The sequence below is a fragment of the Paenibacillus sp. R-74696 genome (assembly GCF_055814915.1).
This window is the reverse complement of the sequence record NZ_JBPULM010000046.1, coordinates 576,529-666,973: the sequence shown is the minus strand read 5'-3', so window position 1 is coordinate 666,973 and position 90,445 is coordinate 576,529. Positions and strand designations below refer to the sequence as shown.

80 protein-coding genes, 16 tRNA genes and 1 pseudogene (1 of these 97 cut by a window edge) are annotated in these 90,445 nt (G+C 48.7%); 78 read left to right on the top strand and 19 right to left on the bottom strand.

Going from position 1 to position 90,445, the window contains the following annotated elements:
- Positions 1-32: 32 nt before the first annotated feature.
- From ACSR9A_RS27530 to ACSR9A_RS27435, 20 genes are all read left to right on the top strand, one after another.
- Positions 33-108, top strand: a tRNA-Asn gene (locus ACSR9A_RS27530).
- Between the two features lie 4 nt (positions 109-112).
- A tRNA-Ser gene (locus ACSR9A_RS27525) sits at positions 113-203 on the top strand.
- A 35-nt stretch (positions 204-238) separates the two neighbouring features.
- Positions 239-313, top strand: a tRNA-Glu gene (locus tag ACSR9A_RS27520).
- Between the two features lie 71 nt (positions 314-384).
- Positions 385-460 (top strand) — tRNA-Val (locus tag ACSR9A_RS27515).
- A 17-nt stretch (positions 461-477) separates the two neighbouring features.
- A tRNA-Met gene (locus ACSR9A_RS27510) sits at positions 478-554 on the top strand.
- Positions 555-589: 35 nt separating this feature from the next.
- A tRNA-Asp gene (locus tag ACSR9A_RS27505) sits at positions 590-666 on the top strand.
- Between the two features lie 12 nt (positions 667-678).
- Positions 679-754 (top strand) — tRNA-Phe (locus ACSR9A_RS27500).
- Between the two features lie 33 nt (positions 755-787).
- Positions 788-863 (top strand) — tRNA-Thr (locus ACSR9A_RS27495).
- Between the two features lie 5 nt (positions 864-868).
- A tRNA-Tyr gene (locus ACSR9A_RS27490) sits at positions 869-952 on the top strand.
- 6 nt (positions 953-958) lie between these two features.
- Positions 959-1,032 (top strand) — tRNA-Trp (locus tag ACSR9A_RS27485).
- Positions 1,033-1,056: 24 nt separating this feature from the next.
- Positions 1,057-1,132: transfer RNA gene (locus ACSR9A_RS27480), tRNA-His, on the top strand.
- A gap of 32 nt (positions 1,133-1,164) precedes the next feature.
- A tRNA-Gln gene (locus ACSR9A_RS27475) sits at positions 1,165-1,239 on the top strand.
- 7 nt (positions 1,240-1,246) lie between these two features.
- Positions 1,247-1,321: transfer RNA gene (locus tag ACSR9A_RS27470), tRNA-Gly, on the top strand.
- 7 nt (positions 1,322-1,328) lie between these two features.
- A tRNA-Cys gene (locus tag ACSR9A_RS27465) sits at positions 1,329-1,402 on the top strand.
- Between the two features lie 14 nt (positions 1,403-1,416).
- Positions 1,417-1,493 (top strand) — tRNA-Arg (locus tag ACSR9A_RS27460).
- A 14-nt stretch (positions 1,494-1,507) separates the two neighbouring features.
- A tRNA-Leu gene (locus tag ACSR9A_RS27455) sits at positions 1,508-1,586 on the top strand.
- Positions 1,587-1,861: 275 nt separating this feature from the next.
- Positions 1,862-2,164, top strand: coding sequence for a phasin family protein (locus tag ACSR9A_RS27450; protein ID WP_473761248.1), 303 nt, complete (start codon positions 1,862-1,864; stop codon positions 2,162-2,164).
- A 15-nt stretch (positions 2,165-2,179) separates the two neighbouring features.
- Positions 2,180-3,853, top strand: coding sequence for an ABC1 kinase family protein (locus ACSR9A_RS27445; protein ID WP_473761247.1), 1,674 nt, complete (start codon positions 2,180-2,182; stop codon positions 3,851-3,853).
- Between the two features lie 147 nt (positions 3,854-4,000).
- On the top strand, positions 4,001-4,678 hold the full coding sequence (locus tag ACSR9A_RS27440) for a LexA family transcriptional regulator (protein WP_473761246.1): 678 nt from the start codon (positions 4,001-4,003) through the stop codon (positions 4,676-4,678).
- Positions 4,678-4,809, top strand: a complete 132-nt coding sequence (locus ACSR9A_RS27435) for a hypothetical protein (protein ID WP_473761244.1) — start codon at positions 4,678-4,680, stop codon at positions 4,807-4,809. Before ACSR9A_RS27440 ends, ACSR9A_RS27435 begins: the two co-directional genes overlap by 1 nt.
- A gap of 108 nt (positions 4,810-4,917) precedes the next feature.
- Here the strand turns inward: ACSR9A_RS27435 and ACSR9A_RS27430 are convergent, their stop codons facing one another.
- The 4 genes from ACSR9A_RS27430 to ACSR9A_RS27415 all read right to left on the bottom strand — a co-directional run bounded on the left by ACSR9A_RS27430 (position 4,918) and on the right by ACSR9A_RS27415 (position 8,289).
- Positions 4,918-5,901, bottom strand: coding sequence for an aldo/keto reductase (locus ACSR9A_RS27430; RefSeq protein ID WP_473761242.1), 984 nt, complete (start codon positions 5,899-5,901; stop codon positions 4,918-4,920).
- 112 nt (positions 5,902-6,013) lie between these two features.
- Positions 6,014-6,685 (bottom strand): nitroreductase family protein, encoded by a 672-nt coding sequence (locus tag ACSR9A_RS27425; RefSeq protein WP_473761240.1) that lies wholly within the window; start codon positions 6,683-6,685, stop codon positions 6,014-6,016.
- An 83-nt stretch (positions 6,686-6,768) separates the two neighbouring features.
- Positions 6,769-7,401, bottom strand: a complete 633-nt coding sequence (locus ACSR9A_RS27420) for a hypothetical protein (protein WP_341279263.1) — start codon at positions 7,399-7,401, stop codon at positions 6,769-6,771.
- A 54-nt stretch (positions 7,402-7,455) separates the two neighbouring features.
- The gene (locus ACSR9A_RS27415; protein ID WP_473761238.1) at positions 7,456-8,289 is read right to left on the bottom strand and encodes a helix-turn-helix domain-containing protein; all 834 of its coding nucleotides are present in this window, start codon (positions 8,287-8,289) and stop codon (positions 7,456-7,458) included.
- Positions 8,290-8,582: 293 nt separating this feature from the next.
- Here ACSR9A_RS27415 and ACSR9A_RS27410 point away from each other — a divergent pair, with 293 nt between their 5' ends.
- Together ACSR9A_RS27410 and ACSR9A_RS27405 are read left to right on the top strand one after the other, a co-directional pair.
- Entirely contained in the window at positions 8,583-9,392 is an 810-nt protein-coding gene (locus ACSR9A_RS27410) for a phytanoyl-CoA dioxygenase family protein (protein WP_473761236.1), read from the top strand.
- Complete coding sequence (locus ACSR9A_RS27405) at positions 9,370-10,230, top strand: sugar phosphate isomerase/epimerase family protein (protein WP_473761274.1); 861 nt, start codon at positions 9,370-9,372, stop codon at positions 10,228-10,230. The genes ACSR9A_RS27410 and ACSR9A_RS27405 overlap by 23 nt, the downstream gene beginning before the upstream one ends.
- Positions 10,231-10,679: 449 nt before the next feature.
- Here ACSR9A_RS27405 and ACSR9A_RS27400 read toward each other — a convergent pair whose 3' ends face one another.
- A complete protein-coding gene (locus tag ACSR9A_RS27400) occupies positions 10,680-11,345 on the bottom strand; it encodes a transcriptional regulator (protein WP_473761234.1) in 666 nt (221 codons plus the stop codon).
- A gap of 262 nt (positions 11,346-11,607) precedes the next feature.
- On the bottom strand, positions 11,608-12,384 hold the full coding sequence (locus tag ACSR9A_RS27395) for an arylamine N-acetyltransferase family protein (protein WP_473761232.1): 777 nt from the start codon (positions 12,382-12,384) through the stop codon (positions 11,608-11,610).
- Between the two features lie 225 nt (positions 12,385-12,609).
- Between ACSR9A_RS27395 and ACSR9A_RS27390 the strand changes: the two genes are divergently transcribed.
- Positions 12,610-13,509: a LysR substrate-binding domain-containing protein gene (locus ACSR9A_RS27390; protein WP_473761230.1), complete on the top strand. Its 900-nt coding sequence runs from the start codon at positions 12,610-12,612 to the stop codon at positions 13,507-13,509.
- A gap of 104 nt (positions 13,510-13,613) precedes the next feature.
- Here ACSR9A_RS27390 and ACSR9A_RS27385 read toward each other — a convergent pair whose 3' ends face one another.
- On the bottom strand, positions 13,614-14,603 hold the full coding sequence (locus tag ACSR9A_RS27385; RefSeq protein ID WP_473761228.1) for an aldo/keto reductase family protein: 990 nt from the start codon (positions 14,601-14,603) through the stop codon (positions 13,614-13,616).
- A gap of 201 nt (positions 14,604-14,804) precedes the next feature.
- Here ACSR9A_RS27385 and ACSR9A_RS27380 point away from each other — a divergent pair, with 201 nt between their 5' ends.
- The 7 genes from ACSR9A_RS27380 to ACSR9A_RS27350 all read left to right on the top strand — a co-directional run bounded on the left by ACSR9A_RS27380 (position 14,805) and on the right by ACSR9A_RS27350 (position 24,389).
- Positions 14,805-17,456 (top strand): winged helix-turn-helix domain-containing protein, encoded by a 2,652-nt coding sequence (locus tag ACSR9A_RS27380; protein WP_473761226.1) that lies wholly within the window; start codon positions 14,805-14,807, stop codon positions 17,454-17,456.
- 32 nt (positions 17,457-17,488) lie between these two features.
- Positions 17,489-18,307: a helix-turn-helix transcriptional regulator gene (locus ACSR9A_RS27375; protein ID WP_473761224.1), complete on the top strand. Its 819-nt coding sequence runs from the start codon at positions 17,489-17,491 to the stop codon at positions 18,305-18,307.
- A gap of 119 nt (positions 18,308-18,426) precedes the next feature.
- Positions 18,427-19,380 carry an aldo/keto reductase gene (locus ACSR9A_RS27370; protein WP_473761222.1) on the top strand — a complete coding sequence of 318 codons (954 nt, stop codon included), beginning with the start codon at positions 18,427-18,429 and terminating at the stop codon, positions 19,378-19,380.
- Positions 19,381-19,600: 220 nt separating this feature from the next.
- Positions 19,601-20,512, top strand: a complete 912-nt coding sequence (locus tag ACSR9A_RS27365; protein ID WP_473761272.1) for an NAD(P)-dependent alcohol dehydrogenase — start codon at positions 19,601-19,603, stop codon at positions 20,510-20,512.
- Positions 20,513-20,611: 99 nt separating this feature from the next.
- Positions 20,612-22,228, top strand: a complete 1,617-nt coding sequence (locus ACSR9A_RS27360) for a helix-turn-helix domain-containing protein (protein WP_473761221.1) — start codon at positions 20,612-20,614, stop codon at positions 22,226-22,228.
- Positions 22,229-22,350: 122 nt separating this feature from the next.
- On the top strand, positions 22,351-23,340 hold the full coding sequence (locus ACSR9A_RS27355) for an ABC transporter substrate-binding protein (RefSeq protein ID WP_473761219.1): 990 nt from the start codon (positions 22,351-22,353) through the stop codon (positions 23,338-23,340).
- Positions 23,337-24,389, top strand: a complete 1,053-nt coding sequence (locus ACSR9A_RS27350) for an NAD(P)/FAD-dependent oxidoreductase (RefSeq protein WP_473761217.1) — start codon at positions 23,337-23,339, stop codon at positions 24,387-24,389. The genes ACSR9A_RS27355 and ACSR9A_RS27350 overlap by 4 nt, the downstream gene beginning before the upstream one ends.
- Positions 24,390-24,565: 176 nt before the next feature.
- Here ACSR9A_RS27350 and ACSR9A_RS27345 read toward each other — a convergent pair whose 3' ends face one another.
- Positions 24,566-26,026 (bottom strand): MFS transporter, encoded by a 1,461-nt coding sequence (locus ACSR9A_RS27345; protein ID WP_473761216.1) that lies wholly within the window; start codon positions 26,024-26,026, stop codon positions 24,566-24,568.
- 128 nt (positions 26,027-26,154) lie between these two features.
- Positions 26,155-26,499, bottom strand: a complete 345-nt coding sequence (locus ACSR9A_RS27340; RefSeq protein ID WP_473761215.1) for a ribosomal protein L7/L12 — start codon at positions 26,497-26,499, stop codon at positions 26,155-26,157.
- A 393-nt stretch (positions 26,500-26,892) separates the two neighbouring features.
- On the opposite strand from ACSR9A_RS27340, the gene ACSR9A_RS27335 reads away from it, so the two are divergent.
- The 8 genes from ACSR9A_RS27335 (at position 26,893) to ACSR9A_RS27300 (ending at position 38,086) form a co-directional block, all read left to right on the top strand.
- The gene (locus ACSR9A_RS27335; protein WP_473761213.1) at positions 26,893-30,339 is read left to right on the top strand and encodes an S-layer homology domain-containing protein; all 3,447 of its coding nucleotides are present in this window, start codon (positions 26,893-26,895) and stop codon (positions 30,337-30,339) included.
- Positions 30,340-30,658: 319 nt separating this feature from the next.
- Complete coding sequence (locus tag ACSR9A_RS27330; protein ID WP_473761212.1) at positions 30,659-32,323, top strand: AAA family ATPase; 1,665 nt, start codon at positions 30,659-30,661, stop codon at positions 32,321-32,323.
- A gap of 27 nt (positions 32,324-32,350) precedes the next feature.
- The gene (locus tag ACSR9A_RS27325; RefSeq protein ID WP_473761210.1) at positions 32,351-32,575 is read left to right on the top strand and encodes a DUF2997 domain-containing protein; all 225 of its coding nucleotides are present in this window, start codon (positions 32,351-32,353) and stop codon (positions 32,573-32,575) included.
- Positions 32,576-32,587: 12 nt separating this feature from the next.
- Entirely contained in the window at positions 32,588-33,334 is a 747-nt protein-coding gene (locus tag ACSR9A_RS27320; protein ID WP_473761209.1) for a hypothetical protein, read from the top strand.
- Positions 33,335-33,339: 5 nt separating this feature from the next.
- Positions 33,340-34,344 (top strand): helix-hairpin-helix domain-containing protein, encoded by a 1,005-nt coding sequence (locus tag ACSR9A_RS27315; protein ID WP_473761208.1) that lies wholly within the window; start codon positions 33,340-33,342, stop codon positions 34,342-34,344.
- A 79-nt stretch (positions 34,345-34,423) separates the two neighbouring features.
- On the top strand, positions 34,424-35,014 hold the full coding sequence (locus ACSR9A_RS27310; RefSeq protein ID WP_473761207.1) for a 4Fe-4S single cluster domain-containing protein: 591 nt from the start codon (positions 34,424-34,426) through the stop codon (positions 35,012-35,014).
- Between the two features lie 227 nt (positions 35,015-35,241).
- Positions 35,242-36,897, top strand: coding sequence for a helix-turn-helix domain-containing protein (locus tag ACSR9A_RS27305; protein ID WP_473761205.1), 1,656 nt, complete (start codon positions 35,242-35,244; stop codon positions 36,895-36,897).
- Positions 36,898-37,105: 208 nt separating this feature from the next.
- Positions 37,106-38,086: an iron-hydroxamate ABC transporter substrate-binding protein gene (locus ACSR9A_RS27300; RefSeq protein WP_341279241.1), complete on the top strand. Its 981-nt coding sequence runs from the start codon at positions 37,106-37,108 to the stop codon at positions 38,084-38,086.
- Positions 38,087-38,214: 128 nt separating this feature from the next.
- Here the strand turns inward: ACSR9A_RS27300 and ACSR9A_RS27295 are convergent.
- The 3 genes and pseudogenes from ACSR9A_RS27295 to ACSR9A_RS27285 all read right to left on the bottom strand — a co-directional run.
- Positions 38,215-38,811 (bottom strand): annotated as a pseudogene (locus ACSR9A_RS27295) (alpha/beta fold hydrolase); the annotation flags it as partial.
- A gap of 82 nt (positions 38,812-38,893) precedes the next feature.
- Positions 38,894-39,097: a response regulator transcription factor gene (locus tag ACSR9A_RS27290; RefSeq protein WP_341279240.1), complete on the bottom strand. Its 204-nt coding sequence runs from the start codon at positions 39,095-39,097 to the stop codon at positions 38,894-38,896.
- Positions 39,098-39,112: 15 nt separating this feature from the next.
- Positions 39,113-39,832, bottom strand: coding sequence for a response regulator transcription factor (locus ACSR9A_RS27285; RefSeq protein WP_341279239.1), 720 nt, complete (start codon positions 39,830-39,832; stop codon positions 39,113-39,115).
- A gap of 283 nt (positions 39,833-40,115) precedes the next feature.
- On the opposite strand from ACSR9A_RS27285, the gene ACSR9A_RS27280 reads away from it, so the two are divergent.
- The 17 genes from ACSR9A_RS27280 (at position 40,116) to ACSR9A_RS27200 (ending at position 61,791) form a co-directional block, all read left to right on the top strand.
- Positions 40,116-41,306: an ABC transporter substrate-binding protein gene (locus tag ACSR9A_RS27280; protein ID WP_473761203.1), complete on the top strand. Its 1,191-nt coding sequence runs from the start codon at positions 40,116-40,118 to the stop codon at positions 41,304-41,306.
- Between the two features lie 41 nt (positions 41,307-41,347).
- On the top strand, positions 41,348-42,307 hold the full coding sequence (locus ACSR9A_RS27275; RefSeq protein ID WP_473761201.1) for an NHLP bacteriocin system secretion protein: 960 nt from the start codon (positions 41,348-41,350) through the stop codon (positions 42,305-42,307).
- A gap of 193 nt (positions 42,308-42,500) precedes the next feature.
- Positions 42,501-44,657, top strand: a complete 2,157-nt coding sequence (locus ACSR9A_RS27270) for an NHLP family bacteriocin export ABC transporter peptidase/permease/ATPase subunit (RefSeq protein ID WP_473761199.1) — start codon at positions 42,501-42,503, stop codon at positions 44,655-44,657.
- Positions 44,658-44,683: 26 nt separating this feature from the next.
- The gene (locus ACSR9A_RS27265) at positions 44,684-47,602 is read left to right on the top strand and encodes an NHLP bacteriocin export ABC transporter permease/ATPase subunit (protein ID WP_473761197.1); all 2,919 of its coding nucleotides are present in this window, start codon (positions 44,684-44,686) and stop codon (positions 47,600-47,602) included.
- Positions 47,603-47,702: 100 nt separating this feature from the next.
- Positions 47,703-48,080, top strand: a complete 378-nt coding sequence (locus ACSR9A_RS27260; RefSeq protein ID WP_473761196.1) for a hypothetical protein — start codon at positions 47,703-47,705, stop codon at positions 48,078-48,080.
- Positions 48,081-48,191: 111 nt separating this feature from the next.
- Complete coding sequence (locus ACSR9A_RS27255; protein WP_473761195.1) at positions 48,192-48,575, top strand: hypothetical protein; 384 nt, start codon at positions 48,192-48,194, stop codon at positions 48,573-48,575.
- 169 nt (positions 48,576-48,744) lie between these two features.
- Positions 48,745-50,028 (top strand): dicarboxylate/amino acid:cation symporter, encoded by a 1,284-nt coding sequence (locus tag ACSR9A_RS27250; RefSeq protein WP_473761194.1) that lies wholly within the window; start codon positions 48,745-48,747, stop codon positions 50,026-50,028.
- Positions 50,000-50,890 (top strand): GNAT family N-acetyltransferase, encoded by an 891-nt coding sequence (locus ACSR9A_RS27245; protein ID WP_473761192.1) that lies wholly within the window; start codon positions 50,000-50,002, stop codon positions 50,888-50,890. Before ACSR9A_RS27250 ends, ACSR9A_RS27245 begins: the two co-directional genes overlap by 29 nt.
- 18 nt (positions 50,891-50,908) lie before the next feature.
- Positions 50,909-53,290 carry a beta-ketoacyl synthase N-terminal-like domain-containing protein gene (locus ACSR9A_RS27240; protein WP_473761190.1) on the top strand — a complete coding sequence of 794 codons (2,382 nt, stop codon included), beginning with the start codon at positions 50,909-50,911 and terminating at the stop codon, positions 53,288-53,290.
- Between the two features lie 66 nt (positions 53,291-53,356).
- A complete protein-coding gene (locus tag ACSR9A_RS27235) occupies positions 53,357-53,662 on the top strand; it encodes a phosphopantetheine-binding protein (protein WP_473761189.1) in 306 nt (101 codons plus the stop codon).
- On the top strand, positions 53,659-54,402 hold the full coding sequence (locus tag ACSR9A_RS27230) for an SDR family NAD(P)-dependent oxidoreductase (protein ID WP_473761188.1): 744 nt from the start codon (positions 53,659-53,661) through the stop codon (positions 54,400-54,402). Before ACSR9A_RS27235 ends, ACSR9A_RS27230 begins: the two co-directional genes overlap by 4 nt.
- A gap of 29 nt (positions 54,403-54,431) precedes the next feature.
- Positions 54,432-55,163, top strand: a complete 732-nt coding sequence (locus ACSR9A_RS27225; RefSeq protein ID WP_473761186.1) for an SDR family NAD(P)-dependent oxidoreductase — start codon at positions 54,432-54,434, stop codon at positions 55,161-55,163.
- 57 nt (positions 55,164-55,220) lie between these two features.
- Positions 55,221-55,442, top strand: coding sequence for a hypothetical protein (locus ACSR9A_RS27220; RefSeq protein ID WP_341279226.1), 222 nt, complete (start codon positions 55,221-55,223; stop codon positions 55,440-55,442).
- Positions 55,439-56,401 (top strand): ABC transporter substrate-binding protein, encoded by a 963-nt coding sequence (locus tag ACSR9A_RS27215; RefSeq protein ID WP_473761184.1) that lies wholly within the window; start codon positions 55,439-55,441, stop codon positions 56,399-56,401. Before ACSR9A_RS27220 ends, ACSR9A_RS27215 begins: the two co-directional genes overlap by 4 nt.
- 187 nt (positions 56,402-56,588) lie before the next feature.
- The gene (locus ACSR9A_RS27210; RefSeq protein WP_473761182.1) at positions 56,589-59,942 is read left to right on the top strand and encodes an ATP-binding protein; all 3,354 of its coding nucleotides are present in this window, start codon (positions 56,589-56,591) and stop codon (positions 59,940-59,942) included.
- 194 nt (positions 59,943-60,136) lie between these two features.
- A complete protein-coding gene (locus ACSR9A_RS27205; protein WP_473761181.1) occupies positions 60,137-61,117 on the top strand; it encodes a cell wall hydrolase in 981 nt (326 codons plus the stop codon).
- 296 nt (positions 61,118-61,413) lie between these two features.
- Positions 61,414-61,791, top strand: coding sequence for a VOC family protein (locus ACSR9A_RS27200; protein ID WP_473761180.1), 378 nt, complete (start codon positions 61,414-61,416; stop codon positions 61,789-61,791).
- A gap of 109 nt (positions 61,792-61,900) precedes the next feature.
- Here ACSR9A_RS27200 and ACSR9A_RS27195 read toward each other — a convergent pair whose 3' ends face one another.
- Positions 61,901-62,938 carry an NAD(P)/FAD-dependent oxidoreductase gene (locus tag ACSR9A_RS27195; protein ID WP_473761179.1) on the bottom strand — a complete coding sequence of 346 codons (1,038 nt, stop codon included), beginning with the start codon at positions 62,936-62,938 and terminating at the stop codon, positions 61,901-61,903.
- A gap of 199 nt (positions 62,939-63,137) precedes the next feature.
- Between ACSR9A_RS27195 and ACSR9A_RS27190 the strand changes: the two genes are divergently transcribed.
- The 4 genes from ACSR9A_RS27190 to ACSR9A_RS27175 all read left to right on the top strand — a co-directional run bounded on the left by ACSR9A_RS27190 (position 63,138) and on the right by ACSR9A_RS27175 (position 65,115).
- Positions 63,138-63,629 (top strand): SitI3 family protein, encoded by a 492-nt coding sequence (locus ACSR9A_RS27190; RefSeq protein ID WP_473761178.1) that lies wholly within the window; start codon positions 63,138-63,140, stop codon positions 63,627-63,629.
- A 371-nt stretch (positions 63,630-64,000) separates the two neighbouring features.
- Positions 64,001-64,207 carry a hypothetical protein gene (locus tag ACSR9A_RS27185; protein ID WP_473761176.1) on the top strand — a complete coding sequence of 69 codons (207 nt, stop codon included), beginning with the start codon at positions 64,001-64,003 and terminating at the stop codon, positions 64,205-64,207.
- 42 nt (positions 64,208-64,249) lie between these two features.
- Complete coding sequence (locus tag ACSR9A_RS27180; protein ID WP_473761271.1) at positions 64,250-64,708, top strand: IS110 family transposase; 459 nt, start codon at positions 64,250-64,252, stop codon at positions 64,706-64,708.
- Positions 64,621-65,115 (top strand): transposase, encoded by a 495-nt coding sequence (locus ACSR9A_RS27175; RefSeq protein WP_473761175.1) that lies wholly within the window; start codon positions 64,621-64,623, stop codon positions 65,113-65,115. Before ACSR9A_RS27180 ends, ACSR9A_RS27175 begins: the two co-directional genes overlap by 88 nt.
- A 519-nt stretch (positions 65,116-65,634) precedes the next feature.
- Here ACSR9A_RS27175 and ACSR9A_RS27170 read toward each other — a convergent pair.
- From ACSR9A_RS27170 to ACSR9A_RS27155, 4 genes are all read right to left on the bottom strand, one after another.
- On the bottom strand, positions 65,635-66,000 hold the full coding sequence (locus tag ACSR9A_RS27170; RefSeq protein ID WP_473761174.1) for a DUF5615 family PIN-like protein: 366 nt from the start codon (positions 65,998-66,000) through the stop codon (positions 65,635-65,637).
- Positions 66,000-66,437 carry a DUF433 domain-containing protein gene (locus ACSR9A_RS27165; RefSeq protein ID WP_473761172.1) on the bottom strand — a complete coding sequence of 146 codons (438 nt, stop codon included), beginning with the start codon at positions 66,435-66,437 and terminating at the stop codon, positions 66,000-66,002. The genes ACSR9A_RS27170 and ACSR9A_RS27165 overlap by 1 nt, the downstream gene beginning before the upstream one ends.
- Positions 66,424-66,993 (bottom strand): hypothetical protein, encoded by a 570-nt coding sequence (locus ACSR9A_RS27160; RefSeq protein WP_473761171.1) that lies wholly within the window; start codon positions 66,991-66,993, stop codon positions 66,424-66,426. Before ACSR9A_RS27160 ends, ACSR9A_RS27165 begins: the two co-directional genes overlap by 14 nt.
- A gap of 595 nt (positions 66,994-67,588) precedes the next feature.
- Positions 67,589-69,100 carry a methyl-accepting chemotaxis protein gene (locus tag ACSR9A_RS27155; RefSeq protein ID WP_473761170.1) on the bottom strand — a complete coding sequence of 504 codons (1,512 nt, stop codon included), beginning with the start codon at positions 69,098-69,100 and terminating at the stop codon, positions 67,589-67,591.
- A gap of 279 nt (positions 69,101-69,379) precedes the next feature.
- Here ACSR9A_RS27155 and ACSR9A_RS27150 point away from each other — a divergent pair, with 279 nt between their 5' ends.
- From ACSR9A_RS27150 to ACSR9A_RS27100, 11 genes are all read left to right on the top strand, one after another.
- A complete protein-coding gene (locus ACSR9A_RS27150) occupies positions 69,380-71,143 on the top strand; it encodes a sensor histidine kinase (RefSeq protein WP_473761169.1) in 1,764 nt (587 codons plus the stop codon).
- Positions 71,136-72,743, top strand: a complete 1,608-nt coding sequence (locus tag ACSR9A_RS27145; RefSeq protein ID WP_341279217.1) for a helix-turn-helix domain-containing protein — start codon at positions 71,136-71,138, stop codon at positions 72,741-72,743. The genes ACSR9A_RS27150 and ACSR9A_RS27145 overlap by 8 nt, the downstream gene beginning before the upstream one ends.
- A gap of 102 nt (positions 72,744-72,845) precedes the next feature.
- A complete protein-coding gene (locus ACSR9A_RS27140; protein ID WP_046232877.1) occupies positions 72,846-73,760 on the top strand; it encodes an ABC transporter permease in 915 nt (304 codons plus the stop codon).
- Positions 73,761-73,792: 32 nt separating this feature from the next.
- Complete coding sequence (locus ACSR9A_RS27135) at positions 73,793-74,722, top strand: carbohydrate ABC transporter permease (RefSeq protein WP_341279216.1); 930 nt, start codon at positions 73,793-73,795, stop codon at positions 74,720-74,722.
- Positions 74,723-74,810: 88 nt separating this feature from the next.
- On the top strand, positions 74,811-76,379 hold the full coding sequence (locus tag ACSR9A_RS27130) for an ABC transporter substrate-binding protein (protein ID WP_473761168.1): 1,569 nt from the start codon (positions 74,811-74,813) through the stop codon (positions 76,377-76,379).
- A gap of 394 nt (positions 76,380-76,773) precedes the next feature.
- Positions 76,774-77,070 carry a LiaF transmembrane domain-containing protein gene (locus ACSR9A_RS27125; protein ID WP_341279214.1) on the top strand — a complete coding sequence of 99 codons (297 nt, stop codon included), beginning with the start codon at positions 76,774-76,776 and terminating at the stop codon, positions 77,068-77,070.
- A 33-nt stretch (positions 77,071-77,103) separates the two neighbouring features.
- The gene (locus ACSR9A_RS27120) at positions 77,104-77,778 is read left to right on the top strand and encodes a PspA/IM30 family protein (RefSeq protein WP_046232873.1); all 675 of its coding nucleotides are present in this window, start codon (positions 77,104-77,106) and stop codon (positions 77,776-77,778) included.
- A 5-nt stretch (positions 77,779-77,783) separates the two neighbouring features.
- Positions 77,784-78,290, top strand: a complete 507-nt coding sequence (locus ACSR9A_RS27115) for a PspC domain-containing protein (protein ID WP_473761166.1) — start codon at positions 77,784-77,786, stop codon at positions 78,288-78,290.
- A 2-nt stretch (positions 78,291-78,292) separates the two neighbouring features.
- Positions 78,293-78,985 carry a PspA/IM30 family protein gene (locus tag ACSR9A_RS27110; RefSeq protein WP_473761164.1) on the top strand — a complete coding sequence of 231 codons (693 nt, stop codon included), beginning with the start codon at positions 78,293-78,295 and terminating at the stop codon, positions 78,983-78,985.
- A gap of 80 nt (positions 78,986-79,065) precedes the next feature.
- On the top strand, positions 79,066-80,145 hold the full coding sequence (locus ACSR9A_RS27105; RefSeq protein WP_473761163.1) for a sensor histidine kinase: 1,080 nt from the start codon (positions 79,066-79,068) through the stop codon (positions 80,143-80,145).
- A 39-nt stretch (positions 80,146-80,184) separates the two neighbouring features.
- On the top strand, positions 80,185-80,844 hold the full coding sequence (locus tag ACSR9A_RS27100) for a response regulator (RefSeq protein ID WP_473761269.1): 660 nt from the start codon (positions 80,185-80,187) through the stop codon (positions 80,842-80,844).
- Between the two features lie 65 nt (positions 80,845-80,909).
- Here ACSR9A_RS27100 and ACSR9A_RS27095 read toward each other — a convergent pair whose 3' ends face one another.
- A complete protein-coding gene (locus ACSR9A_RS27095) occupies positions 80,910-81,593 on the bottom strand; it encodes a hypothetical protein (protein ID WP_473761162.1) in 684 nt (227 codons plus the stop codon).
- Positions 81,594-81,683: 90 nt separating this feature from the next.
- Complete coding sequence (locus ACSR9A_RS27090; RefSeq protein ID WP_473761160.1) at positions 81,684-82,049, bottom strand: hypothetical protein; 366 nt, start codon at positions 82,047-82,049, stop codon at positions 81,684-81,686.
- A 308-nt stretch (positions 82,050-82,357) separates the two neighbouring features.
- On the opposite strand from ACSR9A_RS27090, the gene ACSR9A_RS27085 reads away from it, so the two are divergent.
- The 8 genes from ACSR9A_RS27085 to ACSR9A_RS27050 form a co-directional block, all read left to right on the top strand.
- Positions 82,358-83,128 carry a YwmB family TATA-box binding protein gene (locus ACSR9A_RS27085; RefSeq protein ID WP_473761159.1) on the top strand — a complete coding sequence of 257 codons (771 nt, stop codon included), beginning with the start codon at positions 82,358-82,360 and terminating at the stop codon, positions 83,126-83,128.
- A 143-nt stretch (positions 83,129-83,271) separates the two neighbouring features.
- Positions 83,272-84,828 (top strand): glucose-6-phosphate dehydrogenase, encoded by a 1,557-nt coding sequence (gene zwf / locus ACSR9A_RS27080; RefSeq protein WP_473761158.1) that lies wholly within the window; start codon positions 83,272-83,274, stop codon positions 84,826-84,828.
- Positions 84,829-84,928: 100 nt separating this feature from the next.
- Positions 84,929-86,515, top strand: a complete 1,587-nt coding sequence (locus ACSR9A_RS27075) for a peptide chain release factor 3 (protein WP_473761157.1) — start codon at positions 84,929-84,931, stop codon at positions 86,513-86,515.
- A gap of 168 nt (positions 86,516-86,683) precedes the next feature.
- Complete coding sequence (locus ACSR9A_RS27070; RefSeq protein WP_473761156.1) at positions 86,684-87,016, top strand: hypothetical protein; 333 nt, start codon at positions 86,684-86,686, stop codon at positions 87,014-87,016.
- A gap of 220 nt (positions 87,017-87,236) precedes the next feature.
- Positions 87,237-88,265: a LacI family DNA-binding transcriptional regulator gene (locus ACSR9A_RS27065; protein WP_341279202.1), complete on the top strand. Its 1,029-nt coding sequence runs from the start codon at positions 87,237-87,239 to the stop codon at positions 88,263-88,265.
- A gap of 21 nt (positions 88,266-88,286) precedes the next feature.
- Entirely contained in the window at positions 88,287-89,456 is a 1,170-nt protein-coding gene (locus ACSR9A_RS27060) for a Gfo/Idh/MocA family protein (protein ID WP_341279201.1), read from the top strand.
- Between the two features lie 18 nt (positions 89,457-89,474).
- The gene (locus ACSR9A_RS27055; RefSeq protein ID WP_473761154.1) at positions 89,475-90,176 is read left to right on the top strand and encodes a ThuA domain-containing protein; all 702 of its coding nucleotides are present in this window, start codon (positions 89,475-89,477) and stop codon (positions 90,174-90,176) included.
- Positions 90,169-90,445: the beginning of a Gfo/Idh/MocA family protein gene (locus ACSR9A_RS27050; RefSeq protein WP_341279199.1), read on the top strand. The gene runs 827 nt beyond the window's last position; the window shows 277 of its 1,104 coding nt (coding positions 1-277); the start codon lies at positions 90,169-90,171; the stop codon falls past the right edge of the window. The genes ACSR9A_RS27055 and ACSR9A_RS27050 overlap by 8 nt, the downstream gene beginning before the upstream one ends.

The following is a 90,445-nucleotide window of genomic DNA, read 5'->3' as shown; positions in this document are numbered from 1 at the left end:
GGTAGCAATACCTTGTATGTTACGCTTTATATTCCCTGATAGCTCAGTTGGTAGAGCACTCGACTGTTAATCGAGTTGTCACAGGTTCGAGTCCTGTTCGGGGAGCCATTATAGAGAGGTGTCCGAGTGGTCGAAGGAGCACGATTGGAAATCGTGTAGGCTCTAACCGGGTCTCGAGGGTTCGAATCCCTTCCTCTCTGCCATACTTACTTAAAGTATGCTGGTTGAATTTTAAGATGGCCCGTTGGTCAAGTGGTTAAGACACCTCCCTTTCACGGAGGTAACAGGGGTTCGAGTCCCCTACGGGTCACCAAAAAAACTTTTAAAAAGCACTTGCAAAACGATTGAAAAAGTGTTATGATATAAAAGTCGCTTAAACAACATGGAGGCTTAGCTCAGCTGGGAGAGCATCTGCCTTACAAGCAGAGGGTCGGGGGTTCGATCCCCTCAGCCTCCACCATATTGCTTTTACGATGACGCGGGGTGGAGCAGCCCGGTAGCTCGTCGGGCTCATAACCCGAAGGCCGCAGGTTCAAATCCTGCCCCCGCAACCAAACTTTACCTTCGGAATGATCCGAGAATATGATGTGGAGCTGTGGTGTAGAGGCCTAACATGCCTGCCTGTCACGCAGGAGACCGCGAGTTCGAATCTCGTCAGCTCCGCCATTTAAAACATCTGGCTCGGTAGCTCAGTCGGTAGAGCAGAGGACTGAAAATCCTCGTGTCGGCGGTTCGATTCCGTCCCGAGCCACCATTAAGATGATAGTTAAATGAAAGAATGTACCATGCCGTTGTAGCTCAACTGGTAGAGCAACTGACTTGTAATCAGTAGGTTGGGGGTTCAAGTCCTCTCGACGGCACCACTTATGGAGGATTAGCGAAGTGGCTAAACGCGGCAGACTGTAAATCTGTTCCTTCGGGTTCGGTGGTTCGAATCCATCATCCTCCACCAGTTTTTAGGGGCATAGTTTAAGGGTAGAACAACGGTCTCCAAAACCGTTGGTGTGGGTTCAATTCCTGCTGCCCCTGCCAATCAAAACAGAACAATATAATATGGCGGTCGTGGCGAAGTGGTTAACGCATCGGTTTGTGGATCCGACATTCGGGGGTTCAATTCCCCTCGATCGCCCCATTATTGTTCAAATTAAAAAAATACTTAATTGTTGGGGATTAGCCAAGCGGTAAGGCAACGGACTTTGACTCCGTCATTCTCAGGTTCGATCCCTGAATCCCCAGCCATTCTTTTGCGGACGTGGCTCAGTGGTAGAGCATCGCCTTGCCAAGGCGAGGGTCGCGAGTTCGAATCTCGTCGTCCGCTCCATCTTTATGGCGCCATAGCCAAGTGGTAAGGCAGAGCTCTGCAAAAGCTCTACCCCCAGTTCGAGTCTGGGTGGCGCCTCCACAATTTCATAGTATGTGCCCTTAGCTCAGCTGGATAGAGCGTTTGACTACGAATCAAAAGGCCAGGAGTTCGAATCTCTTAGGGCACGCCATTATTCTTTAAAGCGCCGGCGTGGCGGAATGGCAGACGCGCGCGACTCAAAATCGTGAGGGAAACCGTGGAGGTTCGAGTCCTCTCGCCGGCATATAAGCAAGTTGTTGAAACGCTGATCACATATAATGTGATCAGCGTTTTTCGTTTTGAAATTAGAAGGAAACAGTTTGATTTGTTAACCATTTGACGGTTTATTATTTTAGTGGTAATCTGTAGACACAAAAAGCCAAAAAACTTGTTTGGCAATGTTTTCACTATAAGTGGTCAAAACATTTAGGCTAGTGAAGCAGGTTGCCTATTAATTTGTATAGTTTTTTGGTTTTTTGTGTATTTTATAACCTATAAAAGCAAAGGAGCTGTTTGAAGATGAAAGATACAATAAGCAAAGCTATGTCACTGGCAATGGGGATCGCTGTTACCGGCAAGGAGCAGGTGGAAAAAACGATTGATGAATTGGTGCAGAAAGGGCAGGTTAGTAAAGAAGAATCCAAAACCTTAACCGATACACTTGTTCAAAAAGGGGAAGAGCTGCGTGAGCAGATTGAAGCCATGGCGCAGGAACGAGTAAGAGCTATTTTAAGTGAAGGGAAAATAGCTACCCGCGAGGATATCGAGCGACTTGAAAAACGGCTGGATGCACTTGAGCAGAAAGAGCAAAGCGCGGATTGACAGGGGGCTACACGATTGCAGCACGGAAAACGGATTAGGCAGTTACAGCGTTATCGAACAATTGTTACTGCGATAGCACGAAACGGGCTGGGATATGTATCAGATGGTATCGGAGCCAGGGATAGATTGAGGTTTATACGCAAACCGGAGCAAGAAGAGATTCAAACTAGAAGCGTCGGCGAACGCATTCGGACATTGCTGGAGGAATTAGGTCCAACCTTTGTTAAACTGGGACAAATTGCAAGCACGCGTCCAGATTTAATTCCGGCAAATATTTTGGTTGAATTAGAACGTTTGCAGGACCATGTGCCTCCATTCCCATATGAGGAAGTAACTCAAATTATTGAAGCAGAGCTTGGTGATACGATTGAAAATTTATTTCTGAACTTTTCCATTACACCGATTGCAGCGGCCTCCATTGGCCAAGTTCATCGGGCTACGCTGCGGGATGGAGCAGAGGTTGTCGTTAAGGTTCAGCGTCCTGGCATTCAAAAGCTGGTTGAAACGGATTTGAATATATTAGCGGATGTGGCTAAATTGGGTGAAGGGGCTTTTGAGTTTGCCCAGCACTATCGTCTAATTGAGATTGTTGAGGAACTGAGCAAAGCGTTCCGTCAGGAAATGGACTATACAATGGAAGCGCATAGTGCAGAGAAATTTATTGCCTATAGTAAGAAGCTGCCGTATATTTTTGTACCTTCGGTACATTGGGAATATAGTACGAAGCGTGTAATGACGACAGACTATGTAAACGGAGTGAAGCTTTCTGACAGGCAGCAGCTTAAACGAATGGGACTAGACAATAAACAGCTTGCGGAGCGGCTGGCAACGGCGATTTTTCATCAGGTTCTAGTTGATGGCTTCTTCCATGGGGATCCGCATCCCGGCAATGTCATGGCGCTTCCTGACGGCCGACTGGCGCTAATTGATTTTGGAATGGTAGGGCGGTTATCTCCCGGTACGAAAAAGCATTTTGCATCGCTTGTAATCGCCCTGCGCAATCAAAGCTCTAAGGGTGTCATTCGAGCCATTTCGTATATGGGAGTTATTCCGGATGAGGTGGATCAGAGCAAATTATATGCTGATGTGGATGAAATGAGGGAGAAGTATTATCAGGTGCCGCTCAATCAGATAAGCCTTGGAACAGCTATTGGAGATTTATTTATGGTTGCCAACCGACATCATATTCAGATTCCATCGGAATTAACGCTGCTCGGCAAATCCTTGCTTACGATGGAAGGGGTGGCGGTTGCGCTCGATCCGGAAATTAAAATTTTTGATATTGCTGAGCCATTCGGTAAAAAGCTATTTGTAGAGCAGTTGGACCCAAGGGAGATATGGAGAGGGCTGCTCGAAGAAGCACCAGATTATTTCAAGCTGATCAGCGACATTCCGGTCACTTTGAAGCAGCTTTCTCTCGTCGTACGGAAGGGTAAACTGCGGATGGAAGTGGAATCACCTCAGCTTGACACGCTCATGAAAAAAATGGATCGGATCAGCAACCAGCTGTCATTCAGTATTGTCTTGCTTGCGCTTAGTTTAGTGATGGTTGGCTTAATTGTGGGTGCTGCCTTAAACCACTCCCAAACGCTGTTTTGGGGACTGCCTGTTATAGAAATTGGCTTTGGTGTTACCTTGGCTATGTTTATTTGGCTGATCTATGCGATTATCCGCTCTGGGCGTTTCTGACAACAGGATGACCCGAATAACGGCAAGCTGTTGCCTTGGAACGCTTGTTGACGGAACTATGAGGGGATGTTAACATTAAGCCGCAAACCAGCCAAAGCTAGACAGACATGATGCAAACAGCTGCTGGCTGAAAATAGGGGTGGATTTATGGGGCTTACGAAACGCCGATTACAATTTCTGGACCAGCTGATGGAATTGTATCAACGCACTTCATTACCGATACATTATGAGACGTTAGCGAAAGCTTTAGGCGTAAGCAAATGGACAGCCTATGACATGCTGAAGGAAATAGAGAAGCTGGGTTTTGTATCGCGCAGCTACGAGGTTAATGATAAAGAAACAGGAAGGTCACAGGTTGTGTTTGCGCCAACAGTCAAGGCGGCGGAGCTTTTTCGCCAGGAGCGTTCTGACTTGGTTAATCCTGGAGACTGGGAGGCAACTGCAAGTTCGATTAAGCAATTGCTCAGTGGCAAGAACCATATGAACATCAATGAGCTGCTTAGAAAAATATTGGATGGCATTCCTAGCAAAGCGACCCATATTGAATTTTGCGGCTACATCATTGGGCTGCTGCTAGCCTATTTGAAGAAGCTTGGAGGCAAGTCGGAGAGTGTCATTTACCTGCTTGTTAATAAAACGCCGAATGACCATTCCGGGCTGCTCGTATTTGTTGGAACGGTTCTAGGTACGGTCATCCAAACCGTTCAAGAGGAGCTAGGCAAAGAGATTACGGAGCTGGTATCGGAGTTCGTAAATATGATCCAGAATCTTTCTAATAAAGAACAAAAGTTATTGTCCGAGTTCGTCAAGGAGGCACTGGCTTAATGCAAGCAGCTTCATCATGGATCGAGAGCTACGGTGACGATATTTCGCTAGAGATTATCGGTTATCGGCTTGCAGCTCTTATCCCTGTAGCTCAGAAATGCCGCCTGATGCGGAGCAAGATGGCATGTTAGAGTGCCATACTGCCCGTATCAGGCGGCATTTGCTGGGCTATTTTTGCATAGAAGGTGACTCGGGCTATAAAAAGTATGGAGCAGCTAAGACCATGCTCTAAACAGACGTTAGCTTAGACCGCCCATAACGGGATGGGGAACGTAAGGCTCCTCCAAAGCGGCGATTTCCTCGGCTGTTAGTTTAACATCCAAGGCGGCTACAGCATCCGTCAAATGATGGGGCTTCGTTGCACCGACGATTGGCGCGGTAATCGAGTCTTTTTGCAGCACCCAGGCAAGCGCGACCTGCGCTCTAGGGATTTCACGTTTTTCAGCGATATCAGCTACTTTAAGGGCAATTTTCCGATCGGCTTCCGCCATTTGGGCATATAAGGTTTTACCGAACTCATCTGTCTTTGAGCGTTCGCTTTCTTGCTCCCAATCCCGGGTCAGGCGGCCGCGGGCAAGCGGACTCCAAGGAATGACACCGATGCCGTCCGCTTTGCAGAGGGGCAGCATCTCCCGTTCTTCTTCGCGGTAAAGCAGGTTTACATAGTTTTGCATCGAGACGAAGCGGGTCCAGCCGTTCCGCTCCGCAGCCTGCTGCATTTTCATAAACTGCCAGGCATACATGGAGGACGCACCGATATAGCGGGCTTTTCCGGCTTTTACAACGTCGTGGAGCGCTTCCATCGTTTCTTCAATCGGCGTACCATTGTCAAAGCGATGAATTTGATACAAATCAATGTAGTCAGTGCCGAGCCGCTGCAAGCTGTGATCAACCTCCGCCATAATCGCTTTACGCGAGAGGCCTGCACCATTAGCGCCGGGGCGCATGCGGCCGTGAACCTTGGTTGCGATGACGACGTCGTCGCGGCTCGCGAAATCTTTTAACGCCCGGCCGACGATTTCTTCGCTTGTCCCATCAGAATAAACGTTTGCCGTATCAAAAAAATTAAAACCGAGCTCAAGCGCCTGCTTAATAAAAGTCCTGCTCGCATCCTCGCCTAGCGACCATGGATGCGTTCCACGTTCAGGAGCCCCATAGGTCATGCAGCCAAGCCCAAGCCGGGATACTTCCAGGCCTGTTCGTCCAAGTTTAGTAAATTCCATGTTCCATTTAGCTCCTCTCGGATTAGGAAATCGTTTCATTTGAAAAAAGACCATTTTCCAAAGGAGGCATAGCTAGGCAGCTCCAGTGGAAAACGGTCTTATGTTGGTTCGTTTAGAAATGATTCCAGAACGTAACGTCATTAACATCCAGACGGGTAGTCGGATGACCAGCCTCTGAAGCTTTGCCAAGGGCAATCAGCATGACATTCGTATAGTTTTCAGGCACATTCATCAGCTCACGGAATTGCGCTACATTGTAACCAGCCATTGGAACGGTATCGAAGCCTTTGGCACGCGCAGCCAGCATCAGCTGCATCGACACAAGTCCGCCGTCAACGAGCACAGAGGAGAGCAGGCGTTCAGCAGGAGCACTCGCGTAGAAGCCCGTCATATTCGTTCTGAGCTTATCTGCTGCTTCGCGGGTCATATAACCAGCTTCAATCGATTTTTCATAAATGCGCTCGGCATGTTTATAAAACTCCAAATCGGCCATAACGGCAATGACAGCAGACGAAGTCACAACCTGCTCTTGGTTAAAAGCAATAGGAAGCAGCTTTTGCTTCGTTTCCTGATCGGTAATGACTAGAAAACGCCAAGGCTGAAGATTGCTTCCGGACGGCGCAAGAACCGCATCAGCGATAATAGCTTGAATTTCTTCCTGCGTCATTTTAAAAGTTGGATCATATTTGCGAACCGAACGGCGTTCGCGGATAACCGTGCTGAATGAACTTTCGGAATTAGACAAAAATGACACTCCTCTTTGCAGATCAAATGCGTTCAGCATTCGGCAAACCATGCCAAAAAAGAACGATGAACTGTACTATTTTTATGTACAGTATAATTGTCGGCAGAGCCGATTGTCAATTGTTATTCCAAACCGTTCTCTGCACGGATTTTGTACAGGCCATGAACGAGCGGATCTGCTGGATCGCGATTCATTAAATGAAGCGTGAGCAAGTAGGCGAAAGGCATCGCACATACATTGTTGCCTTCCGTAATTGCAGGGAATCCGGCTTCTATAACCGGCCCAATTTGCTCATTCATGTCCAAATCTACATAAACCTGCTCAGGACTAAATTCTTCCCGAACCGACTTAGCGCAATGCGGCACGATATATTCATCGATGAGCTTCTTGGCTTCGTCTTCGGACTGTGGAGGTGTCTGAAGCGGCTTGCTGACACCGCTGTCAATCATATCGATATAGAAGGAAGCGAGCCATTGGCTTGCCCTCTCAGCATCCTTATGCTTCTCAAGCAGTTCATTAATAAAGAAGCCGCAAGCATACTCCTTATCGCTATCCGCCTCTTTCAAGCGGTAGGCAAACAGCGGCCCGTAGTTGGGATTGTTAGTAATCTGTCCCTCAACCTGATAGGCTTCAAACTCGGCTTGAAGCATTTGGAGCGTGTGAGTATATACCGCCAAAATAATTTGTTTCGCTTCTTGTTCTTGTGGGTTCTCGCTTTGTTGTTCCTCTTCGCTTACTTCGTTTTCCGTGGTCATAGTTGACCTCCTTCCCTGTTCCTATTTTACCATCTCTGTCCGTTTTGTTTCCACTTATTGTTGTGCCAAACCATCAGCCGTTTGTTTCCAGCTGCGGTAAGAGCGGGGGGAAAGGCCATAAACCTTGCTAAATTGCACTGCAAAGTGGTTATAGTTTTGATAACCTACGTCAAAAGCGATTTCAGAAGCGCTTCGTTTCGTATGCTCCAGCAGCAGGGCAGCTTGGCGAATACGCATCCGGTTGTGCATATCAATGATGGAATACCCCGTTGAAGCCTTGAATAGATGGGATAATCTAGATGGAGAAAGCCCGATCGTATGAGCCAGCTCCCCAATAGAAAGCGGCTGAGTCATGTGAACGGCGAGCAAATGCATCGCTTCTTCAATGCGGGCATCCGCTTTGCTGTTAATCTGCTGGGCAAGCAGCAGCAAAATTTCGCGCAGCGAGTTTTCACACAACGATTCACTATACAGGCTGCTCGCCAGCGAGTCGGTCAATATCCGTCGAAAAGCCCGATAAATTCGTTTGCCTGCTGAGGGCTGACGAATCGATTGCGAGATCAGATCAGAGTTGGGGAGTAGTCCAGTTTCAGCCATTACATCGGGAAAATGAACCCAGACAAACTGCCACGTTTTGCCCGCCATCGTGCCATATTCATGCATGCAGCCTGGCCGAATAAGCGTCAGCTCACCCGGCAAGCAGCGCTTGTGTGAATCGCCGCTCTGAGCGTAGCCTTCACCCTGCAGCGTATAAATCATTAGCCAGTCGCTTCTGCCGTGTGGCCGCAATGTATGGTAATGATCATTTACTGTAAAATGGCCAGCAAAAATAACGGACTGCTCGGCAGAGGCCTTGCCCTGGCGATTGTCCAAATCGTTTCGTTTCATGGCAGCGCCACCCTTCTCATGACGGACTTGCAGAATACAATTAGTTTACCTTATTACTGTCGTCTTGGCTATTGCTCTGAAAAGCAGCTGTTTGAGCGTGTATGAACCGGAAAAAGAAGGAATTCTTACACGCTATTATTTTTTATATAGCAGTATTGATGTAGTTTTCAGTATGATTGTTCATTCCTTCCCAAAGGGGGTTCGCACTATACTTGATTTATCAAGCCACACAAATTAAATCTTAAATATCAGGCACGACAAAGTGCCGCTATATGAAAAAGGAGCGAAAAAATATGACATCTGGTGCCCTAACTTTAACAGCTGAACAAATGGAGCAGTATCGTCGCGACGGATATGTAATCGTTAAAAATTTATTCAGCGAGCAAGATCTCGCCGAAATCGATTCGACCTTTGAAGGGATTAGCCAGCAGGTTATTCCCGGTTATTTTGAGCCTGATTTGAGCGCGGAGATGAACGATCCGCTCAAGCGTTATCCTCGGGTCATGCATCCTCATCGTATCAATGAAACGGCGAAGCGTTACATGCTGCACGAGCCTGTGCTCAATGTGCTGAGAGATTTATATGAAGAGGAGCCGATTGCCGCGCAAAGCATGTTTTACTACAAGCCACCGGGCTCGCGGGGGCAGGCGCTGCATCAGGACAATTTTTATTTGAAGGTGGAGCCGGGCAATTGTATTGCAGCATGGACTGCCATTGATGCGGCCGATGAGGAAAATGGCGGGATGCTGGTTGTGCCAAAGACGCATGATTATGAGCTGTCCTGTCCGGAGGAGGCGGATGTGACGGAGTCGTTTACGAAGCATTTCGTCAAGCCACCGAAAGACAATAAGCCGGTTCCGGCGCGGATGGAGCGGGGAGATACGTTGTTTTTTAACGGCAATCTCATTCATGGCTCTTACCGCAACAAAACGAAGGATCGATTCCGGCGCGCCTTTATCTGCCATTATGCCAATGAATCTGCGACGCATATTAGCCATTTTTACCACCCGCTGTTTCGTGCAGACGGCAGTGTCATAGAACTTGAGAACAATCCAGACGGGGGGCCATGCGGCATTGAATATGAAGCCAATTACCCGCATTGACCGTAAGCTCAGCGTTCATATGTCCTGGTGGGGCATGGAGCAGGTGCCTGATTTTGCTGCCGATTCGACAGCGGAGAAAATAAAGCGAATAGCGGGCGCTGGATTCGATGGTATTAATGGCTTTATTCCAGAGCCGGAGCATGAAGCGGAGTGGAAGGAACAGCTGGCGCAGCATCAGCTTGAGCTGAGTGTCAATGCGTATCCTGCAAGCGCAGCGGATATGGCAGCCTTTTTGGAAAAAGCGGTACGCTTCGGCGGCATTCTTTTCATTAATGCACAGGTTATGACGCCATTCGTAACAGGAACAGAAGCCGAGAGCTTGCTTGGAGCAATTAAGGAGCTGTCCCGCCAAGCGGGCATTCCGGTTTATGTCGAGACTCATCGGGGAACGATTACGCAGGATTTAATACGGACTGCCCGCTATGTGCGAAATTTGGAGCAGCTGGATCTGACGATCGATTTTTCTCATTATGTGCTGGCTGGAGAAATGCGGAGTATTCGGCCTGAGGCTGAGGAGCTGCTCCAGCAGCTGCTCGTGCATACGAGCAGTATTCATGCCCGCGTATCAAACGGGGAGCAAATTCAGATTGGTATGGAGCATGAAGAGGCGAAGACGATGCTGTCGCATTTTGAACGCTGGTGGCGCAAGGGAATGGAGCATTGGCTCCTGCGTTCGCAGCCAGGGGACAGCTTTCCATTCGTCTGCGAGCTGGGGCCACCGCCTTATGCGATGACCCGCGTTACAGGTGAAGGAGCAACGGTTGAGCTGAGCGACCGCTGGCGTGAATCGCTGCTGTTTGCCGAGCGGGCACGTAGGTTGTGGAATTGTTTAGATTGAGTCGATGGTGCAGCGTGTAGAGGCAGCATTGGAGTGAAGAAGCGTCGGTACAAGTAGAGATACTTGCTGTACTGACGCTTTTTGTATGCTTTTTTTGGGGATTCCCTGAATGGATAGATAGGTTTCCAAAAGCAGATTTTCGCTTCGGCGATGCGCAGCTGCGTAATATACTCAAGGGGTAGATCCATTTTTGTTTTGGTTAATGTTCCGCTTTCAATAAAATGTGTCACTCTGAAATATGTTCGAGGAGGACTGTAGAGGCGCTATTTCAGCGATTTTGTTCATTTGGGCGCGTAAGCGGACAGGAAAGCCGTTATTGCCTGAATAATCAAATCAATACAGGTATTTTGCATCTATTAACGTCATCTGAGTCCGCAGGCACCCTAATAAACCGTTGATTGTAACAATTAACGCCTCCTGAGTCCGCCAAGTTAGGATGATATTGCTTCCTAGTTATTTTGTAATTCATATCGAAGTCTATAGGTACGGGCGCGCAGTTGCCCGCTCGCTATTTCTATTATTTGAAGCTCAACTAGTTCATGCAATATACGTCTGGCATGTCGGTCACTTACTCTAAGATGGCTGCTGAGTTCCATGGGGCATATTGGACGCAAAAGGCGGCGAGCAAACCGAACGGTTTCGGCTTCAAGCCAGGATAATGAGGAAGATACGTCAGATGTAATAAATTTTCCGATAAAAGCTAGAACGAGCTGCTGGCACTGCTTTGGCTCGTCGACGATTGAAGGATAGGCAATGGGGAGAAATGTCCATCCATCTAGTAACAATAAGCAATGGCGTCGACATAAATCCTTAAAGCGCCTTACATCAAGATCTCTGGCATGAGGGCCATACCCTTGGATTTCTATCCCGCCCTTTGCTCCGCCAGGAGGCATATAGGCAAGATTCAAATAACGGTAGCCATTACTGAAATCACGCACCTCCCACTCAGGCAGCAGGTGGTTAAAATGACCGACGGCGGGAAACCACACGGACCTAAGGAATTCTTCCGTTCCATGGTCGAGTCCTTTATGAAGGAGCTCCAGTCTGCGAGGATTCTTTTCATTAATAAGATTGTTCTGCATCCATTCATGATATTGCTGCTCAAAGCGTGACATTGTGCTTCTCCTCCTTCTGCAATTGATTAGATTTCTCCACTTGTAACCCATAACGCCGCATTAAAAACAAAAGCCGCTTCCGCACATTGACACCCTAATTACTCGATCAGGATGTTCAATATGTGGAAGCGGCGTGTTCTTCACGACCTTTATGCTGTTATTATAGCTTGTATATTTCAAATGAACAATAAATCATTTCTTCTCAATGGATACACCTGGCGCAGCACGATTCCATCACGCTCAAGCTCGCGTAGCTCATATTCTACATTCCAAAATACTGCTTCAGCAGCCTTTCGTAACTCTCCATATCGATTTGCTCTTTTGTTAAGACGCCATCCTTCCATACCGTAAAGGATGTATTTGTTAAAGTTACGCTCCCATCATCTGTTATTTGTGTAATTAACGGATGCTTATTAAATCGGGATTCCGGATGCTCGAATACGATTTTGCGAATGGCATTGCATTCCGTTAGGTCGGTCAGCTGCTTTTGAGAATCGAAGGCGTAGCCGATTTTCCAATCGGTATCCTTATGCATGAGCTTCATCTCAAAAATGTAGTCTCCGTGCTCGCTGTCTTCTTTTTTAATGCGAAATTGTCCATTGCTCGACGTTACCGTTTCGCCTGATAAAGGAACAGGCTTTAAGGGCAAATTTCCTCCAAAGCCCGAATCCAGCAGATAGGTTTGCCCTTCGTGAGTGAGCAGAATCGTTAAATGCGTTCTTCCTAGCGTGAAATAGGCTTGTGTATCATGATTGTAGACAACCCCGCGCGTTAGAACAGCGTTAAAGCCATTTTCGATTAAAAAAAGGTAAAGAAGCGCGTTTATTTCATAGCAAAGCCCGCCTTCTTGATCCCTCAATATTTTTTGAACGATATATTCTTTAGAAACAACAGCAGCGGTCTTGCTAATGATATTAAAATTTTCAAAAGGCACGGTTTTTGCCGTTCTCTCGAGTACATCGGTTAAGCGATCGAAAGGGATAGCTTCGCTTTCAGCGAGACCTACTCTTTTGCGAAATAAAGCGTTAAGTTCATTCATCGTCCATGCCTCCAAAAGATTTCTCAAGCGCTGGCGCAGCTTGGAAGTGGGGGATTATGTTCACGAGCCTTAATCCGTTATTTGAAGGATAAACCTAAATCGCGGCCAGAACAATATGGAATGCTGCAAACTGTATGAATACAGTATTTCTGGATTCGCATTGTGCCGGGAATGTCCCTATACTTATAGATTAATAGACGGGTTAGAGCAGAGGAGGGAAAGCAGATGGATATTCGTAAACTGCAATACTTTATTGCAGTAGCGGAGGAGCTTCATTTCAGTCGTGCCGCACAAAAGTTGAATATGACGCAGCCGCCGTTAAGCCAGCAAATGAAGGAGCTGGAAGAGGAAATCGGCGTAAAGCTGCTGGAACGCAATAAGAGACAGGTCCGACTTACGCCAGCGGGAGCCGTCTTTTTAGAGGAAGCCAAAATGATTTTAGCCCAATTAGAGCAGTCTATTAAAACGACCCAGCTGACCAGCCAAGGCATTATCGGACAGCTAGTCATTGGTTTTGTGGATTCAGCGGCGGGAGATAGCTTGGTGCATATATTGAAAGTGTTCAGGAGCCAATACCCGAGAATCAAGCTTACTTTGCGCGAAATGACGTCCGCTGAGCAATGGCTGGCACTGCGTGACGGAACGATTCATATCGGGTTTCTGCGTTTTATCGAACCGGCTCAGCATATTAGCTATCGTACGCTAGCAAGCGAGTCGCTTGTTGCCGTATTGCCTGAAGAGCATCCATTAGCGAAGCTTCCGGAAATTACTATCCGTGCCTTGGAATTAGAGCCATTTATTTTGTTTCCGCGACAGCTCGGCGCTGCTTTTTATGATTTGATTCATGAATTTTGTGCAAAACATGGCGTTTATCCGAATGTTGTACAGGAAGCTACTCAGATGTACACGATCGTCAATTTAGTGGCTGCGAATTTGGGCATTTCCATCGTTCCGTCTTCTGTTTCTGTCTTTCAGCGCAGTGGTGTCGTATACCGCTCCTTCAAGGAAAGTGTGCCGCCGATTCCCCTCTATACCGCTTGGAGAACCGACGTGAACAAGGCTGCCTTATCGGCCTTTCATCGAACGATGGAAGAAGTGGCCCCGATACAGCATGAATCGATATAAGTGGAACAAAAGGTTAGAAAACGGTAGCAAGGAACTCGCTTTGAGGATGCTCACTCCACCAAAAGAATTTATCTGAGCTAATGGCAAAATATGATTAAAGGAAGTCAACCCGTTTTTGACGGATCGCGCTCAATTAGCCCCTCTAGTATCGCGTTGATTTGTTTGAGTAAATCAGGGGCTAGACGAATGCCGGCGGCCTTGACGTTTTCTTTGATCTGTCCCGGATTCGATGCTCCAATAATCGCGGCGGATACTTGTGGATTTTGCAGCACCCAAGCGATGGCAAGCTGCGGCAATGTCAGTCCGGCTTCTTGTGCAGTAGTGGCGAGCTTGGAAACCGCCTGTAATACTTCAGTGCTCAGCCATTGACCTGCTAATTTATCGAAAAAGGGAGCACCCGCCGATGTCGCTGCACGCGAACCTTGCGGCAATGGCTCACCCGGTGAATATTTCCCCGTAAGAATGCCTTGGGCAAGAGGAGACCAGACGACCTGTCCAATGCCTTCCCGTTCGCAGGCTTGAACGACTTCCGCTTCGATAACGCGCCATAACATGGAATATTGGGGCTGGCTGGCCACCAATGGTACGCGCAGCTCCCTAGCGAGTGCAGCACCTTTGCTAATTTGCTCGGCTGTCCACTCGCTGACGCCTACATATAACACTTTGCCTTGGCGCACCAAGTCCGAAAAAGCAAGAAACGTCTCTTCAAGCGATACTTCCGGATCAAAGCGATGGGCGTAATAGACATCGATGTAATCCGTCTGCAAACGGTTTAGAGAAGCGTTACAAGCCTCCATCATATGTTTACGGGACAGTCCTCTGTCGTTAGGGCCCGTTCCTGTCGGATGGTACACCTTGGTGCATAGCTCGATGCTTTCTCGGCGAATGCCTTTCAGAGCTTGCCCGAGTACCGTTTCCGCCCTCGTCTCCGAATAAACATCCGCTGTGTCAAACGTTGTAATTCCCGCATCCCATGCGGCATGAACACAGGCGCTAGCCGTCTCATTATCTACTTGCGCTCCATGAGTGATCCAGTTTCCTAAAGCCATTTCACTTACGACTAGGCCGCTTGCGCCTAATTTTCGATAGTTCATTTTTCATGCCTCCTTTACATCATGCTGCAATCGTAGCAGACCTGAATAAATAGGTGAAATATGACTTTCCCTTGCTTTTGATTCGAAAAAAATATAACAGGATCGTTGCGTTCCAGCAGGAGCAGCTTACGGGATAGACACAGCAAACATCCATCATCTAATGGATTGACGACGCAGGAATGTGATTATTATAATTGAGCTATGATAACCCCAATAATAGCTACAAAATTATATATTCCTGCGCTGCGCTCTAATGCCGTGCTGCGCCCCCGCCTCATTAAACGGTTGAATCAAGGCCTGCACCGCAAGCTGACGGTCATCTCAGCCGCTGCCGGCTTTGGCAAAACAACGCTGGCAAGCGAATGGATTAGAAGCTGCGGAAGGCCTGCATGCTGGCTGTCGCTGGATGAAGGCGACGACGATCCGGCCGCTTTTATGATTTATTTGCATGCTGCTTTAATGACGGCTGCGCCAAATGTTGGCGTCGGCATGCTAAAGCTGCTCCAAGCTCCCAAGCCTCCGCCAATTGCAACGCTGATTAAGGCGCTGCTGAGTGAAATTGCCTCGATAACTCACCCCTTCCTTGTTGTACTTGATGATTTTCACGTGATAGAAAATAAATCGATTCATCAGGCTGTTACTCTACTTATTGAACATTTGCCGCCACAGATGCATCTTGTCATCGTTGCTCGTGAGCTTCAGCAGCTGCCCTTGACCCAGCTTCGTGTCCGGGATCAATTAACCGAGGTGCGAGCTGCAGATTTGCGGTTTACGCTATCGGAGGCAGCTGAGTTTTTTGAACAGGTTATGAGTCTGAGCCTGACGACTGAGCATGTTGCGATGCTCGAGGAACGAACAGAAGGCTGGATTGCAGGGATGCAGCTCGCGGGGCTGTCGATGCAGGGCAACGGCGATACAGCCAGCTTTATCCGCTCATTTACAGGCAGCCATATATTTGTGCTGGATTATTTGGTAGAAGAAGTGCTGCAGAAGCAGCCTGCTGACATTCAGGCTTTTTTGCTGAGAACCTCCATGCTCGACCGTTTTTGCGGTCCGCTTTGTGATGCCGTGCTTCACTTAGAAAACGGGCAAGCGACTTTAGAATATTTGGAACGGGCGAATTTGTTTATTGTTCCGCTCGACAATGAGCGTCGGTGGTATCGCTACCATCATCTGTTTGGTGATTTGCTGCGGCAGCGGCTTGCCCAAAAGCAGCGAGTGAGCTCTTCCTTGGATGCGGCAGGCGAGGGCCTAAATGAATGGCATCGACGTGCGAGCCAGTGGTATGAGCAGCATGGCTTTGTGCTGGAAGCCTTTCACCATGCAGCAGCCGCGCAGGATATTGAAGGTGCCGCCAGACTGCTGGAGGGAGAAGGTGTCTCCCTTATTTTTCGAGGGATGGTAGCACCTGCGCTGAAATGGCTGAATTCGCTGCCGGAAAAGGAGCTTAAGGCACGTCCTTCGCTATTCGTGCTCCATGCTTCGGCGCTGCTGATGGCAGGACAAATAAGCGGTGTTGAGCAGAAGCTGCTAGCTGCTGAACAACTTCTACAAGCGGATGCTTGCCAAGATATGAATACTCGGGATTTAATCGGCCATACAGCATCGATCCGCGCTACGCTAGCGTTGAGCAAGCATCAGCCAGACATGATTTTAGCTCAGTCGCGGCGTGCGCTGGAGTATTTGCACCCAGATAACCATCCTGTTCGCACAGCTACCATTTGGACGCTCGGATATGCGCATCAGCTTCAGGGAGACAATGACGCTGCGGGCATAGCTTATGCCGAAGCTTTGGCAAGCAGCGAGCGAATCGGGCATGTCATCATTTCGTTTATGGCGGCTATAGGTCTTGCTAGCATACAAGAAGCGGATAACCTGCTTGTTACAGCGGCCGAAACTTATCATTACGCACTAAAGCTTGCAGGGGAGCCGCCGCTGCCCGCAGCAGGTGTTGCCTATTTGGGCTTGGCCCGCATTTATTACCAACGAAATGAACTGAATGCCGCTGAGCAGTATGCTCAAATAGCACTCCCCCTTTCGCAGCAGTTGGAACAGACAGACCGTGCCATTGAGGTGAAGGTGTTTCTTGCACGCTTAATGCTGGCGAGAGGAGACATAAGCGGCGCGGCCGTGCTGCTGGCGAAGGCGGAGCATGTCGCACGCCAGCAGCAGCATGTTTTGCAAATGCCGGCCATTGCAGAAGCACAGGTGCTATTGCTGCTTCGCCAAGGCAGCACTGAAGCGGCCGCGCGGCTAGCGGCAAAAAATGAGCTTGCGATCAGCGGGGCGAAATGTGAATTAGCGCAAGGAAATCCAGCCGCTGCGCTTGCGATTTTGGAGCAATGGCGGGAGCGCGCGGAAGCAAAAGGGTTGCCTTATGGACGGCTTCAGGCATGTGTGGCACAAGCCGTCGCATGGTATGAATCCGGCGATAAGGACAAAGCCACGGTCATGTTAAGCGAAGCGCTGGTGCTTGCTGAGCCTGGCGGCATCATTCGCATTTTTGTAGATGAAGGACTGCCGATACGCAAGCTGCTGCGGGAAATCGTTGCCCGAGAAGCAGGGGCGAGCTATCGAGCACAGGTGCTGGCTGCATGTGAAGCCGGGGAGCAAGCGAAGCCTCGGCTTCATCAAGCCACTGAGCCGCTGATTGAGCCATTAACCGGAAGAGAGCTTGAGGTGCTGCAGTTGATTGAGCAAGGGCTCTCGAACCGTCAAATTAGCGAGCAGTTACATCTGGCCCTAAGCTCAGTCAAAGGCCATAACCGAAACATATTCGACAAGCTGCAGGTCAAGCGGCGAACTGAAGCAGTAGCCCGCGCCCGCGAGTTAGGACTATTTGAGGTAGAATAGCTGTAACCATTTTACTAGAAAAGAGGTAAACGATGTCTAATGCAACGAGCAAAGCCAAAACACTCGGTCATTATTTGAAGTCGCGGCGCGACCGGATTTTGCCCGAGCAGGCGGGCTTTAGCGAAACACATAATCGGCGCAGAACGCAGGGACTTCGGCGGGAGGAAGTGGCGATGCTCGCTGGTGTCAGCACCACTTATTATACGTGGCTGGAGCAAGGACGGGACGTTACAGCGTCCAAGGAAATCATCGAAAGTATAGGAAGAGCACTTCAGCTTACCTCGGACGAGGAAACCTATTTGATGGAGCTGTGGAATCCCCATGTGCCGGAAGCCGTTTCCTCGCTGACTACGACGCTTAATCCGCAGTGGCAGGATATTATTGGACAGCTGTCGTATCCGTCCTTTATTAGCAATGAGAAAACGCAGGTGCTTGCTTGGAATGAGGCGGCAAGCGTTACGATTGCGGATTTTGCATCATGGCCAGACTCGGAGCGTATTATGCTCCGCTTGATGTTTTTGGATGAAGGCTTTCGACGCCGCTTGGTCAACTGGGAGGAGTTCGCACGCTTCTCAGTGGCTGTGTTTCGAACCTATTATGACAAACATCAAGGCGACCCGTGGTTTAAACAGCTAATAGCGGAGTTGCTGGAGGAGAGTAAGCTGTTTGAGGAGATGTGGGAGGAACACCATATTCAGCTCAAAAAAGCAAAACGTGTTACGATCCAGACGCCGGGCGCAAAATCTCCGATAACCTATGATATCCTTTCGATTGCCAGCATTGCTGATCAGCCTGGACTATTCATGTGTATTTATGCGCCGATTGTGCCAGCTTCCCTTACGTCAACCTAGTATTAATCTTACTAGCATAATCCTACTGTGGTTGCCTCTACTCAGGTTAATTACAATGAGAGCATGTCAAGTCACTCATGCTGTTCATTATGACGAAGAAAAGAGGTTATCGACCGATTATGCAAACAAGAAAACTGGGAAGCGAAGGGCTTGAGGTATCCGCCCTGGGCCTTGGTACGATGATGATGCCGGATAATGAGGAATCGGTAAATACGATTTTGGGAGCACTGGAGCTTGGGGTAACTCTTTTTGACACAGCGGATATTTACGGGCAGTTCGAGCAGCAGCGCTTCGGCGGCAATGAGAAGCTGGTTGGCCGGGCGCTCAAAGGGCGGCGTGATGAGGCTATCATTGCAACCAAGTTTGGGATTACCCATACGCATGGTCCCAAGGGAGATCCGGCTTATATAAAAAAATCCGTGGATGCGAGTCTGTATCAGCTCGGCATTGATTATATCGATCTCTATTATCAGCATCGCGTAGATCCAAATACCCCAATTGAAGAGACGGTGGGTACGATGTCTGAGCTGGTCAAGGAGGGCAAAATCCGTTATATTGGCTTGTCGGAAGCGCCGCCTGAGCTCATTGCCCGTGCCCATGCTGTACATCCCATTACGGCAGTGGAAACGGAATATTCGCTTTGGAGCAGAGAGGTAGAAGGCGAAATACTGCCGCTCGTTAAGGAGCTCGGCATTGGATTTGTTCCTTATAGTCCTCTCGGCCGCGGCTTTCTGACCGGACAAATAAAAAGCCTGGCCGACTTGCCTGAAGGCGATTATCGCCACCACTATCCACGCTTTCAGGGCGACAACTTCGCCAAAAATGTGGAGGTGGTTGCGCTGATTGAGAAGCTGGCTGCGGAAAAAGGCTGCGCTCCGTCCCAACTCGCGCTTGCATGGCTTCTAGCGCAAGGGGAGCATATTGTGCCGATACCGGGCACGAAGCGGCTCGATCGCGTGAAGGAGAACCAAGGTGCCCTTCATGTTTCCTTGTCGGCCGCTGAGCTTGCGGAAATTGAACGCATTTCGCCAAAAGACATCGCCGCTGGCGGCCGTTTTCCCGGTCAAACGTAACGCTGGCTCAGCCGCACCGCAGTACGTGAGCAACCCCTCGAAAGCCCTCGATCTCATTCGAGGGCTTTTTGTCTTTTGGCGATAAGGCGTTCAAGTCACCCAGCGTTATTTTCACAACCATACTTAAGTAGCTACCTGTCAGGCTCCGCTGCACCTATACTTATGGCAAAAGAATGCGCGGGAGGATGTCTATATGGAACCATTAAACGCTACGAAAACGATGAAAGCTGTATTTTGCACAAAGTATGGAGCACCGGAGGTTTTACAAGTCAAAGAAGTGAATAAACCGGCTCCGCAGGACGATGAAATTTTAATCAAGGTGTATGCGACCTCTGTTACATCAGGGGATTGCCGAGTTCGCGGCTTTAAAAGTCCGTTTTTATATCGGCTCCCCATGCGGCTCTTCCTTGGAATAACGCGACCAAGACAGCCGATTTTAGGCGTGGAGCTTGCCGGAGAGGTTGAAGCGGTTGGCAAGAACGTGACAAAATTCAATATCGGCGATACCGTGTATGCATTCACAGGTATGCGTTTTGGCGCCCATGCGGAATATGTCTGTCTCTCGGAAATGGACCTAGTCACGCATAAGCCAGCCAACATTTCTTATGAGGAAGCTGCTGCTGTCCTATTTGGCGGATCGACGGCGCTGCATTTTTTTCGCAAGGGGCATTTGCAAAGCGGTCAAAAGGTGCTGATTTATGGTGCTTCCGGAGCGGTAGGTACGTCCGCAGTCCAGCTTGCCAAGCATTTTGGAGCCGAAGTGACAGCAGTATGCAGCACCGCTAATGTGGAATGGGTGCGGGCACTCGGCGCAGATTACGTCATTGATTATGCGTTGCAGGATTTTACAAAAACAGGCGAGCGTTACGATATCATCCTCGATGCGGTGGGCAAAACCTCTAAGACGCATGCCAGAAAAGCGCTGGCGCCGAATGGCAAATTCGTATCGGTAGAAGGTCAGGGAGTTGCGAGGGTGCGTGTGGAGGATTTGCTGTTTCTGAAGGAATTAATCGAAGACGGTGAGCTCAAAGGCGTAGTCGACCGGAGCTACCCGCTGGAGCAAATCGCCGAGGCGCATCGCTATGTGGATCAAGGACATAAAAAAGGCAATGTGGTCATCGCTATGCAGTAGGCGGAGAAAATGGACTAAGCGAGCTAAGCGCGGCAAGGCAGTTGTTTTACTTCCCTATTCCTTGTACATTGGTTAAAAAGGAAGGGGAGGGCTATGGCTATGGAATCCGAGCAAAATGTGCTATATGCGTTTAAATCCATTCAACAGCTGGCTTGCGGTCCGAGCCAGCCCGAGCACTTATTCCAAACCCATTTTCATTGGATGCTGATTGGCATGGCAGGGGCTGGAGCTGTGAGCATGGAGCATGGCCGAATGGAGCTGGCCCCAGGCACGGCTATTTTAGGCAATCCGGGGGATTGCATTTTGCAAGCCGAAACTAAAAATGGAGACTGCCGTGTCTTTTTTATAGAGTTTATGCCCCTTTCTATTAGGATGTCGGTGCAGGATGGCAGCTTAGTGGAGGCCGGCGCCGTTTATTTGCAAATGCGCAAGCATGCTTCCAATGCAAGCGAGCTTATTGCACTGGCAGAGCAGCTGTTTTCGACTGCAATCACGCATCCTGAAGTGCCACAGCGCAGCTTAACGGCACACACGCTCATTCAGCAGATGATGCTTTGGTGGGAAAGAGATCATCAAGTGGGCCTTGATCGGCGCTGGACAACCGAGCAGTCGGTTTTGGCTGCTTTGCGTTTTATGGAGTCGCATTACACCGAAGCGCTGACGAGAGAGCAATTAGCTGAAAAAGCCGGAATTTCCAGCACCTATTTCTCTGTATTATGCAAAAAAGTGTCGGGACTCAGCCCTTCTGATTATTTGGAGCGGCTTCGCGTGCATCGCGTGTCTGAGCTGCTGCTGCGAGAGCACGGGCAAAAAAGCAAGCTTGATGAATTGGCGCATCGTTCCGGCTTCCGTGATGCCTGGTATATGAGCAAGCGATTTCGCAAGGTGCAAGGGATGAGCCCGACAATGTACAAGCAAGCTTTTGTTCCAGAGCGTATAGCTTCCCTTGAGTATCCCTATACCTACCATTTCATTGCCCTCGGGGTTATGCCCTGCATCGCCCGTTTCAGCAGCAGCAGCCATGAAGTTATCCCGCCCGACGTTCGCGTTAAGGTGACGGAGCTGCCTATACTTGCCTCGATCGAAAGCCAGAAAAAATGGCTGGAAATAAGCAAGCCCCAGCTCATTGTGACCAGCAGCATGGAGAGCGTGCAGGAGAGATTTCGCTCGCTGGCGCCAGTTGTTCATATTCCTTGGCTAACGTTGAGCTGGCGGGAGCATTTGAAATGGATTGCACGCCTGGTTGCAAAGGAAGCCGCAGCAATTCGTTATATCGAGTCATTGGATCAGCAGGCCGAGCTGCTTCGCGAAAAGCTGCTCGGCAGGGTTGCTCCAGGTATGACGGTCAGCCTGTTCAAGATCGAAAATAACCGCTGCTACTTATATGGTATAAGGGATGCCGGATGCATTTTTTATGAATTTCTCCGCCTGCTGCCGCATCCGGTCATTCAGCAGCGTTTGGCCCAAAATCCTAACTTTCACAGCATGGAAATCTCGATGCGGCAAATGGCCGATTTTGCTGGCGATATCAATTTTATTATTTTGGTGCCCGATGTGGGCGAGCAAAATGATTTGCTGCGAATGAATGAGCATTGGCGGCAGTTTGAACTGAAAAATGAGAGACCGGTTATTTATTTGGATTACCGCGAGTGGCTGCACTATGATCCCGTTCATATCGCCGATCAACTCACGAAAGTGATGCCATTGTTTCAATGAGCAGCATACTCGTTAACAATATGACCAACAGCTTTTAATAATCGGATATAGCGATTCTCCTTATTCCTCCTTATAATTAAGAATGATTATCGATATCACAAACATAGAGGGGAATATGAGAGATGCGCACAAAAATGATTTTCATCGCCAGCCTGCTGGTGATTATGATGGCAGTATCGGCATGTGGACAGAGCGGGGTGGCTAATCAGAGCAATCCTGCACAAACGGCGGAGACGGCGGCTCCAGTAGAAGAAGCGCAAACCCGCAAGGTGGCCACCGTAAATGGCGAGGTGGAAATACCCGTTAACCCGCAGCGGGTTGTAGCAACCTATTATCTTGGCGAATTGGCAGCACTCGGCATTAAGCCCGTTGGTGCAGTGGAACGCCAGCTTGGAGAAGCAAGTCCTAATCTGGCTCCGTATTCGGAAGGAATTACGGGCATAGGCGATTTTCCGCCGAATTTGGAAGCCATTGCCGCGTTGGAGCCAGATTTAATTATCGCAACGGATTTTGACAATATTGCATATGCGGATTATTCCAAAATTGCTCCTACTATCGTCATCCCATGGAGTACCGATGATGTGGCAACGAAGCTGCGCGTGATTGCCTCATTTTTGGACAAGGATGCCGAGGCAGAGGCCTATATTCAGGAAATGGACGCCAAGGCGGCTAAGGCAAGAGAGGCGATAAAGGATGATATTTCTAAAGAGGAAACAGTAGCCATTGTCCGCTTTTTTGGCAAATCCATTCGAGTATATGGCGGACGCGATATTGGTTATGCTCTGTATCACAGCTTGGAATTGACGCCAACGCCGCTGATCAAACAAGCGATGGAACAAAATCCAAACTTCACGAGCACGGAGGATGTATCACTGGAGAAAATCCCTGAATATGCAGCAGATCGTATTTTTGTACTAGTGTCCGATGAAGAGGCCGACAGCCAGTATAATGAATTGCAGAAATCAGCCATCTGGGCTAATCTTCCGGCTGTGAAAAATAACAAAGTATACAAAATTCAAGCTGACAAATGGTTTGCTTATGACCCTATCTCAATAAACGTCGCAGTAGAGGATGCTGTTCGCATATTGACTGGGGAAGGCGATAAAAAATGACAAAGGAACTGGAGTTATATGATGTCACGATTATCGGCGGCGGGCCGGCAGGCTTGTATGCCTCATTTTATAGTGGAATGCGGGATATGAAGACGAAGCTGATTGAGGCGAAGGGGGAGCTTGGCGGAAGGCTGCTGATTTACCCGGAAAAAATGATTTGGGATGTCGGCGGGCTGAAGCCTACCCGTTGCGAGCAATTGATTGCTCAGCTTATCGAGCAAGCACAAACCTTTGATCCAACCATTGTGCTCGGCCAGCAAATTACGAATCTCGAGCGGCTGGAAGACGGGACGATGATCGTTACTTCGGACACGGGGGAACAGCATCATACGCGTACGCTTATTTTGGCGCTTGGGTATGGAGTAGCGAAAGTGGCAAAGCTGGAACTGGAAGGCGTGAGTCGCTTCGAGGTGACGAATTTGCACTATACGGTGACGGATTTGCAAAGCTTTCAAGGCAAACGCGTGCTGCTCTCCGGTGGCGGCGATACAGCGGTGGATTGGGCGATGGAGCTTGAGTCTATTGCTGCCAGCGTTACAGTGGTACACCGGCGCGAGCGTCTCGGCGGACATGAGAAAAATGCGAGATACGTAGAGGAGTCCTCCATTCATGTATTCAAGCCATTTGCTATTGCGCAGCTGCATGGCCATGGGGATGCGATTGAAGCGGTCACTATCGCACGTGCAGATGCAAATGGCGAGCTGACGGAGGATACGCAGCGCTTAGAAGTCGATGCTGTCATCGTCAATCATGGCCAGCTCAGCGATTTTGGACCCATTGTAGACTGGGGCCTGGATATGGGGCAATGGAGCATTGCGGTCGACGAGAAAATGGGGACGAATTTGCCCGGCATTTTTGCAGCGGGAGATACTGCGAGCTTTCCAAATAAGCTGTATTTAATTGCTGGAGCTTTTAATGATGCGGCGATTGCAGTCAATGGAGCAAAGCTTTATTTGGAGCCGAAGGCGCCTTCTATGGCCTATGTTTCTTCGCATAACGCAAAGTTTAATGAGCGGAATAAAGCGCTTCTGAATAAAGAGTGCGATTAGAATATAAGGAACGAATATAAAAAATCGTATGCTCACAGTGGGAGGAACACATCCCTTTTGTGAGCATACGATTTTTTTGAATATAAGCCGATGATAAGTTTCACCCTCGAAACGGAAGCTTTGCCGCCAAAGGACGGCTACAGCCGTTTACGCTTGGTGCAGACTCTGTTCCGCCGCTAGTAGCTCAACGCACGATCTTTTTTGCCACTCAACGCAACAAAAGCGGCAAAAAGCAGCAGGACGGCTCCTGTGAACATAAATCCTTGAAGGGTGCCAAAGGGCAGCCAGCCCAGCAAGGAAGATCCGACCACGACTCCTAAGGAGAAGCAGGCGTAGAAGTAGCCGTACGCTTTTCCGCGCAGTTCTGCTGGCGTGGCTCTAATAAGCATTGTGTTTATCGATGGAAACAGGAAGGCGAAGCCTACTCCGTATAGGCCGAGCACGCTATAAAGCGTTAGTGTCGTCGTTGATTGGCTAATGAGCAGCTGGCTTATTCCCATTAAACCAATGCCTAGCGCCATCGTGATGGACGGGGCAACGCGGTCAAAAATACGGTTGGTCGGAAGCACAAAGATAAGTACCGCAATGATGCCGAATGTGCTCATTAATGTGCCGCTTAATCTTGAATCATAGCCTAAGGACTGCACATGCAAAGGCAGCAAGTAAGCGATGACGCCTTGGGAGAACATGAGGAAAAAGGCGCCGCCATACGCTTTGATCACTCCAGCATTCCAAACCGAGCCTGATAACGGAACCGGAGCCTCGCCCTTCTCTTTCTTCGGAATTTTGTATTTGCTAAGAAAAATGGCCGACAAAATTGCAAGAGCAAAGCCAAGTACAGCTACGCATGTAAAAACGAAGGGCACGGACGTTTTGCTAGCCATGATGCCGCTGAAAGCCGGGCCGATAATAGCCGCTAGCCCAACAAAGGTACCGGTAAAGGCGACTTTTTTCCCCTGCTGATCATTGATCGTCGTATTGGCAGAAAAGGTGAAGGCTGCAGGAACAATTAAGCCGGCGACAAAGCCGTGAATAATTCGAACGATGATCAGGAATAAGGGTTCTTCTACAAAATGATAGAGCAGCAGCGCACAGCTGGATAACACGAGCCCGGCCATTAATAGCTTGAAGGGCCCAATCCGATCCGTCATAATGCCCGATAAAATGTTGCCGAGCGTATTGGATAACGAATACAGCCCAATGACGAAGCCTACAATAAACGAGCTGGCTCCGACGGAGGCCGCAAATGTGCTCATGACTGGAAGCTGGGAAAATAAATCGAAGAAGGAAAAAAACACAATGCTGTATACGAGCGCGGCGTAGTTAAACGTCCGTAAGCTGTAATTAGCCTGGACCTTCTTCAGTTTCCAGTCGAGCACAAAGTTGCCGAATGGCACAAAAGCGGCGATGACGGCTGCGGCAGACCATAGCAGGCTCCACTTCACCCGAATGGCGGCATAAAGGATAGCAGCTGCATATAAACAGAAAATCCCCCCGTGAACGCTTCCTACTATCGTGACGGCTTTATCGAACCCCCAAATATATTTCAAGGGCATGGCGATGCCTAGCAATACTAATAAAGAAAAACCATCTAACAAACCTGTCATACGTAAAAAATAGATTGGATGTGACCGCACTTGTCATACTCCTCATTTATATATTGAACGGAATACTCTATTCTACCACTTTAGGAGGGCAGTAAAATAGGATAGTCACTAAAGATTCAAAATTGGAAAAGAGGGGACGAAGCTGGAAATGAAGCGGATCAATATTGCCTCCGCTCCAAATCATCGACATAATCTTTGGCTTCCTTGAGGCCGACATTGTGTACTTCCCGGTATTCCTTGATTGCCTGAATTCTTTTTCCTGCGGAAATCAGCATAAGCAAGCGTTCATCTATATTTGCAGCGGGACTAACAGGGGGAATAGATGGAGATAATGGGGGCCTTGTCAGGTTTGGCCGCGGTAAATCTGCCATCCCCTCCCGGCTGTTCGACCTTTGAAGCTCTAATTTGATTTCATTAAGCTGCCTTTGCAGGCTGACTATTTTTAGTAGAAGCAAGAGTGACAGGATTAAGGCGCTGACAGCGATTATTTCCACAGTCTCCACTTGAAATCCCTCCTTCTCATATGATTATTCATTATAGCACAACATATGAATGCTCTTTTTAGTAGCAGGATATGACGCAAGGACAGCGACATGACTGGGAGGAGCGCTTCAGTCATGTCGCTGTTTCTATTGAGGTGGAAGTCGATATTCAGGAGTTTGGCACGAGAGGAACGAAGCGAAATTAGAACGTGTTGAAGACTAGGAGAATATAGTCGACAGCGCGGTATTTACATTGCAAGGAATAAAATGAAAAAATATAATTACCCCTCTTACTTTATGGTAGAATTGTCGATAATAATATAATATAGCTTGGTATAATGGTACATAAAGAGCATCAGAATCTATCATTATTTTGAGTGATAAGCTATAGCGATATAATCGAGGGGGATTTTTGTGAAAAGATGGCTTGCTGCAATGATGGTTTTCATTTTATTTGTATATCCGATGCTGCTGCCTCCAAAGGCATATGCAGCCGGCACGATGTTCACATCCGTTGCTTCACAACTGAGCACGACGATGGCACTGGATGCAAACGGCCAAATCTGGGCGTGGGGCAGCAACATTTCTGGTCAATTTGGAGACGGGACAAACGTTTCCACGCGTACTCCCAAAAAGATTACGGTCATGGATAATGGGGCACCTGTGACGTTCAAGGAAGTGAAGCCAGGCTTTAACTCTGCCCTTGCCTTGGACACGGGCGGCCAGTTGTGGTCAACAGGAGATAATGGAAATGGTCAATTGGGACTTGGCGCTGGGACTGCGAGTACGATGGTCTGGACAAAGGTTGAAGTGATGGACGGCGGTACGGCTGTCACCTTTAAGAAAATCGCCTCCTTGCGCTTTACTTCGCTTGCTTTGGACAGCGATGGAACGCTTTGGATATGGGGCTTTAGAACGTCGACGCCTGATCCTTATGTCCCTACTAAAAAGGAATTGACGGACGGCAACGGAGACCCTGTCGTATTTGAAACGCTGGAGGGAAATGAGGAGAACGGAATCGCAATCGATTCGACGCAGCATATTTGGGAGATTTTCCATGTCCAGTACATGCCCGCGAGATTATCGGTGATGGATGGCGCGGTGGAAGCCGAATTTCAATCCATCGCAGCTGGAGCAGGCTTTGGTACGGGTACGTTTCTGATGCTTGCTATCGACAGCATCGGCAGCGTATGGACCTGGGGAGGAAACGATCAAGGGCAGCTTGGTGATGGACAAATCTCCGGCGATAGATGGTTCCCAGAGAAAAATCCGGTGCTAGACAACGGGACCCCGGTCAAGTTCGCACAAGTTTCAGGAGGCAACAAGCATGTTTTGGCACTCGATGAAAACGGTGATATGTGGACATGGGGAATGAATGCAGCAGGGCAGCTTGGAGACGGCACGACAATCAATTCTGCTCCGCAAAAGGTAGCTGTGTCGGATAACGGAACGTCTATTCAATTTGTCTCTCTAACTGCTGGCTTTGATGTATCATATGGTCTTGATCAGGACGGCCGCTTATGGTCGTGGGGAAACCAAAATATGCTTGGTGATGGGGGAAATGGCACCGGGTCGCAAGCAACGCCTGAAAAAATATTTTTGCAGCCTACGGTAACGCTGCAAACGTCGGTAGCATCGTCAACCTATCTCCAGCCCATTACTTTGACCGCTTCCCTTACCGGTGATCTCGACATTCCGACAGGGAACGTTGAGTTCAGAGACGGGGGCTTGCCGCTCGGCTCCTCTTCACTTGCTGCGAACGGAACGGCAACCTTAACGGTTTCGTCACTGCAGCCGAGAACTCATAATTTCACTGTACATTATGCAGGTGATGACTATTATCTAGCGAGAACAACGAATAATTTGGCCTTTCAGGTGACGATGCCAGATGCGCCGGTTATTTCTATAATTCCATCAACGACCGCACAGACGAATGATCCGGTAACGCTGAACGTGACCACTTCTACCTACGGCATTGGAAATTCGCTGTACAGCTTGAAATGGCTGCCGGGCGATCATAATGCTTCCGCATTTGCGGGTGCTGGAACCGACATATTGGCTTCCGGAAGCTTTGATGTAGCCATCAATGGCAGCTATACGGTGTATGCCAAGGATTTAGCGGGCAATGAAACGGTGAAAAAAATAGAAGTAGTGAACATTGTTCCACTACCAAATGACAGCCTCATCAGTCCAGTGGTTGCCAGCTTCGATAAATATACGGGAGCGGCGGCGAATGCTGATGTATCAACGGGGCTGACACTGAACGGCAACACGCTTAGCAGCGTTGCTAACGGCGCAGCGGCGCTCGCTCAAGGAACGGATTATACCGTAACAGGCAGCACAGTAACGATTTTGAAATCATACATGATGACGCAGCCTGTTGGTACAACGAGCCTGACGTTTACGTTTAGTGGAGGAGCAGCTCAGACGCTGACGATAACGGTAGGTGATTCTACGCCAAGCCCGACGCCGACACCGACACCGACACCGACACCGAGTGCAACACCAAGTCCTACTCCTACGGCAACACCGATTTCGTCACCAAATCCAGCTTCGACTTCTTCTAATGTACAGCCTAACTATCAAATTATAACGGATTCGTCAGGCAGAGTTGTGGTCATCGTTGATCCTACTTTACTGGTAACCGAGAAGAAACCGGATGGAACGAATGTTCAAAAGCTAATGGTCCCGGAAAGTATTTTGAATCAGGCTGCTGGCCAGTTAAAGGACACAGCAAGACCGATTATTATATTTAGAATCGACAATAAGGAAAGCGCCGTTCAGGTGCAGCTTCCGGCTTCATCGCTTGCGGCTATTGGGAAGTCTTTCCCGAATGCTGTCATCGAGGTCGAATTAAAAGGCTCCAGCATGCAGCTTACGGCTAGCGTACTTGATTTGGAGAAGCTGGCGAAGCGGCTTGGCGTTTCCGTATCCGATTTGAAAATTAATTCGACGATGGAGCAAGTCAGCGATACTGTGCGCAATGAGCTTGTACGGGTAGGAAATGACAAAGGGTTCAGTCTGCTAGGCAGCGTCGTTGATTTCAAAGTAACGGCTGAGGCGAACGGGCAAACTATTGATATTGGCGATTTTGGTGGGACGTATATGGTTCAAGCCATTGTGATTGATCAGGCAGTTGCGGGAGATTTGGTTTTTGCCGTTCATTATGATCCTGCGACTAAACAGGTTTCATATATTCCAACCCAATTGGGCGCAAGAAACGATGGCAGCAAGCAGGCCGTCATGAGAACTCCTCATCATAGCATTTATGCTGTAATCAGGAAGGATAATCCTTCTTTTGCCGATATGCAAGAGCACTGGGCGAAAGCAGAGGTTGAGCAGCTTGCTGCGAGGTTCATTGTAAACGGTATTTCCGATGAGCGTTTTGCACCAAATGACAGCATTACGCGGGCTGAATTTGCTTCCTTACTAGTGCGTTCAATGGGGATATCTTTAGAGCATGACTCCGCGTATCAAGGTTTTACAGATATAGCCTCGACTGTATGGTACGCTTCTGCGGTAGAAGCAGCAGTGAGAGCGGGGCTTGTTCAGGGACTAACCTCAGAACGCTTTGGACCTAATGAGCAGATCAGCCGGGAACAGATGGCGGTTATGCTTGCCAGAGCATTGACAATTGTCTCCAAAGACAGAACTGAGCCAGTAGATAGCGGGACTGAGGCTGCATTTACCGATCAGGATCAGATATCTCCATGGGCCGAGGCCGCAGTTGCCGAGACAGCTAAAGCTGGAATTATTACCGGAATGGCAGGCCAAACATTCGCGCCTAAAGACTTTGCAACTAGAGCGCAGGCGGCAGTGATGCTGAATCGTTTTTTGCAAGCAGTAGGATTTATTGGCTAGGACGATTCTAAAACGTTTCAGAATAACGACTAGGCAAAGGCACCTGTAACTTACAGGTGTTTTTTGTTGTTTTTTGACTTTTCATAGCTGCCTGGAAAGCGAAATAACGAACTGAAACACCAAATAGGGCAGGAAACAAGCCGAATTATGTCGAACTTTTTAAAATATAAGCATGTATAAGTTTTCCACTCATTACTCCGCTTATATTTAACCGCTAAACGTTAGCTTTACCGCCAGAGAACGGCTTTCGGCCGTTTACGCTTGTGTAGAAGGTTTTGTTAAACAAGTATCCTAGTTTCATAGAGGGGCCAATAAACATATGGGAGAAACATCATTATTGGAGTTTAAAAGGCATTTGTCGAATTTGATGCGGGCACGATTTCCGTTTATATACATACCGACATGGGAAGAGGAACGGGCGCTTTCCGTCATAGATTCCGCAGTGAAAAATGAAGCTTTAATTAAAACGGTTCGTAAAGTATTTATATGGAGCATGACCGATGGCCTAGCTGAGGAGGGACAACGTGGCAGGGAGGAATCCAAATCCCCACTCCGGTGTTTGGAAATGATCGAAGCCTCTGAGGAAGCAGCTGTATTTGTACTTAAAGATTTTCATGTCTTTCTTGGAGGCGGGGGTAAGCCGGCAGATCATCAGATCATCCGTAAAATTCGCGATCTCATTCCGGCATTGAAGAGAAGTATAAATCCGAAAAATGTCATTATCCTTAGCCCAACACTCACCCTGCCTTCGGATCTGCAAAAGGAAATAACGATTGTCGATTTTGAATTGCCGACCTTTGTGGAAATGAAAAGCATGCTAATTGAAATGGTCGAGGCTAATCAGGCTAGCGGACGCATCGTCATCGATTTAACGCCGGAGGACGTAGAACGGCTGGCAAAGGCGGCGCTCGGTTTAACACTGCATGAGGCGGAAAATGCTTTTGCTCTGGCCATGGTTGAGGATGGCAAGCTCGATAAGCATGATGTGGAAATTATTTTGGAAGAGAAACGCCAAATTATTAAAAAGTCCGAGATTTTGGAATTTATCAAATCTGATTTGAAAATCGAGGACGTTGGCGGGCTGGAAAATTTAAAGCGCTGGCTGCTGAAGCGCAATAAATCCTGGCTGGATTCGGCCGCAGAATATGGACTGCCTGCACCGAAGGGTGTGCTCATCACAGGCGTGCCTGGCTGTGGAAAAAGCTTGATTGCAAAAGCAATCAGCGCCATGTGGAAGCTGCCGCTGCTGCGACTGGATGTAGGTCAAATATTTAGTGGAATTGTTGGCAGCAGTGAGGAAAACATGCGCAAAGCGATCAAAACGGTCGAGGCGATTTCTCCGTCTATTCTATGGATTGATGAAATTGAAAAGGGTTTTAGCGGCATGACTGGAAGCGGCGACAGCGGGACATCGAATCGAGTATTTGGTACCTTTCTAACCTGGATGCAGGAGAAAACAAAGCCGGTGTTCGTCATTGCCACCGCTAACAACATTCACGCACTGCCCGCAGAAATGCTGCGTAAGGGCCGTTTTGACGAAATTTTTTTCGTGGATATTCCGACTTATAAAGAGCGGAAAGATATTTTCAGGCTGCATATCGTGAAGAGACTTAAATCTCCTAAATCGGTGGGCAAATTTCAGCTAACGGATGAGCATCTTGACCTTTTAGCCAGCATGACCGAGGGGTATGTAGGTGCGGAAGTGGAGCAGATCGTCATTAGCGCGATGTTTGAGGCTTTTTCAGAGGATCGAAGCATTCAGTTTGAAGATTTCAGGAAATCGATTCAAACGATGGTGCCGTTATCGATTACGCAAGCAGAACAAATTCAAGGCATACGCGAATGGGCGAACGTCCGCGCTGTTGCTGCAACACCGCAAGAGGATCGGGAGGAATACAGGCTGGAGCTGGACAAGCCGGAAGCGCCTGCACCGAAGGAAGAGGATGTAAAGCTGAAGCGAGGCGGAAGAGCGATAGATTTCTAAGAACGATAAGATAAGGAGGCTGGCCGAATGTCATCCAAACAAATTCGCGTTCGCATTTACCCCGACGGTAAAATCGAGGCAGACGTATTGGGAATCAAGGGAAAGGGATGCACCGACTACATTAGCATTCTTGAACAGCTGCTCGATGCAGAAACGGTAGATTCCGAATATACAGCCGAATATTATGAGTCGGATCAGGCAGTCATTGAGCAAAAGCAAAACCATTCGACAGAGCAAATTAAAAAGAAATAAGGGGGCATATAGATGTCAGTCTCTCTCTCACTTATCCCTACTACCTTAACGCTGCGGGTTGCAATGGGGAAGGAAAACTTTGAAAACTGGACTGAGTCGATGAAGGTGAAGGAGCCTACCAACTTTCAAAGTGAATTAGAGCTAATGAAAATTGTACGGAAAGCGGGGTATGATACGGAAAAGTCAGGAGGCTTCATTAAAACCTATATCAAGGGGAACAAGAGTCTTTTGTTTTGGGAGAATATGTATGGTAAATGGACTGCTGTGTTTGCAAAATCGGATTCTAGGAAACTGATTGAGTCATTTATGCACAGCATCAATGATGCCGCTGGACGTAACGTGTTTGATTCCACTGTTGTTGGTTATTCCGCGAGGTCCGTCAAGCAATTAGCTCCAGCAACACAGCAGCCCTCATATCCAACAAATTTCCGTGACGGCGAGCTATTGTTCCGTACCCTTAAAGAGTTTGGAGTAAATCCGCTTCGTCAAGACGACGCTATTATTTGCAAGGTGGAGCAATCCGTACTAACCTTTCGTCAGTTCGATGACCATCCCTTTCACGTAGAGATTAAAAACGCCCCAGACTTGCAAAAGATATATGAATATTTATCAGATGTGGATGAGGATTACAAGCGCTGCGTGCAGGATATGGTTTATCAGAAGCTCATGCAGCGTGCGGCTGAAAAAAAGATGACGGTTGAAAGTGAACAGGTGCTGGAGGACAACTCGATTGTGATTACACTGAATGTTGAGAGGTGACCAGCTTGAGAGATATAGACATTAATCATCTGATCGATATTTGTGCAGGGTATTCAGGGGCAAGCTATTATGTAGCGGAAATGATTCCTGAGAAAAAATTAAAGAATGCACGTACTCATATCCCAATTCCGGCTAATGAGTATGTGATCGCACTTATGGATACGACTCTTTTTGGAAGCTGTAAACGAGGTATGGCGATTGGTCTTAATGGCGTGTACTGGAGAAATGATTGGACCGTCAAATCTCATAGATCAAGCTTGAACTGGGAAGAGTTTCTTCATGCCAATATTAAAAAAATAAGCAGGTATGAAATGGAATTTGGCAGGGGAGATATTTTTAGTGTGTTGGGAGGGGCAATCAAACTTGACGATTTATTTCAACTGCTGCAGCGTTTGCAATCCTACATTGGAAGAGAAGTCGATTCTTCTTTATTAACAGGAAGTGAAGTCACTTCCTCCCTACTCTCTGATCCGGGTGAGGTATGGATGGTAGCCGCCGCTGGGCAGCAATACGGACCATATAGTGCTCTCGCACTGAAAAATACAATAGAAGAAAAGCAGCTGCAGCTATCAGAAACGTTCGTATGGAAGCAAGGGATGGCGCAATGGGTACCCCTATTGAAGCATAAGGAGTTAATGGTCTTATTTGTGCCCGTTATGCTTGCTTCGCTGTCCGTAACCATACCTCAAGCTCCAGCTCTGGATATGGACAAAGAAGTAGAACAGGCGCTGGATGCAGGTTCATTATTAAATAGGAATGATGCCTCGGAACGTATCGATATCAACAGAGCGTCGATGGAGCAGCTGCTTGATCTCCCGGCCATTGGCGTTGTAGGTGCGAAACGTATTATGCAGGAACGAGAGCGGAATGGCGGCTTTGAAAACGTAGAGCAATTAGGCCAGCTGCTCGATTTAAAACCGCATCATGTTGAACGTATACGTCCAATGACCATATTTCGCCCTTTGCAGCAACGCACAAGCACAAGTACGGGACGGATTGTGGATTATTAAAGGGAGGAGCAAGTGAAATGGCCGAACATGCTTGGATGCAAAAGAAGCCGGCTGCCGTTAGCCGCTTGGAGCAGCGCTAATGGTGCTGCGCGTTCATCGTTTTCTTCTCTCGACAGCCGTTGAGGGACCCGGTATTCGTGCCTGCCTTCAAGTGCAAGGCTGCCCGATTCATTGTCCTGGCTGTGCTGTACCGTTCACATGGCCGGAAGACGGCGGAATGACGATGGAGGTTGAACAGCTGGCAGCACAAATTTTAAATGGACCCAAGGTAGAGGGGATTACTTTCCTGGGCGGAGAGCCGTTCGAGCAGGCGGGCGAATTAGCGCGACTTGCCCGTATTTTGCGGGCTTCCGGCTTGTCGGTGATGACGTTTACCGGCTATTTATTGGAAAATTTACGGAGTGCAGGCAGGGCGGATTGGCTGGAGCTGCTTGCCGTTACCGACTTGCTCATTGACGGGCCTTTCATGCGGGAACGTCTTGATACGAGCAGGCCGTGGGTTGGCTCGGCCAATCAACGCTACTATTTTCTCACCGATCGCTACATTGACCTCAAAGAAAAATTAACAGACATTCCAAACCGTCTAGAAGTACGCATTACACCGGATGGCAGAGTGATGATTAACGGCTTGGCCGAGCTGAAGGATTTAAGGGCTTTATTGGATTTGTGAGCGACTTTGCAGCTGGCAAATGACAGTCGCTATTAATATGTGCAACCTCTTAACGCTTGGGCTCCCAAGCGTCTATTTGTGTTCAAAGGCATAAAAGCGGCTCCATGCAGCAACTCTTTTTCATCGTATTAATAAATTTTCAATGCTATAGCTATATTTTTATAATATCGGGATAATAGTGGTTAGCATAGGAAATATACAAATCGATCACATGGGGGGCTGCAAGGATGAATCATGTTGAGTCGGAATGGGCGGAGTCCCATTTTCCACTATATACGGCTGCCAGCATTCATTCGCTGTACAGCACTTCAAATATGCCTGTGTATAAAATACACGAGAACGCAGCCTCGCTTCTGGCGATTGCCAGCGGCAAAGGCACGCTCACAATGAATGATCAGACATATGAGCTGACGGAAGGCAGCATAATATTACTCCCTTCACAGAGCCATGCGGCTTTAGTTACTAGCGCGATGCAGCCGCTGCATGCATATAAGCTGGTAATTGGCACAATGGAGCAGCCGCGCTCTTTGCCTACAGGTGCCATCGTACGAAAAAGCGAGGTGGCTGGAGGCGGAAATAGCCTATTTATTCCTCATGCGCCGGCCATTGTCTCGCAAATGGAGGAGCTGTATGTCCATCGGCTGCCTGCACATGAGGCACGCCATATGCAAAATCAAATTCTTTTTCACCAAATATTGCTCTATCTGCTGGAGCAGCAGGACGCCAAATATATAGCGAGCGATAAACCGTCAATGGAGCGGAGCATCACTTATTTGGAAACCCATTTTAATGAAAAAATAACGCGGGAGCAGCTGGCCGCAATGGCTGGCGTCAGTCCGTCCCATTATTCGACCTTGTTTAAGCAGCTTAACGGCTTTTCTCCTAATGAATATTTGTCGCGGCTGCGCGTTCATCGTGCGAAGGAGCTGCTAATTAGCGGATCGGGCACGCTGCGGGAAATTGCGCTTAAGGTAGGCTACCATGATGAGTTTTATTTGAGCCGACGCTTCAAGCAGCAGACGGGCGCTGCTCCTTCAGGATACAGCCGCGGTTCCTTGCAGCATGTGGCGGTGCTGCTCCATCCCTACGCCAGCCATTTAATGCTGCTTGGGCTGGAGCCTGTTGTTACGATTACGGAAAGCAGCGAATATGTGAGCACCGCAAATATCCAGCCTCCGCAAACGATGCGGTTCATCCATGCCGAGAGCTCGCCTGAACAGGTAAAGTCGGTGCTGCTGGATGCCAATGTTGAGCTGATCATTGCAGCGAAGCAGCATTTGCAGCAGTACGGGTTGAGACCTGAACAGCTGCGGGCGATAGCTCCTGTTATAGAAATTTCGTGGATGGATATCGGGTGGAAGGAGCATTTGCGGCTTATTGCCCAAGCGGTGCAGCGGGAAAGTGTGGCCGAGCAGTGGCTGGAGACGTTTGAGCAGGAGGAGCGGGAAGCGCGTGCTCTCGTTCAGCAAAGCCCTGTCGCGAGCGAGATAGTCACGATATTGGTCATTAAGCCAGAGAGGCTGCTTGTTTATGGCGCACGGAATGTAGGATATGTCATCTATCAATCGCTCGGCCTGCGCCCACCAGCAAGAATAATGGAGGAAATGGATAAGCTGGGAGAGCAATTTCATTCCGTACCAATTGAGCTGACAGAGCTTGCGGATTATGCGGGTGATCGAATCGTAGTCATCGTGTTTCCAGATGAGAAGGGCTCGACGCTCCATGCACAGAGAACCTTCGAATCACCGTATTGGCTGGACCTTCCCGCAGTGAAGCAGAGGAAAGTACATATGCTCGGCAAGGACGAATGGGTGCCGTACAATCCGATTTCCATTCAGCTGCAGCTTGGACGTGCCGTAGCCCTATTTACGGGCAGCGAATAATCCAAGCGATTTTTCAAACAAAAAGGCATGGCTTGGTGCATAGGTGACCTCTATAATGATGAAAGCGAATGCGAATGATTTTCATAATCATAAGGTGAAACGGTCGTCGCCTCCTCAGGCGGAGCGGCGCGTTTCAGTCCGAGAAATATAGAGAAAGGATAGAAAATCATATACATTCCTATATTTTAAAAAGGGAGAGAGTCATCTTATGAAAAAGCTTTTTATACCGCTCATGCTTCTTATGGCGGTTGCACTTAGCGCCTGCGGCGGAAATCAAGCGGGCAATGCCGGGGCTGCCGGAAATGCCAGCAGCAACAGCACCAATACGAGTAATAGCAGTGCGTCAGCTGCCCCTTCTGCAGAGGCGGAGTCCGCCACCTTTACGTATCAATCCGAAAACGGTCCAGTTGAGGTGCCGACAAATCCGCAGCGCGTCGTCGTGCTGACGAGATTTTTGACGGGCAATGTGATGGCTCTGGGCGTGCCTTTGGTTGGTGCGGATGAAATGTCTAAGGCCAACCCGCGGTTTCAAGAACAGCTCAAGGACGTCGAAGCGGTATCCGAAGCAAGCGTAGAAAAAATTCTTGAGCTGCAGCCTGATTTGATTATCGGACTTTCGGATATTAAGAACATTGATAAGTTCAAGCAAATTGCACCTACGGTCACTTATACGTACAACAAGGTCGATTTCTTAACACAGCAGCTGGAAGTTGGGAAGCTGTTGAACAAAGAAAAGGAAGCGCATGCATGGGTCGATGATTTCTCGGCAAGAACGAAAAAAGCCGGCGAGCAGATTAGAGCGAAAATCGGCGACGATACGACGGTATCGGTTATCGAAACGTTCAATAAGCAGCTGTATGTGTATGGCTACAACTTTGGACGCGGCACGGAGCTACTCTATGGTGATCTGAAGCTCGGCATGCCGGAGAAGGTGAAGGAAGGTACGAAAACGGACGGTTATTTCGCCGTGTCGACAGAGGTGTTGAATGACTTTATGGGCGACTATGTCATTTTCAGCAAAGATGCGGATGAAGACAATTCGTTCCAGGATACGGCTGTATACAAAAGCGTCCCTGCTGTGGTCAACAACCGTGTTTATGAGGTGGATGCGAAAAGCTTTTATTTCAACGATCCGCTGAGCTTGGAATATCAGCTGGAATTTTTCCTGCAAAGCTTTCTCGGACAATAACGAGATCCTGTTGATGAGAGACCCTTTAGAAAAATAGAATAGCTTTAGCGCGAAAAGCCCTGCTTCATGTGGAAGTTGTCCACTGGAGCGGGGCTTTTGCTGCATTAATTTAAAGCCAAGCCAAATCCTTATAGCTTCATCCTCAGCACTTCCTCCACGATGATTGCGGGATCGGTGAACATGACCAGATGACCAGACTGAGGCGCTTCGACAAATCTGCCGCCCGGCAAGGAAGCTGCGGTTTCGCGATGGGCAGCTATAATAGCTGTCCTTATTTTTTGTTCCGATCGTATCGGCTTCGTTCCCGAAATGACGCAAACCTCCAAATCTCCAAGCGCTAAGGGCTTGGTTCGAAGTCTGGCCAAATCGTCCAAAAATGGCGTCAGCTCAGCAACCAGCGTGCTCGCAGCCGCAATCGTAAAGTCCTCCTTGCGATGATCCGCTGCTACATCGGCAGGCTGGACGCTGCCGGGGCGGCTGCCAAGCAGACGATATAGACCGAGCCGCGCCAATAGCGGAAAAAGCACCCGGCTCATCGCAAACCGTTTAGCCGCAGATTTGTCAAAATACATCGCACAATTTTCATCCGACTGGTCAACCAAAACAACCCCGCGTATGCGTGATGGGTTTGCCGCAGCTGCGGTGCGAACAATAAGGCCGCCCCAGCTGTGGCCCACGAGAATGAAGGGACCAGGGCCCAGCGCATCGAGCAACAGACCGAGATCCTCAGCAAGTCTGGATAACGTTCATGAAGACCTCCATATAGTGAATCGATTAGTTTGCTTATATTAGCTTGGATAAGCAGCATTAACTGAGCAGCTTCATCTCCTTCGCCTGAGCGACTGCTTTTGTACGCCGGTTGACCTTGAGCTTGGCGAAAATATTTTTCACATGTACCTTTACTGTGCTCAGGGCGATGATGAGATGATCGGCAATCTCTTTATTGGATAAGCCTGCGGCAAGCAGGGCGAGCACCTCCAGTTCGCGTTCCGTAAGCGGCTCAGCGATCATGTCCGGCAGCCCCGTTTAGTCTATGAATTCGGCAGGCTTGTCATTAAATTTATAGCCGACGCCGCGAATCGTGCGGATATAATGCGGCTTTGCCGGATTCTTCTCCAGTTTTTTTCGTAAATTATAAATATGTACCATGACCGTATGGGTATCTCCCATATGGACATCATCCCAGAGCAGCGAAAAAAGCTGCTCGTTTTTGTATACCCGGTTTGGATTTTTAGCGAGATGAAACAGCAGCTTGAATTCCTTGGCTGATAGGGAAACGGGTTTGTTGTCCACAAGCACAAGGTGGGTGGCGGGATCAATAAGCAATTGATCAAATTTTAACGTTTTATCGGTTACCTCTTCGTGTTTATGCAGCAAATTGCTTCTTCGGATATGCGCCTTCACTCTGGCGATTAGCTCAATCGGGCTAAACGGCTTCGAAATGAAGTCATCCCCTCCAAGGCCAAGCCCCAGCACTTTATCAATATCCTCGTCCTTGCAGCTGACGAACAAAATCGGCACATTGCTCGTTTTGCGAATTTCGCTGCAAATTTGAAAACCGTCCATGCCCGGCAGCAGCACATCCAGCAGCACCAGATCAGGAGCATGCTCCTGCGCCGCTTTAAGCGCATCGACGCCATTGTAGGCCGACAGCGTATGAAACCCTTCCCTTTTCAGAGACATGGTCAGCAGTTCATTGATTTCTTGGTCATCATCCACTATTAAAATCGTATTTTTAGAAGACATAGGATAGCCATTCTCCTCTTGTATAGCTTGCTGTAAGAGAGCGAGTAGATTTCCCTTGTCTAGCAGCGGAATACCGTGCCGAAAGTCTCAAAAACGCTCTGCCTTAAGTATCGCATGTTCGCCAAAATAAGTCGATTGGATAAATCAGATTTTAAATGAAATTGAGGTTATCTTGACTTTGAATTGATGGTTTAACATTTTGGGCTATTTTATAATGTAGGGGCAGTAGGACTTGATAGGTATAAAGGTTTAGTAAGGTTTAGTTCTGAAGGGAGATAGCCTAGTGAATGTTATTGGGGGAATACGCCAGAAAGGGCTGTTATGGAAAATCGCACTGCTCGGAATCGCGCTGACGATAAGCGGTTGCGCTTCGGCCTCGGGGCCCGAGCAGGCTCGGGAACGGGCGCTTAGCAGCTCATCTGGCGAGGTGGTCATTGGAGCGGTATGGCCATTTGAGCAGCAGAACGATCAATTCCATGAAGGTCTTCAATTGGCGCTTGAGCAAATCAATCAAAAAGGCGTTCTGGGCGGGAAGAAAATCCAGCTGATGGAAATGGATGATGAAGCCTCCACGACCAAAGGCATGGCGATTGCGCAGCAATTTGCTGATAATCCTGCTGTCAGTGCAGTCATCGGCCATCGTGGTTCTTCCGTCACGGTACCGGCATCACGCATTTATGCGCATGCGGGCATTGTGCTGCTGACGCCGGCATCGACATCACCGAAGCTGACTGATGTGAACAGCTCTTATATTTTCCGCAATATTCCTAATGATAATCAGCTTGGACAGGCGCTTGCCATGTATGCAGGAGGAACGAAGCACCGGAATATAGCGATTTATTATACGGATGACGAGTACGGAAGAGGACTGGCGAATGCGTTTGAGGATCAGGCATCCCAGTCGGGACTTCGCGTCATTGATCGTCTATCAGGCTATAAGGATACGGCTGATATTATGCGTATTGTTGATAAATGGAAAACGCTAGATAGCGATCTTATCATGGTAGCCACGAGGGCAAGCGAAGGAATCGCCTTCGTAAAAGCCATTCGCGCCGCTGGCATGACGATTCCCGTTATTGGCGGAGATGCTCTGGATTCAGCGGAATTTGCTCAAGCGGGCGAAGCGGTAGAAGGAACGATAGTCGCTTCGGTTTACCATGAGCTTGGAGCTTCCGAGGTTAATCAAAGCTTCCGGCAGCAGTATATCGACAAATATGGGAAGGAGCCGGGCAAATGGGCTGCGCAGGCTTACGATTCGCTGAGGCTGCTCGCTGACGGCATCGAGAAAGCAGGCTCCCGCAGCCCGCAAGCAATAGCTTCCGCATTGTCCGAGCTGAAGAAATGGGAAGGGGTTACGGGCCAGCATTCTTTCGATGCTCAGGGCGACGTCCAGGGAATGAGCATTGTCATGAAAAAGCTGGAGGCAGGAACCTTCAAGCGTCTGGATGAGGTGCTTATTCCGAATCCGTTGTAAGGGATGTGGCAACTTTAGGCTTCAACACTTGGGAGGTAGCGATGAATAATCATGTTTTTCGTAAAGTGGCGGTTGAGCGGCTGTCTTCTCCGGAGCAGCTCGACAATTTGGTTAGGGTAACCTCGCCTCGCGGCTGGCTTATGCTCACGGGTGTAGGCTTGCTCATTGTCGCCGCCTTGTATTGGGGGATCTTCGGCACGATGACCGTCAAAGCGGATGGACCGGGTGTACTCATTCGCCCAGGCGGACTGAAGACGGTTCATGCCTCCGCAGCAGGAGCGATATCCGATATTCGCGTTGTCGAAAATGATACGGTGACGCAGGGTGAGGTCATTGGCCGGATGGAGCAGCCTGAGCTGCTGGAGCAGATCAAGCAGACTAAGCTCGCCATAGCGAACCTTGAAGGAGCGGCGGCTGAAGACAGGGCGGGCCGCGTAGCGGAGCTTAAAAGCTTGAAGCAGCAGCTCGAGCAGCAGCAGCTCGGCTATGAATACAGCACAAGAGTGATAAGCCCGTACACGGGCAAAGTGAAAGAGGTTTTGGTGAAAACCGGCAATTACATTGGGGATGGCTACGATATTATTCGGCTGGAAACGTATGGCGTGCAGACGGATGAATTGATTGCTGTGCTATATGTGCCGGTCAGTCAAGGCAGGCAGCTGCTTCCGGGCATGGAGGTACGCGTTTCGCCAGGCTCCATTAACCGCGAAGAGTTTGGCTCGCTGGTTGGTCAGGTCGTCTCGGTATCCGAGTTTCCAGTAACGGTGCAGGGCATGATGTCTACGCTCGGCAATGAAGGTCTTGTACAGCAAATGGCATCACAGGGCGTATCGCTGGAAATTCGCGTCAATCTCTCCCCTAACTCCGAGATGGCAAGCGGCTACAGCTGGACGACAGAGCAAGGTCCGCCCGTTCGGCTGAACAGTGGCATGATGGTCGATGGTTCCATCACCGTCAGCTCACAGCGCCCGATCGCAACCGTCATTCCATATTTTAAATAAAAAAAAGCGTGGTGAAAAAGGCGCAGCGGAATGAAGGGGTTGGGCTGGAGAAACGCAAGTGTTCGCTTTTAGCCTTGAATTTCCCCAGACACGGGTATATTCATAGAAATTCAAGGCTAATGGCGATCGGAAGCCCAATCTTTTCATGCAGCGTAGCCTTTTTTCACCAAGCTGATCGGAGGAGAGCGGATTCGTGGCCTCAAAAAGAGTAAAGACGCCAACCGTATTGCAAATGGAGGCCGTAGAATGCGGAGCGGCATCACTTGCTATCGTGCTCGGCTATTATAAAAGCTTCATTCCGCTTGAGGAGCTGCGGATTGCCTGCGGCGTCTCCCGGGATGGAAGCAAGGCCAGCAATGTGCTCAAAGCAGCGCGCAAATACGGCATGGAAGCGAAAGGTTATCGCAAAAATCCGGAAGATCTAAAAACGATGGAATGGCCGCTGATCATCCATTGGAATTTCAATCATTTCCTTGTGCTGGAGGGCATCCATAACGATCGTGTTTTTTTGAATGATCCGGTCACGGGTCCCCGTGAAATCACATTCGAGGAGTTTGACCAATCCTTTACCGGCGTTGCCATTGCAATTAAGCCATCCCCTACGTATGTCCGTCAAGGGAAAGCGCCAAGTGTGCTTAGCTCGCTGTCCAGTCGCATTAAAGGGTCGGAAAAAGCGCTCATCTTCGCCATTCTGGCTGGGTTGTTTCTCGTGCTGCCGGGATTGGTTATTCCGGTGTTCAGTAAAGTATTTATCGATCAGGTGCTGTTGGGCCACTTGGATAATTGGCTGTTTCCGCTGCTTATCGGAATGGGGCTGACCGCTTTGCTTCGGGCGTTTCTGACGTGGCTGCAGCGTTATTACTTGCTCAGGCTGGAAATGAAGCTTGCTCTAAGCTCATCCAGCCGTTTTTTCTGGCATGTGCTGCGGCTGCCGATAGAGTTTTTCTCCCAGCGGTTTAGCGGAGATATTGCCGCAAGGGTCGCCATTAATGACCGTGTCGCCCAGCTGCTTTCCGGGCAGCTTGCTGTAGCGGCGCTCAACTGCGTCATGATCGTGTTTTATTTGCTGCTGATGCTGCAATACAGCTTAGCACTGACGGGCATCGCGGTTGGCGCCTCGCTGCTCAATCTTGTATTCATGCGGTTTATTACGCGCAAACGCAACGATCAAAATTTGCGTCTGCTGCAGGAAGCTGGCAAGATGCAGGGCGTATCCATGAATGGGCTTCAAGTAATTGAGACGTTGAAATCGAACAGCTCCGAGGCGGATTTTTTCGTCAAATGGTCGGGCTATCAGGCGAAGCTGCTTAATTCCACCCAGCAATTCGGCGTATCGAACCAGTTTCTAATGGCCGTTCCCGCTTTGCTGACGAGTTTGAGCGCCGTTGCAATTTTATTTCTCGGCGGCTTTCAGGTTATGGATGGGGCGCTGACCATCGGCTCGCTGGTCGCCTTCCAAAGTCTTGCCGCAAGCTTCAGCCAGCCGGTCAACGAGATGGTTGCACTGGCCGGCTCTATTCAGGAAGCGGGAGGAAGCATGAAGCGGCTGGACGATGTGCTGCAATATCCGATTGATAGACAAATGCAGCAAAACCCAGAGCAGGCATCCGAATCAGAGGGCACGGCGAAGCTTTCGGGACAAATTGAAATTAACAATTTGACGTACGGCTACAGCAAGCTGGAAGGCCCGCTGATTGACCGTTTTAATTTATCGATTCAGCCGGGCATGAAGGTCGCTCTCGTCGGAGGCTCCGGCAGTGGAAAATCGACGATTGCGAAGCTGATTGCTGGCATTTACGAGCCATGGGATGGTGATATCCGCTTCGACGGCTTAAAGCGCGATGAAATTTCCCGCAATCGGATGGGCAATTCGCTTGCCGTTGTCGATCAGGATATTGTGCTGCTGGAAGGAACGATCAAAGAAAATATTACATTTTGGGATTCTACGATACCAGAGACCGATGTTGTCAGGGCCGCAAAGGATGCGGTGATCCATGATCATATTGCGGAGCGCAGCGGCGGCTATGAGCATATGATTTCGGAAAATGGCGGCAATTTCAGTGGGGGCCAGCGCCAGCGTCTGGAAATTGCACGGGCGCTGGCTGGCAATCCATCGATCGTTATTTTGGATGAGGCGACAAGCGCGTTGGACCCGGCAACGGAGAAAAAGGTAGATGATAGTCTAAGACGCCGAGGCTTGACCTGTATTACGGTGGCCCACCGACTCAGCACCATTCGGGATGCGGATGAAATCGTTGTGCTGGAGCGTGGGAAAATCATTGAACGGGGCACGCATACTTCTCTCATGGAACGAAATGGCTATTATACCCGTCTCATTCAAAATCAGTAGACATGGTGCGAAAAGGAGGTGGAAAAGTGGCTGAAGCGGTACAATTCAACCTGCATTCATTTTTTGAAGGTTACGGAACTTGTCATGAGGTGGAAGGCAACAGGCCGATTCTAGTAACCAATCAAAATGATGTATGGTATGTCGATTCCGGTTATGTGGATGTTTTCGCCGTGACCCTTGAGCTTGACAATGGCGGGACAAAAAACAAGCGGCGCTATTTATTCAGTTTGGAGGAAGGGGCTCTCCTATTCGGCTTTGAGGATTATGCAGGAGTGGAGAGAGCAGGCTTGCTGCTGACGGCATCCGTCGGCACGAAGGTATCCCAATTGAACCGGGATGTATTTATTAGCCGCAGGGAGGAATACGGGCTGAGCGACGAGAAGCTTGCCCCTCTGATTGATCAATGGGTAGGCTGCTGGTCTGCGGCGCTGAGTGTGCGAAATGCCCCGCCGGAGTTTGAGCTGCTGGAGCAAAGCGAGCATCTTGAGCTGGCAGAAGGTCAAACCTGGCGGTCTCTGCAAACGGTCTGGGTGAAAATACGTGACGGCGTCGTCTACTGGGTATCCGAGCATCCGATTACAGCGGAGGAGCCCTATTACATACCGGTAACCTCCTCCAGTTGGCTGGAAACGAAGCAGGCTGCCGAGCTCGAATTGCGCAGCACGCTCCATTGGCTGCAAAATGATCAGCAGCTGCAAGGTTTATATGCATTTCATCAATTAATCGCCAGCCGCTTGGCTGCCTTATTGACCAAGGAGCGGCTGCAGGAGCATGAACGCCTGCTCCGGCGGACGGAGCATGACGATTCGCTAATGGATCATGCGCTCAAGCGATTGCTTGCCGTTACAGGGCCAGAAGATCAACGAGCTGCTGCTTTTCATTCAACGGATCCGCTATTTATGGCCTGCCGTGTCGTCGGCGAATATGCCAGCATCGTCATTAAGCCTGTAGGCAGAAAGCTTAAAAAGCATTCGCAGCGTTCGCCTATTCAGGAAATTGCCGAAGCTTCTGGCGTCCGCTCCCGCAAGGTTGTACTCAAAGGGGAATGGTGGAAGGCGGACAATGGGCCGCTGGTCGCATTCATGGAGCTATCCCGCGAGCCTGTTGCCCTGATACCGGCTTCTGCGGGCTCCTACACATGGGAAAATCCGCTTAGCGGCGAAAAAGGCATCGTAAATGCCGAAATGGCGGCGGGCATCGAGCCGATGGCTCATATGTTTTATCGGACCTTTCCCGCTCGAGCGCTTGGCGTAAAGGATATTTTGCAGTTTGGCACGCATCATTCGATTCGGCGGGATCTAATTATGGTTCTGCTCATGGGAGCGGTAGCGGGCTTGCTCGGCATTATGCTGCCGGTTGCTACCGGTATTTTGGTAGATACGATTATTCCTGAATCGTATCGTGGGCCGCTCGTCCAGATGGCGCTGATTCTCGTCTCCGCCGTCGTGTCGATTGCCTTGTTCCGCCTAGCGGGATCGCTCGCCTCCATGCGAATGGAGGGCCGGGTAGAAAGCTCCGTTCAGGCGGCGATATGGGATCGGCTGCTGAACTTGCCGGTGTCCTTTTTCCGCAGCTATACGGCGGGCGATTTGGCCTCGAGAGCGAGCAGCATTAATACGATTAGGCAGCTTTTATCAGGAGCGGTTCTAGGCTCGCTGCTGACAGGCGTATTTTCCATTTTTCAATATGCTTTGCTGTTCCGTTACAGTCCAAGTCTTGCTTTAGTGGCCGGAGGCCTTGTGCTCATTTCCATGTCATTTACAGTCGGCATTGGCCTGCTGCAAATTCGTTACCAGCGCAGGCTGCTGGATATTCAGGGGCGTATTTCCGGTACGGTGCTCCAACTGCTGAACGGCATTAGCAAATTTCGCATGGCGGCGGCGGAAAATCGCGCATTCTTCTTATGGGCAAGAGCGTTTGCCGAGCAGAAGAAATTGTCCTTCAAGGTCAGAATGCTGGATAACTACTCCAGCGTGTTTCAATCCTTTTTTCCCTTGGTCGCTTCCATGGTGCTGTTTTACTTGGTCGTTTCCAGCAATTCCGCGCTGTCAGCGGGACAATTTATCGCTTTCTTCTCCGCCTTCTCCAGCTTTCTAATGGCGATGCTGGCGATGGCTTCCGCGCTGCTGTCGGTCGTGCATATCGTGCCGCTTTATGAGCGGGCGAAACCGATTTTAAAGACGCTGCCTGAAATGCATGACCAGCTTGAAGATCCGGGCGAAGTGAGCGGGGCGATTGAAATTCGGCATATCCAGTTTCGCTACGCTGAGGATCAGCCGCTCGTGCTGAATGATCTGTCGATGAACATTAAAGCAGGGCAGTATGTCGCCTTCGTCGGCGCTTCTGGCTGTGGCAAGTCCACGCTTATGCGGCTATTGCTTGGTTTTGAGCAGCCTCAGAGCGGCTCGGTTTATTTTGATGGGCAGGATTTGCGCTCGCTTGATGTGGGGCTGCTGAGGAGCCAGTTTGGCGTCGTTTTGCAAAACAGCAAGCTGATGTCTGGCGATATTTTCACCAATATTATTGGCACCTCCGATTTGACGCTTCAGGATGCTTGGGAGGCAGCGGAGATGGCAGGCTTTGATGAGGATATCCGCAGCATGCCGATGGCGATGCATACGGTGATATCCGAAGGCGGCGGCACACTTTCCGGCGGACAGCGCCAGCGCCTAATGATTGCGAGAGCGATTGCCAAGCGGCCGAAAATTCTCTTTTTTGACGAGGCTACAAGCGCTCTGGATAACCGGACGCAAAGCATCGTCAGCCAAAGCTTGACCAAATTACAGGTGACGAGAATCGTCATTGCCCACCGTTTAAGTACGATTACGCAGGCTGATCACATTTATGTGTTTGATAAGGGGCGAATTATTCAATCCGGCACTTATGAGGAGCTGCTGCAGCAGCATGGTCTGTTCGCGGAGCTTGCCAGCCGCCAATTGGCGTAACAATTGAACTAAAATTGACTGAAAGTTGAAGGCAGCTTGAAGCTGGGCTTTTATTCTAAAAGGTGTAAGTAAAAACGGAGAATTGGGGAGGAATTGAAACATGAGTTGGACGCAGGAGCAGTTTAATGAAACGGTGCATGCCGTCATGGCAAAAGCGAATTCGGATGCGGAGTTTCGCGCACTTGCAATAAGCGATATTTATGCAGCCATCAAAGCAGCCACCGGGCATGAGGTACCGCAGCAATTTAAAATCAATATCGTTGACGCAACAGGCTACCACAGCACAATCGTATTGCCAGAAGTGCGAAGAGCGGCAGACGAACTGACAGAAACGGAGCTTGAAGCTGTTGCCGGCGGCAGCAAAACAGGGTTCCCAGAGGGTGTTACGCCATTCATTGAACCATCCTTTTATAACGACACGCAACCAGTTGGCCCAATTACATCCCTACCTGTGAATGGCGGCATCATCACAAAATAAGGGCTGCAACATTTGAACTAAAATTGAACGAGAGTTGAGAGCAGATTGAAGCTGGGCTGTTATTCTAATACCTGTAAGAAACAACACTACATTATTTGGAGGAATTAAATCATGAGTTGGAATGAACAGCAAGTTACGGATACGGTAAACGCAGTAATCACGAAAGCGGCTTCGGATGCAGAGTTCCGCGCGCTTGCAGTAAGCGACATCTACGCAGCGATTAAAGCAGCGACAGGTCATGAAGTACCGCAAGAATTTAAAATCAACATCGTTGATGCAACTGGCTACCACGCGACAATCGTATTGCCAGAAGTACGCGGCGCGGCTGATGAGCTGACAGAAACAGAACTGGAATCCGTTGCTGGCGGCAGCAAGCAAGGCGCTAATGATTTCTTCAATGGCGTAGGCTCGATTGCTGAAAACGCAGCTAACACAGCTATCCGCGTTGGCGAAAACATCGGTAATGCAACAGCTGACCAAATCAGAAATACTTAATTTCCTTCATACTTAAATAGAGCTTGCATTGGAGTGATATCCGCCGTTCAGGTGCGATATCGCTCCAAATTTATAAAGAAGCGATGAGAGGGACAGCTATCTATCCGCGATTTTTCACGGTTTTCAGCAGAAGCTGCTTTATCGCAATGCCTAACAAGAGGGTGCTTGTGTGTCGGTTGTATCTGTTTTGTCATTCAAATGGATCAAGTCTTTCTGGATGATTATGCTGTGTATGTTGTCAGGCATAGCTATTGGTCTGTATGCGCCAGGTATCGCTCATTCGGTAGCGGATTTCGGTGATCTTTATTTATCCTTTCTGAAAATGTGTGTCATTCCGATTATGATGACCGCCATTATTTCCAGTATCGGCAGCTTATTCATTAATAGCGGCGCCATGAAAACAATCGGACGCATGTGCCTCGTCTATGCCGCTGCACTCATCATTTCCGGCATGTTCGGGCTGATTTTTGGAGAGGTGGGCCATCCGGGGGCAGGCTTGCCTGAGCAATCGAAGCAGGTGCTGGGTGCGATTGTCAATGACTCCAGTTCCAACGGAGCGCCAGTGGAAGAGGAGAAATCGCAAGGCATTTTGTTGTTTTTGCTCGACATGATCCCGTCCAATATTTTTACAGCCCTAATGGAAAATAATACGCTGCAAATTTTATTTTTCTCCGTCATCGTCGGCGTAGCCGTTGGCATGATGCGAACGAGACAAGGGGAAGATGTGCTGCAGCTTGCAGACGTTTTGTTCCGTGCTTTTCAGAAGGCGATTTCCTGGTCGATGTACGCGCTGCCGTTTGCTTTATTCTGCATGATGGCCGGACAGTTTGCTACTTTGAACTTGGACATTTTGCCTGCCATGCTGAAGCTGATTATGATGTTTTATCTCGTTAGCATCGTACTAATTATCGTTTCCGTCGCCGTACTGTCCCTGCAATTGCGCCAGCCTGTCAGGGTGGTCATCGGCGCTTTAAAGGAGTCGCTCATTTTAGCATTTGGCACGAGAAACAGCATTGCTACCGTTCCATCCTGTATGCACGCTTTAAGCAAAGAGCTCCATTTGCAGTCGCACGCGATTCAACTGGTTGTACCGATAGGCATGATTATGTGCCGTTATAGCATGGTGCTCATCTATACGCTGGGCATTGCATTTACCGCTCAATTGTATGAATACGATTTTACGATCATGCAGTGGATGCTGGTGCTGGTGGGGGCTGTATTGACTTCTATCGCAGGTGCCGGTTCTCCGGGCGTCGTATCGATTGGCATGATTGCCATTATAGCAGGGATGCTGAAGCTTCCGGCCGAAGTAACGATCATTTTATTGCTGGCGATCAACCCGATTATCGATCCCATTATTACGGCGGCTAATGTATCCATTAACTGCGCTACGGCTTCACTTCTGTCAGCCAGAAAGGAAACACATGTACAAGATCAAGAGATTAGCGCCTGATGACAGATTGAAATACAAGCCGCTCATGTTTCAGTGGCTTTATTTGCAATTGGAGCAGAGTATCAGGAGCGGCCAAGGGCAAAGCCGCTTTATGCTGATTGGGGCGGAAGTGGGAGATGCTCCGGTAGGCTTGGCTGTGCTAGAACTGCGAGAAGGGGCAGGAGCACAGTGTGCGATGCTGCAATGCCTGTTCGTTGACAAACGTTGGCGCAGGAAGGGGATCGCCTCCTCCATTATGGAAGAAGTACGGAGCTTATGCCTCGAGAAGCAAGCCCAAAGCCTTGAGGTTTATTATTATTCCGGAAAGTCCTCTACGGAGATGATAGAAGCGTGGCTGCAAAAAGAAGGCTGGTCACAGCCGTTATGCGATGCGGTTGTTTTCCATATCAATAGCGATATTGCTCGCGCAAGCTGGCTGCGGGAACGTCCTTTGCCAAGCGGCTTGGAGCTGTTTCTATGGGCGGAAAAGAAGGAACACGAGCTTAAACAATCCATTGAAGCAGCCGCCGCTGTTTTTCCGGATTTTCTGTCGCCGTTCAAAACCTTTGCGCCTCTGGAGCCGGGCAACAGTCTTGGACTAATGTCGGAGCAGGGGATTAAGGGCTGGTCGATGACGTATCGGCTGACCGAGGATACGATTTTGTACGATGCGGTCTACATTGCACCTGAATATCAGCAGGTAGGCTTAGCTTTCCACATGCTGGCGAGGTCGATTCGGCTTCAATTGGAAGCGGGCATTCCTTACGGCATTTTTACGGTCAACCGGGGGACACCTGTCATGATGAAGCTCGCGCGGCAATGGCTTGGGCCTTATTCATGGAAGACGAGCGAGAAACGGATTTGTTATTTGCCATTGAAGTAAGGATTCGGGGGAAAAAGCATGAAGGACAATGAACAGGCTCATCGTATAGCAGTAACGGGCATAGGTGTATTGTGTGCGCTGGGCAATGAGCCACAGGCCGTTTTTGAGCGGATGTTTGCGTCAGAGACAGGGATTGGGAAAGTCACTCGCTTCAATACGGATGCGTTGTTAAGCTCGCTTGCCGGACAATTGGACGAATCGTGGCGGGAAGCGGCCTTCGCGGATACCGCAGAACAGTCGATGGACTGGTGTGCGCGATATGCGATTGCGGCTGCCAAGCAGGCACTCCATAGCAGCGGGCTTGCTATAGCGCGAGGAGATGCCGCTGCGCATCAGATCCCAGCTTCAAGAATTGGGCTGTCGCTTGGTACGTGCAACGGCGGCATATTATCGCTGGAGAAGCAGTGGGATTTGTCGGCGCTGGATGAGGAGAATACAGCGAACTATCCTTTTTATCAGCAAGGGGATGATACTGCACGGCAGCTGGGCGTGCAGGGACCGGTGGCGACGTTAAATACGGCATGTGCCGCTAGTGGCAATGCAATCGGCTATGCCAGCGACATGATTCGCTGGGGATATGCCGATGTCATGCTCGCAGGCGGCTCAGATCCGCTGTCGCATAGTGTATATGCCGGATTTAATGTACTCCGGGCGCTTAATCCGCTGCCATCCTCGCCGTTTGGCAGCCGCTTTGGCCTGAATCTGGGCGAAGGCGCGGCATTTGTCGTGCTGGAGCGGCTGGACGCCGCAGTTGCGCGCGGGGCGACTATTTATGCGGAGCTGTGCGCATATGGGCTGAGTAATGATGCCCATCATATGACAGCGCCGCACCCGGAGGGCGCTGGGATGCAGCGGGCAGTAGATATGGCTCTGAGCCTGGCGCAGGTTGCCAAACAGGAAATTGAATACGTGAATGCGCATGGCACCGGAACACAGGCGAATGACCGCGCTGAAATTAGCGGTTTGAAACGCAGCTTTGGCGAGCAGCTGACCGTTCCGGTCAGCTCAAGCAAAGCGTATTTCGGGCACAGCCTAGGTACTGCTGCTGCACTAGAGCTTGTAACCTCGCTTTATGCGATCAAGCAAGGCTATGTGCCAGCAACGCTGCATTTTGACACAGCGCGCGAAGGCTGCGAAGAGGCAGATATCATTCAGCACAGCATGCGCCCCATGCGTCCAAAGTATATCGTCAGCAATAATGCTGCCTTTGGTGGACACAACGTTTCATTAGTGCTGCGTACTGACTTGAGCGAAGGCGCGGCGCCGCATACGGAAAGCCTGGCGCAGCTCGCCAAGCGGCGGGTTGTCATTACCGGGCTTGGTGCTGTTGGCGGCGGCCATATCCATCAGGGAAGCATCGTGAGTTGGCTTGCAGAGGACGCCTCCTCAGAAGCATCGGGCGCTTCTTCCTTTTCCTTGAAGGAATATGACAAAAGCAAATATGAGCGCAGAATGAATCAGCTGTCGCAAAATACGATTGGCGCGGCACTTGCTGCACTGGAGGACGCACAAATAACCGAGGAGGAGAAGGAAGAGCTCGGCTTTATTTTTGGCACAGCCCGGGGCAGTACGGATAGCATTTCCCAATATTTGGAGTCGGTGTTTGTAAAAGGGCCGGAATATGCGAGCAGCATCTATTTCCCCCATACCGTCATTAATTCAATTGCCGGGCAGACAGCGGAGAAGCTGAAGCTTCTGGGCTTCAACAGCTCCTTCAGCACGGGAGGCAATGAAGGCCTGACCGCTGCGCTGTATGCAGCAGGCAAAATCCGCGAGCGCACGTTATCCTCCTGCCTCATTGGAGCGGGAGATGAATGCTCAGTACTATCGAGCGACATTGACCGTGCGAAAGGCTTGCAGGCGAGCCGCTTCCGCATGGTGGAGGGCAGTGTATGTATGGTGCTTTGTGATGCGGAGCAAGCCGTGCAAAGGCATTCCGGCATTTATGCCGAACTAAGCGGCTTTGGCACTGCTTTTGGAGCAGTGGCAGCTGGTCCCCAACTTGAAGCGACGCTTTGCAGGGCGGTAGCGGAAGCATTAAATGAAGCGGGAATTGCTATAGCGCAGCTGGACCTGATTTTGCTGAATACGGTCGGCAGGCCTGGCGAAACGGAGGGCGAGCGTCAAGCGCTATCCTCATTAAGCGCAGCTGATCAGTCGCCGCCAATCATTAGCTTCAATGAATACGCCGGCTTCGGCGAATCCTACAGCTCGATGCTGCATTTGGCGGCGGCCGCGGAGCTTGTGAGCCGTGCAGCTCCCGCAAGTGGAATAGCCAGCGGCGCATATGCCCGCCTTAGTGTGCCGCAGCAAACGGCCCAGCTTCAGCATGTTTTAACAGTAAGCTCGACGGTCAACGGCAGTTACTGCGCGGCAGTTGTAAGCGCATGGAACGATTGACAGGCGCTTGCATCTAGCACTATTTTCAAAATTAAAAAAGGTTAATATCCAAGGAGGCGCATACGTATGAGCGTAGAGCAGATTTTAGACATGGACACCATTAAGCAGACGATTAAGCAAAAGCTGCTAATTGACAGGCTTAAGCTTGAGGATATTACGGCGGAGGAAATCACGGACGATATGATTTTATTCGGTGAAGGGCTGGGCCTGGATTCGGTAGAAGCGTTCGAGGTAATGGTGGGCATGGAGGAATTGTACGGGGTAATGGTGGAGCAAATTCCGGCAGATGAATTAAAAATTCATTTGAAAAATGTCCAGTCCATTGCTGAGTTGATTATGACAAGCCAGCAGAAGGGGACCGAAGGGCCATGACCTTTCGTGATCACGTCATACTGATTACGGGCGTAACACGAGGCATTGGCCGGGCCATCGCCCTGCGATTCCTTGCAGAGGGAGCTGTCGTTGCCGGCATTTATGTGCGGGATGATGAAGCAGCGGAGCAGCTGCAAGGAGACGCTGAGAAAGCTGGCGGACGAATTAGCTTGTACAAAGGCTCTGTCAGCGATCAAGATTTTGTAGCCAATGTGATGAAGCAGGTATTCGAAACGTATGGACGTCTCGATGTGCTGGTCAACAATGCAGGCCGCACGAATGATCAGATGGCGCTATTTATGGAAGAGCAGCAGTGGAATGAGGTGCTGGCTACAAATTTTATCGGCACATGTTACTGTTCTCAGGAGGCGGTCAGCTATATGCTGCGCCTTGGGAAGGGCGCCATTATTAATATGGTGTCCGTCAGCGGCATCTACGGCCGGGAAGCCCAGACGAATTATGCGGCTTCCAAAGGCGCAATTATAGGCTTGACGAAACTGTATGCCCGGCTTTATGCCTCGAAAAATATTCAAGTGAGCGCCATTGCGCCCGGCATAATTGAAACCGAAATGGCTCAAGGCGTTCCCCCAGAGAAACTGGCGGATTTTTTAAAGCATACGGCAGCCGGCAGACTCGGATCAGCCGAGGAGGTAGCGGATGCGGTTATGTATTTGGCGGGGCCTCTGGCTAGTTATCACACAGGCCAAACGTTGAAAATAGATGGTGGTTTTTTGCGTTAAGCTTGGTTGTAATAGAAGGGGGAACGAAGATGAAAAGCGCATTTTTGCATCATGCTGAAAGTGCCTCGGGCACAGCGATGGCGCTATATTTGCTGCAGCGGGGCATCCGGGTCACGGCGAGCTTCCAGATAGCTGAACAGGCGGAGCAGTTTAGGGTAGATGTGCCGCCGCAGTGGCAGGAACAAATTCAAACGATCGTTGCGCCAGACGTTCAAATGAAAGCAGTGGAGTCTGTGATAGCGGGCATTGCCGAGCAGATGCAAGGGCTTGACCTGTATATTCATGGCCATGATTGGGTGGACGAGCTGGAGGCGCTGCAGCATGATCCTGCCGAGTTCGCTTTGAAAAGCTACAGCCTTCTAAGCGAGCTATTTGTATACAGCCGGGCGGCAGGGAGTGTGATGGCGCGTAAGCAGCGGGGGCAGATCATCGTGCCGATGTTGGCCGATTCGCTGCATTATGATGGCTTCCCTTCATCTCCAGTGTATAACCAAGGAGCGCTGGCCTTTGTCAAAAGCTTCGCTAAGGAGCTGTCCCCGTTCCGCGTCAGTGTAAATGCGCTGACATTTGGGTATTTTCGATTGGAGAAAAATGTGGCTGTTGGCCGAAATAACCGCAAGCCGTTTGATATTTATGCATTAAAACCGCCAGTGCCGGAATTGGAAGAGCTCGTCCACGGGCTCGGTCTGCTTCTTGATTATGGTCATGGCATGAGCGGTCAAAATACGACATGGGGTTACGGTATTCAGTCTGTTCTCTAGCAGGGGCATGAGGACGCGGCTTAAGGCTTAAGGTAACCTTTGAAAGAGGCGGGGCATATGGGATACCAGCAGGCTGATAACGATCAGAAAAAGGAAAATGGGCAAGCCGGTGAGCTGTTGGAAGAAGAGCTGGAAGAGGTTGTTGGAGGCTTGGCAACCGTCTCTATTCCGCGCTGCAAGCTATGCTATGTTCGTATCGCTGTGTATGACATGACCGTATGCGCAGTATGCTTTCGCAAAACTCAAGTTTCGCATGGAGGGGAGGATGGCCAGCAATGATCGGCAAATACGATCGCTTGGCCTTCTGCTTGCTTTTGGTGTTGGTAATAGGCATTTTTACGACATCATGTGCAAGCATGACACAACAGGCACATCAATTGGCACCAGAAAAGCAAGCTCATGCGGCAAGCCCAGCCGTCACTAGTCCAATTCCCGCAAGCTCTGCCGCTCCGGCTGATAAAGTGGAGCTACCCGTTTATACAGAGGAGCAATTAAAGACTTATCCGGAGGATATTCGGGACATTTTGAGCAGAGGCAAGCTGCGGGTAGCCCTCTATCAGGAGGATCGCTATCCGTTTTTCTATGCAGATGATCAGGGAGTGCTCCGCGGAAGCGATGTTGATCTTGCAAATGACATCGCTCTTAAGCTTGGCGTACAAGCCGAATTTATCCGTACAGCAGCTTCCTTTAATGAAGTGATTAATCAAGTATCTACTGGAGAGGTGGATATCGGGGTTTCCAAGCTGAGCATGACCTTGGAACGGGCGAAGCGGGTTTTATTTTCCGATGCTTATTTGAATTTGAAACAAGCGCTATTGATTAACCGATTGCAGCTTGCAGCCATTGGCGAAAAAGGAGATGACGTTGATCCGCTAGCGCTCATCCAAGGGCGAGGAGAACGGATTGGCATTGTAGCGGGCACCTCCTATGCGGGCTTTGCGCGTGAGCTGTTCCCGAATCAAAATCAGGTGGGCTATCCAAACTCGGCTCAGCTGTTTGATGGCGTGCGGCAGGGGGATGTGCTGGCCGCCGTTTATGATGCTTTTGAAATTTCGCGTTATTTGAAAAAATATCCGTCGTATTCGCTTCAGCTGCAATTCGTGCAATTGGACGATCACGATGATGACATCGCCATAGCCGTTGATCCAAAGCGCTACCATCTCCACCAGTGGATGAATACCTATCTCCATATGGAGAAGAAGGAAATTCAAAAAAGGCTTGAAAACTATGATATTTAAGCGTAAACGGCCGAAAGCCGTCCTCTGACGGCAAAGCTATCGTTTCGCGTAGAAATATAAGCCCATTATAACTATGAAACTTATAGATTCTTATATTTAAAAAAAAGCTATGTTATGATGCAGAGGCGGGTGCTATTGCTCCGGCAATTTTATTGTGAAAAAAGGGGTAATCAGCGGTGAAGCTTCCATGAAGAAACGTGTGCCTTTCCTCTACTATTTCGTTCCGATAGCACTAGCTTCATTTATATTCATTATACTAATGACGTTTAATTCTGCACTAGATAAGGATAAACCTGAAGCGAGCAGGGGGAAGCTGTCCATTACAGCCCAGGATCAAATTGCTGGCACTGGCAGCTCGCTGGACGGCGAATGGGAATTTTACTGGAATCAGCTGCTGGAGCCTGATGATTTTACAGCGGGGAGCGCAGGGCAGGCGGGGTATATAAAAGTGCCAAGCTCATGGAGCCAGCATGAGGCTGATGGACAAAAGCATTCAAGCAAGGGCTACGCCACCTATCATCTTGTTGTACAATTGCCAGAGGCGGAAACCGAGCTGGGCCTTGTGGCAAAAGGGATAACAACGGCCCACCGCATGTGGATCAATGGGAAGCTCGTTTCTGAGAGCGGAGTTGTAGGCCGCAGCGAGACGGAGTCGATACCTTATATGATGCCGTCCCTGATTCGCTTGGAAGCAGGTCAGACACAGGCAGACATTGTCATTCAAGTGTCCAACTACACCCAGCGAAAAGCAGGCTTGTTTGCTCCTTTAACTTTAGGGGAATACGACAGCCTGGATCAATATATGAAAAAGAAGCTCGTATTTGAGAGTATGTTGATTGGCTGCATGCTCATTATGGGGCTTTACCACATCGTTTTATTTATCCTCTTGCGTAAAAATTGGGAATCTTTATTTTTTGGCCTTATTTGTGTAGTGCTGGCTATGAAAAACAGCTCCCAATCCCAATACACGCTATCGGTATTAATTCAAAGCCTAAACGATAATGTCTTAGTGAAAATCGAATATTTGGGCTTTCTCGGGAGCGCCCCGCTATTTGTGCTGTTTTTCTATTACAGCTTTCCGGGCCAAGTGACAAAACGGATGCGAAATATACTGTGGATTCCAGGCGGGCTGCTGACCTTGTTCATTGTTGTGACGCCGGTTCAAGTGTTTACGAAGCTGGCCATGGTGATGCAGGCCTATGCGATCGTGATTGGTTTTGTGCTCATTCAATATGTATTCAAGGCTGCCATTAGACGGCTGTCAGGCGCAAATTTAATGCTGATGGGCACCGTTGTCTTTTTTATAACGGTCGTCAATGATATTTTGATGAGCAATGACACGATTCGAACGGGCATCTATTTTCCATATGGGCTGCTGTTTTTAATTATTTGCTTATCCATTATTGTGTCGATCAAATTTTCCAATGCCATTAAAACGAATGAGCGCTTATCTGCGCGCTTGCTTGATCTGGATAAGGTAAAGGATGAGTTTTTGGCTAACACCTCTCACGAGCTGCGTACGCCGCTGAACGGCATTATTGGGCTGGCGCAGTCGCTGCTTCACAGCATGCATGATCGGATAGAAGACAGCCAGCGTGTGCATTTGAACATGATTGTATCGAGCGGTCAGCGCATGTCCTATTTAATTAATGATATATTGGACTATGCTCTATTAAAAAATAATGATATGCGCCTTCATCTAACGAAAATCGATTTGTACCAGCTGGCACAGGTGGTGCTTACGGTCGTCAAGCCGCTCGTAACCGGCAGAAATTTAGAGCTGCGCAATCATATCCGCTCCGATTTTCCACCTATTTTTGCCGATGAGAATCGGCTGCAGCAAATTTTGTTTAATTTAATAGGTAATGCGATCAAATATACGCCTTCCGGGCATGTGACGATAACCGCGCAGCATTTCCGCGACTATGTGGAAATACATGTGGAGGATACGGGAATCGGCATAGCTGAGGACAAGTTCGAAGTGATTTTCAACCCGTTTGAGAAGCTTGAATCGATTGATGATACGGGCACGGGGCTGGGCCTGAAAATTACGAAGCAGCTTGTTGAATTGCATGGTGGAGAAATTACGGTATGGTCGAAGGTTGGTCAAGGCTCATTGTTTAGCTTTACCATCCGTCATCTGGGGGTTAAGGGCCTGCCGGTATCGCTGCTTGAACAGCAACAGGAGCGGTTGAATGGGCATGAGCTCATCGCTGTTGAAAAAGAACAGACAGCAGTGGCCGCCCACGCAGGTACAGGGAATAGAGGCAGTTCAGAGCTGCCCATATCTTCACAGCGGCCTTATCGCGTGCTCATTGTGGACGATGAACCCGTGAATTTGCAGGTCGTTATTCAACAGCTGGCGCCGTTGAACTGTGTATTCGAGTCTGCTACCAGTGGTGCTGAGGTGCTGGAGCGTATGGATGAGCTGCATGAAATGGATTTGGTTATTGCCGATTTGATGATGGTCGGCATGTCCGGCTATGAGCTATGCGGCCTGATTAGAGAAAAATACAACTTAATCGAGCTGCCCATATTGATTATGACGGCAAGCAGCAGGGATCATACGATTATGGCCTGCTTTAGCGCTGGAGCGAATGATTATATCTCGAAGCCGATTGGCCGCAATGAGCTCGTAAGCCGTGTCCGAACGCTGCTGCTGTTAAAAAGGTCCGTTCAGGAAGTAAGCCTCAATGCGCAGCAGCTTGCGGAGTTGAACGAGCAGCTTTCCGAGCTGAATACGAATCTGGAACATCGCATTCATGAGCGAACGGTGGAATTGGAGCGGAAAAACAAAGATTTAAGCCGGCTTGAGCTGTCCCGCAGGCGTCTGCTCAGCGATATTTCCCATGAGCTGCGTACGCCGATGACGGCGATTCAAGGCTATGTAGAAGCGATTGTATCCGGGCTTGTGGAGCAGGAAGCGGATAAAAAAAGGTACTTGCAAATGGTGCTCGTCAAAGCGCTTGGCCTAAACCGTTTGATCCATGATTTATTTGAGCTGTCGCGGCTAGAATCGGGCAAATCCGAAATGATCTTTCTCATGATGACGCTTCAGGAGCTGGTCGCCAAAATCGAGGATAAATTCATGCTCGATGTTGTGCGCGCCGGACTGCATTATGATTTTCAGCTGGCATTTGATTCAGCTAAGCTCGCCGAATACCATGTCGTTGTGGATATGGACCGAATTACGCAGGTGCTGACCAACCTCGTGTTTAATGCGATTCAGCACACAGGGGCCGAAGGGCAGATTCGTATTCATTGTGCAATCGAAGAATGGGCAGGAGATGACGATTCCGTCGGTCAGCTCACGATACGTGTTCAGGATAATGGGGCAGGCATGCAGAAGGAGTCGCTGCCATTTGTATTTGACCGCTTCTTTAGAGAAAGGCATGATCGGCAGGCGGTTCAGGGGAGTGGAATCGGTCTTGCGATTGCCAAAGAAATCATCCACTATCATGAGGGAGAAATTCATGTGGAGAGCACGCTGGGAGTAGGAAGCACCTTCTATTTCACGCTTCCGCTGTACGTTTTAGAGTAGTGGGTGGAACAAGCTTCTTATTAATTCTGTGAAAATGTTAATCCTACAGACCTATTTAGCTGTGTTATAATTTTGCCCAGAGAAAGAATGCTGGGAGATTGCTCCAGCTAGGGCGTGTTTTATGGTGAGGCGCTGCAGCGGTTTGCTGTTATTGCTTCAAGTGAAATACGACCACAATATTCTGGGAGGTACGTATGATTAGAGAAAGCAGGCCGGTTAAACGGCTAATATTCGCTATGGTTTTGGGAATGCTTCTGCTATGCATCGGGCCCTTGGCAAGCGCTTCGGCTGCGGATGACGCGAAGATTAAACTCGACGGCAAGCAAGTAGTGCTGAATGATTCTACGTTTATACTGGATGGAAGATTGTATGTGCCTGTAGCTCGCATCGCTGAACTGTTCAGTGCCAAGTCGAGCTGGGATAGTGACAATGAGGAAGTAACGATACATACGGCAGTGAATGATAAAATCGTCCTCGGAAACGGAGTGCCCGTTGTCTATTTCAACGATGAGCGGTATGTAATGGATGCGGCTCCCGTGTTCAAGGAAGGCAGACTGTATGCGTCCCTGCGCCAATTAGCAGAAATGCTGCATGCTGATCTGCAAGTAAATGCGGGATCAGGCGATATTGAGCTTGCTACAGTGAAGCCCGCAGTAATAACGGATAAATACGGTATTGACGAGATTAGCAAGGAAACGAGCAGCAGCAAGTCGGAGCTTCTTAAGCGCAACGGGCTGGATAGCAAGGCGAAGCTTAAAGCGGGTACGAAGCTTAAAGTGATCATTCCTTCGATCTTTGATCATGCGGCTGACCCGTTTACAGAAGCGGACTTGACGCTGCTTGCCAAGATTACAATGGTTGAATCCGGTTATGAGTCTTATCAAGGGCAGCTTGCCTTAGCGAACGTCATATTGAACAGAGTGAAGGACTCCCGTTTTCCAAGCACGATTCGTGAAGTGATTTATTCGGGCAGACAGTTCCCGCCAGCTCACAATGGACTCCTTGATAAAAGCAAGCCAAATGAAGGCTCCCTGCGCGCAGCTAAGGAAGCGCTGAATGGCAAAAACAACGTGAAAAATGCAATCTACTTCTTTAATCCCAATGTGTCCAAAGGCGCCTTCTGGGACAGCCTGGAAGTCATTACGACGATTGGCAATCATAGCTTCGCAAAATAGGAACGACACATATAGAGAAGTCCGTTATGGCGTAATCAGCCGTAACGGACTTTTTTTGAAATATAGGAAAGGATATGCTTTTTCCGTCCTTTCCTATATTTCTCGGACTGAAACGCGCCGTCAGAGGACGGCGCGTTTCAGCTTGCTGTATGGATCTAAGCTGATTGGAAGCATGATTATGCTAGTTTAGTTTACCGCATCAAAGTGGAAAAGGCTGGATTTGTATTGGAAATAGCATTAAAATAGATTTATAAAATGAAACTATGTTTCACTATATGAAACAGGAGGCGAAGTACATGGCATATCATTTTTATGGCATTGACCATATTCAGCTTGCAGCCCCGGAAGGCTGTGAAACAGCGGCAAGAAGCTTTTTTAACGGTATATTAGGTTGGACGGAAATTCCAAAGCCGGAAATGCTGAAAAAACGCGGCGGGGTCTGGTTTCAATGCGGCATCCATCAAGTGCACATTGGCGTGCAGCAGGATTTTGTCCCAGCAACGAAAGCCCATCCTGCCTTCCACGTACAGAGCCTAGAGGAATTGCGCGAGCATTTGCTTCAGCACCACATCCAAGTGATCGACGACGAGGCTAGGGCAGATGAAGGCGTTAAACGCTTCTACTTAAACGATCCTTTTGGAAACCGCCTTGAGTTTCTAGAGTGGCTCTCCTAATCATTTAATAAGCCGAAGGCAGACGTGTATGCACAAAAGCCCCTATCCGGTTATAAAGCCGGACAGGGGCTTAGCAACAATAAGAATTAGTTTATGCTATGGACTAGCCTTACGATTTAAGAGATGCGATATGCAGCTGTTTATTACGTTCCTTGAAGCGTACATTATGGGAGGAAACGTAGGCGTAATGATCCGCTTCCGGCTCCATGTATAGCTTGGCGCTGTTCAGGGCAAGCACGGCATCGGTAAACGTTCCGGCAATCAGTCTTACCTTGCTGTCGTAATGCACGCAGTCGCCAGCAGCGAAAATGCCCGGTACATTCGTCGCCAGACGGTTGCTGACGTTGATCGCCCACTCACCCAGCTCAATGCCCCATTCTGCAATCGGGCCGTAGTCGCTCGTATAGCCATGGTTGACGACTACCGCATCCACATCGAGCACCTCCGTTTCGCCCGTCTCGGCGTTAGTAATCGTAACACTGTGAATCGTCTCGCCTTGCCCGTTCAGCTGGCTGACGAAATAAGGCGTACGCACATCGGCGGTTGCCATCATATCCGCGACATGCTTCTCCATCGCTTTGAACTGATCGCGGCGGTGAATAACGATAACCTCTGCCCCGATGCCCGTAAGCTCATTCGCCCAATCGACTGCGGAATTGCCGCCGCCGGAGATTAGCACTCTTTTGCCGCGGAACGATATCAGCTCTTGAATGGTGTAATGCAGATTCGTTACCTCATAGCGGTCAGCGCCCTGAATATCAAGCTTCTGAATTTGCGTAATGCCTCGGCCTACGGTCACGATGACCGTACGCGATAGATGCTTCTCGCCAGTTGTCGAGGTAAGCAGGAAATTCCCGTCCTCTTGTTTTACCACTCCAACGATTTTTTGGTTGAACACGAGAGTGGGGCCAAATGTGCGCGCCTGCTGCTCCAGCCAGGCAATCAGCTTGTCACAGCGCATCGGTGGAATGCCGCCGACGTCCCAAATCATTTTCTCCGGGTACGTGTGCAGAAAGCCGCCAAGCTCATTTTGAGCTTCAATCAGCTTAGTTTTCAAATCGCGCATTCCGCTATAGAAAGCAGTGTACATGCCCGCAGGGCCTCCACCAATAATCGTTACATCAAATAATTCCAAGGATTCTGACATTTGAACAAGCCTCCAATTATAATGAAAATCATTATCAATCCACTATTTTCTATAGTAAAGGAGAATAAGGGAAGCGTCAACAACAGGTACGCTGGCAAAAGAAACTTTTTCCTATTGAAGTGCTTCGGTCAGAATCCGTTCAGAGCTATTTGATATGATGCATATAGGATGCTGATATCAATAAAGCGGAGGGGAATTTATGGCACTGCAATATTCCTTAATGTTTGAGGAGCGGTTGTTGACACAGTCGATGGTAACAAAGGTTTTAAAGCAATTGGGCTTTGTAGCCGAGCAGCTGGTTCCGCTAACCAATGGATTTCGAATCGATGAGTTTAATGAAAGAATCGGATTTTCGGTGACCATAGTCGATACGCTCGATATGTCATTTGGATGGGACTCTGACTATTTGGAGGATGAATTCGTATACCAGCAGCATGTGAGCTTTAAGCTTTACAATTCGTACGATACAGAGCCGGAGGCTTGCGAGCTGATGCTCCAAATGGTGTTCAGCCTTCTCGAAACGGTGGGCTCGGATGCCCTTTTGACGTTTAGCGACTCAGAAATTTTTTATCGAAAAAATAACGCCCTTTATGTCAATAATGATTTCGGCTTCTGGGAGCATGACAGCGTGAAAGCTTTAATCGGCACGATGGTGTACCAGCCTTTTAGATCATTTTCTCATATATTTTAGAGAGGAAGATTGTAATGAAAGAAAGGGAAAGAACATAGAAATCTATAGTAGCATTTGCCTCTAGTTTTGTGTGCGAAAGGTCTATTTGAGGACAGTTTTTAGAGGATAAGTAAGCAATTTTAGAAGGATTGCTTGGAAAGATGCTCTTCGTATTATCAGGTTAGCCAGAATCTTCTGGTTGGCCTTTTTTTGTGGTTGTTTTATGATGGGGGAAGCTGGGAGAACGTGATGCTCTTAGGGGCGAAGACCCCGTCAAAAAAACAGTTCTCCTACGACCTCCAAAAGACCATGTTTGAGCTGGTAGAGGCATCACAAGCAAAGTTGGAACCATCGTGGAAAGGCCGGCGAAATAAGAGATAAGGAGTGAAGACATGGGACCTGTCATCGGAGTTGATGTGGCTAAAGGATCAAGCGTCGTGCAGGCATTTATGAAGCAAAACGAGCCTTATGGAAAAAGGGAATCTATCTTACATGAGCAGTATGGTTTCGAACGATTGGGAGAGAGCGTGAGCGAGCTTCAATGCAGCGCTGGTTTAGCTTCGGTTGTGGTACTGGAAGCAACAGGCGAGTACCACTGATCGTTAGTCTCGTATCTGGAGCGAAGTGGTTAGAAGTGCTATATCGTCAATCCACTACAATCCAAACGGGCCAAAGCAACGCAATTAAGAAAGGTAAAAACGGACGCAGCAGATGCTTGGCATTTGGCAAAGATGTACTACCGCAGAGATGTGAAGCCCCATCGAACATGGAACGAGACGTTTACGGAGCTTCAGCATGTCACAAGGCAACATGAGTTTGTCACTGGACTCTTTGTTCAAGCCAAGTTAAACAGTCGAGCATTGCTGGAGCAGGTCTTCCCGGCTTATGAGCAGATATTTTATAATCTGTTCTCTGTGACCTCGTTAAAAGTACTTGCCTGTTGTTTGGAAGATCATACGCAGGATTGGGATAAGACGATGGAAAAGAGTGCAGGAAAAGCACGTTCCAGACGGTGGGTGGAAGAAAAGGCAAAGAGGCGCTTCTGCCCTGGAAAGAACAGCCCAACAGTCGATCTCAACGGATCACGCTGGCTGGAATGATTTCATTGTTGCTGGCGATAGGCGGGCAGTTAAACGAACTGGAAAAACAAATGGAGGAAATTTCGATAAGTCTGCCTGAAGTGGAGCTGGTGAAAAGCATCCCAGGGATTAGGACTAAGCTGGCTGCAGTCATTGTAGCAGAGATCGGAGACGTGAACCAATTTAGCAATGCCAAACAGCTCGTAGCTTTCGCAGGTCTGGATCCCGGAATTTTCAGTTCAGGAAAATTTACAGCAACCAACACAAGGATCACAAAACGAGGTTCCAAGAGGCTTCGACGTTCCTTATATTTAGCAGTGCAATGTGGAATCTGGACAAGTAGCAACCAGAAAATACGAGAATACTATGACAAAAAAAGAAACGAGGGCAAGCCTTACGAGGTGAATGAAGAAAATTTGGCAGCGTAACTCTTTCGTTGTTATTAAATATTTGCAAAAAAAACAGAAAAAAGTTAGAAATGGGAAATCATATTTTCTATATAATGGATGTTTTTGATTTCAATAAGAAAATGAAACAGTCTGTAAATGAGTTAAGGAATCATTAACCACACTCATGTAAACGAAATTCAAGTAAAAGTGCGGATGAAAATACATGAAATGAATAAGGTCGATGGTAAAATTCAAGAAAATTCATATTTAAATCGACTATTGAATACAAGGAATGAATAGACTAGAACAAAATCTAAAGTCATGCTCTTGGAAATATCACTACTTGAATACGGAATGAGAATATACGAAAGACTTTGCGTACGTAAGATATTATAAAAAAAATAATATAGAAGGATCTTTCGCTTATTCTATCTAAGAAAAAGATCCTTAATGTTTAATATTAGTTGATATTTTTTTGCTAATTATGCAAGGAAAGTAGTTGGTACTTAGAGATTTTCAAGATGAAAGTGTCATCGTAATAATGTAAGTATAATGAATTTAATGTATCTGATTAAAATCATGAGTGTTTGTAAGTTCCCAAATTGTATTTTTAATATTTTTTTTATCTTTTAGAAAAACACCAATACGATTACATATAGGTGAAGAATTGGATTTTCTCAACTGACATTTCAACCATATAAGACCTTCATGTGAAACGTTACTTACTTTTGGTGGAATTTGTATTACAAAATCCTTTCCATTATGTGTAATTAATATACGACTTTGTTGTTGAGCAAGAAAAAAGACCTGTTGATCAGAAATTCCTCTTTGTTCTAATGAAAACACACTTACTACATCAAATCCTAAATTTTCAAAAATTTCTTGAGCCTTTTTTGTTATATTCTCATCTAAAAATAATTTCATTATATATCCTCATGAAAAGGTCTATCTAGAACTTCTACAACAAATTCTAAAGACTTTTTAATCTTTTCATTTTCAAGGTCATAGTCTTCGCATATTTCCTCAATGCTCATTCCATCACTAAAACAAGAAATTATTAAAGATACTGGGATGCGAGTGCCTTTAATTACAGGCATCCCTCCAACTGTATCTTTATTCATGGAAACACTCTCGTGTTTTGAAGATACATTATTATAATAATTTAATATATCCATACTACTCATCACTCGTTCCCGATTTTGTTTATATATATCATATCCGGGAATCGGTGGATTTATGCCTGCTGAAACTGTAGACTGTTTTAATCCTAAAGGTAAAGTGAATGATTGAAATTCTTTTCTTTCTTTAGTCCATCCAGTTCTCAATGTACTACGTATCCCTTTTTCTTCAGTTACTATCATAGTTCTCCTCCTCACTATTAATTTTATTCATATCTTCTAGAGCACTTTGTAGCTTTTCAATAAGTTCTGATAGTTCTTGTTTTGTGATTTCAATTATTAGATTTTCAGTTGAAAGTTCTGTATTTGGCTTATTATAATAAAGATTTAATAGTAGACTATTACCCAAAATATCATTAGGATCATTTTTATTTCTTTGAGTAGCAATTTCAAAATCTAATTCATCAAAAGTATTATTAAAACTTATAAAGTGTATCCTCAAGTAATCTAAAGTGTTTTGATCTCTCAAAAATTTTTTTTTGATAATTTCTAGTTCTTTGTCATCTACATCATCAGGAACTTTTCCTACACTTAAATCAAATGATACTTTAGCTATTTTAAATCCTACATCAATAAATTCTTCTTCTGTTAAGTTTGAATCTATCTTTTTAAGTTCTTCCTCAACATCTACTTTTGGGCGAAAAGATATTCTATCTTTAGAAGATTTAAATATTAACTTTTTATCGTGGTATAATCTGGAGAATAATTCAGTGTATATTAAAAAAGTATCATTCAACATAATTTTCACCCTCTCATATATTTTATAAACTACACATAAAAGAAAGCTTCTAAATCCATTATAAGAACTAGTCTGCGCAAAATCCCAAAATATGCGTTAGGCAAATTTTAACATACTCACTTGGGAAAGTAAATAATGAAGATGGTTCTTTATGCCTATTAAAAATACATATAGTAATTAAGACTTATTTGATATTTCAAGAAAATTTCTTTATTTAATTGAATGCGCACCTCAGAGTTTTGTGGAATTATTGAAATTATTACCTTTCAATTTCTCTATTCTCTGATAACGAATGCAAACAATCGTATCGTTGATGATTATACTTTTAAAGGGGGAATTATCAAGAAATTCTCCAAAATGTGAACTAGATTCCGATCCTCAAAAAAGGATAGTTGATATTCTTAAAAGTTAAGTGGATTGTACTAAAGAGCCCCAGTACTGGCTACCCCAAGAATAACATACAACATTGTTTCAATAAATCGATTACTTCCTAATGATTTTTAGTTTTGAAAAATAGCACAATTTAAAGATTACTTCATTATGGAGAATTGATAAGAAGTTCTCTTAAGATTGTGCCTTAATAAAGACTTTGAACCTACAACGTCTTCGCAATATCGACGAGCGACTGTGACATGTCGTTAATTTCATCCATGGAGGCGTTGACCTGCTCGGTTAGGGCAGCCTGCGTCTGCGTTAAGCTAGCCATATTATGAATGTGCTGGAGTATTTCTTCGATATAATCCTTCATCGTGTTCAAGCTGTTTTCAATGTTGACGGTTGCATCGGCGCTGTGGACGGCCAGCTTGCGCACTTCATTGGCCACGACCGAAAAGCCTTGGCCCAGCTCGCCGGCACGTGCTGCCTCAATCGCGGCATTGAGGCCCAGTAGATTCGTTTGATTGGCGATTTCTTTAATGAAATTAGAAATATTTTTCGTCTCGTCGGCACTATTTTTGGCGTGATTGGCGGCTTCGGTCGATTGCTCTTGGGCAACGGCGAGCTCCTGTGCTTGGGTTGTGACATTGTTAATGCCTTTGACCATATCCAAAATCGATTGCGAAAGCTGCTGGGTTTTCTCATTCATCAGCTTGACGATATCATCTTTATTTTTCTCATAGGTAACATCCCGAATCGTGCCGGCAACCCGAAGTGGAACGCCTCTCGAATCCCGGACTGTTTCTCCACCTGCATGGAACCAGCGATACTCGCCACTTTTTAACTTTAGGCGATAGTCCAGGTCATATGGCGTTTTACCGCTGTAATCATTCATATGGTCCGCAAATCCTTTAATTGTCCGTTCCGCATCATCGGGATGAAGCCGGCTGCTCCAGCTGCTGAAGACGTTAGGGAAGTCGCTCTCGTCTTGAAAGCCAAGCGTTTTGCGGAATTGGGGCGACCACCAAAATTCATTATTTGGATTGACCACATCGCCAGCTACGACCGTCATATCCCAAGGAGCCTCGACTAAAGCACGGCTGATCAGATCGTAGCGCGTAACGAGAGCGGCAGTCTCCTGATCCTTCATTTTCTTGTCATGAATATCGAATAAAGCACCAGCAACGCGGAGCGGAACGCCCTTCGAGTCTCTTACCGTCGTGCCCGTTGCACGGAACCAGCGATATTGGCCGTTTTTCAGCAGCAAGCGGTATTCCAAATCATAAGGGACGGTCCCGGTTCGATCATTCAAATGGTTGGCAAAGGCAGCGAGTACCCAGTCATGATCCTCTTTGTGCAGCTTGGACGACCAACTGTCCAGTACATTCGGGAAATCAGCCTCATTCTGATAGCCTAGCATTTTGCGAAAGGCATCGCTCCAAATGAACGTATTTTTCGGATTGACCGGATCTCCCGCAATGACCTGCATATCCCATAGTCCAACTTGGATAGCCGCTGTTACAAGCTGTAAACGAAGCTCTGCGTCTGCGGCCTGCTGGGTCATCATCTGAAGGGCAGCATTAAAATGCTCTATAATGGCTCTCGTCTCGTCCGAATTTATAGCAGGCACTTGGAATGGTGAAAAATCATGCTGTGAAAATTGTGCAGAGCGTTTTCTAGCTTCTTCTAGCAAGGCTGTCATAGGTTTTGTCTGTGTGTCCTTGAGAAACATAAGGTTGTCCCCCTTAAATTTGTGAAACTTTTAATCAAAGTCCCAGGTTAACTCCACGATAACATTTAAAACGCCTTTTTTCTACAACATTCGACACACTTTCGACGGTTTATCTAGCTTCTTTTTTCCTAATTGATAGAAACGAATGATAACTAGGCTGCAAGTGGCGCCAGCAAGCAGAAGAGAGCTCTTTTCACCTTATAGATTATGATTCAAAGAAAAGCCTTTCAATGGTAATATAGGAGTAATTAGTAGATTAATTTGGGAGGATTGCGGCCTATGAGGTTTGGGCAATCGATTAAAACGAAGCTGATCATCGGCTTTATGGGCGTTATGCTCCCAATTGTCGTATACATGCTCATTAACAATATGTATGCGAAAACAATTGTACGGGAGAAGGTTTCGGAGACGTATCGCAATACGCTGGATATATTCGGCGGCCAGATGGATCAGAATCTGGAGGAAATCAATGAATATTTGTATCAGATGTCGGTGCTTGATTCCGATGTCGGCCTGCTCACCTCGTTTCCGATGGACAGTGATTGGTATATGCTCACGAAGGTGCAGATCGATTCCAAGCTGAATCGGGACGTTGGCGTGTACAGCTTGCTGGACAGCATTTTCGTCTATCATGAGCGGGACATTATATTTGGCACGGATAATGCAGTATATGAGGATGCGCGGCAAATCATTAAGCAAAATATGATCCAGATGACGAAGGGCGGCCAAGCGCCCCGCAATGATCCCGAAACGTGGGAGGTCAAATTTGACGAGCGAATTCCCGGGCATTATTTTCTCATTAACTTTATTGAAGTCAGAGATGGGCTCTACGTCGGCGGCATCATTCGAGTGAAGGATTTGGAGCGGCTGCTGGCGATTCAATGGAGTGATGGCGACATCGGCAACAATGGTATTTATTTGCGTGATGCCAATCAGTCCGCCCAGGCATTGACTGAACAAGCGCCGCGGCTTCTTAGTGAAAAGTCTGCTGCAGCTGCGGAGTCGCCGGGTTCCGTCGTCGATCCGGAGACGAAAGAGTCGTATTTGGTGCTGAACCGCGACAGCAGCTTGGCCAATATTGCGTATCGGGTACTGGTGCCGGAACAGACGCTGCTGAAAAGCCTAATTATTTTCCAAAATGCAGCCTTGCTTGCGCCGTTCGGCTTTCTGCTGCTGCTGGGCATTTATTTGCTGTTTATGCGCAATATGCTGTTCAAGCCGCTTCGCGAGCTGATGCTCGGGATGAAGAAAATCGCCATCGGCCAGCTCGATGTCCGTCTTGAGGCGAAGCAGTCGGGGCAGTCGCTGGAGTTTGCTTTTCTCGGCAACACCTTCAATAAAATGGCCGAGCAAATTACGACGCTCAAAATCGACGTTTACGAGGAGCAGCTGCGCGTCAAGCAGGGAGAGCTGCGGCAGCTGCAAGCGCAGATCAACCCGCATTTTTATATGAACAGTCTAAATATTGTTTATAATTTAGCAGCGCTGGGCGATACGGAATCGGTGAAAAAAATGTCCCTGCATCTCGCCGACTATTTCCGCTTCATTATGCGTTCGAACCGCGACATGATTTTGCTCAGCGAGGAGCTGGATCATATCGACAACTATATTACGATTCAGAAAATGCGGTTTCCGGATAAGCTGCAATTTACATATGACGTGCCGGAATTTGTGAAAAACTATAAGGTCGCGGCGCTGATTGTGCAGCCTTTTGTGGAAAATGCCATCATTCACGGATTCAAAAATCGCCGCAAGCCATTCATCATTCATATTGGAGTGGAGACGCAGAAGGATGGCGGATTTTATTTGACGATTACCGACAACGGAACGGGTTTCGCGGAACCGGTTCTGGAACAGCTGCAGCGCAAAATCCCGCTTGTTGAAGGGGAGACGAGCAGGCTCGGCATTATGAATGTCATCCATCGGCTGCAATTAATTTATGGCGAACGGGCAGCTATTACGTTCAAAAATATTGAAGAAGGCGGCGCTGCCGTTACCATTCGATTCCCGGTGGGGGAAGAGGAGCTAATTGCGAATGTATAATTTGCTAGTTGTAGATGATGAGGATATTGCCGTTCGCGGCATTGTACAGGGCATTAATTGGTCGGATGTGCCGATAGGCCAGCTGTTTACCGCCTGCGATGCGGAGGAAGCGAAGGAAGTGCTGCTGCAGGAGAAGGTGCATATTGTGCTGTCGGATATTGACATGCCTGATTTGAACGGCATTCAGCTATTGGAGTGGGTCAATGAGCATTCCCCTTCCTCCGTCACTGTGTTTTTGACAGGCCATGCGGATTTCAAATACGCGCAGCAGGCGGTGCAGCTCGATTGCTTCGATTATTTGCTGAAGCCAGTCGATCACGAGGTGCTGAAGACCTGCATTCATAACGCGATTGAGAAGGTTGTGGAGCTGGAGGAGCTTGAAGAAATCCGCAGCACCTACAGCCATTATTATGAGCAGTGGAACAAGCAGCGGCCTGCGCTTATTGAGCGTTTTTGGCAGGATATGCTGCATTACCGGGTTTCCGCTGCCCCCGTGCACTTGGACTCTTCAATGGAAACGTACGGCATACCGCTGCGCGCGGATAGCGAAATTCGAGCGGTGCTGATCAGCATTGAGCATTGGCGGGAAGAATGGTCGGCGCGCGATGAGGAAATTATGACCTATGGGGTGAAAAATGCAGCGGCCGAGCTTGTTCTAGGCGGCAAGCCCGGACATATTGTGCATGACGGAAACGGTATTTTGTATGCTCTCTTCTATAGTAATGAGGAGGACGAGCAGGCAATTGCCGATCGCTGCAAAAATTTTATCCAGCAGGCACGTGGTCTGCTGCATTGCCAGCTGTCTTGCTATATCGGCACCGCGACGGTTGCGCAGCAGCTTCGCGGCAGCGTACAGCGGCTGCTTGATCTGGAGCGCAGCAATGTGAATGCAGCCTGTGCCGTCATACACGAAAGCAGCCAGAGCGGCCAGGCGACGAGCACAGCGATAGCTTCGCAGCCGCTGCCCTTTACCGATTGGGCGATGCTGCTTGCGCCGGGCAAGCGGGCGGAGCTGCTGCTGCGAATAGATGAGCATTTTGATCATTTGCAGCACAGCAACGGTGATTATACGCAGCTTGCCTCGTTTTACTTCGGTTTTATGAATATGGTATTCCAGTGGCTCGGCAAGCAGGGGGTCGCTATAACTGACGTGTTCGCCAAGCGTGAATGGGAAGCCGGTGAGCAAGTCATGAAGTCGCTGCCGCGCATGCGCAGCTGGACGCATCAAGTATGCATGCAGCTAACGGATTATGCCGGAACGGCTGGCAAGGACGTATCGCAGGTCGTTTCCAAAGTACAGCGTTATATGGAGGAGCACTTGGACGAGCAGTTCAGCCGCGAGCACGCGGCGGAGGCCGTCTATTTAAATCCGGCGTATTTGTCGCGGCTGTTCCGCCGGGAGACGGGGCATTCGCTGACGGATTATCTCGTCAGAATGCGAATCGCCCGCGCCCGGGAAGAGCTGGAGAAGACGAATACGAAAATTAGCGATATTGCGGTCATGATCGGCTATTCGAACTTTTCCCATTTTTCCAAGCTGTTCAAAAAAGAGACAGGCCTCACTCCGCAGGAATATCGTAAAAAGGTCCAGCATATTTAAATAAGTCATTATAGCGTTAATACAGTCACGGAGCCGATAGATGAGAGGCTCCGTTTTTCATTACAATTTAAACATAGAGAGGGATGGAGAAAGGATGAAAATATGACGCTCGCTACCAACATGAGAAGATATTGGATCTTCTATGTCATGATGGCTCCAGGAGTATTGTTTTTGATTTTCAACAACTATATTCCGATGTTAGGAACCGTCATCGCATTCAAAAACGTCAATTATGCTGATGGGATTATTAATAGTCCTTGGGTCTGGTTCGACAATTTCAAGTATTTGTTTAAAACATCAGACGCCTGGATTATTACGAGAAATACGCTGCTTTACAACATTTCGTTCATTATTCTGAATATGATTGTGCCAGTCGCATTTGCGATTATGCTCAATGAGATGAAAAACAAGCTGATGGCGAAGTTTCATCAAGCGGTCATTTTCCTAGCTTATTTTTTATCGATGGTCGTAGTCAGTTATTTGGTCTACGGATTCCTGCATGATACGCATGGCTTCGTAAATACCTCCATTATGAAATGGCTTGGACTTGAGCCGCTGCAGTGGTATTTCGAGACGAAAATATGGCCGTTCCTGCTACCGATTATTAATACGTGGAAAAACGTCGGTTATTACACCGTGCTTTATTTAGCGGCTATTATCGGCATCGACGACGAATATTACGAAGCGGCAACGATAGACGGCGCCAGCAAATGGCAGCAAATCAAAAGTGTGACGATTCCGCTGCTTATGCCAACGATTATCGTACTGACGCTGCTGCAAATTGGACGGGTATTTTATGCGGATTTCGGTTTGTTCTTCCAAGTGCCGCGCGAGTCGGGTCCTTTGTTCCCGGTAACGAACGTTATTGACACGTACGTTTACCGTACCTTTATTGCAATGGGCGATATAGGCTTATCGTCAGCAGCTGGGCTGTACCAATCGTTGGTCGGCTTCATACTCGTATTCCTGTCGAACTGGTTCGTTCGCCGAGTCGACAAGGATAGCGCATTGTTTTAGAGCAAGGATAAGAATGGGAGGAAACAAACACTATGCAAACTGAAATGAGCAAATCGGGCTCGAACCCGTTCAACTCGATTTCGCCAACAGCAAATACGATTATCAACATTGGGTTCATGCTGTATACGATCGCTTGTCTGCTGCCGATTCTTCTAATCGTCATGGTATCACTATCGAATGAGCAGGATGTGCTGACGAAAGGCTACAGCTTCATTCCGAATCAAATCGATTTTACCGCCTATAAGTTTCTGTTTACCGATTGGCAGCAAATTTTACGCTCTTACGGCGTTACGATCTTCGTAACGATCGCTGGTACCATTCTCAGCCTCATTATTATGGCGCTGTATGCGTATCCGATTTCGCGGACGGACTTCCCGCATCGCAAGTTTTTCACCTTCTTCATTTTCTTCACGATGCTGTTCAACGGCGGGCTGGTACCTTGGTATCTCGTTTACGTGAATATGCTGAATCTGAGGGATAACATTTGGGCACTTGTGCTGCCGCTGCTCGTCTCTGCGTTTTTCGTGCTCGTCATTCGCACGTTTTTCCAGTCGACGATCCCAGTAGCGATTCTCGAAGCGGCCAAAATCGACGGAGCGAGCGAGATGCTGATATTCTTCCGTATCGTCACGCCGCTTTCGCTGCCCGTGCTGGCAACCGTTGCGCTCTTCAGCACCGTCAACTACTGGAATGATTGGTTCCTCAGCCTCGTCTTCATAACCGATGACAAGACGCTGAGTATCCAATATCTCATGTACAAAATGCTGCTCAACATCCAGTTTCTGGCGAGCAACAGCAACGCGGCATCGGCTATTGCCGCAGCAGGGGGCCAAGTTTCGTTCCCGAATGAAACGGTGCGTATGGCTATGGCGATTATGGGTATTGGACCAATCGTATTCGCTTACCCGTTCTTCCAGAAGTATTTTGTAAAGGGTTTGACCGTCGGTGCTGTAAAAGGCTGACGGCAGGCTCTGCCTGCTAAGGGCTGTAACCGGATCAATTCCGGTGCAAGCATAGATTTATCATTTTTTTGGGGAGGTCAAAGGGAATATGATTAGAACAAATAAGGGAGTGCTTGGCGTTACCACCACGATGCTCACTTTTGCTTTATTGCTGAATGCTTGTTCCGGCGGCAGTGGTGCGACGAATGGAAATGCTTCACCAAGCAATGCAGGGGAAGCAGCGGCAAGCCCGGCAGCATCCGAGGCGGCAACACCAGCAGACAATGGAGCTGCGGCTTTGGAGCCGTATACGATTAAACTCGTGTACACAGGTGCTCCTCAGGCGGATGAAGCGAAAGTAGAAGCCAAGCTTAACGAATATTTGAAGGATAAAATCAATGCTTCCATTGATTTAATGCCAATCGATTGGGGTCCGTGGGATGATAAAATCAATCTAATGATCGCTTCGCGTCAAAAGGTTGATATTATTTTCACAGCGCAATGGAATAAGCATGCCGTTAACGTTGCAAAAGGCGCATTCATTGATTTGGGCGATCTGCTTAAAGAAAATGGCCAAGATATTTTGAAAACGCTTGATCCGGTATTTTTGGAAGGCGCGAAAATCAACGGCAAAAACTACGGCGTTCCAACGAATAAAGAGCTTGCGGCGCAAGGCGGCATCATTTACCGCAAAGACATTGCCGATGAACTGGGTATTGATATGACCGCAGTAAAAACGATCGCTGATCTTGACAACGTATACAAAGTTGTAAAAGAAAAGCACCCAGAATTGACACCACTTTATTTGAAAGACGGCGAGACGTTCAACTCGCATTATTTCGGCAATTATGACGCGCTGGGCGATACGTCCATCCCGGGCGTTATTTTGAAAGACGAAGATGGCACGACGGTTAAAGCTAACTATGACGTGGCACGTTATGTGGATACGCTCAAGCTGACTCGCGACTTTTTCAAAAAAGGCTATATTAACAGCGACGCAGCAACGAACCAAACGATGAACTACGATGCCATGAAAGCAGGCAATGTGTTCTCGATGACTTCGTCGCTGAAGCCGGGCAAGGATAAAGAGCTTGAAAACCAAACGGGCATGACTGGCAAGCTAGCACAGCTGGAGCTGAACACGAAGACGATTGCGACTTCGGAAACAGCCGGCTCGATGCTAGGTATCTCTTCCACTTCGGAAGATCCTGCTCGCGCTATGATGTTCATCAATCTGCTTCACTCGGACAAATATGTCAACAATCTGCTTAACTTCGGTATCGAGAATGACCACTATGCGAAGGTTAGCGATGAAGTGATTAAATCCACCGACAATACGAAAAACTACAACCCAGGCGCAGCTTGGATGTTCGGCAGCCAGTTCCTGAACTATGTGTGGGAAACAGAGGACCCGAACAAGTGGGAGAAATTCAAAGAGTTTAACCAAAATGCCAAAGTTTCCCCTGGCCTTGGCTTCGTCTTCGACGGCGAGTCTCTAAAAGCGGAAATCGGCGCAGTTGTCAACGTCGACAAACAGTATTTGACGGCGCTTGAAACAGGCTCGGTCGATGTCGATAAAGTACTGCCGGAATATACAGCGAAGCTGAAATCCGCAGGCATCGAAAAAATCATTGCTGAAAAGCAAAGCCAGTTTGACAAGTTTTTAGCTAGCAAATAAAGGTGAAACGGCCGAAAGCCGTCCTCTGGCGGCGCGGCGCGTTTCAGTCCGAGAAATACAGAGAAAGGATAGCGCTACGATATCCTTTCCTATATTTTTAAAAAATACCGGCACACAACGTAATTCAAGCAAGCTGGCAGCCTCCTCAGGTCGAGGGGGCTGTTGGCTTGCTTTTTTGCATAAAAAACCGTACTAAGACTGCGGTACGGCATGCCTCCCCGACCAAGGTCTAGTGTGAAAACAGCCGCAGGTCCATTTTAGAAACATGCAAAACAACCTACAATAAGTACATAAGCAACACCGCAACAAACGAAGCAAGAAACGCAAGGAACTAACAAACGATTGGGTATTGCAGCATTTCACAAATCACAACCTGGAAGGCGGTGACAAACAAATGGCAAATCAAAAATTACTTGGTGTTATCCTGGCCGTAGTAGGAAGCTTCATCGTTCTCAAATTTCTCGGCGTACATCTTGGCGGATTAATCGGCTTCCTGTTCCCTTTCATTCTGATCGGCCTAGGTGTTCTCGGCTGGAGCAACAATAAGAAATGGATCGGAGGCATTCTCATAACGATCGGTGCACTCGGCGTGTTTGCAAAATTTTCAGGCTTGATCCTGCTGGTCTTGGCAGTTGGACTCGTTGTATATGGCGTTTCGCTTCTGAGAAAAAGCAGCTATCGCGGTTACTAATCAAATATAGATGGAGATTAAGGAGGGAAGCCAATGAGCATTATGCGTAGAGTTCGCGACATTACGGTTGCTACACTAAATGAACGATTGGAAAAAGCAGAGGATCCCGTTAAGCTGATTGACCAGTTTCTCTGGTCGACAAGGGAAGATATTTTGCAGGCGGAGCGCTTGTATGAGCAATATACAGGGCACACCAACCACTTGAAGATTCAATGGCTGCAAGCTGAGCAGCAGAAGGAAAAGCGTGAGCAGCAAGCGATGACTGCCTTGAAGGCAGGCGAGGAGCAGCTGGCAAGACTGGCGCTTCACGAGAAGGCAAGCAGCGAGGAGCGCGCAGCGCAATACCGCGATTTGTACGAGCAAAGCAGATTGAATACGCTCGGCCTTGAAGAACAGCTTCGTGAAATGCGCAGTGAATACCAATCGGTTTATGATAGACGTGAATATTATGCAGCAAGAATGGAATCGCTAAGGTTGCAGCAGCGAATGAATGCACGGTTTAGCGGAATTGGCGAGCAAGGCGCGCAGCCTGGCAGCATGTTCAGAAGGCTCGAAGACAGCATCAGCAACATGGAGCTGGAAGCGAAGAGCTTGCACGATTTGCGCCGAATGGGCAGAGAGTTCGCTACTGAAGCAGGCCATTCGATTCAATCGGCAATCGAGCAAGAGTTGGAGCAGCTCAAAAGGAAGCTGCAGAAGGAGGGCTGATTGATATGAAGAAACTATACCGTTCGACACGAGACAGCAAACTATTCGGCTTATGCGGCGGGATTGCCGAAGCCTACAATATAGATGCAACACTGCTCAGAATTTTACTTATTGTAGTGACCATCTTCTCGAGCGGAATCGTCATTTTTATCTACTTACTGGCTGGTCTGGTCGTTCCTAAAGAACCTCCTTATTACAATGGCGGCTTCGGAAATGGATTCGGCAACGGCTATGGAAATGGTTACGGAAATGGCGGACCAGGATCACAAGGCAATGGCCAAGGTTATGGCAACGGCGGTGCTGGTGGAAACCAAAACTTCGGCTCGCAATTCCAAGGCTCGTTCACGAAAGGCCCACAGCAGCAATGGAACGGCCAAAATGCACCGACAGCACCAAGCCCATCCTCGTCGCAATTTGACAGCATGTTTGAGGATTTGGAGAAAAAGGCACTTCGCAAAGAAATCGATGAGTTACGCGCAAAATTAGCCAAACACGAGAAGGGAGAGTTATAATTATGGGAATCTTCAAAAGAATGAAAGATATGACGAAAGCATCGGTGAATGAGGTATTGGACAAAATGGAGGATCCGGTTGTGATGCTCAATCAGTACCTGCGTGACATGGAAGCGGAAATTCATTCGGCAGAGGTTACAGTAGCGAAGCAAATCGCCAACGAGCGCCGCATGAAGCAGCGTTTGGAGGAAGCTGTTCGCAGCACAGCTGACCGTGAGTCGAAAGCAGAGGCGGCTATCCGCAATGACCAGGAGCAGCTTGCCCGCAAATTGCTGGAAGAGAAATTGTTCTTCGATCAAAAAGTAATTGAGTACACGGATCTGTATGCTCAATCCAAAACGCAAGCAGAGGAGCTGACTCAGCAGCTGCATGCGCTGAAAGACGAGTTTTATCAGCTTCGCAACAAGCGTAATGAGCTGGCATCCCGTGCTCAAGTCGCGAAAGCGCAAAAGCATATTGCTCAATTGACGACGACGAATACCATTGATAAAGGTACAGCTTCCAGAGGCTTCAACCGTATGGAAGAGAAAATTTTGCAAATGGAAGCGGAAGCGGATGTATTGCGCACACCGTATTCCTACAGCGGTACGGCTGCACCATTTAATGCAGTAGAAGCCGAAAAACAGCTTAAAGTAGATGAGCAGCTGGATGCGCTCAAAAACAAGCTGAAGCTGGATAAAGCGCCACAGGAATAATAGAACCCGCAGGATGAGAAGAGAGCGGACCGGGCAACCCGGTCTGCTCCTTCTTGCTTGTCGTTTAAGGAGTGAGCAGGTTGCCCGAAGAGAAGCCCTTGCAAGGAGATCAGCCTATTGCGCACCAGCAACAGGATCATAGGCCCCAGCTGCGAGGCCAACATCAGCAGAAATTGGGCGGCCAGCATAATGGACGGGACGCAGCAAATCGGCGCAAAAACCTAACGGAATCCTTCCTCTGGCTGCTGATTATACTTAGCCTCGCAGTCATTATGCTGCAAGGCATCGGTTATGTGAATTTATATACGCTGCAGGCGAAATGGGCGGTTATTGGGCTCGCTGTTACGGGTGTGGCAATGGCGATTGTAGCTTTAAACAATTATTTGCAAAATTCGAAGCTGCGCGAGGTCATTAAGCGGCTTACCGAGCAGCAGCTTAGGCGAAACTATCCGGTGACCATTGATTCGGCTGAGCATGATGAGCATTCTGAAAGCCTAAAGCGTGAAGATCAGGACGATGCATGGACGGAGAAGGTTAAATTTTCTGCGGTCATTGAAGAACGCCAACGGCTTGCACGCGAGCTGCATGATGCGGTCAGCCAGCAGCTGTTCGCGATTTCGATGACGGCGACAGCGGTCAGCCGGACGATTGAGCGCGATTGGGAGCGGGCGCGCCGGCAGGTCCAGCTGATTGAAGAGATGGCTTCTGTTGCGCAGTCGGAGATGAGGGCGCTGCTGCTTCATTTGCGGCCCGTGCACCTCGATGGGAAAAATCTCGCTCAAGCACTGACGCTGCTCGTTGGAGAGCTTAAGGAAAAAGTGCCGATGACCATTGAATTGTCATTGGATGATTCCATAACGATGAAGCCCGCTGCGGAGGATCATTTGTTCCGGATTGCGCAGGAAGCTTTGTCCAATACACTTAGACATGCCAAAGCGGATACAATGAACATAAGACTTTATCGGGAAGATGGAGCTGTCTGCATGGTGCTTCAGGATAGCGGTGTAGGCTTTGATCTGGAGCAGAAGAAGAAGACCTCCTACGGCTTGCTGACGATGGAGGAGCGGATTAACGAGCTTCGCGGCAAGCTGTATATGTCATCACGCCTTGGAGAAGGCACGCTGATTCATATTACGGTGCCGCTGGACATAAATGGTTAAATATTGAAGAGGACGAAAGTGGGGAGCCAGGTGGAGTCGATGGAACAATTAGCTGTACCCGTAAAAGTGCTGCTGGTAGATGATCACGAGATGGTGAGAATCGGCCTTGCTGCCGTATTGGATACGGAAGATGGTATTGAAGTAGTCGGTGAAGCAAGCAACGGGTATGACGGTATACGTATGGCACAAGCATATAAACCGGATGTTGTGCTGATGGATTTGGTGATGGATGGCATGGATGGCGTGGAGACGACAGCGAAGCTGCTGGAATTGTACCCGGATTGCAAGGTCATCGTTCTTACGAGCTATCTAGATGACAGCAAGCTGTATCCGGTCATTGAAGCGGGTGCGTTCAGTTATTTATTGAAAACATCTCGCGCTAATGAAATTGCGGATGCGATCCGTGCGGCTGCACGCGGACAATCGGTGCTGGAATCGCAAGTAGCTGCCAAGATGATGAGCCGCATGCGCCAGCCTAAGCAGCCGGTCGTAGCTCCGCTGCACGATGATCTAACCGACCGCGAGATGGATGTGCTGAAGCGGGTCGCACAGGGGATGTCAAATCAGGAAATCGCGGATGAGCTGTTCATTGGGGTGAAAACCGTGAAGTTTCATATTACGAACATTTTCAATAAGCTTGACGTAGATGACCGGACACAGGCTGCCATATACGCACATAAGCAAGGAATTGCCGAATAGGGGGCAATTTCCTTGCTTATTTTTTTGGATTTATAGGTTGAAAATGATTGGATGAAATTAATTGGTTAGCCTTCATCGTTCAACAGCAGGCCGCTTGGGGGAAGCGGATAATGCATTTTCATCGAGCTGTAGTAGGTGGCGTATGGCTGTGTGCGCTCAGCATTATTTTTCAAAAGATCGGTTGTCCGGATTTCGTCGCCGCCGAGCGACAAGGCCTGCAGCAGCGTCGTCATTAGCCCATAGGGGCCTAGAAGCTGGCGATACAAATGCTGGCCTGACAGCGGGTACTCGCGGTAGATGGAGGCGGCAATGGCAGGACGCAGCATCCAGCGGCTTGTGACGTCGTCGCGAATAAAGCCAACCAGCTCCGCCGCATGATGGTTCATGGCCTGCTGCGCACGATCCCATAGCGATGGCTTAATGTAGCGGGCTACCTGGACGAATGCTTGCTGCAGGCGATTCATGACGCCAGTCAGCTTAGTCAACTGTTCGACAAGGCAGCGCTCGTTGAAATCATTGCGGATTTTGAGAGCAATGACTTGCACCTCTTTATGGGCTTGTCTATATTGTTCGAGCCAGACGGCCGCATGGCCGGCAGCTTCGCGATAAGGATCATTCCAGTCAAAATCGTGCTCGGGAGGCCGTTGAAACTCCATATCCCTGTAGGGATAACTGGCGTAAGGCGTAATGCGCTGTATAGGCTCGAAGACGGCTCTCCGGTTTGTGCGTTCGATAGGGCGGATGGACATTTCAATAACCTCCTTAAATCGGTTTCCTTAGCTAGCATAAGGGATGACAGCCGCAAATACTGCTGAAAATTGCTGTCGAATGTTGGTTAATTAAAAAAGCAGGAACAAAAAGGCAATCAGGGCAAGGTCGATGGCGAAAGCGCCGCCAAACGGCGAGTAGTACCCCGGGTTATAATTATGATAGTAGGGATCATAAGGATAAGCTTGGGTTTGAGCGGCTTTTTCTTTGGTTTTTTTGCTTGCTTTGCCCTTGGGCTTGCCTTTGGCCTTCCCGGCTTTAGGTGATTCAGCTTCGGCCAGCGTCTGCGCGCCAGGCTCTTCATTCAGCGTAAGCTTGCCGCCCCGGCAGTGGCTTAACACGCCGATATGCCTTGCGCCATCATGGGTCACAATGCAGACGGGCATTCCGCAGAAACGTGATATGACGCTTTCTTCAAGGGGATAAATCTGTTCCATGTACGAGTTCCCTCCTATAGGCTTCATGCTTTTGCAAGCAGTATATTCACCTAAAGGCGGATGTGTATGGATGTTTACCCAGATGAGAAGAAAACAGCCTATCTTCTATAAATTCCCCTTATTCTGCCTAAATCAAACAGCAATCGCGATTTTATATGAATGGCAGTCGGAATCGTAAGGCTAGAGGCTCAAGGAAAGGCAGGCAAAAATAAATATATCGTTCCTGTTCTTTTATGGAATTTCATGTAAAATGGAAGCGTTACCCATCATTTGGCAGGTTATGTAGGCCAAGGAGGCTGATGTGATCGATGGCAAAGCTGAACAGGTACACGGAATCGGAAAAAATAAAACGGCGCAGCAGGATCGGCGTGCTGGCAGCAGCATTGGTACTGATTTTTGGCGCGATATGGGCGCTCGTTAACCAGGACAAGCTGACGACGGAAGGGCAAGAGGAGGGCAGCTTGCTTCAGCATGACATGAAGCAAATGTGGAGCTGGAGCGATGGGCTGCTGGAGTCGGGGGCGCCGGGGGCAGGCTGGACGCTGCGCTGGTACGCCAGCGGAGAGGCGGCTAAACTGCGGGAGCAGCTGTTTCCAAGCTACGAAGGAGATGCGGAAGGCGAACTGAGCATCCTGCTGCCGGAATTAGATGGCAAGCTGTCCATGAGTGTGACGGCGTCTGCGGGGCAAGGGCAGCAGCAGATGCTTGTGCTTTTTTTCCCAGAACCAAGCAAACAAGCGGATCAGCATAAGCTGCTTTCAGCTATTGATCATATTGAGTCCGCTATGAGAAGGACAAATATTTCTTATGATGGAGGAATAACCATCAGAGGCTTGACAGAATATAATAATGTGGCGGAGAGGCTTGCGCAGCTTGCAGCTGCCCAGCAGGTGGACCGGTATGATGATGCCGGGACGGTAAGCGAAAGCTTTTTCACTGGAGGGCTTAAAGCTTCTGTAAAGACCGGCGGCAAGGAGGCGAATATGCAGGTCGCGGTGCATAAAGGAACGGATACGGGAAAGCTGGAGGTCGTGATCGGAATCCCGCTGATTTCAGGCGATTACAGCGCCTCGCAATAGATGAAATATTGTGATGAAATCAGGAGAAATAACGATCGTTATTAGTTTTTTTTATGGTGGATTGCGTAGCAGTTTCAGGATTAATATGTTAAACTACATACCATGCAAAGACGTATAAAAATTCATAGGAAAGAATGAGGAATATGGAGCAAAATACGAATCCCGAAACGCTATCGCCGCAAGGCGCCGTATATTATTTGTTTGGAGCAACAGGCGATCTAGCTAAGCGCAAATTGTTCCCTGCCCTGTTCAGCTTATATAAAGAAGGAAAATTGTCTGAAAAATTTGCGGTCGTGGGCCTTGCCCGCAGACCTCGCACGAACGAGCAGTTCCGTTCGGATGTTTATGATTCTATCGTGGAATTTTGCCGCTACAAGGCAGATGATGCGGAGCTTTGGAATCGTTTTGCCGAGCATTTTGAATATATGTCGCTTGATATTAACACCGTAGATGGCTTCCGCGAGCTGAGCAAGCTTTCGGAGCAGCTGGAAGCGAAATTTGATATTCCAGGCAACCGCTTGTTCTACTTAGCCCTAGCGCCTGCGCTGTTCGGACCGGTATCCTTCAACCTGCGCGACGGCGGGCTGCTGGAATGCAAAGGCTGGAGCCGCGTCGTTATTGAGAAGCCTTTCGGCTACGATCTTCCATCCGCACAAAAGCTGAACGACCAGCTGAGCCAAGTGTTCAAGGAAGAGGAAATTTTCCGGATCGATCACTACTTGGGTAAAGAAATGGTGCAAAATATTCAGGTTATTCGTTTTGCTAATGCATTTTTCGAGCCATTGTGGAATAATAATCATATCGCCAATGTGCAAATCACGCTATCGGAAACGGTTGGCGTAGAGGATCGCGGCGGCTATTATGACAAATCGGGTGCATTAAGAGACATGGGTCAAAACCATATGCTGCAAATGCTCACGATGATTGCAATGGAGCCGCCTAGCCGTCTGCATGGCGAAGATATTCGCGATGAGAAGGTTAAAGTGCTGCGCTCGCTGCGCAACTACAAATCAAGCGGCGAGGTTCGCGAGAACGTCGTTCGCGCTCAATACAGCGAAGGCTCTGCTCGCGGCAAGGAACTGACTGGCTATCGTCAAGAGGATTCCGTTAATCCGGAATCCACAACGGAAACGTATTTCGCTGCTAAAGTAGCGGTAGACAACTTCCGTTGGGCTGGCGTTCCGTTCTACATCCGTACAGGCAAACGCCTGCCGGTGAAGACGACTGAGGTTGTTATTGAATTCAAGTCGATGCCGCAAAACGTCTTGTTCGCGCAGCGTCATGATCTTGCGCCGAATTTGCTCGTCATTCGGGTTAACCCGATGGAAGGCATCTACATTAAAGTCAATGCCAAGACGCCTGGTGCCGATAATTCGGTACAGCCCGTGGCTATGGAGTTTTGCCAAAGCTGCCAAATCGGCCTGAATACGCCTGAAGCGTATGAGCGTCTGATTCACGATGCGGTGCGCGGCGATTCTACGTATTTCACCCGTTGGGATGAAGTAGCTCAGGCATGGGAGTTTGTTGACAAAATCGCTCAAGCATGGGGCGAGGACAAGAAGGATCTTCAGTCTTATCCTGCTGGCTCATGGGGTCCGGAAGCGGCGGATAAGCTGCTTGCAGAGGATGGCTTCCACTGGTGGCCGGTTAATGGACAGGAAGAAGACAAAGTGATCTGGATTACGAACAGCGGCAAGTAAGCAGCAGGCTGGACGTCAATTTCGCATAATTTCAAATGAAGATATTCCACAGCGCACCGCCTTTAGGCCGTGCGCTGTATGAATGAAGGGAAGGCAAGCAATGAGCAAAACGCTAAACAATGAATTGCAGCTGGAAGTCGATAAGCGCCGCACCTTTGCGATTATCTCTCACCCGGATGCGGGAAAAACGACGCTAACCGAGAAGCTCCTCCTGTTCGGAGGAGCTATTCGTCTGGCAGGCTCCGTTAAGGCGCGGAAAGCGAGCCGACACGCGACCTCCGACTGGATGGAAATTGAGAAGCAGCGGGGAATTTCCGTTACTTCCAGCGTCATGCAGTTCGATTATGACGGTCATCGGGTCAACATTTTGGATACGCCTGGTCACCAGGATTTCAGTGAGGACACGTACCGGACGCTGACGGCAGCGGATAGCGCGGTCATGCTGATTGACGTTGCCAAAGGCGTCGAGGCACAGACGATCAAGCTGTTCCAAGTTTGCCGTAAACGCGGCATTCCGATTTTTACATTCATCAACAAGCTGGACCGTGAAGGTCAAAGTCCGTTTGAGCTGATGGAGGAGCTGGAGCGCGTGCTTGGCATCCGTTCGGTTCCAATGAACTGGCCGATTGGCATGGGCCGCGAGCTTTGCGGGGTTTATGACCGGATGAAAAATCAGGTCGAGCTATTCCAAGGCAATGATCACAGCACCATCGAAGTGCGCAAGACGGATGATTACAACGATCCGATTATTCGCGAGATGGCAGGCGATTATTTGCACGATCAGCTCGTAGCGGATCTAGAGCTGCTTGATGTAGCTGGCGATCAGTTCGATATTGAGAAAGTACGTGCTGGAGAGCTGACACCGATTTTCTTCGGCAGTGCGGTTAACAATTTCGGCGTGCAAACGTTTTTGGATAACTTCCTTGAGCTGGCGCCAAAACCGACGGAGCGCATGAGTAAATCGGGCCCAGTTGAACCGACGAATGAGAAGTTCACGGGCTATGTCTTTAAAATTCAAGCGAATATGAACCCGGCTCACCGCGACCGGATTGCCTTTTTGCGCATTTGCTCCGGGCGCTTTGAGCGCGGGATGAGCGTTCGCCATGTTCGTGCGGGCAAAGATATTAAGCTGGCGCAGCCGCAGCAGTTTTTGGCGCAGGATCGCGACATTGTAGAGACGGCTTATCCGGGCGATATTATCGGCTTGTTCGATCCGGGCATTTTCCGTATTGGCGATTCGCTGTCGCAAAACTCGGAAGTCGTATTTGACGAGCTGCCGACGTTCTCGCCAGAGATTTTTGCCAAAGTAACGGTTAAAAACGCGCTCAAGCATAAGCAGTACCAGAAGGGTGTTGACCAACTGACGGAGGAAGGCACGATTCAGGTGTTCCGTTCGGTTGGCGGGTTTGATGAAACGATTTTGGGCGTCGTTGGGCATTTGCAATTCGAGGTGTTCGAATATCGGATGCGCGCGGAGTATGGCGTAGAAATTCAATTGCACCGCATGACGTTCCAGTTCGCACGCTGGATTGTAGACGATAAGATCGACCCAGCGAAATTCCGGATTAACTCTACACTCGTTCAAGACAAGAAAGGCAATTATGTCGTCTTGTTCGAGAATGAATATGCAATGAGAACGGCGATGGACAAAAATCCTACGTCGAAATTTCTTGAAACAGCGCCTTAAGCGCGCTGGAAACGTCAGGGCAGGCAAGCTGCTCTGGCGTTTTTTTGAAAGATAAGCATTGTCAGACCTAGTCGAATTGGAATACAATAGGAGAGTATATGAAGAGGAAGCTTGTATTTGTTTTCCTTGCGTGATGACAATTACATCGAAGTGGGGGGTTAAAGGAAAATGAGCAATGTAAAAACATTGTTATTGATTACAGGAATTTTTGAAATTATTATTGGGGTTCCCGTTTTAGGTGGCCTGATTGTAATTAATATGCTCTATGTGCCGTTGGTTGTAATGCTGGCTCTGCATATTGTGACGTTAGTGCTGGCTTCCCAGCATAATGCCGATAAGCACGGCAGTATTTTGGGTATAGTTACGTCTGTCATTGCGATTATTCCGGTTGTAGGCATGATTATGCATTTAATTACAGGAGTTTTGCTGCTTGTGAGTGCGTCTAAGTCAGACCGCAACCAGTCGTCGTATTCGCCACCGCCGCCGCCATCAAGCTTCTAAAGGAACCTTTAAGCAGCGGTAGAGAACAGCAAAGAAGCAAACAGCAAACAGCAAAGAGCATTGCAGACCTTTAGAGGCCAGCACTGCTCTTTGTTGTTTATGCTTTTATTTTGCGGCATGCGGAGAAAATGGACAGTCTTATTTTTCTATTGACGGGCTTCCACATTCATGAAATAATGTACGCGTGTACATTAATTGAATATGCTTGTGAATCAGGAGGATGCTTGCTTTGGTCAGTAGAAAAGAAGTTGCGTCACTTGCGGGCGTATCCGAAGCCACAGTATCCAGAGTGCTTAATAAGGTAGGGCCCATCCGGGAAGAAACTCGCCTTCGGGTAGAGGAAGCGGCACAGCAGCTTGGTTACGTGCCAAGTGCGCTGGCACAGCAGTTCGCTAGAAGTCGGAGCGGGAATTTGGGCGTAATCTTGCCATTTGTTCCTAAAGTTCATTTGTTTTCCACGTATTATTTTGCAGAAATTTTGAGCGGCATTGGCGAGGCGGCTAAGCAATATGGGTATGATGTGCTGTTGATATTTCGGGAGCCAAGTGGCTCGCGAGATTATGCCAGACTGTTTCTGGCACAGAAGATTGATGCCTGCATTGTGTTAGGCGCACAAAATGTGCCGGAAGAGAAGAAAGCGCTTGCGGAGCTTCAGGAGAAGGGTTATCCATTCTGCCTCGTTAACCAGCGGTTTGCGGAGGAAGGATATTTATCCGTCGATGCGGATCATCATGCGGGGAGCTATGAGGCGGTCAAGCATCTCATTGACGGCGGGAGCCGTAGAATTGCTTTTCTCAATGGACCGGATGTGTTTTCAAGCAGTATGGACCGGATGTCGGGCTACAAGCAGGCGCTTGGGAATGCGGGACTCGCTTACGATCCTTCATTGACACTACTGGGCAACTATAGCCGCAAGAGTGGGGTTGAAGCAGCGGATGCTGTCGCAGCGCTCATCCGCAGCGGGCAGGCGGATGCGGTATTTGCCGCTAATGACCGGATGGCTATTGGCCTAATGGATGGCTTGCGCGCACATGGAATCGAGGCTGGAATTGATGTAAAGCTCGTCGGCTACGATGATTCAGAAGGCTCGGTTATCGTGAGCCCGAAGCTGACGACGGTAGCAGTGCCTTTTTACGAAATGGGAAGAAGGGCGGCACAGCGGCTGCTCGGTCCTGAGAAGGACGGGCCCAAGGAGGTAGAGGAAGGGCTGCTGCCGGTGCATTTGGTTAAGCGGGAAACATCTTCATAAATCGGGAGGCGGAGATTGAATATGGGGAAGAAAGTACGAGTGGGAATGGTCGGCTATAAGTTTATGGGAAAAGCGCACAGCAACGCTTATCGGGCTTTGCCGATGTTTTTTCCAAAGACGCCAGCACTGCCAGAGATGAAAGCAATCTGTGGCCGCAACGCCGAGGCGCTGGAGCAAGCTAGAAGCCAGTTCGGCTGGGAAAGCGCTGAGACGGATTGGCGCAAGCTGATTGAGCGCAGCGATATCGATGTGATCGACATTAATGCGCCAAGCGATGCGCATAAGGAGATTGCGCTGGCGGCTGCCGCTGCTGGCAAGCATTTGTTCTGCGAAAAGCCGCTGGCGCTCAATGTAGCGGATGCGAAGGAAATGCTGGATGCGGCAGAAGAAGCCGGAATCAAGCATATGGTTGGCTTTAACTATCGATTCGCACCAGCGGTGCAGCTGGCGAAGAAGCTTGTCAGCGATGGCCGCTTGGGAGAAATCTATCATTTCCGCGCGGTGTTTCTCCAGGATTGGATCATCGATCCAACGTTTCCGCTCGTCTGGCGCCTGCAGAAGGAAGTTGCCGGTTCAGGCTCGCATGGCGACCTTGGCGCCCATCTGATTGACTTGGCGCGCTTCCTTGTTGGCGAGTTTGACGAGGTCATCGGCATGAGCGAAACGTTCATCAAAGAGCGCCCGCTGCCATCTGAAATGACGGGGCTTAGCGCCAAAGGGGACGCTTCCGGTGCTCGCGGCAAAGTAACGGTGGATGATGCGACGCTGTTTATGACTCGTTTTGAAAATGGTGCGCTCGGCAGCTTCGAAGCGACGCGCTTCGCGGCAGGACATCGTTCTACGAATGCTTTCGAAATTAACGGGAGCAAGGGCAGTGTGAAATTCGATTTTGAGCGTCTGAATGAGCTGGAGGTTTATTTTACCGACGATGCTGACGATGTTCAAGGCTTCCGCCGCGTGCTGGCGACCGATCCGGCTCATGCTTACATGGATGCCTGGTGGCCGGCGGGACATACGATTGGCTATGAGCATACGTTTACGCATGAAATGCAGGAGCTGATGCTGGCGATTCACGAGGATCGTCAACCTGTGCCGAATTTCCATGATGGACTTCGGTGCCAAGAGGTGCTAGAGGCAGTTGAGCAGTCCATTACAGAGCGCCGCTGGGTCAAGCTGGCAGAGTACAAATAGAGGAGATGCAATAAGACGATGAGCAAACCGAAGGCATTAATCGTATGGGGCGGCTGGGACGGACATCAGCCCAAAGAGGTAGCGGCTATTTTTGAAACCGTGCTTGCGGGAGAAGGGTTCGAGGTTGAGGTTTCGGATACGCTGGAGGCTTTTGAGGATGGGGAGAAGCTGAAGGCGCTGGACCTGATCGTTCCGGTATGGACGATGGGGAAAATTTCCGACGATCAGTTGAAAAATGTATCCGAAGCGGTTCAGAGCGGCGTTGGATTGGCAGGCTGTCACGGCGGCATGTGCGACTCCTTCCGCGAAAGCGTGGAATGGCAGTTCATGACGGGCGGTCAGTGGGTGTCGCATCCCGGCAATGACGGTGTGGTATATGTGGTCAATGTGACGAACACCTCCAGCCTGCTGACCGAAGGCATTGAGGACTTTACGGTTAGCAGCGAGCAGTATTACATGCATGTAGATCCGGCGGTTGAAGTGCTGGCGACGACACGTTTCCCGGTTGCCGACGGCCCGCATGTGCTGAATAAAGCGGTTGATATGCCGGTGGCTTGGACGAAGCGCTGGGGTGTAGGCCGCGTCTATTACAATTCGCTTGGGCATCAAGCCAACATTGTGGACATTCCGGTTGTAAAGGAAATGATGCGTCGTGGGTTTAACTGGTGTGCGGAAGGCAAAGCAGCTGCAGCAGGCAGAGACGGAGGCAAACATGAGTAAAGTCAAGGTTGGGATCATCGGGACAGGCAATATTAGCCGCATTTATTTGGAAAATGGTTCAAAATTCAGCTCTATGGAAATTGTCGCATGTGCTGATCTGGATGTGGAGCGCGCCAAGGAGAAAGGCGCGGAGTATGGCATTCGCGGCTGCTCGGTCGAGGAGCTGCTCGCTGACCCGGAAGTGCAGATGGTCATCAATCTGACGATTCCAGCCGCGCATGCTCCGGTGTGCTTGCAGGCGCTGGAAGCTGGCAAGCATGTGTACGTAG

Excerpts from the sequence above, each read along its gene's own strand:
- ACSR9A_RS27405 (WP_473761274.1), top strand. The coding sequence starts at position 9,370 with ATGAAGCCAATTACCCGCATTGACCGTAAGCTCAGCGTTCATATGTCC.
- ACSR9A_RS27370 (WP_473761222.1), top strand. The coding sequence starts at position 18,427 with ATGCAAACAAGAAAACTGGGAAGCGAAGGGCTTGAGGTATCCGCCCTG.
- ACSR9A_RS27075 (WP_473761157.1), top strand. The coding sequence starts at position 84,929 with ATGAGCAAAACGCTAAACAATGAATTGCAGCTGGAAGTCGATAAGCGC.
- ACSR9A_RS27090 (WP_473761160.1), bottom strand. The coding sequence starts at position 82,049 with ATGGAACAGATTTATCCCCTTGAAGAAAGCGTCATATCACGTTTCTGC.
- zwf (WP_473761158.1), top strand. The coding sequence starts at position 83,272 with ATGGAGCAAAATACGAATCCCGAAACGCTATCGCCGCAAGGCGCCGTA.
- ACSR9A_RS27215 (WP_473761184.1), top strand. The coding sequence starts at position 55,439 with ATGATCGGCAAATACGATCGCTTGGCCTTCTGCTTGCTTTTGGTGTTG.
- ACSR9A_RS27350 (WP_473761217.1), top strand. The coding sequence starts at position 23,337 with ATGACAAAGGAACTGGAGTTATATGATGTCACGATTATCGGCGGCGGG.
- ACSR9A_RS27410 (WP_473761236.1), top strand. The coding sequence starts at position 8,583 with ATGACATCTGGTGCCCTAACTTTAACAGCTGAACAAATGGAGCAGTAT.
- ACSR9A_RS27235 (WP_473761189.1), top strand. The coding sequence starts at position 53,357 with ATGAGCGTAGAGCAGATTTTAGACATGGACACCATTAAGCAGACGATT.
- ACSR9A_RS27190 (WP_473761178.1), top strand. The coding sequence starts at position 63,138 with ATGGCACTGCAATATTCCTTAATGTTTGAGGAGCGGTTGTTGACACAG.
- ACSR9A_RS27255 (WP_473761195.1), top strand. The coding sequence starts at position 48,192 with ATGAGTTGGAATGAACAGCAAGTTACGGATACGGTAAACGCAGTAATC.
- ACSR9A_RS27385 (WP_473761228.1), bottom strand. The coding sequence starts at position 14,603 with ATGAACTATCGAAAATTAGGCGCAAGCGGCCTAGTCGTAAGTGAAATG.
- ACSR9A_RS27140 (WP_046232877.1), top strand. The coding sequence starts at position 72,846 with ATGACGCTCGCTACCAACATGAGAAGATATTGGATCTTCTATGTCATG.
- ACSR9A_RS27085 (WP_473761159.1), top strand. The coding sequence starts at position 82,358 with ATGGCAAAGCTGAACAGGTACACGGAATCGGAAAAAATAAAACGGCGC.
- ACSR9A_RS27375 (WP_473761224.1), top strand. The coding sequence starts at position 17,489 with ATGTCTAATGCAACGAGCAAAGCCAAAACACTCGGTCATTATTTGAAG.
- ACSR9A_RS27110 (WP_473761164.1), top strand. The coding sequence starts at position 78,293 with ATGGGAATCTTCAAAAGAATGAAAGATATGACGAAAGCATCGGTGAAT.
- ACSR9A_RS27130 (WP_473761168.1), top strand. The coding sequence starts at position 74,811 with ATGATTAGAACAAATAAGGGAGTGCTTGGCGTTACCACCACGATGCTC.
- ACSR9A_RS27055 (WP_473761154.1), top strand. The coding sequence starts at position 89,475 with ATGAGCAAACCGAAGGCATTAATCGTATGGGGCGGCTGGGACGGACAT.
- ACSR9A_RS27200 (WP_473761180.1), top strand. The coding sequence starts at position 61,414 with ATGGCATATCATTTTTATGGCATTGACCATATTCAGCTTGCAGCCCCG.
- ACSR9A_RS27165 (WP_473761172.1), bottom strand. The coding sequence starts at position 66,437 with ATGATAGTAACTGAAGAAAAAGGGATACGTAGTACATTGAGAACTGGA.
- ACSR9A_RS27395 (WP_473761232.1), bottom strand. The coding sequence starts at position 12,384 with ATGAATGAACTTAACGCTTTATTTCGCAAAAGAGTAGGTCTCGCTGAA.
- ACSR9A_RS27060 (WP_341279201.1), top strand. The coding sequence starts at position 88,287 with ATGGGGAAGAAAGTACGAGTGGGAATGGTCGGCTATAAGTTTATGGGA.
- ACSR9A_RS27320 (WP_473761209.1), top strand. The coding sequence starts at position 32,588 with ATGTCAGTCTCTCTCTCACTTATCCCTACTACCTTAACGCTGCGGGTT.
- ACSR9A_RS27415 (WP_473761238.1), bottom strand. The coding sequence starts at position 8,289 with ATGAAACGAAACGATTTGGACAATCGCCAGGGCAAGGCCTCTGCCGAG.
- ACSR9A_RS27290 (WP_341279240.1), bottom strand. The coding sequence starts at position 39,097 with ATGATCGCTGAGCCGCTTACGGAACGCGAACTGGAGGTGCTCGCCCTG.
- ACSR9A_RS27240 (WP_473761190.1), top strand. The coding sequence starts at position 50,909 with ATGAAGGACAATGAACAGGCTCATCGTATAGCAGTAACGGGCATAGGT.
- ACSR9A_RS27310 (WP_473761207.1), top strand. The coding sequence starts at position 34,424 with ATGGTGCTGCGCGTTCATCGTTTTCTTCTCTCGACAGCCGTTGAGGGA.
- ACSR9A_RS27425 (WP_473761240.1), bottom strand. The coding sequence starts at position 6,685 with ATGCTGAACGCATTTGATCTGCAAAGAGGAGTGTCATTTTTGTCTAAT.
- ACSR9A_RS27355 (WP_473761219.1), top strand. The coding sequence starts at position 22,351 with ATGCGCACAAAAATGATTTTCATCGCCAGCCTGCTGGTGATTATGATG.
- ACSR9A_RS27260 (WP_473761196.1), top strand. The coding sequence starts at position 47,703 with ATGAGTTGGACGCAGGAGCAGTTTAATGAAACGGTGCATGCCGTCATG.
- ACSR9A_RS27400 (WP_473761234.1), bottom strand. The coding sequence starts at position 11,345 with ATGTCACGCTTTGAGCAGCAATATCATGAATGGATGCAGAACAATCTT.
- ACSR9A_RS27205 (WP_473761181.1), top strand. The coding sequence starts at position 60,137 with ATGATTAGAGAAAGCAGGCCGGTTAAACGGCTAATATTCGCTATGGTT.
- ACSR9A_RS27380 (WP_473761226.1), top strand. The coding sequence starts at position 14,805 with ATGATAACCCCAATAATAGCTACAAAATTATATATTCCTGCGCTGCGC.
- ACSR9A_RS27275 (WP_473761201.1), top strand. The coding sequence starts at position 41,348 with ATGAATAATCATGTTTTTCGTAAAGTGGCGGTTGAGCGGCTGTCTTCT.
- ACSR9A_RS27390 (WP_473761230.1), top strand. The coding sequence starts at position 12,610 with ATGGATATTCGTAAACTGCAATACTTTATTGCAGTAGCGGAGGAGCTT.
- ACSR9A_RS27325 (WP_473761210.1), top strand. The coding sequence starts at position 32,351 with ATGTCATCCAAACAAATTCGCGTTCGCATTTACCCCGACGGTAAAATC.
- ACSR9A_RS27100 (WP_473761269.1), top strand. The coding sequence starts at position 80,185 with ATGGAACAATTAGCTGTACCCGTAAAAGTGCTGCTGGTAGATGATCAC.
- ACSR9A_RS27145 (WP_341279217.1), top strand. The coding sequence starts at position 71,136 with ATGTATAATTTGCTAGTTGTAGATGATGAGGATATTGCCGTTCGCGGC.
- ACSR9A_RS27365 (WP_473761272.1), top strand. The coding sequence starts at position 19,601 with ATGAAAGCTGTATTTTGCACAAAGTATGGAGCACCGGAGGTTTTACAA.
- ACSR9A_RS27135 (WP_341279216.1), top strand. The coding sequence starts at position 73,793 with ATGCAAACTGAAATGAGCAAATCGGGCTCGAACCCGTTCAACTCGATT.
- ACSR9A_RS27360 (WP_473761221.1), top strand. The coding sequence starts at position 20,612 with ATGGAATCCGAGCAAAATGTGCTATATGCGTTTAAATCCATTCAACAG.
- ACSR9A_RS27225 (WP_473761186.1), top strand. The coding sequence starts at position 54,432 with ATGAAAAGCGCATTTTTGCATCATGCTGAAAGTGCCTCGGGCACAGCG.
- ACSR9A_RS27170 (WP_473761174.1), bottom strand. The coding sequence starts at position 66,000 with ATGAAATTATTTTTAGATGAGAATATAACAAAAAAGGCTCAAGAAATT.
- ACSR9A_RS27115 (WP_473761166.1), top strand. The coding sequence starts at position 77,784 with ATGAAGAAACTATACCGTTCGACACGAGACAGCAAACTATTCGGCTTA.
- ACSR9A_RS27435 (WP_473761244.1), top strand. The coding sequence starts at position 4,678 with ATGCAAGCAGCTTCATCATGGATCGAGAGCTACGGTGACGATATTTCG.
- ACSR9A_RS27285 (WP_341279239.1), bottom strand. The coding sequence starts at position 39,832 with ATGTCTTCTAAAAATACGATTTTAATAGTGGATGATGACCAAGAAATC.
- ACSR9A_RS27330 (WP_473761212.1), top strand. The coding sequence starts at position 30,659 with ATGGGAGAAACATCATTATTGGAGTTTAAAAGGCATTTGTCGAATTTG.
- ACSR9A_RS27450 (WP_473761248.1), top strand. The coding sequence starts at position 1,862 with ATGAAAGATACAATAAGCAAAGCTATGTCACTGGCAATGGGGATCGCT.
- ACSR9A_RS27160 (WP_473761171.1), bottom strand. The coding sequence starts at position 66,993 with ATGTTGAATGATACTTTTTTAATATACACTGAATTATTCTCCAGATTA.
- ACSR9A_RS27300 (WP_341279241.1), top strand. The coding sequence starts at position 37,106 with ATGAAAAAGCTTTTTATACCGCTCATGCTTCTTATGGCGGTTGCACTT.
- ACSR9A_RS27150 (WP_473761169.1), top strand. The coding sequence starts at position 69,380 with ATGAGGTTTGGGCAATCGATTAAAACGAAGCTGATCATCGGCTTTATG.
- ACSR9A_RS27120 (WP_046232873.1), top strand. The coding sequence starts at position 77,104 with ATGAGCATTATGCGTAGAGTTCGCGACATTACGGTTGCTACACTAAAT.
- ACSR9A_RS27220 (WP_341279226.1), top strand. The coding sequence starts at position 55,221 with ATGGGATACCAGCAGGCTGATAACGATCAGAAAAAGGAAAATGGGCAA.
- ACSR9A_RS27070 (WP_473761156.1), top strand. The coding sequence starts at position 86,684 with ATGAGCAATGTAAAAACATTGTTATTGATTACAGGAATTTTTGAAATT.
- ACSR9A_RS27420 (WP_341279263.1), bottom strand. The coding sequence starts at position 7,401 with ATGACCACGGAAAACGAAGTAAGCGAAGAGGAACAACAAAGCGAGAAC.
- ACSR9A_RS27440 (WP_473761246.1), top strand. The coding sequence starts at position 4,001 with ATGGGGCTTACGAAACGCCGATTACAATTTCTGGACCAGCTGATGGAA.
- ACSR9A_RS27185 (WP_473761176.1), top strand. The coding sequence starts at position 64,001 with ATGGGACCTGTCATCGGAGTTGATGTGGCTAAAGGATCAAGCGTCGTG.
- ACSR9A_RS27305 (WP_473761205.1), top strand. The coding sequence starts at position 35,242 with ATGAATCATGTTGAGTCGGAATGGGCGGAGTCCCATTTTCCACTATAT.
- ACSR9A_RS27245 (WP_473761192.1), top strand. The coding sequence starts at position 50,000 with ATGTACAAGATCAAGAGATTAGCGCCTGATGACAGATTGAAATACAAG.
- ACSR9A_RS27230 (WP_473761188.1), top strand. The coding sequence starts at position 53,659 with ATGACCTTTCGTGATCACGTCATACTGATTACGGGCGTAACACGAGGC.
- ACSR9A_RS27095 (WP_473761162.1), bottom strand. The coding sequence starts at position 81,593 with ATGTCCATCCGCCCTATCGAACGCACAAACCGGAGAGCCGTCTTCGAG.
- ACSR9A_RS27195 (WP_473761179.1), bottom strand. The coding sequence starts at position 62,938 with ATGTCAGAATCCTTGGAATTATTTGATGTAACGATTATTGGTGGAGGC.
- ACSR9A_RS27125 (WP_341279214.1), top strand. The coding sequence starts at position 76,774 with ATGGCAAATCAAAAATTACTTGGTGTTATCCTGGCCGTAGTAGGAAGC.
- ACSR9A_RS27210 (WP_473761182.1), top strand. The coding sequence starts at position 56,589 with ATGAAGAAACGTGTGCCTTTCCTCTACTATTTCGTTCCGATAGCACTA.
- ACSR9A_RS27430 (WP_473761242.1), bottom strand. The coding sequence starts at position 5,901 with ATGGAATTTACTAAACTTGGACGAACAGGCCTGGAAGTATCCCGGCTT.
- ACSR9A_RS27155 (WP_473761170.1), bottom strand. The coding sequence starts at position 69,100 with ATGTTTCTCAAGGACACACAGACAAAACCTATGACAGCCTTGCTAGAA.
- ACSR9A_RS27065 (WP_341279202.1), top strand. The coding sequence starts at position 87,237 with ATGCTTGCTTTGGTCAGTAGAAAAGAAGTTGCGTCACTTGCGGGCGTA.